The organism is Pseudomonas sp. NPDC089547 (assembly GCF_050280665.1).
Classification (GTDB): domain Bacteria; phylum Pseudomonadota; class Gammaproteobacteria; order Pseudomonadales; family Pseudomonadaceae; genus Aquipseudomonas.
The window spans coordinates 1-92,243 of record NZ_JBNNVS010000023.1 but is presented as its reverse complement, the minus strand read 5'-3'; the positions used below and the strand labels follow the sequence as shown (position 1 = coordinate 92,243).

Below are 92,243 nucleotides of genomic sequence, written 5' to 3'. Positions count from 1 at the left end.
TGTTTTATCGTTTTGTTTGGGGGGGGGATGCGGCGCCCCCCTACCGCCACACAGGCCCGCACAAACCCGGGATCGCGTACTCCTGTAGGAGCGGCCTTGTGTCGCGATCGGGCCGCGCAGCGGCCCCCGAAGCTAAAACCGATCCAACCGATAAGGCGACATCTCATCCCCGCCGGCCCGCTCAGCCAGCCTTCCCACCCATTCCGCCGTCACCGCCGCCTGGGTCAAGCCCAGGTGCTGATGCCCAAACGCCAACAGCACCCGCCCATCACACACCCGGTCGATCACCGGCAATGAATCCGGCAACGAAGGCCGGAAGCCCATCCACGGCGTAGCCCCTTCAGCACTCAAGTCCCGTCGGAACAACCCCTTGCTCAACCGGTGCAACTGCCACGCCCGCTGCATGCTCGGCGGTGCCTCCAGCCCGGCAAACTCCACCGTGCCCGCCAGGCGCAAACCTTCGGCCATGGGCGTCATGATGAACTTGCGCTCCAGCGACGTGACCGCAAATGGCAGCCGTTGCTGCTCACCCGGTAACATCAGGTGGTAGCCGCGCTCTGTATCCAACGGCACCCGTTTGCCCGTCAGCGCGGTCGTCAATTTGGCAGAATGCGCGCCACAGCTGATCAGCACCTGACGGGCATTGAACGTGCCTTGCTCGCTGACCAGGCTGACCCCGCCGCTGTGCAACTGGCCGCCATCGACCTGCGCCTGGACAAAGCGCACGCCACTGGCTCTGGCTGCTTCAAACAGCTCACACACCACACGATAGGGGTCGATGAAATGCCCGGTGCGTGGGAAGTACAACCCACCCAGCAGCGAGGGGCTCAACTGCGGCGCCGCCTCGTGCACGGCTGCGGCCGCCCAGAAGTCGACCGGCACTGCCTGCTGCTCCATGCGTGTGCGCAGGGCGTGCAGGGCCTGGCGCGACTCAGGCTTTTCGAACACCAGCAACGAGCCATCTTCCTGGAACAGCTCGCTGCGCCCGATCGAGCCCAGCAACCGCTGCCAGGCAGCCAGGCTGCCCTCGTTCAGTGTACGGATGCCGGCCACGCTGCGCTGGAACGGTGCCGGGCGCAGGTTGAGCAGCAAACGGGTGAACCACGGCATGGCCCTGGGCAGGTACTTCCAGTCCAGGCGCAGGGGGCCCATCGGGTCCAGCAGCATGCGCGGCAGCCGCTTGAGGATGGACAGGTCGGCAATCGGAAACACCTGCTCGGTGGCCAGGTGCCCGGCATTGCCATAGGACGCACCATTGCCGGGTGCCTGGCGGTCCACCAGCAGCACCTTGCGGCCCTGGCGGGCCAGTTGCAGGGCGCAGGCGACGCCGACAATGCCGGCGCCGACCACGGCGATATCAGCTTCGTGGGCTTCTACCATGCTCAGCCTTCCCGTTTGCCGTCGAGCAGGCGCCGCAGGTGGAGCGGGTTGCTGTGCTGCACAGCCTGCGGCAGCAGGGCGTCTGGGAAGTCCTGGTAGCACACCGGGCGCAAAAAGCGCAGGATCGCCGCCGTGCCCACCGAGGTGGTGCGGGCATCGGAGGTGGCCGGGAACGGCCCGCCGTGGACCATTGCATCGCATACTTCGACGCCGGTTGGCCAGCCATTTACCAGAATCCGCCCGGCTTTGCGTTCAAGTGTCGGCAACAGGGCCCGGGCGCTGTCGATGTCGGCATCGTCCAGTTGCAAGGTCGCGGTCAACTGGCCTTCCAGATGCTCGGCCACCTGGCGTACCTGTTCATCGCTTGCGCAGGCCACCACCAGCGACGCCGCGCCGAACACCTCGGCCTGCAACGCAGGGTCGGCCAGGAAGGCTTCGGCCTGGGCCACGAACAGCTGCGCCTGGCATTGGTTGGGGCCTTGCCCGGCCTGGCCGCTGGCCGCAGCCTGGGCATTGACGTTTTCTGCCAGGGCGCCGATGCCAGCCTGGTAAGCATTGAAGATGCCAGGGGTGAGCATGGTCTGTGCGGCGGCCTGGCGCACGTGCTCGCCGGCAGCGTCGATAAACCGCTGCAACGCAGCGCCTTGGCGGGCAATCACCAGACCGGGGTTGGTGCAGAACTGGCCGGCACCTTGGGTCAGCGAGGCGACGAAGCCTTGCGCCAGCGTTTCGGCACGGGCTTGCAGGGCGGCTTCGAACAGGAACACCGGGTTGATCGAACTCATTTCGGCATACACCGGGATCGGCTCCGGGCGCGCCTGGGCCGCCTGGCTCAGTGCCATACCACCGCTGCGCGAGCCGGTGAAGCCAACGGCCTTGATGCGCGGGTCGCTGACCAGCGCGATGCCGACCTCACGGCCAGAACCGTACAACAACGAGAACACGCCGGCCGGCAAGCCGCACAGCTTCACCGCTTGCGCCACAGCGTGGCCAACCAGTTCACTGGTGCCGGGGTGAGCGCTGTGGGCTTTGACCACCACCGGGCAGCCAGCGGCCAGTGCCGACGCGGTGTCGCCACCGGCCACCGAGAACGCCAGCGGGAAATTGCTGGCGCCAAACACAGCCACCGGCCCCAAGGCTACCTGGCGCTGGCGCAGGTCGGCGCGGGGCAGGGGCTGGCGTTCGGGCTGGGCATTGTCGACCCGCACATCCAGCCATTCACCGGCCCGTACCACACGGGCGAAGGTGCGCAGCTGGGTGCAGGTGCGGCCACGTTCGCCTTGAATGCGCGCCTTGGGCAGGCCGGTTTCGGCCACGGCGCGCTCGATCAGTGCATCGCCCAGGGCTTCGACCTGCGCGGCGATGGTTTCGAGAAACTGTGCCCGCTGTTCGAGCGAGGTTTCGCGGTAGGCGTCGAACGCCGTCCAGGCCAGGGCGCAGGCCTGGGCCACGTGTTCGCCGGTGCCGCCGAGGTAGGCCGGCTCCAGCGCCTGGCCGGTGGCCGGGTTGATGGCGTGGATGGCTTCGCGGCTGCCGGTTACCGGGGTTTGGCCTATCAGCAGGTTGCCTGTGAGGGTCATGGAGCCTCCTTGGGAAATCAGATTCGGATATCAAGCGAAACCGCGGCCCCTGTAGGAGCGGCCTTGTGTCGCGAAAGGGCTGCGCAGCAGCCCCGGGGTTTCCGCGCAGACGCACAAAATGCTGGGGCTGCCTTGCAGCCCGATCGCGACACAAGGCCGCTCCTACAAGGGGCCGCGCAGGGCATAAGTCAGGCGATGTTCTGCTCCGCCGACCAGCTGGCGTACCAGCTGCGGAACAGCGAATACTGCTGCTCGGCATAGTTGCGCTGGGCATCGGTCAGCACGTCGGTCTCGTTGAAGTGCAGGCCGTATTCACGGTCGCCGTTCAGCACCATCAGGTGCTTGTAGTACAGCACCAGGTCGCAGCCTTCATCGAACGACGACAGCACCGCCAGTGCTGCTTCCAGTTCGCGCGCCAGGCGGCGGGCCTTGGCGTCACCTTTGGCGGCCTGCTTGCTCAGGCTGACCAGGTGCAGCACTTCACGCGGCAGGGCGTTGCCGATGCCGGTGATGGCGCCAGTGGCGTTGCAGTTGACGAAGCCATGCACCACCTGGGTGTCCACGCCGACCATCAGGGTCACATCGTCATCCTTGGAGGTGATGTGTTCGGCGGCGTAACGCAGGTCGGCACCACCGCCGAATTCCTTGAAGCCGATCAGGTTGGGGAACTCGCGGCGCAGCTCGAAGAACAGGTCGGCGCGGGTGGCAAAGCCGTAGTAGGGGCTGTTGTAGATCACCGCCGGCAGCTTTGGCGCGGCAGCGAGGATGGCCGAGAAGTGGTGCTTCTGGGCAATCAGCGAAGCGCCGCGGCTGAGCACGCGAGGGATGACCATCAGGCCAGCAGCGCCGACCTTGGCCGCGTGGGCTGCGTGGGCTACCGCTTCACGGGTGTTCACCGCGCCAGTGCCGACAATGGTCGGGATGCCGGCGGCCACCAGGCGCGCCACGCCTTCCTGGCGCTCGGCCTCGGTCAGCAGCGGCCAGTCGCCCATCGAGCCGCAGTACACCACGGCGCTCATGCCGGCCTCGATCAGTTCGCGGCCCTTGCGCACCAGGGCGTCGAAATCCGGCTTGCGCTCGGCGGTGCACGGGGTCATCAGGGCGGGCATGGTGCCGGTGAAGATGTTGTTGGTCATTGTTGTTACTCCTCGCGAAATTCGGTTTGGGAAAAAAAGGGCCGGGGCTCAGATGCCCCAGGCAAACGGGTCCTGTTCGTCGATCAGCAGGGTGCTGTCGGCGGTCATGTAGGCGCGGCCGGTGATGAACGGGCGAATGCGATCGCCGTCGTGCTCAAAGCGGCCATGGAACTGGCTACCGGTGATGCTGGCCTGCACCCAGGTCTGGCCTTCGGCGAGCTTGCCGTCGGCGGCCAGGCAGGCCAGCTTGGCGCTGGTGCCGGTGCCGCAGGGCGAGCGGTCGTAGGCTTTGCCTGGGCACATCACGAAGTTGCGGCTATTGGCGTGGGCGTCGTCGGCGAACAGCTCGACGTGGTCGATAGGTTCGCCGTTTTCGCCGGTGATGCCCTGGTCTTCCAGGGCCTTGAGCATGGCCCAGGTGTAGTCGGTCAATGCCTCACGGTTGTCCAGTTCGATACGCTGGCCGTGTTCGGCAACCAGGAAGAACCAGTTACCGCCCCAGGCAATGTCGCCGTGCACCACGCCATGGCCGGGCACATCCACCGCCACCTGCTGGCGGTACCGGTAGGAAGGGACGTTACCCACGGTAATGGCGCCATCTTCATGCAAGGTGGCACTGACCTGGCCGACCGGGGTATCGATCTTGTGCACGCCCGGTGCGATCAGGCCCAGGTGCTGCAACGAGGCGACCAGGCCGATGGTGCCGTGGCCGCACATGTTCAGGTAGCCGGCGTTGTTGAAGAAAATCACCCCGCAGGTGGCGTCGGCCGACACCGGTGGGCAGTACAGCGCGCCCACCAGTACATCGTTGCCGCGTGGCTCCAGCAGGCAGGCGCGGCGCCACGGGTCGTGCAGCTCGCGCAGTTCGTCGCGCTGCTCGGCCATGCTGCGGCCGTGCAGTTGCGGGAAGCCCTTCATCACCAGGCGGGTCGGTTCGCCGCCAGTGTGGGAGTCGATGACGTGAATCTGTTTCATGGGCTTTTCCCTTGGGTAAAAGATCAGGAGGCGACGGCGGCGGGGCGGCCGGCATAGGTATCAGCGCTGGTCTCGCTTTCGTCCTCGCCTTCCAGGCGCACCAGGTGAGCAGGCACACCCGTGGCCGCACCCCAGTAGTAGATGCCCAGTGCACAGGCCGCCACGGCCACGGTGTCGAGCGGGTGGCCGATGACCCCCAGGCCGCCGAAGCTGCCCAGCCACGACAGCAGGATGGTTACCGCGTAGAAGCCGATCAGCCACGCCGACGAGCGCACTTGCTGGCCCAGCGACAGGTGTTGGGTGGGCACGAAGCGGCCGCACAGCAGGTACAGCACGAACATCACGATTTGCAGGGCCAGCAGCCAGGACACGGTGTTCCAGCCAGACCAGTACACGATCAGCGCGGCGATGATGAACGACAGCGGGCCGAGCACGCCCATGCCCTTTACCCGGAACGGGCGAGGCATGTCAGGGGCGTTGCGGCGCAGGGCGGCGACGGTGACCGGCGCCACGGCATAGCTCAGTACCAGGGCAGCGGATACCACGTTGATCAGCGCTTCCCACGACGGGAACGGCAGGGTCCAGAACACCGACAGGCCAAAGGTCAGCCACAGCGCCGGGCGTGGGATGCCGGACTCGGCGTCGATGCGGGTGAAGTACTTGAAGAAGGTGCCGGTCTGCGCCCAGCCATAGACCACGCGCGGGGTGGCGTTCATGTAGATGTTGCCGCAGCCGCTGGGCGAGATCACGGCGTCGGCCACCACCAGGTAAGCCAGCCAGCCCACACCCAGGGCCAGGGCGATGTCACGGTAGGGCAGGGCCAGTTCCTTGGTGACGCTGGCCCAGCCGTTGGTCAGCATTTCGGTTGGTACGCTGCCGAGGAAGGCCAGTTGCAGCAGGGCGTAGATCGCGGTGGACAGCAACACCGAAAGGATCAGCGCAATCGGGATGGTGCGCTGCGGGTTTTTCACCTCGCTGGCCACCGAAATGATCGGCGTCAGCCCCAGGTAGGCGAAGATGATGCCGCCGGCCGACACGGCCATTTCAACACCGGACAGGCCAAATGGCGCAAAGCCCTGGACCTGGAAGTTCTCTGGCTTGAAGAAGGTGAACAGTACGCCAATCACCAGCAGCGGCACGATGAATTTGAACACGCTGACCAGGTTGTTGGCTTTGGCGAAGGTTTTTACGCTGCGGTAGTTGAGGAAGAAGAACAGCCCCAGCAAGGCGAATTGCACCAGCCAGCCGAGTACGGTCGGGTCGCTGGAGCCGGCTTTGGTCAGCCCGGGGAACCACGCGGCGGCGTACTGGCGCGAGGCGACCACTTCGATGGCGATCAGGCTGGAGAAGGCGATCAGGGTGATGAAACCCATCAGGTAGCCCAGCAGCGGGCCGTGCGAGTACACCGGGTAGCGCACTACCCCACCGGCGCGGGGCAGGGCGGCGCCCAGCTCGCAGTAGACGATGCCCAGCAGCAGCACGGCGAAACCGCCGAGGAACCAGGACAGGATGCCGGCCGGGCCGGCGATGGCCGAGACGTGGCTGGCGGCGAACAGCCAGCCGGAGCCGAAGATGGCCCCCAGGCCGATGAAGGTGAGGTCCAGCAATGACAACTGTTTCTTGAATTTGCCTGACATGGGTTCGCCTTTTTGTTGGTTATTGGATAGGCAGGTCTGATGTCACGAGATGCGGCTTTTTGGGCCGCGCTCTTGTTGAACTTGGGCGGCTTGCGTGGGGCATAGAGTGAACCGCTCGGGGCGGCGGTTCTTGATGGTTTTCTGCAAGGGGGATGACGAAATCGGCACAGTTACAGAAAAAACTGGCGCCGATGGTGGGCTGATGGATAGGCTGTAGGCCAAGCCGCACAAGGCCTGTAGGGGTAATTTGATCGTGCCGGCCTCTTCGCGGGCATGCCCGCTCCCACAGGTACGGCGCAGAATTCGAAATGTGTGGAGGACCTGTGGGAGCGGGCGCGCCCGCGAAAGGGCCGGCACAGCCAGCAGAGAACTGACAGATGACCGACATAACCCTGGCAACCCTCTACCAGTCCTTGGATCAGCACCGCCCCGCCAGCCTGGAGGTCCTGCTCGCCGGTGTATCCCTGCTGCTGCCGATCCTCGACGCCATCCCCAACGCCGCCATCTTCATCAAGGACCCGGCCGCCCGTTACGTGCTGGCCAACAACACCTTGGTCCAGCGCTGCGGCCTCAAGCGCTTGCAACCGTTGCTGGGCAAGACCAGCGCCGAAGTGTTCCCGGCACAGCTGGGCCCCGGCTATACCGAGCAGGACCGCCGTGTGCTCAAGGAAGGCCGGGTGCTGGAAGATCAGTTGGAGCTGCACCTGTACGGCAGCCGCGAGCCCGGCTGGTGCCTCACCCACAAGCGCCCGCTGTACAACCAGGCGGGCGAGATCATTGGCTTGGTCGGCATTTCGGTCGACCTGCAATCAGCCGCCGACAGCCACCCCGCCTATCAACGCCTGGCCGCAGTGGACGAGCACATCCGTCAGCACTTCCACCAGCCGATCAGCATGGGCGAGCTAACGCGCATTGCCGGTATTTCAGTGGCTCAGTTGGAGCGCTACTGCAAGCGGGTGTTCCACCTCACACCCCGGCAGATGATCCACAAGGCGCGCCTGGAGCACGCCCACCGCCTGTTGCATTCAGACATGCCGATCACGGAAGTGGCGATGTGCTGCGGCTACACCGACCACAGCGCCTTCAGCCGCCAGTTCAAGCAACTGACCGGCTTTACACCGAGGCAGTACCGCCAGGCAACCAGCGATCAGGTGGCTTGAAACAGCGCCCGCGCTTCGGCAAAGCACTGCTCGGCAATTGCCGAACGTGGCTCGCTGCGGCGCAGCAGCAGGCCGACCGGGCTGTGGATGGCGGCGTCGGCCACCGGCAGGATGCGCAGGTGTTCGCTGAGGTCTTCCAGGCCGCAATCCAGCGGCATGATTGCGCAGCACATGCCGGTGTTGATGGCCTGGATCAGCTGGAATGTCGAGTCGCTCTCCAGTACCGAATTGGGCTCCAGGCCACGGCTGCGGAAGCTCAGGTCCAGCGACTGGCGGTAGTGCATGCCTTTGCTCAGCAGGCCCAGCGGTATGTCGCTGAGTGCGTCCCAGCGCAGCGTTTCGCCGCTGAACTGGAAGTGCCGGGTGTCGTGCAGCAGGCCCATGGTGGTGGTGCCCAGTTCGATCACTTCGAAGAAGCTGGTGTTCACTTGGTCCAGGTAGCAGATGCCCAGATCGAGCTGGTTGCGGCTAAGCCCATCGATGACCTGCTCCGAGCTCAGTGAGCTGAGCTGGAAGTGCAGTTCGGGGTATTTGTCGCGCAGCGGCAACAGCAGGTGCATGGGGTTGAAGCTGGCCAGCGGCACCGTGCCCAGGCGCAGGCTGCCGACCACCTGGCCGCGGCAGCTGGCAGCCTCGGCCTGTAGGCCGTCGTGGGCGGCGAGCAGGGTGCGGGCCCAGGCCAGGATGCGCTCGCCGGCCTCGGTAAAACCTTCAAAGCGCTGGCCGCGCTTGACCAGCACCAGCTCCAGTTCGTCCTCCAGGTTGCGCAGGCGCATGGACAGCGTCGGCTGGGTGATATGGCACAGCGCCGCCGCCTGGCCGAAGTGGCGGGTCTGGTCGAGGGCGATGAGGAACTTGAGCTGCTTGATGTCCATGGAAGTGCCTGGCGTCTGGTTAAGCAGACCATAACCCACGTCTGCGATAGATGTCATTGATCAGCCGGTTCGCCATATTGATTGGACGCCCTCGGGCCTTGCCTCTAGCGTGGCGACAATGCCATTCAAGGAGCTTTTGACCGTGCGCGTCCAACCCGATGCGGTTTTCGTACCGCTCAACATCGCCGTGCTGACCGTCAGCGACACCCGTACCTACGACAACGACACCTCCGGCGAGCTGCTGGCCAGCCGGTCGGTAGAGATCGGCCACCGCCTGGTGGCGCGTGCGTTGCTCAAGGACGACCTGTACAAGATTCGCGCCCAGGTTGCGACCTGGATTGCCGATGAGCAGGTGCAGGTGGTGCTGATTACCGGCGGCACCGGCTTTACCGGGCGGGACAGCACGCCGGAGGCGGTCGAGTGCCTGCTGGACAAGCGTATCGATGGCTTTGGAGAGCTGTTCCGGGCGTTGTCGATTCTGGATATTGGCAGCTCGACCGTGCAGAGCCGGGCGCTGGCCGGGTTGTCCAATAGAACGTTGGTGTGCTGCTTGCCGGGCTCTACCGGGGCCTGCCGCACGGCGTGGGAAGGGATTCTGGCGGAGCAGCTGGATGCCCGACACCGACCGTGCAACTTCGTCAAACACCTGCTGCCCATCGAGGCTTGCGCCAGCCGGGGGTGATGCACTAACCGCAGGTTGACGCGGTAGGTGTAGGAGCGGCCTTGCGTCGCGAAAGGGGCGCGTAGCGGCCCCAGGATTTCAGCCACATTGCAAGAATGCCGGGGCTGCTGCGCAGCCCTTTCGCGACGCAAGGCCGCTCCTACAGGGACCGCGCAGGCAGGCCAGGTATGCGGGCAGACCCTCAGCTCAACACATACCCCACCGGCAACAGCGCCGGCGGCAGCTGCACCTCACCCATCCCCGCCAGCACATCCCGCTCCACGGTCCGCACCATGGCGTCGGTCGGCAAGTCGTTCTCATCCCGCCCGAACGGGTCTTCCAGTTCGTTGCCAATCGCATCCAGCCCGAAAAACGTGTACCCCACGATGGTGGTGAACAGCGGCGCCAGCCAACCCAACGGCTCGGCCAGGGCAAACGGCAGCAGCAGGCAGAAGATGTAAATGGTGCGGTGCAGCAACAGCGTGTAGGGGAACGGCAACGGCGTGAACTTGATTCGCTCACAGGTCGCCTGCACCTCGGTAAGGCCTACCAGCCGCTGCTCCAGCAAGCTGTAGCGCCAGTCGCTGATCTGCTGCTGTTCTGCCAGTTGCGAGCACTGCTCGCCAATGACGCGCAGGATGCCGTCGCACACGTTGTGCGGGCTGACTGCTTCTGGTCGGGCCAGCCACGGCCGTGCGGCCGCCAGGTCGTCCTCGTTGCGCAACCGGGCATTCAGCGCATGGGCATAGCCGCACAGGCTGCGCAGCAGTTCGGCGCGCAGGTTCTGGTCGGCAATCACCACGCTTTCGCGCACGAACGAGCGGGTTTCGATAATCAACTTGCCCCAGGCCTTGCGACCCTCCCACCAACGGTCGTAACAGGCGTTGTTGCGAAAGCTCATGAAGATCGACAACGACAGGCCCAGCAAGGTAAACGGCGTGGCGCTGACCGGGTAGAAAAACGATGGAAAATGGCGCTCGACCAGCACGATCAGCGCGGCCAGCAGGGTCACCATCAGGCAGCGCAGGGCAATGCGCTTTACGATCGACCCTTTGAGGGTGAACAGCACACGCAGCACATCGGGGTTTGGGTGGACGATCATGGAAATCCAGAGACGGCTGCTCAGCCGCCGGTCATGTTCATGAAGCGCAGGATCTGCACCTCGCCACCGACTTCGAAGTGATGGCGGTAAGGCTTGAGGTGCAGTGAATTGCGGATGGCCTTTTCCAGCCGTTCGGCGTTGCCGGGGTGGGCACGCAGCACCTGTTTCAGGTCCACCGAATGCTCATTGCCAAGGCACAGCAGCAGGCGACCCTCCACCGTGAGGCGTACGCGGTTGCAGGTAGCGCAGAAGTTGTGGCTGTGCGGCGAAATGAAGCCGACCCGGGTATTTGCGGATTCAGCCAGGCGCCAGTAGCGGGCCGGGCCTTGGGACGACTCGGTCGATTCGACCAAGGTAAATTGTTCAGCCAGCAGCGCGCGGACTTCATCGCTGGAGCAGAACGACTCGCCACGTTCGTGCTCGTTGATCACCCCCAGGGGCATTTCTTCAATGAAGGTGATGTCCAGTTCCCGATCGATGGCAAAGCGCACCAGGTCGACCAGTTCGTGGTCGTTGCGGCCCTTCAGCACCACGCAGTTGAGCTTGATGCGCTTGAAACCGGCGCGGCGTGCGGCATCGATACCGGCGATGACCTGATGCAGGTCGCCGGTACGGGTCAGTTGCCTGAAGCGCTCGCTGTCCAGGCTGTCGAGGCTGATGTTCAGGCGCGACAGCCCAGCGTCGAACAGCGGCTGGGCCAGGCGCCCGAGTTGCGAACCGTTGCTGGTCATGCACAGCTCGCGCAGGCCGGGCAGGGCGGCAATGCGCCCGCACAGGTCGACGATGCCCTGACGCACCAGTGGTTCGCCGCCGGTCAGGCGGATCTTGCGGGTGCCCAGGGCGACGAAGCGCTCGGCCACCTGGAACAGTTCTTCGAGGCTGAGGATTTGCTGGCGCGGCAGGAACTGCATGTCTTCGGCCATGCAGTACACGCAACGGAAGTCACAGCGGTCGGTGACCGACATCCGCAGGTAGTCGATTTTCCGGTTGAAGCCGTCGATCAGGGCCCGGCTGTTCTGTTCCACGTTCGCGCTCGAATCTCGAAGGGTTGGGACACAACTCCAAGCTATAACCTGGGGGCAGGGGCGTCAAATTGCTTTGTCCGACCGGTTGATCGATAGCCTCTATCATGGCTAAGGCCAGGCATTTCAATGGCGAGACCGCGTCGCGTCATTCGCGGGCATGCCCGCTCCCACAGTTACAGCACAAGGCTGGGGTTCAAGGTGATCCTGTGGGAGCGGGCGTGCCCGCGAAGGCTGCAACCCCAATTCCGGACCATGATCGAAACCGCTTATCACGCCGTAAGATCTTTCGATTGGACGCCCCCACCCCACGCTCCATACGCTGGATAAAAGCACCGAAGCGTGAGGAACCATTGCATGAGCCAGGACGAACACATCAGGGACTACAAAGGCGCCGCCGCCGGCTGGGGGGCGCTCAAGAGCGTCACCAAAAGCTGGCTTGGCAGTGAAAACGCCTTCAAGAACCTGCGGGCCATGCTCAAGACCAACCAGAACGGCGGCTTCGACTGCCCCGGCTGCGCCTGGGGCGAGTCGCCGGAAAGCGACATGGTCAAGTTCTGCGAAAACGGCGCCAAGGCGGTCAACTGGGAAGCCACCGGCCGCTCGGTTGACCCGGCTTTCTTCGCTAAGTACAGCGTCAGTGCGCTGAAGGACCAGACTGACTACTGGCTCGAATACCAGGGCCGCCTCACGCACCCGATGCGCTACGACGCGGCTACCGACCACTATGTCGAAACCACCTGGCAGGAGGCCTTCGAGCTGGTCGCCAGGCACCTGCGTGCGCTGCAGTCGCCAGACGAGGCCGAGTTCTACACCTCGGGCCGCGCCAGCAACGAGGCGGCGTTCCTCTATCAGCTGTTCGTGCGCGCCTACGGCACCAACAACTTCCCTGACTGCTCGAACATGTGCCACGAAGCCAGCGGCGCAGGCATGGCGGAAACCCTCGGGGTGGGTAAGGGCACGGTGGTGTTTCACGACCTGGAACTGGCCGACGCGATCTTCGTCATCGGCCAGAACCCAGGCACCAACCACCCGCGCATGCTCGAGCCGCTGCGTGAGGCGGTCAAGCGCGGGGCTCAGGTGGTGTGTTTCAACCCGCTGAAAGAGCGTGGCCTGGAGCGCTTCCAGCACCCGCAGCACCCGTTCGAAATGCTCAGCAACGGCTCGGAACCTACATCCAGCGCCTACTTCCGCCCGGCCTTGGGTGGTGACATGGCGGCCATGCGTGGCATTGCCAAATACCTGTTGCAGTGGGAGCGCGAAGCCCAGGCCAATGGTGAGCCGGCAGTGTTCGACCATGCCTTTATCGCCGAGCACACCAGCGGTGTGGATGACTACCTGGCGGCAGTGGACGCCACCTCCTGGGAGCATATCGTCAAGCAGTCGGGCCTGACCCTGGCCGAGATCGAGCTGGCGGCACGCATGTACCGCAAGGCTGAGCGGGTGATCATGTGCTGGGCCATGGGCGTCACCCAGCACCGCCACTCGGTGCCGACCGTGCAGGAAATCGTCAACTTGCAGTTGCTGCGCGGCAACGTCGGCAAACCCGGCGCTGGCTTGTCGCCGGTACGCGGCCACAGCAACGTGCAGGGCGACCGCACCATGGGCATCGACGAAAAGCCCAAGCCGGGGCTGCTCGATGCCATCGAAAAACGCTTCCAGTTCCGTGTGCCGCGTGCCCATGGGCACAACGCGGTGCTGGCGATCAAGGCCATGGAAGAGGGGCGGGCCAAGGTGTTCGTTGCCCTGGGCGGCAACTTTGCCCAGGCCACCCCGGACACCCCGCGCACCCACGCGGCACTGCAGAATTGCGCGTTGACCGTGCAGATATCCACCAAACTCAACCGCTCGCACCTGGTTACTGGCCGCGATGCGCTGATCCTGCCCTGCCTGGGCCGGACCGAAATCGACCTGCAGGCCGAAGGGCCGCAAGGCGTGACCGTGGAAGACACCTTCAGCATGGTGCACATTTCCAACGGCCAGTTGCGCCCGCGTTCGCCGCACATGCGCTCGGAGCCGTGGATCATCGCCGGCATGGCCAAGGCCACGCTGGGCAACCAGCCGATCGACTGGGAATATGCGGTGGCCGACTACAACCGCATCCGTGACATGATTGCCGACGTGATCCCTGGTTTCACCGGTTTCAACGAGCGCCTGCATAGCCCGGGCGGTTTCCACCTGGGTAACAATGCCGCCGATCGCAACTTCCGCACAGCCACGGGCAAGGCCCGGTTCATGCCCCACGCACTGCCGGAGGAGTTGATCAACGCCAAGGTGCTGGCGCGGGGCGACAAGCCCGACCTGATCCTGCAGACGCTGCGGTCGCACGACCAGTACAACACCACCCTGTATGGCCTGGACGACCGCTACCGCGGTGTGTTCGGCCTGCGCGAAGTGGTGTTCGTCAACGAGGCCGACATCCGCCGCCTGGGCTTTGAACCGGGTGAGCAGGTGGACCTGGTGTCGCTGTGGGAGGACGGTGTGGAGCGGCGGGTTTCTGGGTTCCGCCTGGTGGCGTATGACGTGCCTGAAGGGCAGGCGGCGGCGTACTACCCGGAGACCAACCCACTGGTGCCGCTGGAGAGTTATGGTGTGGGGACGTATACGCCGACGTCGAAGTTTGTGGCGATCAAGGTCGAGAAAGCCAAGGTGGGGAACCGGATTGCAGCGCTTAACACTGCAAGTTGATCAGGTTTGCAGGATGGGGGCCGCTTTGCGGCCCTTTCGCGACACAAGGCCGCTCCTACAGGGGACCGCGATCGCCTGTAGGAGCGGCCTTGTGTCGCGAAAGGGCTGCAAAGCAGCCCCCGGTCACCGGTTCACCGGATAAGCGGTGGTGTACTTCATCTGCTCCATGGCAAAACTGGAGGTAATGTTCGACAGCCCGTCAGTACGGGTAATCAGCTTTTTGTAGAACCGGTCATACGCCGCAATATCCCCCACCACCACTCGCAACATGTAGTCCCAGTCCCCCGACATGCGGTAGAACTCCATCACTTCCTCGAACCCGGTCACGGTCGCGGCAAACTGCTCCAGCCAGGCGCTGTCGTGGCGCTGGGTCTTGAGCTGGACGAATACGGTAAGCCCCAACCCCAGCCGTTCCGGGTCCAGCAGGGCGACGCGACCCAGGATGTAGCCTTCTTCTTCCAGGCGCTTGACCCGCTTCCAGCAGGGTGTGGTGGACAGGTTGACGGCCTCGGCCAAATCCTTGAGCGAGATCGAGGCATCGCGCTGAAGCAGGGTAAGAATGTGCTGGTCGAAACTGTCCATATCGCGCGCGGGCCGTAAAGAAAGATTTTTCACAGATTACCCCAAGGCCAGAACATTTGGGTTGTGCGATAGTTGCAGCCTTCACTCTGCCAATGGGCCTGACCATGTCCGACAAGCCACGCAATTTCGCCACCCGCACCATTCACGCCGGCGAGCAGTTCAGCGTCGCCGAGAACGCCATTTTCCCGGCCATCGTCACCGCCAGCTCGTTCACCAAGCGCAGCCTGGACGACAAGCCGGAGTACTCCTACAGCCGTGTCGGCAACCCCACCCGGCATGCCTATGAAACCTGTGTCGCGGCCCTGGAAGAAGGCGTGGGCGCGGTGGCCTGTGCGTCGGGCGTCAACGCCACGGCAACCGTGCTGGAGTTGCTGCCCAAGGATGCCCATGTAGTGGTGATGAACGGCGTGTACGGTGGCACCTTCCGCATCCTGGAGGACTACCGCAGCCGCACATCGGGCCTGACCACCACCTACGTCGACCTTAACGACCTTGAGGCGGTTGCCGCAGCTATCAAACCGGAAACCCAGCTGATCTGGATCGAGTCGCCCACCAACCCGTTGTTGCACCTGGTCGACATCAAGGCGGTGTGCGACCTGGCCAAGGCCCGGGGCATTCTCACCTGTATCGACAACACCTTCTGCTCGCCTTGGAACCAGCGCCCGATCACCCTGGGCGTGGACCTGGTGATGCATTCGGCCAGCAAGTACATCGGCGGCCATTCCGACCTGACCGGCGGCGTGGTGGTGGCCGCCAACGATGCATTGTTGGCTCGCTTGCGCCGCATCAGCATGGCGATTGGCGCGGTGCAGGGGCCGTTCGACTGCTACCTGGCCCTGCGCGGCCTGAAGACCCTGGATGTGCGCATGGAGCGCCAGTGTGCCAATGCCTTGCAGGTAGCGCGCTTCCTTGAAAGCCACCCGCAGATCGAACAGGTGTATTACCCAGGGCTGGAAAGCCACCCGCAGCATGAACTGTGCAAACGCCAGATGCGTAGCGGCGGGGCGGTGGTGGCGATGAAGGTCAAGGGCGACCGGGCCGCGCTAAACCGCCTGGTGGAGGCGCTGCAGATTTTTGTGCTGGCCGACTCGCTGGGCGGGGTGGAGAGCATGATCAACCACTCCTGGACCATGTCGCACTGTTCGCTGAGCCCGGAGCAGAAAGGGGTGATGGGAATCAGCGAGAACCTGCTGCGGCTTTCGATGGGGATCGAGGATTATCGTGACCTGATCGAGGATCTGGACGGGGCGTTGAACGCTTTGGTTGCTGTGTAAGGGCTGCTGGCCTCTTCGCGGGCTTGCCCGCTCCCACAGGTATTGCACAAGTCTTCAGGGCAGTGATGACCTGTGGGAGCGGGCAAGCCCGCGAAGAGGCCAGTGAATTCAATACATTTCCATCAGGATTTGGGCGGATGGATGATCCGTTCGATCTTGTCCTTGATCAGCAGCCTTTCCTTGCGCAGGCGGTTGACGGCCTCGTCGTTGGTGCCGTTGTTTTCGGCGGCAACCACCTCCTTGTCCTTGGCGTTGTATTCCTTGTGCAGCGAGTGCAGCGTCTGGTCCTTGTCAATGAGCGCCTGGAATGCATCAGCGGTAACGTGCAGGTCAGCGAGCAGATCATGCGGAACTGGCATTTCTTCACCTCTGTCAGGGTTGTCGGTAAGGTCCTGACCTCTGAGGATAGCCGTCTTTGCGCAGGTCGGTGACGGCTGCCAGGCTGAATGGCAGCTGAACGGCTTTCACGTATTTGATAAAAGACGCCTCTTCACGAAATTGTTACCGTCTTTTTCACGAAAAATTGATGACGCGCTTTCTAGAGTTCGCCCAACTTTCCCACGGTGCCATCCGGCCTGGGGGTTGATAATCACTCTTGATTGCGAACGCTGATGCTCAACTTCAAATCCCTGCGGACTGAATGGGTCACGCTGCTGGCCAGCCTTTACCTGCTGATCGGCTTCAACATGTTCCTTTGGGAGCATCTGCAAGAGGTTGTGCCCCCCGGCCTGTCGGGGTTGTGGCTGAGCCTGGCGTTTGCCGTGCTGATGCTGTTTGCCTTCAACCTGGTCCTTACGTTGTTTGCCTTTCGCTATGTATTGAAACCGTTGCTCATTGTGTTGTTCATGAGTGGCGCGGGCGTGGCTTACTTCATGAACCAGTACGGCGTACTTATTGATGCCGGCATGTTCCGCAATATGGCAGAGACCAATGTTGCAGAAGTACGCGACCTGATGTCGTTCAAGTTTGCCGCGTATATCCTGCTGCTCGGTGTACTGCCTTCGGTGCTGCTATGGAAGGCGCAGATCGCCTATCGCCGCTGGCACCGAGAGCTGCTCGGCAAGCTGGTGGTCAGTGGCGCCTGCGTGGTGGCACTGGGCTCGGTGGCGCTGGTCAACTACCAGGGCTTGTCGTCGTTGCTGCGCAACCACCACGAATTGCGCCTGATGCTCACCCCCAGCAATATCGTCGGCGCCTCCATCGGTTATGTGAGCGAGCGTGTCGGTACGGCATCGCGGCCGTTCCAGAACTATGGCGAAGATGCCAAACGCGATGTGGCCTGGCAGAAGCACGAGCGCAAGTCGCTGACGGTGCTGGTGGTGGGTGAAAGTGCGCGGGCAGACCACTTCGGTGTGCTGGGCTATGACCGCGATACCACGCCGAACCTGGCCAAGGAGCAGGGCCTGCTGGCGTTCTCCAATGTGCATTCGTGCGGTACGGAAACGGCCGTCTCGGTGCCGTGCATGTTCTCTGGCATGACGCGCAAGGAATACGATGCCCGTGTAGCAAAGAACCGCGAAGGGCTGCTGGACATCCTTCAGCGCGCCGGCCTGGCCGTGCAGTGGCGTGACAACCAGTCGGGCTGCAAAGGTACCTGCGACCGCGTGCAGTTCATCGATGTCAGCAACCTGAAGGACCCTCAGCTGTGCGCCAATGGCGAATGCCATGACCAGATCCTGCTGCAAGGCCTGGACGAGCTGATTGACAACCTCGACAAGGATACCGTGCTGGTGCTGCACCAGATGGGCAGCCATGGGCCGGAATACTTCAAGCGTTACCCCAGTGCCAGCGAGCGCTTCACCCCTGTGTGCCAGAGCAACGCGCTGAACCAATGCAGCGAGCAGGACATCATCAATGGCTACGACAACACCCTGGCCTACACCGACAAGGTGCTGGCTTCGCTGATCGACACACTGCGCAGCAAGCAGGACAAGGTCGACACCGCCATGATCTACCTCTCCGACCATGGCGAGTCGCTGGGGGAGTACAACCTGTTCCTGCACGGCACGCCTTACGCGATTGCCCCAGAGCAGCAGAAACACGTGCCACTGCTGACCTGGTTCTCTGACAGCTACAAAGAGGACTTCGGCGTCGATACCGACTGCCTGGCCAAGCTCAGCGATGCCCCACTGTCGCAGGACAACCTGTTCCACTCCATGCTCGGCCTGTTGCAGGTGCGCACCGAGGTGTACCAGCAGTCGCTGGACATGTTCGCCAGCTGCCGGCCTTGGCTGGCGGCCAAGCGCTGAAGCCAGTCGCGTGTCATCAAGCTTGCGCGGTCCATGTGGGAGCGGGCAAGCCCGCGAACACGGGCGAAGCCCGTGCCATACACCGTGTTGCCTTCTTCGCGGGCGCGCCCGCTCCCACAGGGGCCGCACGCGTATGCAAAACTGCACCACTGATCGATATCAAGGATGGCCCGGGTTTCACCAGCAGTGCCCGCGCCGTATATACTGCGCGCCAATGTTAGTGGGAGAGCCTTGTGGCCATCGAAATTCACTGGATCCGTGACGACCAGAGCCTGGCCGAACACTGCCGCGACTGGCACCAACTGCCCTTTGTCGCCGTCGACACCGAATTCATGCGGGTCGACACCTTCTACCCGAAAGCCGGGCTGATCCAGATCGGCGACGGCCAGCGGGCCTTCCTGATCGACCCGCTGCTGATTGGCAATTGGCAACCCTTGGCCGACTTGCTGGATGACAGCGCAGTGGTCAAGGTGCTGCACGCCTGCAGCGAAGACCTTGAAGTGCTGTTGCGCCTGACCGGCAAGCTGCCGCAGCCGTTGTTCGACACCCAGCTGGCCGCCGGTTACCTGAACCTTGGGTTCTCCATGGGCTATTCGCGGTTGGTGCAGGAGGTGCTGGGCATCGAACTGCCCAAGGGTGAAACCCGCTCCGACTGGCTGCAGCGCCCGCTGTCGGAAACCCAGGTCAGCTACGCCGCCGAGGATGCCGTGCACCTGGCCGAGCTGTTTACCGCCCTGCGCCCGCGCCTGAGCGACGACAAGTACGCCTGGGTGCTGGAAGACGGCGCCGAGCTGGTGGCCGCGTTGCGCCGTGAGGTCGAGCCCGAAACCCTCTACCGCGACGTGAAGCTCGCCTGGAAGCTGGCCCCCCAGCAACTGGCGGTGCTGCGCGCGCTGTGTGCCTGGCGCGAGCGCGAAGCGCGCAACCGCGATGTGCCGCGCAACCGTATCCTCAAGGAGCACTCGCTGTGGCCCATGGCCAAGAGCCAGCCGAGCAACCTGTCGGCGCTGGCCAAGATCGACGAGATGCACCCGCGCACCATTCGTCAGGACGGTGAATTCCTGATCCAGCTGATCCAGCGCGCTGCCAGCTTGCCTGCCGAGCAATGGCCTCAGGCGTTGCCCGAGCCGCTGCCGATCGAGGCTGCTGGCATCCTCAAGCAGCTGCGTGCCATCGGCCAGGCCGAAGGCGAGCGCCTGGGGATTGCCCCCGAGCTGATGCTGCGCAAGAAAGCCCTGGAAGCGCTGCTCAAGAGCGGCTACCCCAATGGCCCTTATCAACTGCCCGATTCGCTGCGCGGCTGGCGCCGTGAGCGTATGGGCCAGGCCCTGCTGGACAGCCTTGCAGGTGCCGGAGAGACCCGATGAAACGCATTTGCTCGATCTACAAGAGCCCCCGCAAGAACGAAATGTACCTGTACGTGCTCAAGGCTGACGGCCTGGAGCGCGTGCCCGAAGGCCTGTTGCCGTTCTTCGGTACCCCGCAGCATGCCTTCGACCTGGTGCTCACCCCTGAGCGCAAGCTGGCCCGCGAGGACATCACCAAGGTGCTGGAGAACCTCGACAGCCAGGGCTACCACCTGCAGATGCCGCCGGCGGAAGACGAGTACATCGAGCACCTGCCCGAAGAGCTGCTGCGCCGAAACGACCCGGTCTGATCATGCGAGTACTGATTGCAGAGCATGACCATGCCCGGTACGCCGGGCTTTTGCGCGAAGCGGCGCCTGAAGTGGAAATCCTCACCAGCGGTGACTCTGCCGAACTGGCCCGTCAGGCAGCGCAGTGCCCGGTGTGGCTAGGCCAGCCGGACCTGTTGGCGAGCTTGCTGCGCCAAGGCCACAAGCCGGGCTGGATGCAGTCGACCTGGGCCGGTATCACGCCGTTGCTGGCCGATGGCCTGCCGCGGGACTATCGCCTGACCCGAGCGGTGGGCATCTTCGGCCAGGTGATGGCCGAGTACATGCTCACCTACATGCTCGGCCATGAGCGCGAGGTGCTGTCGCGCCTGGTCAGCCAGGTGGAGCGGCGCTGGGATGACCGCCCGGGGCGTACGCTGGAAGGGCGCAAGGTGCTGATTGTGGGCACCGGCGACATTGGCCAGCGGGTGGCCGAGTTCCTGCAACCGTTTGGCGTGGTGCTGTACGGTGTGGCCAGTAGCGCCCGGGATCAGGCGCCGTTCGTCGAGGTGGCGGCGCTGGCCGACTTGCCGCGCATGGTTGGCCAGGTCGACTACGTGCTCAACCTGTTGCCGGATACCCCGGCCACGCATGATTTGTATGACGCTGCGCTGTTCAAATGCTTCCAGCCGACCACGCTGTTCATCAATGCCGGGCGTGGCGCGGCGGTGGTCGATGCTGATCTGGTCGAGGCCCTGAAGGAAGGGCATCTGGCCGGTGCGGTGATCGATGTGTGCCGGCAGGAGCCATTGCCCCGCCAGCACCCGTTCTGGACCGCCTGGGGGCTGTTGCTCACCGGGCACAGCTCGGCACCCACCTCGCCGGCGGCGATGGTGCGGTTGTTTGTCGAGAATATGCAGGCGTATGAAGCGGGGCAGGGGTTGCGGGGTGAAGTGGATTTCGCGAAGGGCTACTGATTTGTAGTGCCTGTACCGGCCTCTTCGCGGGCACGCCCGCTCCCACAGGTACCCCGCATCCCTCAGGTACTGTGCAATCCCTGTGGGAGCGGGCGTGCCCGCGAAGAGGCCGGTACAAGCAACACAAGGCTTACAGGCTGAAATCACCCTCGGCCGCCAGCTCGCTCAACGGCTTGCGCGGGCTCGGCACTTCACGCGATTGCAGCGCTTCATCCAGGCTGGCCTTGTCACCCAGCTTGCCGATCGCCACCATGGCATGCAGGACATAGCCCTCGGGAATCTTCAGTTCCTGACGGGCCAGGTCCTGGTCGAAGCCGGCCATGCCATGGGTATGCCAGCCGCTGATGCTGGCCTGCAACGCCAGGTGCCCCCAGGCGGAGCCGGTGTCGAAGGTGTGCCACAGCGCGGGTTTTTCTTCCGTAGCACCCGGGGCGGCAAACGTAGTCTTGGAAATGACCAGCACCAATGCCGACGCCTGCTGCGCCCAGCTGCGGTTGAACGGCACCAGCAGGCTCAGGTAACGCTCCCAGCTCGGCGTGTCGCGGCGGGCATAGAGGAAGCGCCAAGGCTGCGAGTTGTACGCAGACGGTGCCCAGCGCGCGGCTTCCAGGAAGCTCAGCAGGGTTTCTTCGCTGATAGGTTCGGCGGTGAAAGCACGTGGGGACCAGCGGTTGATGAACTGCTCGTTGATGGCGTAATCGGCGATGCGGGGGGTGGCGCTCATGACTGCTCCTGCAAACGGACGGGAAACCCGCACGCTACTGCGTCCCGTCGCGACTGACAAGCGGTCTGGCTTTGCCGAAGGCCAGGCTCTAGACTGGCGCCGCCGCGCGCCGTGGCCCCAAGATGAATGCAGGAACCCCGTGTGATGATCGCTGAAAACGCGCCGTTCTGGCGGCGCAAGACCCTCGAACAACTCAGCCCGCAAGAGTGGGAGTCGCTGTGCGACGGTTGTGGCCTGTGCTGCCTGCAAAAGCTCGAGGACGAGGACGACAACAGCGTCTATTACACGCGCATCGCCTGCAAGCTGCTGGACATGCACACCTGTCAGTGCAGCGACTACCCCAATCGCTTCGCCCACGTGCCCGACTGCATTCAGCTTACCCCGGGCAAGGCCGACCAGTTCAAGTGGCTGCCAAGCACCTGCGGCTACCGCCTGGTCAGCGAGGGCAAGGACCTGCCCGCCTGGCACCACCTGGTCTGCGGCGATCGCCAGCAGGTCCATGAACAGCGCATTTCCCAGTCGGGGCGTATGCTCAGTGAAGACGATGTGCACGAAGACGACTGGGAAGACCACCTGATCTTCCGTGCCAGCTGACCGGCGCGGCCCGCTGCCACGGGGAAACAAGGAGTTTCTGTATGCGTTGCCAGCTGTTTTTGTTATTGGGCCTGATGGCCAGTTCGCCGGCCTGGGCGAAAAAGGTCGACCTCGACTACCAGGTGCACCTGTTGCCAGCCAGTGGCCAGGCTGAAGTCCGCCTCACATTGGCAGATGGCAGTGCCGTACGCCGCCTCGACTTCGACCTGGGAAAGGCCGGGGCCTATAGCGCTTTCCAGGCTGATGGCCAATGGCAAGTGCAGGGGCAGCGCGGCGTGTGGCAGCCGTCGGCCGGCAAGACCAGCCTCAGTTACCGCGTGCAACTGGACCAGAAGCTCGCCAGCGGCGCCTATTCCTCGCGCATTACCCCGCACTGGGCGCTGTTCCTTGGCGACCAGCTGGTACCGCCTGCGCGCCTTGACCAGCAGGATGGCACCGAATTGGTGGCGCGCCTGGCGTTCGACCTGCCCGAGGGCTGGAAGAGCATCGAGACCTCCTGGCCGCGCATTGGCAAGGACAAGTTCCGCATCGACAACGTTTCGCGCCTGTTCGACCGCCCCACCGGCTGGATGCTGGCTGGTGACCTGGGCAGCCGCCGTGCCCGCCTGGGCGATACCGAGGTCACCGTGGCTGCACCGGTGGGGCAGGGCATGCGACGCATGGACAGCCTGACCCTGCTGACGTTCGTGTGGCCGCAGTTGCAGGCCGTGTTCCCACGCAACCCGCCAAAACTGTTGTTGGTGGGTGCCCGTGATGGCATGTGGCGTGGGGCAATGGCTGCGCAGGGTTCGCTGTACCTGCACAGCGCCCGGCCGATGGTGAGCGAGAACGGCAGCAGCCCGTTGCTGCGCGAAGTGGTGCAGTTGTTTGCGCAGATTCGTGGGCGTGATGGGAGTGACTGGCTGGTGGAAAGCCTGACCGACTACTATGCCAGCGAACTGCTGCGCCGCGCCGGTGGGGTGAGTGACGACCGGTACCTGGCCTGGCAGGCACGGCTGAGCAAGCAGGGCGCCAAGGTCACCCGGCTCAAGGGCGAACGGGCCAGCCCCGCCCAGGTGGCACGTGGGGTGATGCTGCTACAGGCACTGGACAAGGAAATCCGTATTCATACCCAGGCCAAGCGTTCGCTGGACGATGTGGTACGCGGGTTGATGCGCCTGCCCAGCGTGAGTACCGAAGACTTCGTGCAGATCAGCGAGAACGTGCTGGGGCGCAAGTCCGAGGTGTTGCAGAGCAAGGCGCTGCGTTAGGTATCTCAATCGCCTGCACCGGCCTCTTCGCGGGCTTGCCCGCTCCCACAGGTACTGCACGGCCTTCCAAGGTTGCACAATACCTGTGGGAGCGGGCAAGCCCGCGAAGAGGCCGGTACGGGCAATGCATTAGTCAACTGTCAGCCAACGGATCCTTGCCAGTTACCGTCACCCCTCTGGTCGCCGCCTTGGCACTGGCCTTCAACGCCTCCAGCTCCGCCGCACTGCGTTCTATATCCAACCGCAGCCGGTGATATTCCTGCCGATGCTGCTGCAACCACGCCTTGGTCGAGCAATGCCCGCTGACCCCGCGAGCCACTGCAATCCCCCCCACCACCATCTGCAGCAAGCCGACCAGGCCACCATGGCGCAGCCCCTTGCTGAACATCAATGCGCCACCGGCGAGCGAGCCGACCCGTTCCAGGCCATGGACATTGTGCTGCGACGATTTCGCGTTATGGATATCGAGCATGGCAAGGCCTCCTTGTGAAGTGTAAGCAGCTGACCTGCTAACCCCCGCCAGGGTTCAGTCGGTGCGCCGGGCGACATCCCGTGTCGCGCAGAAGGCTCTGCCATGCAGGTTCCAAGGCTGCCAATGTCATTTATGGTCAAGTCCGTGGCGGATCCAGGCAACTTGACCAGCCCCTCGCTGGCGTACCGTGACCGGGCGCGAAGCTCATCCACGCTGGGTTTCGATCCAGGAGCTTCACGTCCCCCCACAAAGAAAACAAAAGCAGGGATCAGGATGACAATGACAAGCGCGAGTGGCGCCGGCAATCAGCTGGCGCAAGGCTTCAAGCAACGCCATGTGACCATGCTCTCCATCGCCGGGGTGATCGGTGCCGGGTTGTTCATCGGCTCCGGGCACGCCATTGCGGCGGCCGGCCCCTCGGCCATCGTCGCCTATGCACTGGCCGGCGCGCTGGTGGTGCTGGTGATGCGCATGCTTGGGGAAATGGCCGTTGCCAGCCCCGATACCGGTTCGTTCTCCACCTATGCCGACCGCGCCATCGGCCGTTGGGCCGGCTTTACCATCGGCTGGCTGTACTGGTGGTTCTGGGTGTTGGTGATACCGATCGAAGCCATTGCCGCTGGCGTGGTACTCAATAACTGGTTCCCGCACATTGATGCCTGGTTCTTCGCCCTGAGCATGACCGTGCTGCTGACCGCCACCAACCTCTTCAGTGTGGCCAAGTATGGCGAGTTCGAGTTCTGGTTCGCCATGCTCAAGGTGATCGCCATCGTCGCTTTCATCGCCTTGGGCGCAGCAGCCCTGGCCGGTGTGTTGCCGGGGCGTGAAGTGAGCGGTCTGCCGCTGTTGCTGGAGCAGCAGGGCGGTTTCATGCCCAATGGCTGGACGGCGATCATCGGCGCCTTGCTGACCACCATGTTCAGCTACCTGGGTACCGAAGCGGTCACCATTGCCGCCTCCGAATCCAAGGACCCTGCGCGCAACATCGCCAAGGCTACCCGCTCGGTGATCTGGCGCATCAGCGTGTTCTACCTGCTGTCGATCTTCGTGATCATCTCGGTGGTGCCGTGGAACGACCCGTTGCTGCCGGTACAGGGCTCGTATCAGCGGGCACTGGAAATCATGAACATCCCGTATGCCAAGCAACTGGTGGACATCGTGGTGCTGGTGGCGGTGGCCAGCTGCCTGAACTCGTCCATCTACATTTCCTCGCGCATGCTCTACTCGTTGAGCAAGCGCGGTGATGCGCCGGGCTTCATCCAGCGCACCTCGAAGGTGGGCGTGCCGCGTGCGGCGGTGATCGGCAGTACGCTGATCGGCATGCTGGCGACCATCGTCAACTACTTCGCCCCGGCCGAGGTGTTTGCCTTCCTGCTGGCCAGCTCCGGGTCGATCGCCTTGCTGGTGTACCTGGCAATTGCCTTCTCGCAACTGCGCATGCGCGCCATCCTGCAACGGCAGAACGTGGAGATTGCCTTCAAGATGTGGCTGTACCCGTGGCTGACCTATGCAGTGATCGGCTTCATCATCTTTGCCCTGGGCACCATGTTCGTCATGCCCAAGCACCGTATGGAGGTGTCGCTGACCTTTGCACTGGCGTTGGTGATTTTGGTGTTGGGGGTGATTACCAGCAAGCGGCATGCACGGCGCGAGGGCTTGGCGACCGCGTAACTGGATTTGTGTGAATGAAAGAGAGCCACCTGCTTGCAGGTGGCTTTTTTGCTTGTGCCGGCCCCTTCGCGGGCTTGCACGCTCCCACAGGTACAGCACAGCTTTCAGGGCCTGCGCCGGACCTGTGGGAGCGGGCAAGCCCGCGAAGGGGCCGGCACATTTTGCACATTTGTCTGATCTGGATAATTACCTGTCCGGTTTGGCAATGCAGCCCCAAGGGTGTTTAATCCCACCCTTGGACCCCGCTGAAACCCCTAAAAACAAAGGCCCAAACTGATTTCACCGTTCATCGAAAATGCTGTAGACACATTGTCTAACAGTGCCCTATAGTCGTTATACAAATAGTAGACATAGCTCTATGACAACAAAGAAGGCCGCCATGAAAGCCACCGTTCAACCACTCGCCGCAGAAGTGCCGCCGGACCGCAAAGCCGTCCTGGCCGAAGCGCTGCGCCGCCGGATCCTCAGCATGGAACTGGCCCCGGGCGCCGTGGTGGACGAACTGGCCCTGTGCGACGAATTTGGTCTGTCGCGCCCCCCTGTCCGTGAGCTGCTGCGCCAGATTGCCGCCGAAGGCTACATCGAGCTGGAAGCCAACCGCGCGCCACGCGTCGCCGCCATGAACCACGAGTCGCTGCACAGCTTCTACGTTGCCGCGCCGCTTATCTATGTGGCCACCACCCAGTTGGCCGCCACCTACGCCAGCACTGAAGAAATCGAAGTGCTCAAAGGCATCCAGGCCCAGTTCCGTCAGGCTATCGAAGAGCGCGACGTGGAAAACCGCGTGCTCTACAACGACGCCTTCCACCTGGAAATCGGCAAGATGGCACACAACGACTACCTGCTGCCGAGCCTGCGCCGCCTGCTGATCGACCACACCCGGCTGGGCAAGATCTTCTACCGCCACCCGACCACCGACGACATGCAGCGCGACCTCGAAATCGCCTGCGAGCAGCACGAGCAGATGATCCAGGCCATCGAACGCCGCGACCCGCAAGCTGCCGGCCAACTGGTGCGCGAGCACTTCGAGCTGTCGCGCCGGCGCATGGCCGAGTACGCCGCACCGCAAGGGCTGGATGTACCGATCCAGATATGAATTACCAAGGTCAGGCCTCTGGCATTGACCGCCCGTCGACAACAAGATCCAGGTTAGTGAGATGACAAAAATAAGTTCGTTACCTGCCGATGATGCCACCTGTGGCTGGTACCACCTGAGCAAACCGCGTACGCCAAGGCCTGCCCACAGTGGCCACAGCCACGCGCGCTGGGTTGTGGTGGGTGCTGGCTTCACCGGCCTGGCTGCCGCACGCCAGCTGGCAACGAACTTTCCGCATGACGAGATCGTGCTGGTCGAAGCCCAGGAAGTCGGCTTCGGCACCTCCGGGCGCAACGCTGGCTTTGCCATCGACCTGCCGCACGATATCGGTGCCGAGGATTACATCGGCGACATCGACATCGCCAAGACCATCCTCAAGCTCAACCTGGGGGGCCAGCAGTACCTCAAGGACCTGATCGAGCAGTACGACATCGAGTGCCAGTTCCGCCACTGCGGCAAGTACCAGGCGGCCATCGAAGACCGCGGCATTGCCGTGCTGGACGCCTACCGCCGGGGCCTGGACAAGCTTGGCCAGCCCTACGAAGTGATTGAAGGCCGCGACTTGCCTGATCACATCGGCACGGACTTCTACCGCAAGGGCCTGTTCACCCCGGGCACTGCCTTGCTGCAACCTTCGGCATTGGTCAAAGGCCTGGCCGACAGCTTGCCGGCGAATGTTTCGCTGTACGAACACACGCCGATCACCGACGTCGAATACGGCGACAAGGTTGTGCTGCGCCATGCCAACGGCTCGATCACGGCCGACAAGCTGGTACTCACCACCAACGCCTTCGGCATGAGCTTCGGTTTCCTCAAGGGCCGCATGCTGCCGGTGTTCACCTACGGCAGCATCACCCGCCCGCTGACCGAGGAAGAGCAGGCGCGCCTGGGGGGCAAACCCTACTGGGGCGTCATTCCGGCCGACCCGTTCGGCACCACCATGCGCCGCACGGTGGACAACCGCCTGCTGATCCGCAACAGCTTCAGCTACAACCCCGACGGGCGCAGCAACCGCAAGTACCTGGAGCGCTTCGTGGAGCGCCACCGTGAATCGTTCGCCCGGCGCTTCCCGATGTTGCCTGCTGTGGACTTTGAATATACCTGGGGCGGTGCACTGGCACTGTCACGCAACCACATGGGCTTCTTCGGCAAGTTGGCGCCCAATGTGGTTGGCGCACTGTGCTGTAACGGCCTGGGTGTTACCCGTGGCACCGTCACCGGTAAGTTGCTGGCCGACTGGCTGGCCGGTGACAAGAACGAATTGATCGAGTTTCTGCTCAATGCCCCCGGGCCTTGTGCAAACCCACCACAGCCCCTGGTTTCCTTGGGTCTGAACGCCAACCTGATGTGGGGGCAGTTCCGCGCAGGCAAAGAGAGCTGATCGTTACCTGAGTTAGGCCATACAACATTTGCGTCGGCGTTAGTTGGCCGGCACGGGCGCGGCTTGCCCGAATTTGATGATCGAGATGCGTAGTCCGGTCACCCGGGGCTGAGTGCAGTTTTCAGTTTCGCGGACGCGCTCGCCTTGAAAATGTGCAAGTAGCAGACGTGGTAGGAACAACAATGACAAATCCGAATGTTTCGATTGAAGATGTACCGATCAACAGCTTCCACCAGTTGCTGACCCTGCGTTCCGGTGGCGGCTCGTTCGTCGATGGCTATGTACTGAGCATTATAGGCGTGGCCATGGTGCAGATGTCTGCAGGCCTGGGCCTCACCAGTTTCTGGCAGGGCATGATTGCTGCCTCGGCGCTGATCGGCATTTTCTTCGGTGGCTTCTTCGGCGGTTGGCTGACCGACCGTTTCGGCCGCAAGCGCGTGTTCTTCGTTGGCCCGACCCTGTTCATCCTGGCCTCGGTCGCGCAGCTTTGGGTGGAGTCGGCGCTTGCATTGTTCCTGCTGCGGTTCGCCATCGGTATCGCCGTGGGTATCGAATACCCGGTCGCCACCTCTCTACTGGTGGAGTTCCTGCCGAAGAAGAACCGCGGCCCGCGCCTGGCTACCCTGACCGTGTTGTGGTTTGCCGGCGCCGCTACCGCCTACCTGGCCGGTGAGGCCATCCTGCGCCACGGTGGCGACGACGCCTGGCGCCTGGTGCTGGCCAGCGCGGCGGTTATCGGTGCGTTGCTGTTCGCCATCCGCCTGGGTACACCGGAGTCGCCACGCTGGCTGATCAGCAAAGGCCGTTCGGCCGAGGCCGAGCAGGTGATCAAGCGCGTCTACGGCAACGGTTTTTCGCTGAAGAACCTGCCGGAAGAGCCCAAGACCCGCAAGCTGTCGTTCCTCAGCCTGCTGCACTCCGGCTACGGCAAGCGCATGCTGTTCGTCACCATGTTCTGGACCTGCTCGGTGATCCCGGTGTTTGCCGTGTATGCGTTCGCCCCGAAAGTGCTGGGCGCGCTGAACCTGAAAGGGGACTGGGCCTCGATTGGTTCCATCGCCATCACCTTCCTGTTCGTGGTCGGTTGCATCGTCGGCACCCGCCTGCTCAACACCATCGGCCGGCGCACCACGCTGCTGCACAGCTTCTTCTGGTCGGGGCTGGCGCTGGTGGGCCTGGGGGCCTTCAGCAATGGCAACGAGATGCTCATCCTGGTGCTGTTCGGGGCTTATGCGTTGTTCATCGGTGGCGCCCAGGTGCTGCAACTGGTGTACCCCAACGAACTGTTCCCCACCGAAATCCGCGCTGGCGCCGTGGGCGTGGGCACCTCCATGTCGCGGGTCGGTGCCGCAGTTGGCACCTGGCTGGTGCCCATCGCCCTCGACAGCTATGGCATCGGCGCCACCATGTATGCCGCTGCTGCCGTGACCTTCGTCGGCCTGGCCTTCTCGGTCGCCCTGGCCCCGGAAACCCGCTCGCTAAACCTGCAACAAGCTGCTTCGCTTGGCTGAAGCCTTACAACCCACCGCCGCGTGGTTGCGTGGCGGCCTTAACAACACTGAGCAACGCACTGGAGAACCTACCGTGAAATTCGAAGGCATCTACACCCCGGCAATCACTCCGCTGGCTGCGGACGGCTCGATCGACAAGGCAGCGTTTGCCGAGGTCCTCGAATACCTGGTCGAGTCGAAAATCCACGGCGTCATCATTGGTGGCTCCACCGGCGAGTACTACGCCCACACCACCCAGGAGCGCATCGAACTAGCCGCCCAGGCCAAGGACGTGCTCAACGGCCGCCTGCCGCTGATCGTCGGCACCGGTGGCATCCGCACCGAAGACGCAGTGGCCTTTGCCCAGCACGCCAAGGAAATCAAGGCCGATGCGCTGCTGGTGGGCACCCCGCCGTACGCGCTGCCAACCCAGCAGGAAATCGCCCTGCACGTCAAAGCGGTTGACGCCGCCGCCGGCCTGCCGATCATGCTCTATAACTACCCAGGCCGCATGAGCGTAAGCATGGGTGAAGAGTTCTTCGACGCCGTGGCCGACGTGAAAAATATCGTCGCCATCAAGGAAAGCTCCGGTGACATGGCCCAGCTGCACCGCCTGGCCATCAAACGCCCGAACATCCAGCTGTCCTGCGGCTGGGACGACCAGGCCCTGGAATTCTTCGCCTGGGGCGCCAAGAGCTGGGTCTGCGCCGGCTCCAACTTCATCCCGCGCGAGCACGTGGCCCTGTACGAGGCCTGCGTGATCGAGAAAGACTTCGACAAGGGCCGCAAGATCATGGCTGCCATGATGCCGCTGATGGACTTCCTCGAAGGTGGCAAGTTCGTCCAGGCCATCAAGAACGGCGTGGCCCTGAATGGCCTGAGCACCGGTGGTGTGCGCAAGCCGCTGTACGACCTGGACGCCGCCGAGAAGCAAGAGCTGCAACGTGTGGTCACCGAACTGAAGGCCACCATCGCCCAGATCAAATAAGGAGGCTGGAAAAATGGCTGAATTGCTGAGCAAGGAACAATACGCGGCCATCGCCGCCGACCTGCAACTGCGCACCAAGGCGTTCATCGACGGTGAATTCCGCGATGCCATCTCCGGTCGCACCTTCGTCACCACCAACCCGGCCACCGGCAAGCAGCTGGCTGAGGTCGCCGCGTGCGACGTCAACGACGTCAACGTTGCGGTGGCTGCGGCCAAGCGCGTGTTCGAAGAGGGCACCTGGTCGAAGATGCAGCCGAACGACCGCAAGCACGTGCTGCAGAAGTTCGCCCAACTGCTCGAAGACAACGCCCACGAGCTGGCGGTGCTGGAAGCGCTGGACAGCGGCAAGCCGGTCAGCGAGTGCCAGACCGTCGACGTGCCGGAAACCATCCACACCATCCGCTGGCACGCCGAGCTGATCGACAAGATCTACGACGCCACCGCGCCGACCGGCAATGCTGCCGTGACCATGGTGGTGCGTGAAGCCATTGGCGTGGTCGGCCTGGTGCTGCCATGGAACTTCCCGCTGCTGATGCTGGCGTGGAAGATCGCCCCGTCGCTGGCCGCCGGTTGCTCGATCGTGGTCAAGCCGGCCAAGGAAACCACCCTCAGCGCCCTGCGCGTGGCCGAACTGGCCCATGAGGCTGGCATCCCGGCCGGTGTGTTCAACCTGGTGCCTGGCGGTGGCCGTGAAGTGGGCGAAGCCATCGGCCGCCACATGGACATCCCGATGGTCAGCTTCACCGGCTCTACCGATACCGGCCGCCTGTTCCTGAAATACGCGGCCGAGTCCAACCTCAAGCGCATCGTGCTGGAGCTGGGTGGCAAGAACCCGGCCGTGGTCATGAACGACTGCGAAGACCTGGACGAAGTGGCCCAGTTCGTCACCGCGGGTGCGTTCTGGAACATGGGCGAGAACTGCTCCGCCTCCTCGCGCCTGATCGTGCACAAGGACGTCAAGGACGAGCTGCTGGGCCTGATCGCCAAGCACCTGAAAGACTGGAAGCTGGGCGACCCGCTCGACCCGGAAAACCGCCTGGGCGCCATGGTCAGCAAATCGCACTTCGAGAAGGTGAAGTCGTACCTGGAATACGCTGCCGAGCAGAAGCTCAGCATCGTTCAGGGTGGCGAGACCGAGGAAGGCGTGTTCGTGCAGCCGACCATCGTCGACAACGTCAGCCGCGACAACAAGCTGTTCGTCGAGGAAATCTTTGGCCCGGTGCTGAGCGTGACCAGCTTCGAAACCATCGACGAGGCGATCGAGCTGGCCAACGACACCGTTTATGGCCTGGCCGCTTCGGCCTACACCGGCAGCCTGCGCAACGCGCTGCGCCTGTCGCGGGAAATCCGCGCGGGCGTGGTGACCGTGAACTGCTTCGGTGAAGGCGATGTGACCACGCCGTTCGGTGGCTACAAGGAGTCTGGCTTTGGTGGGCGCGACAAGTCCATCTGGGCCCATGACCAATACACGGAGCTGAAGACCATCTGGATCAACGCTTCGTGATCTGAGCAAGACCGGTGCTGTTCTGACGGAGCTCAGCACCTGGCCGCCCTGCTTACGCAGTGGCGGCCTTTTTTATTACTTGAACTTGGGCCCCGACCGGGTATTCAGCCCCTTGGCCATGCGGTCATAAAGCACCACATTCACCGTCGCCGCCAAGTTCATGCAACCCTCGGTGGGTATGTAGATGGTCTCTTCACACCACCCCCGCACGTCTTCGCTCAACGAGCCATCCTCGGGTCCGAAGATATAAATGGCTCGATCCGGGTGGGTATATTCCGGCAGCGGCCGCGCACCTTCCACCAGCTCCACCGCCACCGGCGTGCAGCCCAGCGGGATGATGCGTTGCAGGTCATCGATGCCGATCAGCGGAATGTCGTAATGCACGCGCTTGGTGTCGGTGACGAAGTCACGCGCACGTTCGTAGCGTTTGCCGGTGTAGAACACCGAATTCACGCCATAGCAGCCCGCCGCGCGCATCACCGAGCCGACGTTTTCTGCCGATTTGGGGTTGAACAGGCCGATGCAGCTGTATCGTTTGTTTGCCACGTACCGGGGCCCTTCGCGAAAAAAGCGCGATTATACGGGCTGCCCGGTAGCAGCGGGGGGCGAATCGATGGTCAGTCTTTTTTCAACATGCCCGCCAGTGCGGCGAACGGGTTGTGGGTGGCCTTGGCAATGCTCGGGGTGCTGGTGGAGCCTTCGCTGAAGTATTGCTGGTCGGTGTAACGCGAGTGCTCGTTGTCGTGGCAGTACAGGCACAGCAGTTCCCAGTTGGAACCGTCCTGCGGGTTGTTGTCGTGGTTGTGGTCACGGTGGTGCACGGTCAGCTCGCTCAGGCGCTTGCCGGCGAACTCGCGGGCGCAGCGGCCGCAGACGTGCGGGTACATTCTCAGGGCCTTGTCGCGGTAGCCCATTTCCTTGTCACGCTTGGCATCGGCCAGGATGCGGTCGAGGCGCGCGGTGGCGGCGGCGGAAGAGGTGGAGCTCATGATGTTTCCTTGGTTCTGATCAGGCAAATGACGGTTATGTCATTGAGTCTAGCGCGCTTGCAGGGCAGGCGGACAGGCGAAAGGTTTGATTTAGGCGTAGCCTGTAGGAAGGTTCCCGACAGGAGGTTGCAGATGTTTCACGCGATCCTCACCGCGCTGTTGATGGCTGGCCTGCCCATGGCCGAAGCCGCAAGCACGCCACCCCGGTTGACGACGCCCGTGCCTGGTGCACCGGGTACGCCGACGCCCACGCCATACCCGCAGATAACCCCGAGTACGCCGCCCAAGGCCTATGACAGCCAGCCGGGGGCGCCCTTGTTGCCGCCAATGCCCGTGCCCGGGCCGCCAAAGGACCAGCCATTGCCGGGGTTGCGGCCGGAGCCCCAGAAGCCGGCGGTGGATGATGATTGACTGAAGGATGTGCGTGGCTGTGGAGTTTTTGGGGCTGCTTTGCAGCCCATCGCGACGCAAGGCCGCTCCTACAGGCGATCGCGTTCCCTTGTAGGAGCGGCCTTGTGTCGCGAAAGGGGCGCAAAGCGCCCCCGGCTATCTCAAACAATACCCAGCTCTTCAAACACGAACGCATATTCCAGCGCTACATCCTTCAACCCCTGATACCGCCCGCTCATGCCGCCATGGCCAGCCCCCATCTCGGTCTTGAGCAGTAGCAGGTTGTTGTCGGTCTTGCGCGTACGCAACCGCGCCACCCACTTGGCTGCTTCCCAGTACTGAACGCGGCTGTCGTTGTAGCCCGCCACCACCAGCATGGCCGGATAGGCCTGCGCTTTCACGTTCTCGTACGGCGCATACGCCTTGATTCGCTCATACACCTCGGGCTCTTCAGGGTTGCCCCATTCGTCGTACTCGGTCACGGTCAGTGGCAGTTCGGGGTCGAGCATGGTGTTGAGCACGTCGACGAACGGCACTTCGGCAATTGCACAACGGAACAGTTCGGGGCGCAGGTTGAGCACTGCGCCCATCAACAGGCCGCCTGCGCTGCCGCCGCTGATGGCCAGCCGGCCAGCAGTGGTCACGCCCTCGGCGATCAGGTGCTCGGCGCAGGCGATGAAGTCGTTGAAGGTGTTGGGCTTGTGCTCCTGCTTGCCGGCGCGGTACCAGGCTTCACCCAGTTCGCCGCCGCCACGCACATGGGCGATGGCAAAGGCCACGCCACGTTCCAGCAGGCTCAGGCGCGCATGGGAGAACCACGGGTCGAGGCTTTCGCCATAAGCACCGTAGCCGTACAGGTAAAGCGGCACGGTCTTGCCCAGGTCCTGGCGACGACGCACCAGGCTGATCGGCACCCGAGTGCCGTCCGCTGCGGTTGCCCACAGGCGCTCGCTTACATAGTCATCGGCATCGAATGCCCCTAGCACCGGGGTTTGCTTGAGCACGGCCTGGGCACCCGTGGCCAGCCCCAGCTGACGCACCTGGGCCGGGCGGTTGAGGGCTTCGTAGCGCAGGCGTATGCGGGTGCTGGCGAACTCCAGGCTGTCCTGCACGTACAGGCTGTAGGCGGCGTCCGGCAGCTCGACGCGATAAGGCACCTGGCCTTGCGGGCGTACCTCGATAATCGGCAGGCCGCCTTCGCGCAGGCTCAGGGTCAGGGCGCTGGCATTCAGGCTGAGGCCTTCGAGCATGATCGCATCGCGGTGTGCCACCAGCACCTGCCATTGTTCACGGCTAGGCACCGGAACGACCGGGGCGTGGTACAGGGCGAAGTTGATGCCGTCCTGGTTGGTGCGGATGAACCAGCGCCACTCGCCGTCCAGCTGGCCATGGTCGGGGAAGTACTCATGGCCTTCGACACGCGGCGCCAGGCAGGTGAACGGCGCCTGTGGGGTTTCGGCGTCCAGTACCCAGGCCTCGCTGGTGGTCTTGCTGTTCAGCAGCAGCACCAGTTGGCGCTCGGAACTGGAGCGGTAGCAGTGCAGGAAGAAACGCCCGTCGGTTTCTTCGAACACGGTCTGCACAGCTTCGCTGCCCAAGGTGTGGCGGCGCAGGCGCCAGGGCCGGTGAGTGTCGTCCAGTTCGGCGAAGAACAGCGTCTGGCTGTCGTTGGCCCAGGTCAGGCTGCCGTCGCAATCGTCGAAGGGCAGGGCGGTGACGTTGCCAGTGGCAAGGTCCTTGACGTACAGGGCATAGATTTCGTCGCCGCTGGTGTCGAGGCTGTAGGCCAGCAGACGATGGTCGGGGCTGACGTTGAACGCGCCCAGCGACAGGAAGCCGCCATTGGCCAGGGCGTTGGGGTCGAGCAGCAGTTGCTGCTGGCTTTCATCGACGGTGTTGGAGTCGTCGGCCGGGCGAGGGCAGCGGTAATGGCGCGGGTATTCGTCGCCAGCGGTGGTGCGGGTGTAATAGAGGTAAGGGCCCCAGGGAGACGGCAGCGACAGGTCGGTTTCCTGGATACGGCCCTTGATCTCTTCGAACAGTTGCTCGCGCAACGGCGCCTGGTCGGCCAGGCAGGCCTCCTGGTAGGCGTTTTCGGCTTGCAGGTAGGCGAGCACCTCGGGGGTGTCGCGCTGTTGCAGCCAGGCGTACGGGTCGGCGGCTTGATCGGCTTTGGCAATCGGGGGTTGGGGCTTGGTTGGCATTGAGGATCTCTTGATTGGGGTTGCCTGGGCCGGCCTCTTCGCGGGCTTGCCCGCTCCCACAGGATCACCACTGTCCTCGAGCAGTGCGCAGTACCTGTGGGAGCGGGCGAGCCCGCGAAGAGGCCGGTACAGGCAAACACTGTCTGCGCCCGGAAAAGTGTTTATCATAGGCATCTCTTTGCCTGGCTTGCACGAACACCATGACCGAGAACGACTACACCCTTCTCTGGGGCCTCTACGCTGTGGCCGCCTTGGGCTGCCTGCTGGTGGGCTTCAAGCTGACCGGCTGGATGTGGCGCTGGCTGCGCGAACCGCTGCGGGTGGTGCTGGCGGTGCTGCTGCTGACGCCGACCGTGGTCGACCCGGTCAAGGACAGCTTCGCCCCGGCCATCGCCATCACCGCCCTGGATGTCGCCTTCAAGGTCGGTAACAACGCCTGGCGTGCAGTGTCCGACTTCGCCATGTACGGCATGATTGCCTTTGGCCTGTATTTCCTCTTCGTGCTGCTGCGCTGGCCGCTGGAAAAACGCGCCCGCGAGCGCCGCGAGCAAGCCGAGGCCGCCGCCCAGCGCCAGGCCGCCGAAGATGACCAGCTCGCCGCCCATGCCCCCTTGGCCGCCGAGCGCGGTGACCGTTACCGCGACGACCCACGCCCGGCCGCACCACGCGGCAATGGCCGGGTCGAGCCCCGTCTGTAAGCGCAGGAGACACGCCGATGTGCGAACTGCTGGGCATGAGTGCCAACGTCCCTACCGATATCGTTTTCAGCTTCACCGGCCTGATGCAGCGCGGCGGGCGCACTGGCCCGCACCGTGATGGCTGGGGCATCGGCTTCTACGAAGGCCGTGGCCTGCGCCTGTTCCAGGACCCGGCAGCGAGCAGCGAGTCGGAAGTGGCCAACCTGGTGCAGCGCTACCCGATCAAGAGCGAAGTGGTGATCGGCCATATCCGCCAGGCCAACGTCGGCAAGGTGTGCCTGTCCAACACCCACCCGTTCGTACGGGAAATGTGGGGCCGCAACTGGTGTTTTGCGCACAACGGCCAATTGGGCGACTTCAAGGGCCTGGCCAGTTTCTACCGGCCGGTGGGCGACACCGACAGCGAAGCGGCCTTCTGCGACCTGCTCAACCGCATCCGCAGCGCCTTCCCCGAGCCAGTGCCGGTGGAACAGCTGCTGCCGGTGCTGGTCGAAGCTTGTGCCGGCTACCGTGGCCAGGGCGTGTTCAACTGCATGCTCAGTGACGGCGACTGGCTGTTCTGCTTCTGCTCGACCAAGCTGGTACACATTACCCGCCGTGCGCCGTTTGGTGCTGCGCGGTTGAAGGATGTCGACCTGATCGTCGATTTTCATACCGAAACCACCCCCAACGACGTGGTCACGGTGATTGCCACCGAGGCCCTGACCGAGAACGAGACCTGGCACCGTTACGAGCCGGGTCAATGGGCCCTGTGGCGGCACGGCGAATGTGTGGCGCACGGCCAGAGCTAAGGACGCTGCATGTTCAGAAGTTACCTGCGGTTGCTGCTGTTCACCTTCGGCCTGCTGGCCGGTATCCAGGTCCCGGGACTGGTCAAGGACTATAGCCAGCGGGTCGAAGCGCACCTGTTCGAGTCGCGCGAGGCGCTGGATGGTTTCCGGCAAACGGCCGAGCGCTTTTTCAAGGGCGACTTGCAGGCGCTGCTGCGGCATTACCGCAGCAGTGACGACCCGGTGTTCAACAGTGATGCCAACAGCATCGAAAGCCTGATGATCCGCAACGAACTGCTGGAAAACGAATGGCAGGCGCTGCAAGGGCCTTGGGCGCAGCGAACCTGGCATGTGCTGATACAGGCCGACCCACAGCTGCGCGAAGAGACGCTGAATGGCTACAGCTATCAGATTCTGCTGGTGCCCGAAGCGGTTGGCTGGGGCGTTGGTGCCGGTTTTGTGCTGGCATTCGTGGTTGAAAGCCTGTTGCTGGGAATTGGCTGGGTGATCCTCGGTGGGCGGCGCAGGGCTGTAAAAGAGAGCTGGCGCTGATTTCTGCGGTAGCTGTGCCGGCCTCTTCGCGGGTAAACCCGCTCCCACAGGGATGGTACAGCTCTCAAGGTTGATGCAGTACCTGTGGGAGCGGGTTTACCCGCGAAGAGGCCGGCACAGGCAAAAGCAATCTTTCAGACCAGCACGATCCGCTGCCCCCCCACATCACGCGCGTACCCCTCCAACACCTGCCGGCAAACCCCGACCACCTCATCGACCAACGCCACCCCGGTCTGCCAGGCCACCACCAGCTCCAGGCCGGGCGGCGGTTGCAGCCCTTGCAGCAGCACCAGTTCGCCCCGGCCCAACTCGGCATCCACCAGCGCCGGCGGCAGCGCACCAATGCCAAACCCGTCACGCAACAACCGGGTAATCGCCGCCACCGAGTTCACGCAGTTCAGCCGTGGCGCCTCGGCCCCCGCAGCTTGCAGCAAGCTCAACACCTCTTGGTGTGGCCGCGAATTCTTCGAGAAGGTGATGATCCGCTCGCGCCCAAGCTCGGCCAGCGAGGCGTAGTCCCGGTGCTGGTGCGAGCCGGCAGCCACCACCCAGCCCATCGGGTAGCGCGCCAGGTCCAGGCTGCGGATCGATTGCTCACGCAGCAGGTCGGTCTGCAGGATCACATCGAGAAAACCCTTCTGCAGTTGTTCGCGCAGGTTCAGCGCGGTGTCGGCCACCAGTTCGATTTCCACCTGCGGGTAGCGCTCGGTCAGCTCCGCCACCAGCGCACTCATCCAGGTATGGATGACCGTGTCCATCACGCCGATCCGAATGCGCCCGACCTTGGCCCGGTCGCTGTCCAGCGATTGCTTCATGGCCTTGGCGGTTTCCAGCATGCGCTCGGCGTATTCCAGCACCTTGGCGCCTTCCGGGGTCAGGCTGACCCCGCGAGAATCGCGCAGCAACAGCTTCACACCCAGGTCTGCCTCCAGCGCGGCAATGCGGCTGGACACCGAGGCCTGGGTGGTGAACAGCTTTTCTGCCGTCAGGCGGAAGCTCTTGAGCCGGGCGACCCAGACGAATGTTTCGAGGAAACGAAGGTTCATGATCAGTTTTTCTTGTTCCAGACCGGCGGTTTTTCTCGTTGGACGCAAGCGCTGCGGCCTCTGAACAATGGTGCCCAGGCCGCGACGCTTTATGTCGCCCATAAAACAATACCAACAAGCCGAGGCATCCATGAACTCTACCGGCGTGCAGCAGCAGGTCAGTTCCCCCCCTTCGTCCGGGCCTTTCGCCTGGTACCGCGATATCGACAAACAGCAACGGCGCACCTTCTGGAGCTGCAAGATCGGCTATGGCCTGGATGGCATGGACACGCAGATGCTCAGCTTCGTCATCCCCACACTGATCATGCTGTGGGGCATCACCACTACCGAAGCCGGGTTGATCCACACCAGCACACTGATAGCCTCGGCCGTGGGTGGCTGGGTAGCCGGTATCCTCTCCGACCGCATCGGCCGGGTGCGTACCCTGCAACTGACAGTGCTGTGGTTCGCCTTTTTCACCTTCCTGTGCGGCTTTGCCCAGAGCTACGAACAGTTGCTGATCGCCCGCACCCTGATGGGCTTTGGCTTCGGCGGTGAATGGACGGCTGGCGCGGTACTGATCGGCGAGGTGATCCGTGCCCAGGACCGCGGCAAGGCGGTGGGCATGGTGCAGTCTGGCTGGGCCATCGGCTGGGGCCTCACGGCAATCCTCTACGCGCTGTTGTTCTCCTGGCTGCCGCCAGAGCAGGCCTGGCGCGCGCTGTTCCTGTTGGGCCTGGTGCCGGCGGTGTTCGTGATCTTCGTTCGCCGCCTGGTCAAGGACCCCGAGGTGTATCGCGAGGCCAAGGCAGAAGAAAAGGCCGAGGCACCTTCGCACTTCTACGAAATCTTCGCCCCGGGCATGCTCTGGACCACTGTGCGGGCGTCTCTGCTGACCACGGGTGCGCTGGGTGGCTACTACGCCATCACTTCATGGCTGCCGACCTTCCTCAAGAACGAGCGCGGCCTGAGCGTGCTGGGCACGGGGGGCTACCTGGCCATGGTGATCGTTGGCTCGTACGTGGGTTACGTGGTCAGCGCCTACCTGTCCGACCTGCTGGGGCGCAAGAAGAACTTCATCCTGTTCGCCGTGGGCTCGTTCATCATCGTGCTGCTGTACACGCAAATGCAGGTCAGCGATGGCGTGATGCTGTGGCTGGGCTTCCCGCTGGGCTTTTTTGCCTCGGGCATCTTCAGTGGCATGGGCGCGTTCCTCACCGAACTGTTCCCCACGCGCATTCGTGGCTCGGGGCAGGGCTTCTGCTACAACATCGGCAAGGTCATAGCGGCGTTGTTCCCGTTGATGATCGGCATGCTCGGCCAGAATGTACCGCTGGGCCTGGGCATTGGCGTGTTCTCCGCAGTGTCCTACGGGATCGTCATCATGGCGGCCCTGAGCCTGCCGGAAACCCGCGGCAAACAGCTCAAGGCGCGGTAAGGTAGGCCTATGGACAACAACAAGGGAGACCACGTGGTGGAACGCCTGCTACTCAATTGCGACATGGGTGAGAGTTTCGGCAGCTGGCGCATGGGCCTGGACGCCGAGGTGATGCCCTACATCGACTGCGCCAACATCGCCTGTGGCTACCACGCGGGTGACCCCGGCATCATGCGCCGCACCGTGACCCTGGCGCTGGAGCATGGCGTGGCCATCGGCGCGCACCCCGCCTACCCGGACCTGGTCGGCTTTGGCCGCCGCTCCATGGCTTGCAGCCCGGAGGAAATCCGCGACTTGCTGCACTACCAGATCGGCGCGCTGGAGGGTATCTGCAAGGTGCTGGGGGGCCGCGTGGCCTATGTGAAACCCCATGGCGCGCTGTACAACGACATGATGGCCGACCCGCTCAAGCTGCGCACGGTGCTGGAGGCCGTGGCGGCCTACGACAGCAACCTGCCGCTGATGCTCATGGCCACTGCCGACAACCGCGCCGCCCAGGCGCTGGGCGATGAAGTCGGCGTGCCGCTGTGGTTCGAGGCGTTCGCCGATCGCGCCTACACCGCCAGCGGTCATCTTGTGTCGCGACGCCTGCCCGGTGCGGTGCACCACGACCCGGCGCTGGTAGTGGAGCAGGCTGTGCGTGTTGCCCGCGACGACACGTTGGTGGCGGCTGATGGCAGTGCCCTGCGCCTGCAAGCCAGTACCCTGTGCGTGCACGGCGACAACGACAGTTCGGTGGCGGCGGTGCGGCAGATACGCCAGGCCCTTGATGCGCTGGAGGCACGATGAGGCTGCGCATCGAAGTGGTGGCCATCGACAGCCTGATGGTGCGGCTGTTCGACCGTATCGACGAGGCCAACATGCCATGGATGCTCGCCGCCAGCCAACGCTTGAGCGCTGCGTTCGGCCAGCATCTGCTTGACCTGGTGCCGTCTTACACCACGCTGATGGTGCAGTTCGACCTGCCGCCGGGTGAGGCGAGGGCGCTGATCACCCAGGCGCTGGACGGTTTGCAGCCAGACGCCGGCAGCGGCGGCCGGCGACATGAAATCCCGGTGTGGTACGACGCCAGTGTCGGCCCGGAACTGCCTGTGCTGGCAGCCCGCAGCGGCTTGAGTGAAGCCGATGTCATCCGCTTGCACAGCGAGCGCGACTATCCGGTATTTGCCCTGGGCTTTGCCCCCGGTTTCGGCTTCATGGGCCTGGTGGACGAACGCCTGGCCAGCCCGCGCCTGAGCACACCGCGCAAGCGCGTGGCGGCGGGTAGCGTGGGCATTGCCGAGCGGCAGACGGCAGCGTATCCGGCGGTATCGCCGGGCGGCTGGAACCTGATTGGCCGTACCCCGGTGCGCCTGTTCGACCGGGATCGCGAGGGTTACAGCCTGTTGCAACCCGGTGACCGGGTGCGCTTCGTGCCGGTTTCGCGCAGCGAATTCCTGGCCTTGGGTGGTGATGTGGAGGCGCAGGGATGAAGCAGTTGAAGATCGAGGCCAGTACGCCATTGTGCCAGTTGCAGGACGCCGGGCGCTTCGGCGTGCGCCACTTGGGCGTAACCCAGGGCGGCGCGCTGGACTGGGTGGCGATGCACTGGGCCAACTGGCTGCTGGGCAACGCCTTGGGAGCGCCGGTGGTCGAGGTGGCGTTGGGTGGCTTCAGTGTGGTGGCGGAGCAGGATTGCGTGCTGGCGCTGGCTGGTGCCGATCTGGATGCGCGGGTTGATGATCAGCCTTTGGCCCCCTGGCGCAGCTTTGCCCTGGCCAAGGGGCAAAGCTTGACCCTGAAGCAGCCTAAGCAGGGCGTTCGGGCTTACCTGGCGGCACCGGGCGGGTTTATGGGCGAAGATGTGCTGGGCAGTTGTGCCACGGTGGTACGTGAAGAGCTGGGTGGCATCGATGGCCAAGGGGCTGCGCTGGTTAAAGGCCAGGCATTAGCGTTCCCCGGTCACGATGCAATCCTGCGCGAGGTGCCGCATGCGTTGCGCCCGCAGTACGTACAAAAGCCTGTGCTCGACCTGGTGATGGGCGCGCAGATTGGTGATTTCAGCGGTACCAGCCTGTTCGAGGCGTTCAACAGTGACTGGACGCTGGACAGCCGGGCCGATCGCATGGGCATCCGCCTGCTGGGGCCGCAATTGGTCTATCAGGGCGCCCCGATGATTTCTGAAGGTATTCCGCTGGGGGCGGTGCAGGTGCCGCCGGACGGGCAGCCGATCGTGTTGCTCAATGACCGGCAGACCATTGGCGGGTATCCGCGGCTGGGGGCGTTGACGCCGTTGGCGCTGGCACAGCTGGCGCAGTGCATGCCGGGGGCGGTGGTGAGGTTCAGGCCCGTGGTGCAGGACGAGGCTTGGCACAAGCAGAAGGTATACCTGGACCGTTGGTTGTAAGGCCACTGGCCCTTTCGCGGGCACGCCCGCTCCCACAGGGAGTTGCACAAGCCTCAGGCCTGCGCCATATCTGTGGGAGCGGGCGTGCCCGCGAAGAGGCCCGAACAGGTGTTCAATTAACGTCACAAAAGCATGAGCCTGGTAATTCTGATAGTTGACCTATGAAGGATCAGGGGTATTTTGTTGGGTGAGAGTTTCCAAGGTTGTCTTCAAGTGTACTTTGGCTTTGTTACTACAAAGGTTGCCGAGGGCATATGAACTATACGGCGTACGGCTATTCCTTATCACTGCTGATGCAGTTATCTAAGCTTGGGTATGATGGCGAGCGCATAGATAATAGCTCAGGATGCTATCCGCTCGGCGCCGGGCTACGCTCTTACAACCCGGCCTTGATGAGGTTTACATCTTCAGACTCGCTGAGCCCTTTTGGCATTGGTGGAATCAACGGTTACGCCTATTGTAGTGGTGATCCAGTCAACTACAACGATCCGACAGGAAAAGCTCCGGTACCCATTCGAATCGAAGCGGGAAGATCTCGTCGACTCAAACTTACCTGGAATGAGACAAGAGTTAAACTCAATCTATCCACTCCTGGCGAACTTCTGGAGCTTGTCAAGAGCTCTCCGGAGTATCTTTTACATATAGAGGGCGCGGAAGCGTCAAATGTTCTAAATCATGTTTTGGCGTTAAGTCGCGACCCACTGGCCCCAGTGCCGAATGGCTTGTTTGCCTCGTCCAATGAGATTTTTCAGGACGTGCGTGAGCGTCGGCTCAAGGTGACTTCGAAGATTGAAGCGTTTGATCAAGCTCCGTCTCCTGAGGAGGCCGGGCAAATAGTCCAGCAGCTTCTCATTTTGAGAAATCAAATTAAATTTGAACGGGATCGTGCCCATGTGCGGCTGAGATCGGTGGCCAAAAGGCTGCTTGCCCCTGCTCTTGAGGATATAAGCTCTTGGCGCCGGCAGTAGGTGTTTCAGTATTAGGTTTTTGTTCAGAACACTTCGCTGAGAATACTTAAGCGCTGGTACGTGGCTGCGGGCTGCGGTATTGCAATGCGTCTGGCAGCCCCTCACCTAACTCACTTGGAGAGATAACGCATCCCTTCCTCCAACCCCTGCAAGGTCAGCGGGTACATCTTGTCTTCGATCAGGTCCCGCACCAGATGGGTCGACGCGGTGTAGTCCCAGGCCTGCTTCGGATACGGGTTGATCCAGATGATCTTCCTGAATTTCTCCATGAACCGCTGTATCCACACATACCCGGCCTCTTCGTTCCAGTGCTCCACGCTGCCACCCGGCTGGGTGATTTCGTAGGGCGCCATGGCCGCGTCGCCGACGAAAATCACTTTGTAGTCGTCGCCGTACTTGTGCAGCAGGTCGAAGGTGGAATACCGCTCCGAGGTGCGGCGCAGGTTGTTCTTCCACACCGACTCGTACACGCAGTTGTGGAAGTAGTAGTACTCCAGGTGCTTGAACTCGGTCTTGCAGGCCGAGAACAGCTCTTCGCAGACCTTGATGTGCGCGTCCATCGAGCCGCCGATGTCGAACAGTAACAGCAGCTTCACCGTGTTGCGCCGCTCGGGGCGCATCTGGATGTTCAGCAAGCCTGCGTCACGTGCGGTGTGGTCGATGGTGCCATCGATGTCCAGCTCTTCGGCGGCGCCTTCACGGGCGAACTTGCGCAGCCGGCGCAGGGCCAGCTTGATGTTGCGTGTGCCCAGTTCCACCTGGTCGTCCAGGTTCTTGTATTCGCGCTGGTCCCACACCTTCACCGCCTTGCCCTGGCGCTTGCCGGCTTCGCCTACGCGGATGCCCTCGGGGTTGAAACCACCCGAGCCGAACGGGCTGGTGCCGCCGGTGCCGATCCACTTGTTGCCGCCGGCATGGCGTTCCTTCTGCTCTTCAAGGCGCTGCTTGAATGCCTCGATCAACTTGTCCAGGCCACCCAGGGTCTGGATTTGTGCGCGCTCCTCATCGCTGAGAGAGCGCTCGAATTCCTTGCGCAGCCAGTCTTCGGGGATCAGTGCCTCGATGTGCCGGTCGAGGTTTTCCAGGCCCTTGAAGTAGGCAGCAAAAGCCCGGTCGAACTTGTCGAAATGGCGTTCGTCCTTCACCAGGATGGCGCGGGCGAGGTAATAAAACTCGTCCATGTCGGCGAACACCACGTGCTTTTGCAGGGCGTGGTGCAGGTCCAGTAGCTCGCGCACCGACACCGGTACCTTGGCTGCACGCATTTCATTGAACAGGTTGAGCAGCATGGCCCGGCTCCTGTCAGCGGTTGCCGCGCCGGCTCATGAAGGCCAGGCGCTCCAGCAACTGCACGTCCTGCTCGTTTTTCACCAGGGCACCTGCCAGCGGCGGGATGGCCTTGGTCGGGTCGCGTTCGCGCAGCACGGCTTCACCGATGTTGTCGGCCATCAACAGCTTCAGCCAGTCGACCAGCTCGGAGGTGGACGGCTTTTTCTTCAGGCCCGGCACCTTGCGCACGTCGAAGAACACATCCAGTGCTTCGCTGACCAGCGACTGGCTGATGTTGGGGTAGTGCACGTCGACAATCTGTTGCAGCGTGGTGCGGTCCGGGAAGGCGATGTAGTGGAAGAAGCAGCGGCGCAGGAAGGCGTCCGGCAGCTCTTTTTCGTTGTTGGAGGTAATGATGATGATCGGGCGTTGTTTTGCCTTGATGGTCTCGTCGATTTCGTAGACGTAGAACTCCATCTTGTCGAGTTCTTGCAGCAGGTCGTTGGGGAACTCGATGTCGGCCTTGTCGATTTCGTCGATCAGCAGGATGACCCGCTCTTCGGCTTCGAAGGCTTCCCACAGCTTGCCCTTTTTCAGGTAGTTGCGCACATCGTGCACCTTGTCCACGCCCAGTTGCGAGTCGCGCAGGCGGCTGACCGCGTCGTACTCGTACAGGCCCTGATGGGCCTTGGTGGTGGACTTGATGTGCCAGGTGATCAGGCGCGCGCCGAAGGATGCCGCCAGTTGCTCGGCAAGCATGGTCTTGCCGGTGCCGGGCTCGCCCTTGACCAGCAGCGGGCGTTCGAGGGTGATAGCCGCGTTTACCGCCAGTTTCAGGTCGTCTGTGGCGACGTAGTCGCGGGTGCCTTCGAACTTCATGGGGCTGTCCTCTGTTGTAAGCCTGTGCCGGCCTCTTCGCGGGCATGCCCGCTCCCACAGGAGTTGCACGCACTTCTGGAGCTGTGGGGTACCTGTGGGAGCGGGCGTGCCCGCGAAAGGCCCAACACCTGTTTTCGATTTGTCACCGACTATAACGCGGGCTTAGGCAGCTGAAAACGCAGACCGGGTATTCAGTCCCTGAATGCCCCGTCACGCTCACTCAGTCGGCATCCGGCCCGGGTTGCTCATACCGTGCGTTGAAGGCCTGGACAAACCCGTTACGCAGTATCTGCAAGAACGCTTCAAAAGCGCTGATATCCTGCTTGTGCACGCTGCCGCTAAGCTCCACGCGGGTGGCAAACTGGTTTTTACGCTGGTTCTTGAGCACGGTCTCGGTGGCCCCTATCAAGGCCTCCCACACCGAGCGGAAAAAGCCTTTGTCCTTTTCCTGTACATCCTGTTGCCAGTTGAACACGTCCACATCGCGCAGCAACGGTTTGATGTAGCCCGTGAGCCGGCCATTCTCGGCCTGCGCCTCGATCACCAGGTCACCATGGCCAGCGTTGAAGTCGAACTTGCCATAGGCGCTTGAAAAGTCATTGAGCCTGCGCAACTCGATGCCCGTGGCGCGCAAGCGGAACTGGAAATCGTCGAAGTCGCTGAACGGGTCGAAGGTGGCACGGCTTTCAACCTTGGCATCGCCCAGCAGCAGGGCGCTGGCGTCCAGGCTGGCATCGCGCCGGCCCTGTTTGTTGCGCACATTGGTCAGGTTGCGGATGCTGGCGTTCAGTTGGGTGGCCTTGAGGTCGACCGGTGGCTTGGCGTTGAAGTTGCGAAAGGCCAGCACGCCGTTTTCGATACGTACCTCGTTAAGGGTGATGGGCAGCAGTTTTTCCAGTTGTTGGCGCCAGTCGGTGCCGCGGCCGGTTTGCGATGCCTGCTTGCTACCACCGTCGACGAAGTTCAGTTGCGGGTGCACGAAGGTTACTTCGGCCACCACCGCCTGGTCGTACCACAGCGAACTCCAGCTTACCGAAAGGTCGATCAGCGGTGCGTCGAGCAGCGGCACTGGCACCTTGCCGCTGGTCTTGACGATTTTCAGGCCGTTGATCTGGTACGCGCCGCGCCACCAGGCCAGGTCCACGTCGGCCACCTGGCCCCGGTACTCGCCCATGTCGGCCAGTTTGTCGTTCAGGTAGTCGCGCACCAGGTAGGGCAGGGCCAGGTGCAGGGCCACCAGCAGCGCGACCAGGCTGGCCAGGCCTGCAAGCGGCCAGCGGTAACGGGCTCTCATCGGGGCGTCTCCCAAGCAGGATGTGCGGTTGACCGCAACCTGCCCAGCCGAGTTCGAACAGGCTTTACGGGCCACCGGCCGGGGCTTACCCTTGAGGTCTTTCCCTGCTCTTTTTCATGCCAAGGACCCCTGCCATGAGCCGTATCTTTGCAGACAACGCCCACTCCATCGGTAACACGCCGCTGGTGCAGATCAACCGCATCGCTCCGCGCGGCGTGACCATCCTGGCCAAGATCGAAGGGCGTAACCCGGGCTACTCGGTCAAGTGCCGCATTGGCGCGAACATGGTCTGGGATGCCGAGAGCAACGGCAAGCTCAAGCCGGGCATGACCATCGTCGAGCCCACCTCGGGCAATACCGGTATCGGCCTGGCCTTCGTCGCCGCCGCCCGCGGCTACAAGCTGATGCTGACCATGCCAGCTTCGATGAGCCTGGAGCGCCGCAAGGTGCTGAAGGCACTGGGTGCCGAACTGGTGCTGACCGACCCGGCCAAGGGCATGAAGGGCGCCATCGAGAAGGCCAGCGAAATCGTCGCGTCCGACCCGGCCCGGTACTTCCTGCCGGGCCAGTTCGAAAACCCGGCCAACCCGGCCATCCATGAGAAAACCACCGGCCCGGAAATCTGGAACGACACCGATGGCGCAGTCGACGTGCTGGTTGCAGGCGTTGGCACCGGCGGGACTATCACCGGCGTATCGCGCTACATCAAGCACACCCAGGGCAAGGCGATCCTGTCGGTGGCCGTTGAACCTGTTTCGTCGCCGCTGATCACCCAGACCCTGGCCGGCGAAGAGCTCAAGCCTAGCCCGCACAAGATTCAGGGCATTGGCGCCGGTTTCGTACCGAAAAACCTCGACCTGTCGATTGTCGACCAGGTGGAAACGGTAACCGATGAAGAATCCAAGGCAATGGCCATCCGCCTGATGCAGGAAGAGGGCATCCTTTGCGGTATTTCCTGTGGCGCAGCCATGGCCGCTGCCGTTCGCCTGGCCGAAAAACCTGAAATGCAGGGTAAGACCATTGTCGTAGTACTGCCGGATTCGGGCGAGCGTTACCTGTCGAGCATGTTGTTTGCCGACATGTTCAGCGAGCAGGAAAACCAGCAGTAATCGGCCTTGCCGCTGATCCGGCGCAACAATCGGCGGCCTGGTTTATTGCAAAATCTTCATCAATGCGATCCCGCCCGGGTTGTTTTTACCTCGGCGGGATCGGTTTATGATGGCAGGATGATTTTCAGGAGAGCGGGACGCGCAGCCCTGGCTCTTCCCCAAGGAGTGAAAGCATGACCTTTTCCTTTGCAGCCAAGGCGGGTGTCTTGCTGGTGTTTTTCGGCAGCGTGCTGTTCGTGCACCTGCGCGGCAAGGCCCGCCTGCCGGTGTTGCGCCAGTTCGTCAACCATTCGGCGCTGTTCGCCCCCTACAACGCGTTGATGTACCTGTTCTCCGGCGTGCCGTCCAAACCCTACCTGGATCGTCAGCGCTTCCCCGAGCTGGATGTGCTGAAGGACAACTGGCAGGAAATCCGCGAAGAGGCCATGCGCCTGTTCGACGAGGGCTATATTCGCGCAGCCGAAAAGGACAACGACGCCGGCTTCGGTTCGTTCTTCAAGAAGGGCTGGAAGCGTTTTTACCTGAAGTGGTACGACAAGCCGCTGCCGTCTGCCGAAACCCTGTGCCCGCGCACTGTGGAGCTGGTCAGTAGCATCCCCAACGTCAAGGGCGCCATGTTTGCCCTGCTGCCTGGCGGTAGCCATCTCAACCCGCACCGTGACCCGTTCGCAGGCTCCCTGCGCTACCACCTGGGCCTGTCTACCCCCAACTCCGATGCTTGCCGCATCTACGTTGATGGCGAGCAATACGCCTGGCGCGACGGTGAAGACGTGATGTTCGACGAAACCTACGTGCACTGGGTCAAGAACGAGACCGACGTCACCCGCGTGATCCTGTTCTGCGACATCGAACGGCCGCTGAGCAGCCCCTTCATGACCCGCATCAACCGCAAGGTCAGCGCCTTCCTTGGCCGTGCTACCGCGCCGCAGAACACCGACGACGAGCGCGTGGGCGGGATCAACCAGGCCTACGCCTGGAGCAAGCGCTTCAGCAACAGGATCAGCGGCCGTGTAAAGCAGTTCAAGCGCGCCAAGCCCAAGGCCTACCGTGTGCTGCGGCCGGTGCTGGCGGTGGTGGTGGCTTACGCGTTGTATAGCTGGTTGTTCTGATTCTGCTCAATTAGGGCTGCTTTGCAGCCCATCGCGACACAAGGCCGCTCCTACAGGTAAAGCGCCACTCTCCGGGTTTGCGCATTACCTGTAGGAGCGGCCTTGTGTCGCGAAAGGGGCGCAGAGCGCCCCCAAATCTCGAGCCCGGCCGCTTTTATAGAGAATTATAGAGCGACTATAGAACCATTATAGATGGCTGGAAAAAGGGAGCGTTCGCTGTGCAACTACCCCCTTTCCAGCATCAGGCTTGGCATTAATTCAAGCCGGCTCCAGGGCCTGCACAACCTTCCCACGGCTAAGGTGCACCACCTTGTCCGCCGTATCGAAATAGCGGTCATCATGCGAGATCACGATAATGGTCTTGCCCAACCGCTTCAGGTCCGGCAACAGCTCGGTGTAGAACACGCGGCGGAAGGTCGGATCCTGGTCTGCCGCCCATTCGTCAAACACCAGTACCGGCCGCCCGTCCAGCCAGGCATTGACCAGCGCCAGGCGCTTGCGCTGCCCGGTGGACAGGTCGGTGGTGGTGAAGGCACCGTCGCGCACGCTGACCTTGTGGGCAATCTCCAGCCGTTCCAGGTAGCGCGTGGCATCTTCCGGCAGGCTGTGTTCGTGCTCCGGGAGGTCTTCGAACAGGTAGTAATCGGCAAACACGGTCGTAAACAGCTGGCGATAATCGTCCAACCCTTCCGGGCCGATGGCCTTGCCGTTCAGGCGCACTTCGCCGCTTTGCGGGGTGTACAGGCCCAGCAACAGCTTGATCAGCGAGGTCTTGCCGCAGCCGTTCTCACCGACGATGAACAGGATTTCGCCCGGCTCGATGCTCAGGTTCACCGGCCCCACACGGAACGGCTCCTTGCCATCCACCGGCGGGTAGGCGTACTCGACGTTGCGCAGTTCCAGGTGCGCGGTAGCCAATGCCTCGCGCTTGACCGGGGGTTCCAGCAACAGGTGCGGTTCGGGCGAGGAAAAACGCTCGGACAAGTCGGCAATGCGGCGGAACGCCACCTGGGCGCGGCCAAGGATCGGCAGGTTGCCGATCAGCGTTTCCAGCGGGCCTTTCATGTACAGCAGCACCAGCACGAAACCGCTCATCACCGCCGGGTCATTGCTTGGCCACAGCGATTGCAGGGCCAGGGTCAGGCCGATGACCACGAAGAACAGCATCGAGCCCAGGCTCTTGGCCACCACGAAGATGTTGATGGCGCGGATGTGGGTATTGGCGATGAAGTCGGCGGTGCCCTGGATGTTGCGTGTCAGCATGGCATGACGGCGGCGGCGGTCGATGCGCAGCTCCTTGGCGCCTTCGGCAATGGCCGAGTAGTGCTTTTGCAGGTTGTCTTCGGCATCGCGGGCGGCGTTGAAGCCGGCCACGCCTTTTTGCCGGGCGATGTACTGCACGCCGCTGCCGATACCGATGGCCACCAGGGTGATGGCAAAGATCGGCCACGACAGCCAGGCCAGGTAGGCCATGCAACCGGTCACCGTGGTGAGCGAGATCGCCAGCGGGGCGAAGGCGAAGGCAAAGTCGCTGATGGTGTCGACGTCACGGGTCAGCACCGGGATCAGGCGGTGGGTGCGGTAGCGCTCGATCTGTTCGATTGGCGCCGACAGCACCTTGGCGCCCAGGTCCTTGCGCAACCGGGCAATGACCTTCTGGCCCACGTAGTTGGTGCCGCTGTCGGCCGCCACGCTGCTGACCAAGGCCAGCACGCACAGGCCGGCAAAGGCCAGGATCACACCCTGGCTCATGCCGCCTTCGGCGTGCAGGCCCCGGTTGACGGTGGCCAGCAGGGCAGTCACTGCCAGGCCGCCGACCATGCCCAGCAGCACCGAAACGATTACCGCAGGGCGGTAGGGTTTGAGCAGGGCCAGCAGTTCGCGGATGGCCCCGGGGGAGGAGGTTTTCATGAAACATGATCTCGCTGGTGAGGTGGGGGCGGGGTCAGCTGCCGAGGGTCAGGGTGCCCTTCATCAACGTGCTGTGGAACGGGAACGAGCAGTAGAAGCTGTAGTCGGTACCGGCCTTCAACTGTTTTGTATCCAGGGTGACGCTGTCCTTTTCGCCGCCGCCGATCAGGCGGGTATGGGCAATCACCCGCGTGTCGCCAGGTTTCACATAGTCCTGTGCTTCGCCGGCCTTCTGGCCGTCATCCAGCACGCCCTGCATGTCGGCCGGGGTGCTCAGCACCCAGTTGTGGCCCATGACGTTCTTCGGCATGTCGCCAGGGTGGGTGAGGGTGACGGTGAACGAGGTGCAGGCCTTGGGTACGGTGATGGCGGCCTTGTCGAAAGTCATCTGGTCGGTGCCGTGGATTTCCACGGCGCATTGTTCCGCCGACCAGGCGGCCGGGGCCGCAGCGAGCAGGGCGAGGAGCAGAAGCTGGCGAGTCATGTACGGTTCCTGGGCGATAAAAGGGTGCACATCGTTCAGACGAACCGGCACGGCCTCGCTTTACCTGTGTGTGTTGCCCTGGTGAATTTCCCGCAGGCCCGCTCGTTCATCTAGTCAGGCGCCGCCATGGCGCAAAACCCGATTTCGCCGCCAACGCGGCCCTGGCTTGAGGTGACCGTACATGAGTGAACTGCTGAGCTTTGCCATCGAACCCCTGGATGCCGCACGTGGCAACCTGCCGCTGCTGGTGCGTGCGCCTGAACCGGGCATCGACCTGCTGGAAGCCTTTGCCGAGCTGCAGCCGCTGGTGGACCGGCACCTGCTGCAAGCTGGCGGCATTCTGTTCCGCGGGTTCGAAGTGGCGGGTGCCGAAGCCTTCCGTCAGTTCGCTGCCTCCTTCGGCCACCCGCTGCTCAACTACGAGTTCGGCTCCACCCCGCGCAGCAACGTGACCAAGGGCGTGTACACCTCCACCGAATACCCGGCGCACCAGAGCATCCCGCTGCACAACGAGCAGGCCTACACCCTGGAATGGCCGATGAAGATCTGGTTCTACAGCGTGATCCCCGCCGAGACCGGGGGTGAAACGCCAATCGCCGACAGCCGCGAAGTGTACCGGCGCATGCCGGTGAGTATTCGCCAGCGGCTGGAAGAGAAGGGCTTGATGTACGTGCGCAACTACGGCAACGGCCTGGATGTCGAGTGGTCGCAGGTGTTCAACACCGAAGACCCGCGCCAGGTCGAGGCCTACTGCCGGGCGCATGCCATCGAGTGCATCTGGAAGGATGACGGCGAACTGCGCACCCGTCAGCGTTGCCAGGTGGTGGGGCGGCACCCGGTAACCGGGGACAACGTGTGGTTCAACCAGGCACACCTGTTCCATGTGTCGAACCTGCAACCGGAAGTGCGCGAATCGCTGATGGACATCGTCGAGGAAGAGGACCTGCCGCGTAACGTGTACTACGGCGATGGTACGACCATTGAGGATTCGTTGCTCGATGAAGTGCGCGGGGTGCTGGACGAGTGCACCATCAGCTTCCCGTGGCTGGCGAACGACGTGCTGATGCTCGACAACATGCTCGCGGCCCATGCCCGCTCGCCGTTTACCGGCAAGCGCAAGGTGGTGGTGGCGATGGCCGAGGGGCATTCCGAGCTGCTGCGCTGAGAGATGCAGCACTGTTTTTGTAGGAGCGGCCTTGTGTCGCGAAAGGGGTGCGCAGCGCCCCCAAGGTTTCAGCTTCGCCGCAAACATTGCCGGGGCCGCTTTGCGGCCCTTTCGCGACACAAGGCCGCTCCTACAGGGATCGCGGTGCTCTCCCGAACGCGCCACTAAATCAGCCCCCCATGCCTTCGTCTGACAGTTACCGCTCGACTGCCAGGACATCGCTCGACATGAATGCTGATCAAACGCTCAAGCTCGCCCGCCGCTTCATCGAACTCAGCCCCGACAAGCGCCGCCTGTTCCTCAAGGCGCTGCAGGGCGAGGGCATGGACTTTTCCGTGCTGCCGATTGCGCCAGGTGTGGAGGTGGCCGAGCGTGACCAGCTGTCGTACGCCCAGCGGCGCATGTGGTTCCTCTGGCAGCTCGACCCGCAGGGGGCGGCTTACAACTTGCCCATGGCCGTGCGCCTGCACGGTTCGCTGGACCTGCAAGCCCTGCAGCACGCCTTCGATGCCCTGATCGCCCGCCACGAAACCCTGCGTACCCGCTTCGTCGCCGATGGCGATGACGTACGCCAGCAGGTCGATGCCGTCGCTGCCCCGTTGCAGTTGCGCCAGGATGCCCTGGCCGAACTGGACGAAAGTGCCCGCCAGGCCGCTGTCGAGGCCATCGCCGAAGCCGAGGCGCTGGCCCCGTTTGACCTGGCCAGCGGCCCGCTGCTGCGGGTGCGCCTGCTGCAACTGGCCCCACAGGATCACGTGTTGCTGCTGACCCTGCACCACATCGTCGCCGACGGCTGGTCGATGAATGTGCTGATCGACGAGTTCCTGCGCCTGTACGACGCCGCCGTGGCGGGCACCGACGCTACCCTTGAGCCGCTGCCCATCCAGTATCGCGACTATGCCCTGTGGCAGCGTAGCTGGCTGGAAGCCGGTGAACAGGAGCGCCAGCTGGCTTACTGGCAAACCCGCCTGGGTGACGACCATTCGGCGTTGGAACTGCCGCTGGACCGCACCCGCCAGGGCCGGCCCAGCTACCGGGGCGCACGCCACGAGTTCCCCATCGCCGCAAACGTCGCCGAGCGCCTGCGCGGTGTGGCCCGCAAGCACAATGCCACGCTGTTCATGGTCCTGCTGGCCGCCTTCAAGCTGCTGCTGCAGCGCTACAGCGGCCAAACCGCAATACGCGTTGGCGTGCCCATCGCCAACCGCAACCGTGCAGAAGGCCAGGGCCTGATCGGCTGTTTCATCAACACTCAGGTACTGCACACCGAGATCGACCCGCTGCTGGACATTGCCGGCTTGCTGCAACGTGTGCGTGAAACCGCCGTGGGCGCGCAAAGCCACCAGGATTTGCCGTTCGAACAACTGGTCGAAGCGCTGGACCTGCCGCGCAGCACCGAAAGCCCGCTGTTCCGCGTGTTGTTCAACCACCAGGCACAGGTGGCGGATGTGCAGGCCATCGAAACCCGCTCCGGCCTGAGCCTGGCGCCGATCACGCTGGAGAAGCACAGCGCCCGCTTCGATCTGGCGCTGGACACCCACGAACGCGCCGGGCAGTTGCATGCGGCGTTCACCTACGCGACCGATGTGCTCGATGCCGCCACCGTCGAAGCCCTTGGCGAACAGTGGCTGGCCCTGGTGCAAGCGCTGGCCGATGAAACCGCGGGTGCGGTAGGCGAGCTGGCATTGCCGGGCCTGGTCGTTGCCCAAGGTGAGCCGAATCCAGGCGGGGCAACCCTGCTGGTTCATCAACGCTTTGCCGCTGCCGCCAGCAGCCACCCCGAGCGTATGGCGGTAATGGCCGCAGGCGAGCAGGCCAGCTTTGCCGAGCTAGATGCGCGGGCCGAAGCCATCGCCAACCGCTTGAGCCAGGCCGGGGTAGGGCCGGACACACTGGTCGGCGTACTGGCCGACCGCAGCGTTGGCATGCTCGCCAGCATCCTTGGCGTGCTCAAGGCCGGTGCTGCGTACTTGCCACTGGAGCCTGAGCAACCGGCCGAGCGCCTGGCCTACATGTTGGCCGACAGCGGCACGCGCCTGGTGCTGGCACCGGGTAACTGGCAGGTTGAACTGGCGGATGGCGTGCAGCGCATCGACTGGGCACAAACGGGTAGCGCCGGTGCCGTGCGCCTTGCGCCCGAACCGGCCAACCTGGCCTACGTGATCTACACCTCTGGCACCACTGGCCAGCCGAAGGGCGTGGCGATCAGCCACGGTGCGTTGGCCAACTACGTCGATGGCATCGCCGCCCGCCTGCCGGTCGAACGCATCCGCAGCATGGCCCAGGTCTCGACGCCGGCTGCCGACCTGGGCCACACCATGTTGTTCGGTGCCCTGTGCGGCGGCCATACCCTGCACCTGCTGTCGCGTGAACAGGTATTGGACGCCGAAGGCTTTGCAACCTACCTGGCAGACCACGAGGTTGACGCGCTGAAGATCGTGCCGTCGCACCTGGAGGCGATGCTGGTGGCTGGCCGTTCGGCGCTGCCAGCGCAATGCCTGGTGCTGGGCGGCGAGGCCATCAGCCCGGGCCTGCTGGGCAAGATTCGCCAGTTGAACCCGGCGCTCAAGGTGTTCAACCACTACGGCCCGACCGAGACAACGGTCGGTGTGCTGGTCGCCGAGCTTGACGAGCAGGCCCGCCTCGGCCAGCCGTTGGCCAACACCCGCGTTGCGGTGCTCGACCATTGCCTGCAACCGCTGCCGGCCAAGGCCAAGGGCGAGCTGTACATCGGTGGCGCCGGCCTGGCCCGCGGCTACCTGAACCGCCCGGCGCTCACTGCCGAGCGCTTCGTCCCTGATCCGGACGGCAGCCATGGCCAGCGCCTGTACCGCAGCGGTGACTGGGTACGCCAGGGCAGCGACCTGCAGTTTGCCGGGCGCATGGATGGCCAGGTGAAAATCCGTGGCTACCGTGTAGAGCTGGCCGAAATCGAAAGCCGGTTGCGTGCGCTGGACGGCGTTGCCAACGCGGTGGTGCGCGTGCATGGTCAGGCGCCGCAATTGCAGCTGGCCGCATGGCTGGTACCTGCCCAGATGCCGGCCGACAGCGTGGCCTGGCAGGATTCGATCCGCGCCACCCTCAAGGGCCTGCTGCCCGAGCACATGGTGCCCGCCTACCTGATGGTGCTGGAGCACCTGCCGGTCACCGTCAACGGCAAGGTCGACGTCAAGGCACTGCCAGAGCCGGTCGCCACCCAGGTGGTTTACCAGGCGCCGCAGACCCCGTTGCAAGTGCAGTTGGCGCAAATATGGGCGCAAGTCCTGCAAGTGCAGCAGGTGGGCCTGACGGATAACTTCTTTGCCCTCGGCGGCCATTCGCTGCTGGCCACGCAGGCCGTATCACGGGTGCGCAAGCAACTGGGCGTGGACCTCCCTCTGCGTACCCTGTTCGACACCGTCGACCTGCAAGCCTTCGCACAAGCGGTAGCCGAGGGCGAGCAGGGTGCCGCGCTGGACATCGAAATCCTTGACCGGCAACAGCCGCTGCCAGTTTCCCGCTCGCAAAACCGCCAGTGGCTGTTCTGGAAGCTGAACCCCGAAAGCCTGGCCTACAACACACCGATGGCGGTGCGCATGCAGGGCAATCTTGACCGTGCAGCAGTGCAGGCCGCGCTGGACGCCCTGGTCGCCCGTCACGAATCGCTGCGCACTGTGTTCGTAGAGGCAGAGGGCCTGCCTTGGCAGCGCATCCTGCCGGCTGCTTCGGTGCCGATCGGTTTCGAAGATATCAGCGGCCAGGACCACGCGGCGCAGATGCGCAAGCTGGAAGCCGAAGCGTTTGTCCCGTTCGACCTGGAGCACGGCCCGCTGCTGCGTGCCCGCCTGTTCAAGGTGGATGAGCAGCAGCACCTGCTGTCGCTGACCCTGCACCACATCGTTTCCGACGGCTGGTCGATGAGCCTGCTGGTGCGCGAGTTTGCCGCTGCCTACAACGCTGCGGCCACTGGCCAGGTGAACGCCATCGAACCGTTGCCGGTGCAGTACGCCGACTTCGCCGGCTGGCAGCGCAAGTGGCTGGCCGAAGGGCAGATGCAGGCGCAGATCGATTACTGGAAGGCGCGCCTGGAGGACGACTTCGAGGTGCTCGAACTGCCGGCCGACCGCATTCGCCCGCAGGTCAAAAGCTACCAGGGCAGCCGCTTCGACGTGCGCCTGCCGTTGGCCCTCACCGAGCGTTTGCGGGCACTGGCGGTGGCGTCCAACGCCACGCTGTTCCATGTGTTCCTGGCCGCCTATGCCATCGTGCTGTCGCGCTACAGCCGCAAGGGCACGCTGAACATCGGCGTGCCGGTCACCAACCGCAACCGCCTGGAGCTGGAAGGGCTGATCGGCTTCTTCATCAACGTGGTGGTGGCCCGCATCGGCGTGGACGGCAGCCAGCCGTTCCCGCAGCTGCTGGCGGCCATCAAGGAAACCACCTTGCAGGCTCAGGCCAACAAGGATGTGCCATTCCTGGAGGTGGCCGAAGCGCTGTACCCGGACCGCGACCAGGGCGTGAACCCGTTCTTCCAGGTGTTGTACAACCACCTGCGCGACCTGGGCGAGCAGGTGTCCAGCGATGCCCTGCACGGCCTGAGCGTGAAGGAAGTGGACCTGCTGGAGCCGGGCGCGCAGTACGACATTTCGCTGAACACGCTGGAGCGCTCCGATGGCGTGACGGCGTCGTTCAACTATTGCACCGATCTGTTCGACGCCGCGCGCATCGAGCGCATGGCCGGGCACTGGCAGGCGTTGCTGGAAGCCATTTGCGCCGAGCCGCAGCGCTGCATTGCCGAGCTGGACTTCCTTGGCACCGCCGAGCGCCAGCAGTTGACCCATGGCTGGAACCCTGCGCCTCAAGCCACCAGCGGGTTGTGTGCGCATGAGTTGTTTGAACGCCAGGCGCGTGCGCGGCCAGGCGCCGTGGCGCTGATTTTCGACGACCAGCAGCTGACCTACGCCGAGCTGGACCGCAGCAGCAACCAGCTGGCGCATCGCCTGCGGGCGCTGGGCGTAGGTCCGGACAGCCTGGTCGGCGTGGCCGTGGAGCGCGGCCTGGGCATGGCCTTGGCGCTGATCGCCATCCACAAGGCGGGTGGCGCCTACGTGCCGCTGGACCCGGACTACCCGCAAGAGCGCCTGGCCTTCATGGTCGAGGACAGCAACATCGGCCTGCTGCTGGCCGATGCGCCTTCACGTGATCGCCTGCAGATGGGCAAGCAGCTGCCTTGCGTGGTGCTGGAGCCGGGCATCGAGTGGCTGCAAGCCTGGCCAGCCGAGCCGCTGGCGAACCTGGCTGCACCGCAGAACCTGGCGTACGTGATTTACACCTCCGGCTCCACCGGCATGCCCAAAGGCGTAGCGATCGATCACCACGCCTTGTCGGTGTTCTGCCAGGTAGCCGGCGATTACTCGCGCTTGAGCCCGGCCGACCGCGTTTTGCAGTTCGCCACCTTCAGCTTCGACGGCTTCATCGAGCAGTTCTTCCCGCCGTTGGCCCAGGGTGCCTGTGTGGTGCTACGCGATCTGCGGCTGTGGGATACCGCCACCTTGCTGGATGAAATCAACCGCCAAGGTGTAACCGTAGCCGACCTGCCGGCCGCCTACTGGCGCCTGCTGGCCCTGGAACGCCGGGCCCCCGAAGCCTACGGCCGGCTGAAGCAGATTCACGTGGGCGGCGAAGCTGTGCCGGAAGACGCCCTGCGCGCCTGGCTGGCGGATGGCCCGCCGGCGGTGCGCTTGCTGAACACCTATGGCCCCACCGAAGCCACCGTGGTCGCCACCACCTATGACTGTTCGCAGATGACCGGGCAGCAGATCAGCAAGGGGGGCGTGCCGATCGGCCGCGCCTTGCCGGGCCGCAGCCTGCATGCGCTTGATGAAGGCCTGGCGCCGACCCCGGTCGGCGTACCCGGTGAGCTGTTCATCGGCGGGGCAGGTTGCCTGGCGCGTGGTTATCACCAGCGGCCGTCGCTCACTGCCGAACGCTTCATCCCTGACCCGTTCGACCCGGTTGGCGGTGGCCGCCTGTACCGCACCGGCGACCTCGGCTGCTACGACGAAAACGGCCAGCTGGCTTATCGCGGGCGGGTCGACCACCAGGTGAAAGTGCGGGGCTTCCGTATCGAGCTGGGTGAAATCGAGCAGTACCTGCGGGCACACCCGGACGTGCGTGAGGCCACCGTGCTGGCCATCGACCTGCCCGGCGGCAAGCAGCTGTGCGCCTATGCCGTACCGGCCGAGGGCCACAGCGGTGACCTGCGCCTGGCGTTGAAGCAGTACCTCAAAGCCAGCCTGCCGGACTACATGATCCCGTCCTACCTGGTGACCCTGCCGAGCATGCCGCTGACGCCAAGCGGCAAGCTCGACCGCAAGGCGCTGCCGCTGCCCGACCCTAACCAGCCGCAGCATGACTACGAGGCGCCGCAGAGCGAGCGCCAGCAGCAACTGGCCAACATCTGGGCGCAGTTGCTGAACGTGGCCCGTGTGGGCCTAAACGACAACTTCTTCGAGCTGGGCGGCCATTCCCTGCTGGCTGCCCAGGCGGTGTCGCGGATCAACGTTGAACTGGGGCTGGATGTGCCCCTGCGGCTGATCTTCAGCCACCCCGAACTGCGCACGTTCGCCCAGGCACTGGACGAGCAAGGCCTGTCGCTTTCCGACGACGGCCTGAGCGATATCGAACAAATGATGAACGCATTCTCAGAGGCCTGACATGGAACTCACAGCAGCACAACGCATTGCCCAACGTTTCGTCGGCCTTCCGCTGGAGCAGCGCCAGCAAATCCTGGAAAAGATGCAGGCCAGCGGCCAGAGCTTCCGCCTGCTGCCCATCGTGCCCGCACGCCAGGGCCTGGCGCACATCCCGCTGTCGTATGCCCAGCAGCGCCTGCTGTTCCTCTGGCAGCTGGAGCCCGACAGCCCGGCCTACAACGTGCCGATGGCGGTGCGCCTGAAGGGCGCGCTGGACCAGGCGGTACTGCAACAGGCGCTGGATGCGCTGGTGCAACGGCACGAGTCGCTGCGTACGCGTTTTGCATCGGATGAGGGCGCGTTCTACCAGGAGATTCTCGAGCACTGCCCGCTGCCACTGGAGCTGGTGACGTTCGACAGCCCACCCGATGAGGGGGCTTTGAGCGTGGCGGTGGACGCTGCCCTCAAGCAACCGTTCGACCTGCTGGCCGGGCCGCTGCTGCGGGTGACCCTGTTGCGCGTGGCGCACGAGGAGCACGTGCTGGTGCTGAGCATGCACCACATCATCTCTGACGGCTGGTCCAGCGATGTGCTGGTGCAGGAGTTCATCCAGCTATACACCGCCCTGGCCGAAGGCCGTCAAGCGCAGCTGCCGGCCTTGCCGATCCAGTACGCTGACTACGCCATCTGGCAGCGCGCCTGGCTTGAAGCCGGGGAAGCAGAGCGGCAACTGGCCTACTGGCGCACGCAACTGGGCGATGAGCAACCGGTGCTGAGCCTGCCGCTGGATTTCGAGCGCCCGGCCACACCCAGCCAGCGTGGCGCGGTGGTGCGCGTGGACATTGCCGGCGAACAGGCCGAAGCCCTGCGCAACCAGGCGCGCAAGGGCGGCCACACGCTGTTCGTGCTGGTGCTGGCGGCCATGGCGGTGGTGCTGTCGCGCTACAGCGGCCAGGCCGACATCCGTATCGGCGCGCCGAATGCCGGGCGCAACCGCAAGGAGCTGGAAGGCCTGATCGGCTTCTTCATCAACACCCAGGTGTTGCGTGTGCAGGTTGACGAGCGCGCCACCTTCACCACGCTGCTGGAGCAGGTCAAGGACGTGATCGGCGGCGCGCAGTCGCATCAGGAAATACCGTTCGAACACCTGGTGGATGCTTTGCTGCCCGAGCGCAACCTGGCCCACAACCCGCTGTTCCAGTTCAAGATCAACCAGCACGTGGCTGCCAGCGACACCGGGCGCAAGCGCCTGGGGGCACTGGAGGTGGAAGGCTTTGCCCGTGACGGCGGCGATGCCCGCTTTGACCTGGCGTTTGACTTCTCTGACAAGGCCGATGGCATTGAAGGCTACTTCACCTACGCCACCGACCTGTTCGAGCAGGCCACCATCGAGCGCATGGCCGGCTCGCTGCGCCAGGTGCTGGGCGCGTTGACGCGCGACCCGCAGCAGGTCATCGTCGACTGCCCGGAGGGGGTGGCCGCGCTGCCGGCTGCCGTGCAGTCTTATCCGCACGGCGACATCCTTGCGTTGTGGCGCCAGGCCATGGCCCAGGGCCAGGCCCAGGGCGGCGTGCGCGCGGGTGAGCGGTTCATGACCCAGACCGGGCTTGAGGCAGCGTCCAACCGCCTGGCCGATTACCTGCGCCAGCGTGGCGTTGGTGCGGGCAGCATCGTCGCCCTGTGCCTGCCGCGTTCCATCGAGTGGGTCAGCGCCTTGCTGGCCGTGCTCAAGACCGGCGCGGCCTACCTGCCACTGGACGCCCAGCAACCCCAGGAGCGCTTGCAGCAACTGATTACCGACAGTGGTGCCGCAGTGCTGCTGCACGAGCCCGGTGATGAGCGTTTCGCCAACCTGCAAGGCGTGCAGGTGATTGCCTGCGAGCACACCGCTTGGGCAGCCTGCAGCGACAGCCCGGTCGAGGTGGCCATCGCGCCTGAGCAGTCGGCTTACCTGATCTACACCTCCGGCTCGACCGGCCAACCGAAAGGTGTGGTAGTCAGCCACGGCGCGCTGGCCAGCTACACCCAGGCCGTGCTGGAGCGCCTGCAACTGCCGGCCGCAGCCAGCATGGCAATGGTGTCCACCCCCGCAGCCGACCTGGGCCATACCGTGCTGTTCGGCGCCCTGGCGTCTGGCCGCTTGCTGCACCTGCTGCCGCAGGAACTGGCGTTCGACCCGGATGGTTTCGCCAGCTACATGGCGCAACACCAGGTGGGTGTGCTGAAGCTGGTGCCGAGCCACTTGCAAGGCTTGCTGCAAGCAGCCCGCGCCGCCGATGTGCTGCCTGCCGAGGCGCTGATCCTGGGGGGCGAGGCGTGCAGCTGGGGGCTGCTGGAAAAGGTCCGCGAATTGCGCCCGGGCTGCCGGGTAATCAACCACTATGGCCCGACCGAAACCACGGTTGGCGTGCTCACCTTCGAGCCCGGGCAGCCTGTACCCGGCTGCCGCACAGTGCCGGTAGGCCGCCCGCTGGGCAATGCCTGCGCCCAGGTGCTGGATGTTTACCTCAACCCACTGGCGGCGCAGGTTGCCGGTGATCTGTACCTGGGCGGGCAAGGTGTTGCCCAGGGCTACCTGGGGCAGCCAGCGCTGACCGCCGAGCGCTTTGTGCCCGCCGAAGGCGGCACCCGCCTGTACCGCACCGGTGACCGCGCCCGCCTGACCGCAGATGGCCTGGTCGAGTTTGTCGGCCGCGCTGACGACCAGGTGAAAATCCGCGGTTACCGGGTGGAGCCGGGTGAAGTTGGCCGGGTATTGGCAGGCTTGCCGGGTGTCAACGACGCCGTGGTGCTGGCACTGCCGCTGGAAGGCGATGCCGAGCGCCTGCAACTGGTGGCCTACGCCGTGGCCGATGGCGGCGTGACCGTGCAGCAGTTGCAGGCGCAGCTGCAAGCACGCTTGCCAGACTACATGGTGCCGGCACAGATGCTGTTGCTGGAGCGCCTGCCACTGACCGCCAACGGCAAGCTCGACAAGCGTGCGCTGCCGGCACCGGGTGCAGTCAGCCGTGGCTACGTGGCGCCGGAAGGCGAAATCGAAGAGAAGCTGGCTGCTGTCTGGGCCGATGTACTGAAGCTGGAGCAAGTCGGTAGCAGCGACAACTTCTTCGAGCTGGGCGGCGACTCGATTCTCAGCCTGCAAATCATCGCCCGGGCCAAGCGCCAGGGCATCAAGATCACCCCCAAGCAACTGTTCGAGCAACAGACCATTGCCCAACTGGCCCAGGTGGCCAAGCGCATCGAGGCCAGGCAGCCGGTGGCCGCAGCGGCAGCGTTGGACACCGCCATCAGTGGCGAGGCCGCGCTGCTGCCAGCCCAGGTGCGTTTCTTCGAAATGGATATCGCCCAGCCTGCGCACTGGAACCAGTCTGTATTGCTCAAGCCGGCCGACCCGGTACAGGTGCCGCAACTGGAAGCAGCCCTGCGCGCAGTGGTTGAACAGCACGATGCCCTGCGCCTGCGTTTCACCCAGGGCAACGGCCAGTGGCAAGCCCGCTTCCAGCCGCTGGACAATGCGCCGCTGGTGCGCCAGCGCAAGCTGGCCACGCTGGATCAACTGGACGCTGCCGGCAACGAGGTGCAAGCCGGCCTCGACCTGGCGCTCGGCCCGCTGCTGCGCGCCGAACTGTTCGACTTCGCCGATGGCCAGCAGCGCCTGCTGCTGGTGGTTCACCACCTGGTGGTGGATGGTGTGTCGTGGCGGGTATTGCTCGAAGACCTGCAAGCCGCCTACCAGCAGGTACTCAACGGCCAGGCCATCAGCCTGCCTGCCAAGACCAGTCCGGTGAAAGCCTGGGCCGAACGCCTGGCCGCCCACGGCAGTAGCCCTGCCCTGCAAGCGCAGCAAGGCTACTGGCAGCAGGTGCTGGCCGGCGACCATGCCGAGTTGCCGCGTGACAACCCACAGGGCAGCCTGGACAACAGCCATGCCCGCACCGCCGCCACGCGGCTGGATGCCGAACGCACTGCCAAATTGCTGAAGCAGGCACCGGCCGCCTACCGTACACAGATCAACGACCTGCTGTTGACCGCACTGGCACGCACCCTGTGCCAGTGGAGTGCACAGGACAACGTACTGGTGCAGCTGGAAGGCCATGGCCGTGAAGACCTGTTCGACGACCTCGACCTCAGCCGCACCGTGGGCTGGTTCACCAGCCTGTTCCCGGTGCGCCTCACCCCAGGTCACGATCTGGGCCAGTCGATCAAGGCAGTGAAGGAGCAGTTGCGCGGGGTGCCGGACAAAGGCATCGGCTACGGCCTGTTGCGTTACCTCGGTACAGCCGAAGCGCGTCAGCAGCTGGCGGGCGCCGGCCAGGCCCGCGTCACCTTCAACTACCTCGGCCAGTTCGACGCCAGCTTTGGTGGCGAGTCCGGCGCACTGTTCGTGCCGAGTGGCGAAGCGGCAGGTCGCACCCAATGTGCCGGTGCGCAGTTGGGCAACTGGCTGAGCATCACCGGCCAGGTGTACGGCGGTGAACTGTTCCTGGAGTGGACCTTCAGCGCCGACGTTCACCACCCGGCCACCATCGAACACCTGGCCCAAGCCTACGAGCAGGCCCTGACAGAGCTGGTAGAGCACTGCTGCGACGCTCGACACCAGGGTGTGACGCCGTCGGACTTCCCGCTGGCCGCACTGACCCAGGCACAACTGGACAGCCTGCCGCTAAACGCCGGGCAGATCGCCGATGTGTACCCGCTGTCGCCCATGCAGCAGGGCATGCTGTTCCACACCCTGTACGACCAGCAGGCCGGCAACTACATCAACCAGCTGCGCGTGGATGTGCACGGGCTGGATGTGCTGCGCTTCAAGAATGCCTGGCAGGCTACGCTCGATGCCCACGACATCCTGCGTACCGGCTTCCTCATGCAGGGCGAGCTGGATCAGGCGGTGCAGGTGGTGCGCAAGGCTGTCGAGTTGCCGTTTACCGAGCATGACTGGCGCGGCCAGCCGGCGCTGGAGCAGGCCTTGCAGGATTTGGCCGAGGGCGAGCGCCAACGCGGCTTCGACCTGGCCGCTGCGCCGCTGCTGCGCCTGGTGCTGGTGCATACGGCTGACGACAGCCACCAGTTGATCTACACCAACCACCATATCCTCATGGACGGCTGGAGCACCTCGCGCCTGCTGGGTGAAGTGCTGCAACGCTATGCCGGTGTGGCGCCGCAGGCGCAGGCCACGCATTACCGTGACTACATCGGCTGGCTGCAAGGCCAGGACGCGGCGGTGGCCGAAGCCTTCTGGAAGGCTCAGCTCGCCACCCTGGACGAGCCGACCCGGCTGGCCCAGGCCATTGCCGGCAGCGCAGGCATCGCCGGCACGGGCTACGGCGACCATCGCCTGGCCTTCGACCGCGAGCAGACTGCGCGCATCGAAGCCTTTGCCCGATCCAACCGGGTCACGGTCAACACCTTGGTGCAATCGGCCTGGTTGCTGCTGTTGCAGCGTTGCACCGGCCAGGCCAGCGTGTGCTTCGGCGCCACCGTCGCCGGCCGCCCGGCCGACCTGCCCGGCGTGGAAGAGCAGATCGGCCTGTTCATCAACACCCTGCCGGTAATCGGCGCACCGCGTGCCGAGCAGACCGTGGCCGAGTGGATCGGCCAGGTGCAGGCCGGCAACCTGGCCGTGCGCGAGTTCGAGCACACGCCGCTGTACGACGTGCAGCGCTGGGCGGGGCAGGGCGGTGACGCGCTGTTCGACAGCATCCTGGTGTTCGAGAACTACCCGGTGTCCGAGGCGCTGCAACAAGGCGCCCCTGGTGGCCTGCGCTTTGGCGAGGTAGCCGTACAGGAACAGACCAACTATCCGCTGACCCTGGTGGTGGAACTGGGCGCGACCCTGTCGATGCAATACAGCCATGACCGTGCGCTGTGGAGCGATGAAACCATCGGCCGCCTGGCGGGCTACTTTGCCAACCTGCTGCGGGCGCTGGTGGAAAGCGCCGATGCAGTGGTCGGTGAGTTGCCAATGCTGGCTAAGCCAGAACAGCAGCTGATGGTCGAAGGCTGGAACCACACCCAGGCGGCATACCCGGACGAGCGCAGTATTCATCAGCTGATTGAAGCCCAGGTATTCGCCACCCCGGACGCTCCGGCACTGGTGTTTGGCGAACAGACCCTGAGCTACGCCGCGCTCAACCGCCGTGCCAACCAGCTGGCGCACAAGCTGCGCGAACTGGGCGTTGGCCCGGATGCGCTGGTGGGCATCGCAATGGAGCGCAGCCTGGAAATGGTCATTGGCCTGCTGGGTATCGTCAAGGCGGGTGGCGCCTATGTGCCGCTGGACCCGGAATACCCGCAGGACCGCCTGAGCTACATGTTCGAAGACAGCGGCATCGCCTTGCTGCTGACCCAGTCGCACCTGCGTGAAACCCTGCCGATCCCGGCCGGCCTGCGCAGCCTGGACCTGGATGTCGAAGACCTCAGCGGTTTCAGCGACGCCAACCCGAACATCGACGTGGCACCGCTGAACCTGGCCTACGTGATCTACACCTCCGGCTCCACCGGTCGCCCGAAAGGCGCCGGCAACAGCCACCAGGCCTTGGTCAACCGCCTGTGGTGGATGCAGAAGGCCTACGGCCTGGACGCCAGCGACAGCGTGTTGCAGAAAACCCCGTTCAGCTTCGACGTGTCGGTGTGGGAGTTCTTCTGGCCGCTGATGACCGGCGCTCGCCTGGTGGTGGCCCAGCCGGGTGCCCACCGCGACCCGCAGCTGCTGGTGGAAACCATCACCCACTACGGCATCAGCACGCTGCACTTCGTGCCGTCGATGTTGCAGGCGTTCATGACCCACGAAGCGGTCGAGCGCTGTGTCAGCCTCAAGCGCGTGGTGTGCAGCGGTGAGGCATTGCCGGCCGAGCTGGCGCGTCAGACCCTGCAACGCCTGCCGGCAGCAGGCCTGTACAACCTGTACGGCCCGACCGAAGCGGCGATCGACGTGACCCACTGGACCTGCCAGCCGGACGAAAGCATCAGCGTGCCGATCGGCCAGCCGATCGACAACCTGAAGACGCACATCCTGGAAGGCAGCCTGCAACCGGCCGTGCGCGGCAGTGCCGGCGAGTTGTACCTCGGGGGTGTCGGCCTGGCTCGCGGCTACCACCAGCGCCCATCGCTGACGGCTGAACGCTTCGTGCCGGACCCGTTCAGCGAAAACGGTGGCCGCCTGTACCGCACCGGCGACCTGGCGCGCTACCGCGCCGACGGCGTGATCGATTACGCCGGGCGTATCGACCATCAGGTGAAGATCCGTGGCCTGCGTATTGAACTGGGCGAAATTGAAGCGCGTCTGCTGGAACTGCCGAGCGTACAGGAGGCGGTGGTGCTGGCGCAGGACGGGCCGAGCGGCAAACAACTGGTGGGCTACGTGGTGCCTGCCGACAGCACGCAGGATGAAGGCGCACTGCGCGACAGCCTGCGCGAAACCCTCAAGGCCGGCCTGCCGGACTACATGGTGCCTGCGCACCTGCTGTTGCTCGACAAGCTGCCGGTAACGCCAAACGGCAAGCTGGACCGCAAGGCCCTGCCACAGCCGGACGCCAGCCAGTTGCAGGGCGAGTACATCGCCCCGCAAAGCGAGCTGGAGCAGCAGATCGCGGCGATCTGGGCGGATGTGCTGAAGCTGGAGAGGGTTGGCCTGGGTGACAACTTCTTCGCGCTGGGTGGGCATTCCTTGCTGGCCACGCAAGCGGTGGCGCGGTTGCAGCTGGACCTGGGCGCCGAGACGCCACTGGCCTTGTTGTTCCAGACCGACAACCTACGCGACTACGCCGCCGCGGTCAGCGCAACCCGCACTGACCGCTCGGCAGACCTGGACGAGTTCCACGACTTCATGAATGAGCTTGAGGCAGTTTGATATGAGCACCGATAACCGCAACACCGACCTGGTTCACCGCTTCATTCGACTGCCGCTGGAGCAGCGCAAGCTGTTCCTGGACAAGCTGGCGTCCAAGGGCAGCAGCCTGGCGCAGTTGCCGATTCCACAGACGCGCGGCGAGTTCGAACAGTTGCCCCTTTCATACGCCCAGCAACGCCAGTGGTTCCTGTGGAAGCTGGACCCGGACAGTGCGGTGTACAACATCTCTTCGGCCCTGCGCTTCAAGGGCGAGCTGGACCGACCGGCGCTTCAACGGGCCTTTGACACGTTGCTGGCCAGGCACGACGCGCTGCGTACCACCTTCAGCCAACAAGGTGAGCAGGTGGTGCAGGTGGTTCATGCAGCCCCGCCATTGGCCGTGGCCCATGAACGATTGAACGGTACGGGCGAACAGGCCTTGCGCCAGCAGGTGGAGCACGAGGCCAGTCTGGGCTTCGACCTTGAGGCTGGCCCGCTGCTGCGGGTCAAGCTGCTGGAGCTGGATGCACAAGAGCACGTTCTGGTGTTGGTGCTGCACCACATCATCGCCGACGGCTGGTCGATGCCGTTGATGGTGGAAGAACTGGTGCACCTGTACGCGGCTTACCGCGAAGGCGGCGATGCGCAGTTGCCAACGCTGCCCATCCAGTATGCCGACTATGCCATCTGGCAGCGCAGCTGGATGGAGGCCGGTGAACAGGCGCGGCAACTGGCGTACTGGCGCGCGCAACTGGGGGGCGAGGCCCCGGTGCTGGAGTTGCCGACGGACCGCCCGCGGCCAACGGTCAGCAGCCTCAAGGGCGAGCGCCTGGCCATCGACCTGGACCAGCAGCAGGCGCAAGCGCTCAAGCAGTTCGCCCAGCAACAGGGCGTGACCCCGTTCATGCTGCTGCTGGCCAGTTTCCAGATCCTGTTGCACCGTTATTCGGGGCAGTCTGATATTCGTGTCGGTGTGCCGGTGGCCAACCGGAATCGTGTGGAAACCGAGCGCCTGGTAGGGCTGTTTGTCAATACCCAGGTGCTGCGTGCCGAGTTTGACATTCAGATGACCTTCAGCGACTTCCTTGGCCAGGTCAAGCAGCGGGTCGTCGAGGCCCAGGCCCACCAGGACCTGCCGTTCGAGCAACTGGTAGAGGCCCTGCAGCCAGAGCGCAGCCTGAACCACAGCCCGCTGTTCCAGGTGATGTACAACCACCAGACCCAGGCCCGGGGCGAGCAGCGCAGCTTGCCGGGCCTGCAGGTAGACGCCGTGGCCTGGGACAACCACACGGCCAAGTTCGACCTGACCCTGGAAACGTTCGAGCACGAGGCGGGTATCGGCGCGGCGCTGATCTACGCCACCGATCTTTTCGATGGTGCTACGGTAAAAACCCTGGTCCGGCACTGGCAGAATTTGCTGAGCGCCATCATCCGCCAGCCTGACCAGCGTATTGCCGACCTTGCCTTGCTGGATGCGGCCGAGCAGCAGCAGATCGTCAGCGGCTGGAACGCGACCCAGGCCAGCTTCCCGGATGAACACAGCGTTCATCAGTTGTTCGAGACGCAGGTGAAGAAGACCCCGGATGCCCTGGCGCTGATCGTTGGCGAACAGGCCCTGAGCTATGGCGAACTCAACCGCCGCGCCAACCGGTTGGCCCACAAACTGCGCGAGCAGGGTGTCGGCCCGGATGTGCTGGTGGGCATTGCAATGCAGCGCAGCCAGGAACTGGTGGTCGGCCTGTTGGCCATTCTCAAGGCCGGCGGTGCCTACGTGCCGCTGGACCCGGAATACCCGCAGGACCGCCTGGAGTACATGCTCGAAGACAGCCAGGCGATCCTGCTGTTGTCGGAAACCAGCCTTGTCTCACGCATGCCCGGGCAGTTCCAGTCGCGCACGTTGTTGATCGACCAGTTGGCGCTGGAAGGCTACCCGGACACCGACCTGGCTTGCGTGACCAGCGCCCGTAACCTCATCTATTGCATCTACACCTCTGGCTCCACGGGCAAACCCAAGGGCGTGCAGATCGAACATCGCAGCGTGGCGGCACTGATCGGCTGGTCGCTGTCGGTTTACAGCCAGGCAGACCTGTGCGGTGTGCTGTTCTCCACTTCTATCTGCTTCGACCTGTCGGTATGGGAGCTGTTTGTCACCTTGTCGGCCGGTGGTTATGCGGTGCTGGCTGCCAACGCCCTGGAGCTGCCGCAGCTGGCAGCCAGGGACCGGGTGCGGCTGATCAACACCGTGCCCTCGGCCATCAAGCAGCTGGGCGAAAGCGGCAGCATTCCGCCATCGGTGAAAACCATCAACCTGTGTGGCGAAGCGCTGAAACAGTCGATTGTCGACGACCTGTACCGCTTGGAGCACGTGAGCGATGTGTACGACCTGTATGGCCCGTCCGAAGACACCACCTATTCCACCTGCACGCTGAGGGCGGCCGGCGGCAAGGCCAATATCGGGCGGCCCTTGGACAACAGTGCGGCCTATGTACTGAGCGGCAGCCTGCAACCTGTGCCGGTAGGGGCGGTCGGCGAGTTGTATCTGGCCGGTGCCGGTCTGGCCCGTGGCTACCTGAAGCGCCCGGGGCTCAGCGCCGAACGCTTCATCCCGAACCCGTTCGATGAGCAGGGTGGGCGTATCTACCGGACCGGCGACCTGGCCCGCTATCGTCTTGACGGTGTGCTGGAGTATGTCGGCCGGGTGGACCATCAGGTGAAGGTGCGCGGTTTCCGCATCGAGCTGGGTGAGATCGAAGTGCGCCTGCAGCAAGAAGCCGTGCGGGAAGCGGTGGTCGTCGCCGTTGACGGGGCCGGTGGCCAGTATCTGGTGGCCTATGTCGTACCGGCCGATGCCGGTGTCATGGGAGACACCGCTGCGCAGTCGGCCCTGCAGGAGCACTTGCGGGCGGCCCTGCGCAAGAACCTGCCCGAATACATGGTGCCATCTTCGCTGGTACTGCTCGACAGGTTTCCGCTCACGCCCAACGGCAAGCTGGACCGCAAAGCGCTGCCGCGTCCAGACCAGGCTCCGCTGGAAGCAAGTCATGTCGCGCCGACTACGCCATTGCAACAGCAGGTGGCAGAAATCTGGGCCGATGTGCTGAAAATCGATCGGGTTGGCCTGAACGACAACTTCTTCTTCCTCGGCGGCCACTCGTTGATCGCCACCCAGGTAACCAGCCGCATCCAGGAGCAGGTGGGGCTGTCGGTGAGCCTGAAAGCGTTGTTCGAAAACCCTGTGCTGGGCGATTACTGCGCGCAGCTGGAGCAGCTCTCGCCACAGGCAGACCCGCTGCAGAGCGAACTGGCTAAATCCCTGGAGGCCTTGAAACGTCTATCTACGGAGGAAATTGAAAAGCTGGTTTCTTAGGAGATTTTTACTGTGCAAGAGCTGCTTGAGTCTGTAAAGCTACTATCCACCAAAGAGCGCCAGGCCTTGGCCGCCTTGCTCAAGCAGCAGGGGGTGAACCTTTATGGAGTCACCCCGATCTTCAAGCGAGAGCCTGGAGGTGCAGTACCGCTTTCCTATGCCCAGCAGCGGCAGTGGTTTCTCTGGCAACTGGACCCTGCCGCGCCTACCTACAACATTCCAGCCGCCTTGCGCCTGCAAGGCTGTCTGGATGTCGAAGCATTGCAGCGCAGTTTCGATGCGCTGATCGCCCGCCACGAAACCCTGCGCACCACCTTCAGTGAGCAAGGGCAGGACACCGTCCAGGTCATCCACCCCAAATACCCGTTGATGCTGCAAGCCCAGGCATTGCAAGGCGCTGATGAGCACGCCGTACTGGAGCAGGTGGAGGCCGAGGCACGGCGGCCGTTCGATCTGCAGCAGGGGCCGCTACTGCGGGTCAAACTGTTGCGCCTGGCACAGGACGAGCATGTGCTGGTGGTGACGATGCACCACATTGTGTCTGATGGCTGGTCGATGCCGTTGATGATCGACGAACTGATGCAGCTATATGCAGGTTACAGCCAAGGCGAAGACGTGCAGTTGCCGGCGCTGCCGGTACAGTATGCCGACTACGCGATCTGGCAGCGCCAGTGGATGGAAGCCGGTGAGCAGGAACGGCAACTGGCGTACTGGAAGGCGCAGCTAGGTGATGATCAACCGGTACTCGAGTTGCCAACCGACCGGCCACGCGCAGCCACCAATAGCCATCGAGGTGCAAGGCACGAGGTGCGGCTTCCGGAGGCGCTGGTGCATTCACTCAAGCAATTGGCCCAGCGCCAGGGCGCGACCCTGTTCATGCTGTTGCTGGCCAGTTTCCAGACCTTGCTGCATCGCTACTCCGGGCAGTCGGACATCCGTGTTGGGGTACCGGTAGCCAACCGTAACCGGGTGGAAACCGAGCGGCTGATCGGCTTTTTCGTCAATACCCAGGTACTGCGCGCCGAGTTCGACCTGCAGATGACCTTCAGCCAACTGCTGGAGCAGGTCAAGCAGCGTGTGCTGGGTGCGCAAAGCCACCAGGATCTGCCTTTCGAGCAACTGGTGGACGCCTTGCAGCCGGAGCGTAGCCTTAGCCATAGCCCGCTGTTCCAGGTGCTGTACAACCACCAGATGCAGGCCAAGGGCAAGCAGCGCAGCGTGCAAGGGCTGCAGGTGGCGGGGTTGAGCTGGGACCATGACACGGCCAAGTTCGACCTTACCCTCGACACCTTCGAATACGAGCACAGCCTTGGCGCCGCCTTGAGCTATGCCACTGACCTGTTTGATGCCGCGACCATCGAGCAAATGGCACAGCACTGGGTAAGCCTGCTTGAGGCCATTGTCCGCCAGCCAGGGCAGCGAGTCGCCGAGTTGCCGCTGATCGGCCAGCAGGTGCAGCAGCAGATCGTGCAGGCCTGGAACCCGGCGCTAACCCATTGCCCGGTAGAGCAGACGCTTCACCAATTGATCGAAGCCCAGGTGGAGGCCGCGCCGGACGCCGTGGCGCTGGTGTTCGGCGAGCAGACCCTGAGCTATGCCGAACTCAACTGCCGGGCCAACCCGTTGGCGCACAGGCTGATCGAACTGGGCGCCGGGCCGGATGTACTGGTCGGCCTGGCCGTGGAGCGCGGCCTGGAAATGGTCATTGGCCTGCTGGCCATTCTCAAGGCCGGTGCTGCCTATGTGCCGCTCGACCCTGAGTATCCGCAAGACCGCCTTGGCTACATGTTCGAGGACAGCGGCATTCGCCTGTTGCTGACCCAGCAGCACCTGCGTAACGGGCTGCCGGTGCCAGCGGGTGTACATACCCTTATGCTCGACGACGAAGCTGGATTGGCCGGCTACAGCGAGGCCAACCCCGCTTGCCAGGTGGGCCCGGATAACCTGGCGTATGTCATCTACACCTCGGGCTCTACTGGCAAGCCCAAGGGTACGCTGCTGCCGCACCGCAACGTGGTGCGCCTGTTTGCCGCCACCCGGCACTGGTTCCACTTCGATGCCAGTGATGTCTGGACCGTGTTCCACTCCTACGCTTTCGATTTCTCGGTGTGGGAGCTGTATGGCGCGTTGCTGTATGGCGGCAAGGCGGTCATCGTGCCCAAGGATGTGGCGCGCTCCAGTGAAGACTTCCATGCACTGCTGGTGCGCGAGCAGGTTACCGTGCTCAACCAGACGCCCTCCGCGTTCAAACCGCTGATCCCGGTTGCCTGCGAGGCAGCCGGGGCGGGTCGGCAACTGGCCCTGCGCTACGTGGTGTTTGGCGGTGAAGCCCTGGAGGTCAGCAGCCTCAAGCCTTGGTTCGAGGCGTTTGGCGACCGCCAGCCGCGCATGATCAACATGTACGGCATTACCGAAACCACCGTGCACGTTACCTACCGGCCTATCACCCTTGATGACCTGCGCAGCGGCGCCAGCAGCCCGATCGGCGAGGTGATTCCCGACCTGTCGTGGTACTTGCTCGACGCCGCCTTGAACCCGATCCTGCCGGGCTGCACGGGGGAAATGCTGATTGGCCAGGCAGGCCTGGCACGCGGCTACCATGGCCGCCCAGGGCTGACTGCCGAGCGCTTCGTTCCGAACCCGTTCGATGACAATGGCGGCCGCCTGTACCGCTCAGGCGACCTTGCGCGTTACCGCAGCGACGGCGTTATCGAGTACATCGGGCGCATCGACCACCAGGTGAAGATTCGCGGTTTCCGTATCGAACTGGGCGAGATCGAGGCGCGCCTGCTCGAACAGCCTGCTGTACGCCAGGTGGCGGTACTGGCGGTGGATGGTGACAGTGGCAAGCAGTTGGTGGGTTATGTGGTGCCTGCCGATACCGGTGTGCTGCAAGGCGCTGAACAGCAGGCGCAACTGCGTGACAACCTGCGTGGCGAACTGAAGGCCAGCCTGCCTGAGCATATGGTGCCGGCGCACCTGCTGTTCCTTGAGCAACTGCCACTGACCGGTAACGGCAAGCTCGATCGCAAAGCCTTGCCGGCGCCGGACGCCAGCTTGCTGCAGGGTGAATATGTTGCCCCGCAAAGCGAACTGGAACAGCAGATCGCAGCCATCTGGGCTGACGTACTGAAACTGGAAAAGGTCGGCCTTGCCGATAACTTTTTCGAGCTGGGCGGCGACTCGATCATGTCGCTGCAGGTGGTCAGCCGCGCGCGTCAGCTGGATATCCAGTTCACGCCCAAGGAGCTGTTCCAGCACCAGACTGTGCAAGGCTTGGCGGCGGTTGCCCGGCGTGAGAGCGGTACCGCAATCGACCAGGGGCGAGTAGAGGGCAGCATGCCGCTGACGCCGATCCAGCAGTGGTTTTTCGAGTCAGATATCGTCGCGCGCCATCACTGGAACCAGTCGGTGCTGCTGAGGGGCAACGAGAGACTTGATGAAGGCCATTTGCGAGCGGCATTGCAGTGCGTAATCGAACATCATGATGCCCTGCGCCTGCGCTTCAACCAGGTGGAAGGCGCCTGGCAAGCCGTGTTCGTTGCTTCGCAACAAGAAGTACTGTGGCGCCATACGGTTGCCCATGTCGAGGCACTGGAGCAGGTGGCTGAGCAAGCCCAGCGCAGTTTGAACCTGGAGCATGGCCCTCTGCTACGGGCGGTTCTGGGCGACCTGGCTGATGGTACCCAGCGCTTGCAACTGGTCATTCATCACTTGGTGGTGGACGGTGTTTCGTGGCGTGTGCTGCTCGAGGATTTGCAGCAGGCATACCACGCACTGGCTGCTGGTCGAACGCCGCAGCTGCCGGCCAAGACCAGCGCATTCAAGGTCTGGGCAGAACAACTGCAAAACTATGCAACGGGGTCCGCGTTGCAACAAGAACTGGCGTACTGGCAGGCCCAGTTGGGGGGCGTTGACGATGCATTGCCGTGTGATAACCCGCAAGGTGCCAACCTGGAACGCCATGCCACCTCTGTGGCAACTTGCCTGGATGAACAATGGACGCACAAGCTACTGCATGACGCCCCTGCAGCCTACCGCACCCAGATCAACGACCTGCTACTGACCGCGCTGGCGCGAGTGATCGGGCGCTGGACGGGTGAGGCGCAGGTACTCGTGCGCCTGGAAGGGCACGGTCGCGAGGACTTGTTCGATGGCATCGATCTGACCCGCACTGTAGGCTGGTTCACCAGCATGTTCCCTGTGAAGCTTAGCCCGCAGGCACAGTGGGCGGACTCGATCAAGACCATCAAGGAACAGCTGCGTGCTGTCCCCAACAAAGGGATTGGTTATGGCGTATTGCGTTACCTGGGAGACGAAGAGGCTCGCCAGGTACTTGCGCAGCTCCCTGCAGGCGAGGTTGTCTTCAACTATCTGGGCCAGTTCGACAGCAGTTTCGATACGGCAACAGGTTTGTTGGTTCCGGCGCAGGAAAGCACCGGCCAGGGCCATGATGACGCTACACCTTTGAGCACTCAGCTAGCCATCAATGGCCAGGTCTTTGCCGGCGAGTTGAAGCTCAACTGGAGCTTTAGTCGTGAACGTTACAAGCCATCTACCGTTCAGCGCCTGGCTGATGCCTTTGCACAAGAACTGAAGGCGTTGATTGAACACTGCTGTCAAGCGCAAAGTCACGGGGTCACCCCGTCGGACTTTCCACTGGCCGGGCTGACCCAGACCCAGTTGGACAACCTGCCTGTAGCCGCTGCACAGATTGCTGATGTCTATCCGCTTTCACCTATGCAACAAGGCATGCTGTTCCACAGCCTGTACGAGGAGGGGAGCGGCAACTACATCAACCAGATGCGGGTTGATGTCGACAACCTTGATACCCAGCGTTTCAAACAGGCATGGCTGGATGTGCTGGCTGCCCATGACATCATGCGGACCGGTTTTGTCTGGATAGATGAGCTGGAGCAGGCGGTGCAAGTGGTGCACAAAACGGTCGAGCCGGCATTCAGCGAGCATGACTGGAGCGCAGAACCGTTCGTGGACCAGTCATTGCAGGCACTGGCTGAGGCTGAGCGTCACCGCGGGTTTGAACTGGCTGATGCACCGTTGGTGCGCCTGGTACTTGTACGAAGCGGCGCAAACCGCCATCACCTGATCTACACCAACCACCATATCCTGATGGATGGCTGGAGCACTTCTCGATTGCTTGGCGAAGTGCTGCAGCGCTATGGCGGGCAGCAGATGGCATCGCAAGGGGCTCATTACCGGGATTACATTGCCTGGCTCAAACGCCAGGACAGCGCGGCTGCCGAAGTCTTCTGGAGGGGGCAACTGGCTGCACTGGAGGAGCCTACCCGTCTGGCCTCTTCCATTGCCCACCGTGGTAATGAGGGCGACAGCGTCTCCGGCCATGCTGAGCAGTATCAACTGTTTGACCTTGAGCAAACCCGGCGCATCGAGGCGTTCGCACGTGCCAACCGGGTCACCGTGAATACGCTGGTGCAGTCAGCGTGGCTTTTGCTGCTTCAGCGTGTCACCGGCCAGGCAACTGTCTGTTTTGGTGCTACGGTGGCCGGGCGCCCTGCGGATTTACCAGGGGTCGAAGAGCAGATAGGCCTGTTCATCAATACCTTGCCGGTGGTGGGTGCGCCACGCAGTGAACAAAGTGTCGCTCAATGGCTTGAGCAAGTGCAGTCCTGCAATCTGGCGCTTCGCGAATTCGAGCATACGCCGCTGTTTGAGGTGCAACGCTGGGCTGGCCTTGGCGGTGAGGCACTGTTCGACAGCCTGTTGGTGTTTGAAAACTATCCGGTATCACAGGCACTCAAGCAAGCGGCTCCAGGCGGGTTGAACTTCGGCGAGGTGATCAATCGCGAACAGACCAATTACCCTCTGACACTGGCTGTGGTAATGGGCAACAAACTGTCGATCAAGTATGGCTACGACCTTGGATGTTGGTCTGATGAGCACGTGAACAGCATTGCCGGCTACCTCCAGAACCTGCTGCTTGCGATGATCCAGAATGCCGACTCGGCGGTGGGCGACCTGCAGTTGCTGGGTAGTTCCCAGATGCACGTGACGCTCAATGACTGGGGCAGGAGCGCTACCGATTACCCCGCCGGGCAGACTGTCATTCAACAGATTGAGGCCCAGGTTGCGCTTACACCACAAGCGACCGCCGTCATCTTCGCTGAACAGACACTGAGCTACGACGAACTGAATCAGCGCGCCAACCAGCTTGCCTTGCATTTGCGTGAGCGTGGTGTCGGGCCAGAGACTCTGGTTGGCATTGCAATGGAGCGAAGTGCCGAGCTGGTGATCGGCTTGCTGGCCATCTTGAAGGTTGGGGGGGCCTACGTGCCGCTGGACCCTGAGTACCCACAAGATCGCCTGGCGTACATGCTGGACGACAGTGGGGTGACCCTTCTGCTGGTCAATCATCAGATGGCGCACGGTTTCACTGTGCCTGACCACGTCCAATGCCTGCCGGTAGACCTTCTGGCCGCAGCACAGCAGGCTCCAGTGCCGAATCTGCCTTGCCAGGTCTCGCCGCAAAACCTGGCCTATGTGATGTATACCTCGGGGTCTACGGGCAAGCCAAAAGGTGCAGGTATTCATCACCAGGCTTTGTCTGGGCGTTTACGCTGGATGCAGGATACCTATGCGCTGGACCAGGACGATGTGATCTTGCAGAAGACCTCGTTCAGTTTCGATGTGTCTGTGTGGGAGCTGCTTTGGCCATTGACTTGTGGGGCCAAGGTGCTACTTGCGCGTCAAGGGGATCAACGCGACCCCTACCTGCTGATTGACCTGATACGCCAGCATGCCGTGACGACATTGCATTTCATTCCCTCGATGCTGCGAGGTTTCATCGAGGCCGAAGGTGTTGGCGAGTGTCAGTCCCTGAAGCGTTTGTTCAGTGGGGGAGAGGCATTGCCACCCGAGTTGCTGAACCAGGCGTTGCAGTGCTTGCCCCATGTTGCAATCCACAACCGCTATGGCCCAGTCGAGGCGACCATCAATGCCACCCATTCCGGGCGCCTGAGTCAGCGGCAAGGTGATGTGGAAATCGGTCGGGTGCTGCCAGACACTCGCATTCATATTCTCGACACGGGCTTGGGCCCGGTACCTCAAGGTGTTTGTGGTGAGCTGTATATCGGCGGGGCTGCTCTGGCACGTGGCTATTTCCGTAAAGCACAGCTCACTGCTGAACGCTTCATCCCAGACCCGTTCGATCCTGTTGGGGGGCAGCGCCTCTACCGCACCGGCGATCTGGCACGCTTCCGTCCAGATGGCGTGGTGGAGTATGCGGGCCGTATAGACCATCAAGTGAAGGTACGGGGTTTCCGGATTGAACTGGGTGAAATCGAGGCCGGTTTGCAGGCACAGGATGCTGTGCGTACGGCGTTGGTGATTACGCAGCCGGGTGTATCAGGTAATCAGCTGGTCGCGTATTTGATACCGGTCGAAGAGCAGGTGCTGGACAGTGCAGCCTCTCAGGCTGTGCTACGCGAGCAGATACGAAGCGACTTGAAGAATCAACTGCCGGATTACATGATCCCGGCACACATGCTATTCCTCGCTGGCTTCCCCTTGACGCCGAACGGCAAGCTGGATCGCAGGGCTCTTCCGCAGCCCGACGCGAATGTGCTGCAAGGCGAGTACATCGAGCCGAAAACTGAACTTGAACGACAGATAGCAGCGATCTGGGCCAGTGTACTGAAACTTGATCAAGTCGGCCTGCTGGACAATTTCTTTGAGTTGGGTGGTGACTCGATCATTTCCTTGCAAGTGGTAAGCCGAGCACGCCAGGCAGGCATTCACTTCAGCCCGAAAGCGCTATTCGAGCAGCAAACTGTTCAAGGTGTGGCAGCTGTCGCCGAAAGCAAACACCACAACGCTCAGGAGCAGGAGCCGCTAGCAGGCAGCCTGGTGTTGACACCCGCCCAGTGGGCGATTCTGGGCAGCGTTGCGCGGGCACCTGAGGCAGTTTCCCTGGCCAGGCTGGCACCGGCGCAAGCATTGGATACGGGCTATCTCAACGCTGCATTGCATGCGCTCCATGAACGCCATGATGTATTGAGACTGCGCTTTGAAGTCGTTGAGGGTGAGTGGCGAGCAGCATTTGGCGATGTGCCAACCGCTCTGCTCCATACGCGTGAAGTTACCGATAGCTCGGCACTGGAGCAGCTTGCCGAAGAGCTGAAGTGCGATATTGATCCAGCACGTGGCATCTTGATGCGTGCCGCCTTGGGCAGATTGCCAGACGGCAGTCAGCACCTGTTGATTGCCGGTCATCCAGTAGCGATCGATGACAACTCCTGGCACATACTGCTGCAAGACCTGCAGTCCCTTTACGATTGCCTGGCAAACGGGGCGCCTTTGCTGCAGCCTGGCCAGGGAGCATCGTTCAAGGCTTGGGCGCAGCACTTGCAAGCTGATGGCGCACGTGCGCAGGGGCATCGCGATGAATGGCAAGCGCAGTTGCCCGGGACCTGCAAGGTGCTACCTCGTAGGGCGATGGGGGATGCGCGAGCGAGCTTGTCGCAACGCATCCGCATGAAGCTGGATCGACATTGGACGGGCATGCTGCTGGACCAGGCCTTGGCCTCCAGCCATACCCGCATGAGTGAGGTGCTGCTGATTACCTTGGCACGGGTTATTGGCAGCCTCACAGACCAGGCTGACATCGTGTTGAGCCGGCAGGGCAGCCTGCGCGATGGGGCTGTCTGCAATCTGGACGTGAGCCGTGCAGCAGGTTGTTTCAGCATTTTCCAACCCGTGAAAGTGAGCCCGCACGGCGAGCTGCAAAGTGCTTTCAAAGTCATCAAAGAGCAATTGCGGTCGGTACCCGATGACGCCGTGCTGCATGTGCACGAGGACGGGGAGTGTTCAACGGCATTGGAGCGCTTACTGCAAGGTAACGTGTTGTTTAACCACCGTGACTGGCCGAAGTCGTTCGATCAGGAGTATGGGGTATTTGGCAAGGTATCATTGAACTTTGCCAGGCCAACCCATGATCTGGTGGTGGACAGTGAGGTGGCCGATGGTCAGCTGTTGCTGAACTGGACATTCAACAGTTCGGCCTATGAGCCGTCGCTTGTCCAACAGTTGGCCGAGCAGTACGTCGATGTGTTGAAGGCAATTGTCAGCCACTGCTGTGATTCAGCGCACCTGGCCGTGGTGCCTTCGGACTTCCCTCTGGCCAAGCTGAGCCAGTCGCAATTGGACAGCCTGCCGGTTGACGTGGCGCAGGTCGCAGAAATCTACCCTTTGTCACCGATGCAGCAAGGCATGCTGTTCTACACCTTGCAGGGGGCAGAGGCTGGCTTGTACATCAACCAGACTGCCGTTTCGGTCGAAGGCCTGGATATCGAGCGTTTCGCTGAAGCATGGCGGCAAGTGATTGCACGCCACGACATCCTGCGCACCGGGTTCTGGTCTGCTGCCCAGTTGAAAGAGCCTTTGCAGGTCGTATCACGCCGGGCGACATTGCCTTTGCGAGTACTCGACTGGCGGGCACATGAGGTTAACCGGCAGGCGTTGAAGGCGTTGGCTGAAGAAGATGCGATGAAGGGTTTTGACCTGGGTTGCGCGCCTTTGATGCGAATGACATTGGTGCGTCTTGCCAATGGTCAACTGCACCTTATCTGGACGCGACACCATATTCTTATGGATGGCTGGAGCGATTCCCGGCTGCTGGGTGAAGTGTTGCAAACCTATCATGGGGACGCTGTCGACAGCCCTGTTGCACAGTTCGGCGGTTACATCCGTTGGCTGACCGAACAGCCTCAGGATACCTTGGAGCATTTCTGGAGCGCCAAGCTTCGCTCACTTGAAACCCCCACCTTGCTGGCAGATGCGATAACCCCGCGTCCTCAAGGTAACGAAGAAGGGCATGCTGCGTTGTACTTGCGCTGGGATAGCCAGCAAACCGGTAGATTGCGCGAGCAAGCCCAACGTATGCGGATCACGCCGAATACGTTGATCCAGGGGGCATGGTTGCTGCTGTTGCAGCGTTATACCGGGCAACCCACCGTTTGCTTTGGCGCGACGGTGGCCGGGCGCCCAGCCGGCCTGCAGGGGGCAGACGAAATGCTGGGCTTGTTCATCAACACGTTACCGGTAGTACAAGCCCCAACCGCGACACAGCGGGTAAGTGAATGGTTGCATCAATTGCAGTCTTGCAACCTGGAGTTGCGTGATCATGAACACGCCGCGTTGGCCAATGTGCAGCGTTGGGCCGGGCGACCAGGGCAGCCGTTGTTCGATAGCATCGTGGTGTTCGAGAACTTCCCGGTCGATGAGCGCCTGCAGCAAGGCAACGATGCCACATTGCAGTTCGGCGACGTGAGTGCCCGTGGCGTCACCAACTATGCCATGGACTTGGCCGTGGAACTGGGCGCGACCCTGCAGGTTGAGTTCATGTATTTGCGCAGCCGATTTACCGAAACAGCCACTGAAACATTGCGCGGCAGTTTTGAAAGCCTGCTTGCTGCGATGCTGGAAAATCCTGATGCGATGCTTGGTAGCCTGAACATGCTGACGACGGCTGAGGCCGAGCATGTACGCTTACGCAATCGGCTTGAGGCATCCGCGATTTGCGAACCGCTGCTTTGCGAGCAGATCACCAGGCATGCTGTCGAGCGGCCGGATGCCATGGCTGTCATTTGTGGCGAGCGGCAGTTGACCTATGGCGTGTTGAACGAGCGTGCCAACCAATTGGCACATCACCTGATTTCCTCAGGGGTGCGCCCTGAGAGCTGTGTAGGCATTGCCCTGGAACGTTCGGTGGACGTCATTGTGGCGTTCCTGGCGGTGATGAAGACCGGCGCGGCCTATGTACCACTGGACGTTGATTACCCTCAGGAGCGGTTGCAATGGATTGTAGAAGACGCCGCCATGCACCTGCTGATCACCAGCAGTGGCCTTCGTCAGCGCTTTGCGCAGGTTGAGTGCTGTGTCGAGCTGGACAGGGCATGTTTCGAGCATTTGCCTGCGGCCGCTCCCGCTGTGCAGATGAGCCGGGACAATCTGGCCTATCTGATCTACACGTCCGGCTCCACGGGTAAGCCCAAGGGGGTAGCGGTCAGTCATGAACAAATTCGCATGCATTGCCAGGCGATTGCCGGGCTGTATGAAATGCACCAGACAACCCGGGAACTCCTGTTCATGTCATTTGCCTTCGATGGGGCACAGGAACGCTGGCTGACCACGCTATCTGCTGGCGGTTGCCTGGTTGTGCGCGACAACCGATTGTGGACTGCGGAGGAAACCTGGCACACGCTGCATCGTCAACGCATCGATGTTGCCTGTTTCCCGCCTGCATACCTGCAGCAACTGGCCGAGTTTGCCGAGAGCCAGCAGCAACCCGCGCCGGCCGTGAGGGTGTATTGTTTTGGTGGGGATGCCGTACCGGATGCCCTGTTTGAGCAGGTCAAGCGCGTACTACGCCCGCAATGGCTCACCAACGGTTACGGCCCCACGGAGACAGTAGTGACTCCGCTATTGTGGAAGGTGCCTGGGCATGAGGCTTGCGAAGCTGTTTATGCGCCAATTGGCGATCGGGTCGGATCGCGTACCTTGCACGTGCTCGATCACGACCTCAACCCGCTCCCGGATGGGGTGGCGGGGGAGCTCTACATCGGTGGGCATGGCGTGGCACGGGGTTATCACCAGCGTGCGGCACTGACCGCCGAGCGTTTTGTTGCGGATCCATTCGGCCGGGGTGGGCGACTTTATCGAACAGGCGATCGGGTGCGACGCCGTGCCAATGGCATCATCGACTTTATAGGGCGCCTGGACAATCAGTTGAAAATCCGTGGTTTCCGTATCGAACCCGGTGAAATCGAAGCACGCTTGCGCAATTTGCCTGGCGTTCGTGACGCTGTCGTCGTGGCGCGTGAAGTGGCTACCGGTAAACAGTTGATTGGCTACGTGGTGACCGGGGGGGCTGATGCCAGCGCGCAGCAGTTGCGTGATGCACTGCGTGGGGACTTGCCGGACTATATGGTGCCCGCGCAACTTGTGCTGTTGCCGACATTACCACTTACACCCAATGGCAAGATCGACCGGCAGGCACTGCCTGCGCCCGAGTTTGTCGGGCAGCGCGAACATGTGGCTGCACGTAACGCGGTTGAACAGGCTTTGGTCGAGATCTGGCAGGAGGTACTTGAGGTGGAGCGTGTGAGCGTCGAAGACAACTTCTTCGAGCTGGGTGGCGACTCGTTGCGGGTGCTGAAGATGTTGTCAAACGTACGCGCCCGGCAACTGCCTGTCGAGTTGAAACTACGTGATGTGATTACCCGCCCGACCATTGGCGAATTGTCCGGGTATGCCGCGAATGAGGCAAGCCTGGACCCGCTTCTGCTGCTCAACAGCAGGGTTGCCCATACAACACCGTTGTTTTGCCTGCACGCCGGTTTTGGCACGGTGTTCGATTATGAGCCGCTGGCTCGCCGCCTGGAGGGGCGTTGTACAGTCTATGGCTTGCAATGCCGTATGTTGCTCGATCAAAACTGGGTAGATGATTCGATACAGTCCATGGCTATTGATTACGCTCAATACATACGCCAGAAGCAGCCGTGCGGGCCCTACCACCTGGTCGGCTGGTCGCTGGGTGGCACTCTGGCGATCCTGGTGGCGAGAGAGTTGGAAAACCAGGGGCAACAGGTGGCGTTGTTGGGCTTGATCGACAGCTTCATACCGGCCGACGAGCCTGCTGTACCTGCGCCAGACTGGAGCGATGACCTGCACGCCTTCCTTGGTGTGATGCTGGGAAGACCGGCGCAGCAGCATGCCTTGCCATCGGTTGCCGCCGATACCGACAGGACAGCACTGGAAGTGCTGATCGACGATATGCGCCTGGCATACCCCTCTCAGTCGGTTTACTCCGGCATTAGTAGCGGGGAGTTGGCACAGACTTTCGTGGTGGCCATGAGGCTCAAGTTACTGTCGCAACAGATGGTTTCGTTGCCTGACACGCGTGTTGCCGCATCGTGCTGGTGGGCGGGGGACCGAGGTGATCGGGTGCGGGTAGCTGGCAGCATGTTGCATGTTGCCGTCGATGCCGGGCACTTCGACATCCCAAAGCACGCCGATGTCCTTGACGGCGTTGTTGCGGGTGTGATGCTCAAAGACACCGTTAACGATTAAGGTTGTCACTCTGTAATGAAGCCCTGTGTTGCGCCCGAGCCGGATCGCATCACAGGGCTTTTTTACGGCTCCAGGTTTTCCCAATGAAGAAAGTCAGCACTGTGTTGGCGCAATGTGGATGACTGGGAGCGGGGTGAGTTGAGGGCGGGAGGGTCGAGCGAATGATTTTGGGCCTTGCAGTACTGCCCAGTGTGGACAGTACTGCAGTGCTGACAGGAGGGTCAGAAGATGGATTCAGCAGGCGTGCCGATCAGAAGTCATAGCGCAGGTTCAGCATGGTGTTGCGAGGCGCACCATAGTGGCCATAGCTACCGGCAAAACCTGCATAGTATTTTTCATCGAACAGGTTGTTGACGTTGACCGTGGCAGACAAGTGATCATCGATCTGGTAGCGCGCCATTAGGCTGGCCACAGCGTAATCGTCCTGGGTAACTTTACCGTTTAGCCGGGTGAAGGTAAGCGATGCATTCGAGTTCCAGTTGACCCCACCGCCAATTGTAAGCTTGCTCCATTCGTTAGGCAGGCGATAGGTGGTCCAGAACCGGAAGGTATCGATGGGCAGTTGAGTATTCATCCGGTTGCCGTCGGCATCTTCGGTTCGCGAATGGCTGTAGCCAGTTTGCACGTTCCAGCCAGGCGCCAGTTCACCAGAGAGCGCCAGGTCGATACCTTTGGTTTCAGCGCCGTCCACCGCTTTCGAGGCCGTGATATCTGGGTTGGTTATGACCGGTACACCGGGAAGTTCCTCTGCAACGTTATCCCGTTGGACCAGGAATACAGCAGCGCTGGTATTCAGCCGGCCATTGAAAAATTCCCCTTTCCAGCCCATCTCGTAGTTTTTGCCGACAACCGGATCCAGTGTCTTGCCACTTTCATCCTGGGCAGTCTGTGGTTTGAAAATGTCGGTATAGCTGACATACACGGATTGTTCCGGGGTCAAGTCATAAACCAGGCCCGCATAAGGTGTAACCACGCCGCGCTCGGTCATATCGTACCGAGTCGGGGCGTTGCCGTTGAGCGGTGTCAGGTTGTAGTGGTAGTTGTAGTTTGTTGCCCGTGCCCCGAGGATCAGATGCAGCTCATCGGTCAGATTAAGGCGAGTAGCCAGGAAATAACCAGTCTGTCGGGTAGAGATCCTGAAGTCCTGGAAGGGATTCAGTTCGTCATCGCCAGGCTTGGCCATCTCGTTGTTCCAGTTGTAGAAATCGATGGTCTTGGTGGACGTGTTGGCTTCATTGTGCTGGTTGAGGTAGTCCAGATAGTTGAAGCCGGTGATCAGTTCATGGGTCTGGCCGAAGAGTTCAAATGGCCCCTGGAGGGTAATGTCCATGCCCTTCTGATATTGTTCGGCAGATGCCTTGGTCGGAATGATCGTGGCAGCACCGGTTGCCTGGTTGATGTACGCTGCGCCGGTACTGGTGCGGTAACGGGCCGAGAAGGTATCGCGATCAACATCCATGTAGTTGGCGGCGACTTTCAATTGCCAGTCGTTGGCCAGTTGTTGTTCGAGGTTGATGGTGTAGTTGGTGGTTTCGATGTCTTCGTAACCCCAGCGCGCGCCAGAGCTGGTAGAGCGGGAAAAATGGGTAGGCTGGCCATTGGTAAACATCAGCGGTACACCCGGCGCGCCAGTGGACTTGTACTTCTGGTGGTCGATGCTGAAGCGTGCCAGGGTCGAGTCAGTCAAATCGGCTTCGATCACCCCATAAACCAGATTCCGTTCCTGGTTGTACCAGTCCATGAACGTATGGTTGTCCTGCCTGGCAGCGACGAAGCGGCCACGGACATTGCCGTTCTGGGTCAGCGGGCCGGAAATGTCTGCTTCGGCACGGTAGAAATCCCATGATCCTACGCCGCCTTGGATGTACGACTTGAACTCGCGTGTCGGGCGCTTGCGAATCAGATTGACCACGCCGCTGGGGTCGCCTGCGCCGGTCATGAGGCCCGTTGCACCCTGGATGATTTCCACTCGGTCGTACAGCGCCATGTCCAGCAAAGTGCTGGGCATGTTGCGCGTCTGGTTCTCTTGGGTGGTAGTCACGCCATCAATCTGATAAGTGTTGATTGCGCTACCGCGAGAATAGATGTTGAAGCGTTCACCGCCATCCTGAGACATGGTGATGCCCGGCGTCTGGTTCAGCACGTCGGTCATGCTCGCCAAGTGCTGGTCGTCCATACGTTGGCGTGTGATGACCGTGATGGTTTGCGGCGTTTCACGCATCGACAGATTCATCTTGGTCGCAGTGCTGGTGATTCCCGTGGTGTAGGAACCGGTGCCTTCGGTAGTGGCGCCAAGGCCAGTGCTATTGACGTTGGTCGCCGAAAGCTCGACCTGGCCATCCTTTGCAGCTGAGCCTCCCGTCACGGTCACGGTGTTTCCGTCGATCTGGTAACGCAGGCCACTGCCACCGAGCAGAATGCGAAGCGACGTGGCGAGGTCATGCCGCCCCTTGAGCGCAGAAGAACGCACCCCACTAATATCCTCCGGGCTATACAGCAACTGGGTATCCGTCTGCTTGGCCAGCGTCTGCAACGCCGAATTCATCGACTGCGCAGGAATATCCAGGGTCCACTCCTGCGCCTGCACCTGCGCCACCAGTGCACCGGACAGGGCCAGGCCCAAGCCAATGCGCGACAGTGCACGCTGGGGGCGAAGGGAGTGACGGATCAGTAACGCTTTGGCAAGCGGGTTGAGCGGGCCGGGCAAGGACTTGGACATCTATTGCGGTCTCGTTGGCAGATGGGTTTTTTTAATGTCAGCTATAGGACGCAGCACCCGTAAAAAACCGGAACGATTCTTATTGGCTGTTTTTTTTAGCGGTGCTGCGCCAACCACGTCACAACTTCACAATTCGCGTGCTACGCGAAACCCGAGGAAGTCGCCGCGGGTGGTCTTGAGGCGGTCGTTGCGGTTAGCCGAGCGTGAGAAGATCGGCGGTTCGCCCCAGTCGTTGCCACGCATGTGCGCGCGGATGCATTTGGGGTCCTGGATCCAGGCGCTGCCGTCGCTGGGGGCGCCTTCGTAGCTTTCGTGGTAGCAGTCGGCAACCCATTCGTAGACGTTGCCGTGCATGTCGTACATGCCGAAGGCATTGGCCGGGTAGCTGCCCACCGGGGCGGTGTAGGTGTAGCCGTCGCGGGGGCCGTAGGTGTTGGCGTGCTTGCTGATTTCGTACTTGCCCGGCTCGTCGAAGGGGAAGGGGAACGGCCCGGTCGAGCCGCCACGGGCGGCGTACTCGCGTTCGGCTTCGCTGACCATGCGGTAAGGCTTGCCGGTGGTCTTGGCCAGCCACTGGGTGTAGGCCTGCACTTCGTCGTAGTCCACGCACACCGCGGGTTGGCGGGGGCCTTGCTTGTAGCTGGGCTTGCTGGCCTCGCACCAGCGGCCGGGGCGGTCGTCACCGCTCTTGATGACGGTGCCGGTGGCCTTGATATAGGCGTCCAGTTCGGCGGCGGTCACCTGGTAGCGGCTCATGGCGAAGGGCTTGGCGAAGGTCACGGTGTGCAGCGGGCCCTCGTCGGGCTGGCGGCCGACTTCGTCGTCGGGGGCGCCCATCACATAGCTGCCGGCGGGCAGCACGACCATTTCCGGGCAGTCCTTGCAGTCTTTGAAGACATCGCCGGGCTTGGCGGCGTGGGCATAGGCGCTGACCAGCAGCAGGCAAGTGATCTGGGCTGGCCGTTGGAGCCAGGTGGATACGTTCATCGATGGTCCTCGAAACGGGAGAATGCGTGCAGCGTTTCGCATTCAGACGAGTCGGGGTGGTGGAAAATTAACCAGTGGCAGTGTGGGCACAATTCCTGCGGCCGGCGCGATCACTGTGGGAGCGGGCAAGCCCGCGAAGCAGGCGACGCGGTTTATGGCACCGGCTGCGCCGGTGTTCGCGGGCTTGCCCGCTCCCACAAAAAAGCGGTTGTCGCAAAGCCCCAGGCAGTGGTTGCCAGCCATGTGGTACCGGGCTATAGTCCAACCCACTGTTCTCTTCCCGAAGACCTGTTCATGCCAGCCAGCCTTTCCACCACAAGCTTTGCCAGCGCGCCAGTCGCGGGCATGGTCGTGCGTGGCAGCCAGCAGCCGGCCATGATCAGTCACTACCCACCACCTGTCAGTGGCGTTGTAGGCGGCGTAGCTCCGCCTCCTTGCGTGGTCGTGCTGGGCTGATCGGCTTCAGGCCGCATCCCTTCGCACACGCAACCTACTGAACACGGTCGGCTGATTCCTACGCGCAAGCGCTCGCCGTCCGTTTGGCTTATTCGCCTTACATCAGGTGGCAATACATGTCTGTCTTTAACAAAGCATCCGTGGCCTCGGCGGCCACTACCAGCCTGTTCGTCCTGCTGTGGAGCAGCGGGGCGATTGTCTCCAAGCTGGGCCTGGCGTATGCCAGCCCGTTCGCCTTCCTGCTGTTGCGCTCGGCGCTGGCCCTGGCTGGCCTGCTGCTGATCGGCCCGTTGCTGGGGCTGCGCTGGCCGCGCAGCCGTGGGGCCATCCTGCGTGCCCTGGGCACCGGGTGTGTGCTGCTGGGCGCCTACCAGATCTTCTACTTGCTGGCGCTCAATACCCATGTCACCCCTGGCGTCATGGCCACGGTGATGGGGGTTCAACCCATCCTGACCGTGGTGCTGATGGAGCGGCAACGCTCCTGGAGCCGTCTGTTCGGCCTGGGGCTGGGGTTGGGTGGGTTGATCATGGTGGTGTACCAGGGCATCAACCTGGGCGGGGTGTCGTTGGCGGGGATGCTGTTTGCCTTGCTGGCGCTGGCCAGCATGACCTTCGGCTCGATCCTGCAGAAGCGCATCACCGACAACCCCATGGGCACGCTGCCGCTGCAGTACCTGGCAGGCTTTGCCATGTGCGCGCTGTTCGCGCCTTTGCAACCGCTTCATGTCGAGTGGACCGGCGGCTTTGTCGGCGCGTTGTTGTGGATGGGCCTGGTGGTCTCGTTGCTGGCAACGCTGCTGCTGTATCGGCTGATCGCCAAGGGCAATCTGGTCAATGTCACCAGCCTGTTCTACCTGGTGCCGGCAGTGACCGCAGTGATGGACTTGCTGATCTTCGGCAACCGCCTGGCACCGCTCAGCCTGCTGGGCATGGGGCTGATCGTGGTGGGCTTGTTGTTCGTGTTCCGCAAGCCTGCTGTACGCCTGGCCGAGGCGTAGGCCTTAGCGGAACTCTTCGGGGATGGTGTGGCGCAGCACGCCTTCCTCGAAGTCCAGCAGGCCGGCCTGGCGCTGGGTGAGCAGGTAGTAGAGCAGGGTATCAAGCGAGCGCTGCGACGTCACTTCGACTGCCAGCATCTTCACAGCCTGCTCGGTTTCGCAGTTACAGCCGAAGTCCTGCAAGGCTGCGCGTACCTGGTCCAGGGTTTCCGGTGGTTTGACCACCACCCGGAACACCGAGCTGGCGCTGCTGTGGCGCAGTTCGGCGAACCAGGTTTCGCCGGCTTCTTCACGGGTGCCGATCACGTCGCCCGGCGCGATGCCGTAGACGTGGAAGGGAATGTTGTCGACGGCATAGCCGCCTTCCACAGCCTTGGCCCACAGGCCCTCGACCGAGGCCGGTGGGTAGCCGGTCTCGTCTTGTTCCAGGCGGAACAGGACTTTCTTGTACGCGTTGCTCATCGTGTACCCCGCTTCAGCTGCGCGCCGGGCGCAGCACCAGCCACAGTGCCACGCCAATCAGCAAGCCGCCGTACAGGTGTGCCATCGACAGCGGCTCGTCCAGCAACCACGCCCCCCACAATACGCCGAATACCGGGATCAGGAAGGTTACGGTGCTGGCCTTGACCGGGCCGATTTCTTCCAGCAGGCGGAAGTACAGGATGTAGGCGAACGCCGTGCACAGCAGGCCCAGGCCCAGCAAAGACAACCACACCTGCCAGCCACCCCAGCTGGCGGGCGGCTGGCTGATTGCGCTCCAGGCGAACAGCGGGCTCAGCAAAAGCGTGGCGCCAAGCATGCTGCCCAGTGCCGACAAGCGGCTGTCCAGGCCAGTGACCCAGCGGCGGGCAAGAAAGCCCGCAAAGCCGTAACAGGTGGTGGCCGCCAGGCAGGCGAGGGCGCCTTGCACCAGGGCCATGTCCAGCGCTACCGGGCCGGCGCCGCTGAGGATGCCGACGCCAAACAGGCCCAGGAAGATGCCGCACAGCTTGGGCAGGGTCATGGGCTCACGGAAGAACAGCATGCCGATCAGCACGCCCATCAATGGCGTGGTGGCGTTGAAGATGGCCGAGTAGCCGGCAGGTAATACCTGGGCGGCGACGGAATAGAAGGTGGCGGGGATACCGGAGTTGATCATGCCCAGTATCAGGCAGGCGCCGAGCTTGCCCTGGAAATCCCAGCGCACGCGGGCGGCGGCGAGGATGGCGACCAGGCCCAGGCAGGCGATGGAGACGCGGAAAAAGGCGGTCGGTACCGTGCCCAGCTCGGGGGCGATGATGCGCATGAACAGGAAGCTCGCCCCCCAGACGGCGGCAAGGGTCAGCAGGCGGGCTAGGGCGATGGGGCTCACGACAGTCTCCGGGTACAGGGCAGGGCGCGAGTGTACGTTACTGGGGCGGGGTGGTTCTTGTGCTTTCTTGCGGTGTAATCCTGCACTGGCCTCTTCGCGGGCGCGCCCGCTCCCACAGGTTTTCTGCAATGCTTGGCCCTGCAGTACTCCTGTGGGAGCGGGCGTGCCCGCGAAGAGGCCGGTACAGGCACCGTAGTTCGAACAAGCCGACTAAGCTCTGTATCTCAACCCTGCACCGAGGCGCCCCGCATGACCCAGCACTGGCCTGCCGGCGAGATCGCCCGGATGATCCTCGATGGCTTCGACGACTACCGCGAGCATTTTCGCCGCATCACCCTCGGTGCCCGCGAACGCTTCGAACAGGCGCGTTGGCAGGATTGCCAGCGCGCAGCCGCCGCGCGGATAAACCTCTATGAAAAGAAGGTCGGCGAGGTGAACGGCTGGTTGCGTGATGCGTTCGATGACGAGGTGCTGCTGGAGGTCGGCCAGTGGCCTCTGGTGAAAAGTGCCTACATAGGCCTGATCGACCCACGGCTGGACGATGAGCTGTCGGAAACCTGGTACAACTCGTTGTTCTGCAGCCTGTTCAGCCATGACCAGATCAGCGACGGCTGCATGTTCATCCACACCACCCGGCCATCGATTCGCAGCCACCAGCGCGCTGCACAAACCAGCACCTATCGCCCCGACGGCAACCTCAAGGGCCTGCTACGGGCGATCTTCGCCGACTACGCGTTCGCCTATGGCGACCTTGAAAGTGATGTGTCACGCCTTGAGGAACAACTGCGTGACAGCCTGCCGGGCTGGGTGTGCAAGGACCCGACGCTGGCGGTGGAGCTGTTTTCGCCGGTGCTGTACCGCAACAAGGGCGCCTACCTGGTCGGCCGGCTGTACAACAGCGATGAGCAGTGGCCGCTGGTGATCCCGCTGCTGCACCGTGAAGGGCATGGCATAGAGGCCGATGCGCTGATTACCGACGAGGCCGAGGTATCGATCATCTTCTCTTTCACCCGCTCTTACTTCATGGTCGATGTGCCGGTGCCGGCGGAGTTCGTCAACTTCCTCAAGCGTATCTTGCCGGGCAAGCACATTGCCGAGCTGTATACCTCCATTGGCTTCTACAAGCATGGCAAATCGGAGTTTTACCGGGCGCTGATCAACCACCTGGCGGGCAGCGACGACCGCTTTGTCATGGCGCCGGGTGTGCGTGGCATGGTCATGAGCGTGTTCACCCTGACGGGCTTCAACACGGTATTCAAAATCATCAAGGACCGGTTCTCGCCCTCGAAAACCGTCGACCGTGCCACGGTGATCGACAAGTATCGGCTGGTGAAAAGCGTCGACCGGGTAGGGCGCCTGGCCGATACCCAGGAGTTTGCCGATTTTCGCTTCCCGCAAGACAAGTTCGAGCCGGAGTGCCTGGCCGAGCTGCTGGAGGTGGCACCGTCGACCGTGGCGCTGGAGGGGGACACGGTGCTCATCCGCCACTGCTGGACCGAGCGGCGCATGACGCCGCTGAACCTGTACCTGGAGCATGCCAGCGAAGGGCAGGTGCAAGAGGCGCTGGAAGACTATGGCCTGGCCATCAAGCAGCTGGCGGCGGCGAATATCTTCCCGGGTGACATGCTGCTGAAAAACTTTGGCGTTACCCGCCATGGCCGGGTGGTGTTCTATGACTATGACGAAATCAGCTTCCTGACCGAGGTGAACTTCCGCCATATCCCGCCGCCGCGTTACCCGGAAGACGAGATGTCGGGTGAGCCGTGGTACTCGATCGGGCCGCATGATGTGTTCCCCGAAGAGTTTCCACCGTTTCTGTTTGCCGATATCGGCCAGCGGCGGTTGTTCAGCCGCTTGCATGGCGAGTTGTATGACGCGGATTACTGGAAGGGGCTACAGGCGGCTATTCGGGAGGGGAAGGTGATTGATGTGTTTCCCTACCGGCGCAAGGCCCGGTGATCGTGGTTTACCAGGCCAGGCCTCTTCGCGGGCTCGCCCGCTCCCACAGGTACAGCGCAGTACCTGTGGGAGCG

60 protein-coding genes are annotated in these 92,243 nt (G+C 62.9%); 35 read left to right on the top strand and 25 right to left on the bottom strand.

What is annotated here, in order from left to right; genetic code table 11:
- Window positions 1-132 precede the first annotated feature (132 nt).
- The 5 genes from ACQKPZ_RS17290 to ACQKPZ_RS17270 form a co-directional block, all read right to left on the bottom strand.
- Window positions 133-1,380 carry an NAD(P)/FAD-dependent oxidoreductase gene (locus tag ACQKPZ_RS17290; protein ID WP_427540337.1) on the bottom strand — a complete coding sequence of 416 codons (1,248 nt, stop codon included), beginning with the start codon at window positions 1,378-1,380 and terminating at the stop codon, window positions 133-135.
- A gap of 2 nt (window positions 1,381-1,382) precedes the next feature.
- On the bottom strand, window positions 1,383-2,960 hold the full coding sequence (locus ACQKPZ_RS17285; RefSeq protein WP_427540334.1) for an aldehyde dehydrogenase (NADP(+)): 1,578 nt from the start codon (window positions 2,958-2,960) through the stop codon (window positions 1,383-1,385).
- A 188-nt stretch (window positions 2,961-3,148) separates the two neighbouring features.
- Entirely contained in the window at window positions 3,149-4,096 is a 948-nt protein-coding gene (locus ACQKPZ_RS17280) for a dihydrodipicolinate synthase family protein (RefSeq protein ID WP_427540331.1), read from the bottom strand.
- Window positions 4,097-4,144: 48 nt separating this feature from the next.
- Window positions 4,145-5,071: a 4-hydroxyproline epimerase gene (locus ACQKPZ_RS17275; RefSeq protein WP_427540328.1), complete on the bottom strand. Its 927-nt coding sequence runs from the start codon at window positions 5,069-5,071 to the stop codon at window positions 4,145-4,147.
- A 23-nt stretch (window positions 5,072-5,094) separates the two neighbouring features.
- The gene (locus ACQKPZ_RS17270) at window positions 5,095-6,708 is read right to left on the bottom strand and encodes an APC family permease (RefSeq protein ID WP_427540325.1); all 1,614 of its coding nucleotides are present in this window, start codon (window positions 6,706-6,708) and stop codon (window positions 5,095-5,097) included.
- Window positions 6,709-7,085: 377 nt separating this feature from the next.
- Here ACQKPZ_RS17270 and ACQKPZ_RS17265 point away from each other — a divergent pair, with 377 nt between their 5' ends.
- Complete coding sequence (locus tag ACQKPZ_RS17265) at window positions 7,086-7,868, top strand: helix-turn-helix domain-containing protein (RefSeq protein WP_427540322.1); 783 nt, start codon at window positions 7,086-7,088, stop codon at window positions 7,866-7,868.
- Here the strand turns inward: ACQKPZ_RS17265 and ACQKPZ_RS17260 are convergent.
- On the bottom strand, window positions 7,856-8,743 hold the full coding sequence (locus ACQKPZ_RS17260; RefSeq protein ID WP_427540343.1) for a LysR family transcriptional regulator: 888 nt from the start codon (window positions 8,741-8,743) through the stop codon (window positions 7,856-7,858). The genes ACQKPZ_RS17265 and ACQKPZ_RS17260 overlap by 13 nt on opposite strands.
- A gap of 142 nt (window positions 8,744-8,885) precedes the next feature.
- Here ACQKPZ_RS17260 and moaB point away from each other — a divergent pair, with 142 nt between their 5' ends.
- Window positions 8,886-9,425 carry a molybdenum cofactor biosynthesis protein B gene (moaB, locus tag ACQKPZ_RS17255; protein WP_012273701.1) on the top strand — a complete coding sequence of 180 codons (540 nt, stop codon included), beginning with the start codon at window positions 8,886-8,888 and terminating at the stop codon, window positions 9,423-9,425.
- A gap of 181 nt (window positions 9,426-9,606) precedes the next feature.
- On the opposite strand, the gene ACQKPZ_RS17250 is transcribed toward moaB, so the two are convergent.
- Together ACQKPZ_RS17250 and moaA are read right to left on the bottom strand one after the other, a co-directional pair.
- Window positions 9,607-10,506: a bestrophin family protein gene (locus ACQKPZ_RS17250; RefSeq protein ID WP_427540319.1), complete on the bottom strand. Its 900-nt coding sequence runs from the start codon at window positions 10,504-10,506 to the stop codon at window positions 9,607-9,609.
- 20 nt (window positions 10,507-10,526) lie between these two features.
- Window positions 10,527-11,531 (bottom strand): GTP 3',8-cyclase MoaA, encoded by a 1,005-nt coding sequence (moaA, locus tag ACQKPZ_RS17245; RefSeq protein ID WP_427540316.1) that lies wholly within the window; start codon window positions 11,529-11,531, stop codon window positions 10,527-10,529.
- 354 nt (window positions 11,532-11,885) lie between these two features.
- Here moaA and ACQKPZ_RS17240 point away from each other — a divergent pair, with 354 nt between their 5' ends.
- Entirely contained in the window at window positions 11,886-14,216 is a 2,331-nt protein-coding gene (locus ACQKPZ_RS17240; RefSeq protein WP_427540313.1) for an FdhF/YdeP family oxidoreductase, read from the top strand.
- A gap of 123 nt (window positions 14,217-14,339) precedes the next feature.
- Here ACQKPZ_RS17240 and ACQKPZ_RS17235 read toward each other — a convergent pair whose 3' ends face one another.
- A complete protein-coding gene (locus tag ACQKPZ_RS17235) occupies window positions 14,340-14,798 on the bottom strand; it encodes an Lrp/AsnC family transcriptional regulator (RefSeq protein WP_427540310.1) in 459 nt (152 codons plus the stop codon).
- 92 nt (window positions 14,799-14,890) lie between these two features.
- On the opposite strand from ACQKPZ_RS17235, the gene ACQKPZ_RS17230 reads away from it, so the two are divergent.
- Window positions 14,891-16,072 carry a trans-sulfuration enzyme family protein gene (locus ACQKPZ_RS17230; protein WP_391127212.1) on the top strand — a complete coding sequence of 394 codons (1,182 nt, stop codon included), beginning with the start codon at window positions 14,891-14,893 and terminating at the stop codon, window positions 16,070-16,072.
- A gap of 122 nt (window positions 16,073-16,194) precedes the next feature.
- Here the strand turns inward: ACQKPZ_RS17230 and ACQKPZ_RS17225 are convergent, their stop codons facing one another.
- Entirely contained in the window at window positions 16,195-16,431 is a 237-nt protein-coding gene (locus ACQKPZ_RS17225; protein ID WP_427540307.1) for a YdcH family protein, read from the bottom strand.
- Between the two features lie 252 nt (window positions 16,432-16,683).
- On the opposite strand from ACQKPZ_RS17225, the gene ACQKPZ_RS17220 reads away from it, so the two are divergent.
- From ACQKPZ_RS17220 to ACQKPZ_RS17205, 4 genes are all read left to right on the top strand, one after another.
- Window positions 16,684-18,321, top strand: coding sequence for a phosphoethanolamine transferase (locus ACQKPZ_RS17220; RefSeq protein WP_427540304.1), 1,638 nt, complete (start codon window positions 16,684-16,686; stop codon window positions 18,319-18,321).
- A 233-nt stretch (window positions 18,322-18,554) separates the two neighbouring features.
- Window positions 18,555-19,688, top strand: a complete 1,134-nt coding sequence (gene rnd / locus ACQKPZ_RS17215; RefSeq protein WP_427540301.1) for a ribonuclease D — start codon at window positions 18,555-18,557, stop codon at window positions 19,686-19,688.
- The gene (locus ACQKPZ_RS17210) at window positions 19,685-19,978 is read left to right on the top strand and encodes a YcgL domain-containing protein (RefSeq protein ID WP_391126883.1); all 294 of its coding nucleotides are present in this window, start codon (window positions 19,685-19,687) and stop codon (window positions 19,976-19,978) included. The genes rnd and ACQKPZ_RS17210 overlap by 4 nt, the downstream gene beginning before the upstream one ends.
- A 2-nt stretch (window positions 19,979-19,980) precedes the next feature.
- A complete protein-coding gene (locus ACQKPZ_RS17205) occupies window positions 19,981-20,913 on the top strand; it encodes a D-2-hydroxyacid dehydrogenase (protein ID WP_427540298.1) in 933 nt (310 codons plus the stop codon).
- A 130-nt stretch (window positions 20,914-21,043) separates the two neighbouring features.
- Here the strand turns inward: ACQKPZ_RS17205 and ACQKPZ_RS17200 are convergent, their stop codons facing one another.
- A complete protein-coding gene (locus ACQKPZ_RS17200) occupies window positions 21,044-21,637 on the bottom strand; it encodes a nitroreductase family protein (protein WP_427540295.1) in 594 nt (197 codons plus the stop codon).
- A gap of 144 nt (window positions 21,638-21,781) precedes the next feature.
- Between ACQKPZ_RS17200 and ACQKPZ_RS17195 the strand changes: the two genes are divergently transcribed.
- Together ACQKPZ_RS17195 and ACQKPZ_RS17190 are read left to right on the top strand one after the other, a co-directional pair.
- Window positions 21,782-22,231 carry a YcgN family cysteine cluster protein gene (locus ACQKPZ_RS17195; protein ID WP_427540292.1) on the top strand — a complete coding sequence of 150 codons (450 nt, stop codon included), beginning with the start codon at window positions 21,782-21,784 and terminating at the stop codon, window positions 22,229-22,231.
- A 41-nt stretch (window positions 22,232-22,272) separates the two neighbouring features.
- On the top strand, window positions 22,273-23,481 hold the full coding sequence (locus ACQKPZ_RS17190) for a hypothetical protein (RefSeq protein ID WP_427540290.1): 1,209 nt from the start codon (window positions 22,273-22,275) through the stop codon (window positions 23,479-23,481).
- A 133-nt stretch (window positions 23,482-23,614) separates the two neighbouring features.
- Here the strand turns inward: ACQKPZ_RS17190 and ACQKPZ_RS17185 are convergent, their stop codons facing one another.
- The gene (locus ACQKPZ_RS17185; RefSeq protein ID WP_427540287.1) at window positions 23,615-23,953 is read right to left on the bottom strand and encodes a YgaP family membrane protein; all 339 of its coding nucleotides are present in this window, start codon (window positions 23,951-23,953) and stop codon (window positions 23,615-23,617) included.
- Between the two features lie 273 nt (window positions 23,954-24,226).
- Between ACQKPZ_RS17185 and gabP the strand changes: the two genes are divergently transcribed.
- From gabP to ACQKPZ_RS17155, 6 genes are all read left to right on the top strand, one after another.
- On the top strand, window positions 24,227-25,624 hold the full coding sequence (gene gabP / locus ACQKPZ_RS17180; RefSeq protein WP_427540284.1) for a GABA permease: 1,398 nt from the start codon (window positions 24,227-24,229) through the stop codon (window positions 25,622-25,624).
- Between the two features lie 379 nt (window positions 25,625-26,003).
- Window positions 26,004-26,720 carry a GntR family transcriptional regulator gene (locus ACQKPZ_RS17175; protein WP_391126862.1) on the top strand — a complete coding sequence of 239 codons (717 nt, stop codon included), beginning with the start codon at window positions 26,004-26,006 and terminating at the stop codon, window positions 26,718-26,720.
- Window positions 26,721-26,781: 61 nt separating this feature from the next.
- Window positions 26,782-28,101, top strand: coding sequence for an NAD(P)/FAD-dependent oxidoreductase (locus tag ACQKPZ_RS17170; RefSeq protein ID WP_427540282.1), 1,320 nt, complete (start codon window positions 26,782-26,784; stop codon window positions 28,099-28,101).
- Between the two features lie 182 nt (window positions 28,102-28,283).
- Window positions 28,284-29,612 carry an MFS transporter gene (locus ACQKPZ_RS17165; protein WP_427540279.1) on the top strand — a complete coding sequence of 443 codons (1,329 nt, stop codon included), beginning with the start codon at window positions 28,284-28,286 and terminating at the stop codon, window positions 29,610-29,612.
- 73 nt (window positions 29,613-29,685) lie between these two features.
- Window positions 29,686-30,579: a dihydrodipicolinate synthase family protein gene (locus ACQKPZ_RS17160; RefSeq protein ID WP_391126853.1), complete on the top strand. Its 894-nt coding sequence runs from the start codon at window positions 29,686-29,688 to the stop codon at window positions 30,577-30,579.
- Between the two features lie 13 nt (window positions 30,580-30,592).
- On the top strand, window positions 30,593-32,083 hold the full coding sequence (locus ACQKPZ_RS17155) for an aldehyde dehydrogenase (RefSeq protein WP_427540277.1): 1,491 nt from the start codon (window positions 30,593-30,595) through the stop codon (window positions 32,081-32,083).
- Window positions 32,084-32,158: 75 nt separating this feature from the next.
- Here the strand turns inward: ACQKPZ_RS17155 and ACQKPZ_RS17150 are convergent, their stop codons facing one another.
- Complete coding sequence (locus tag ACQKPZ_RS17150; protein ID WP_028693028.1) at window positions 32,159-32,629, bottom strand: RNA methyltransferase; 471 nt, start codon at window positions 32,627-32,629, stop codon at window positions 32,159-32,161.
- 71 nt (window positions 32,630-32,700) lie between these two features.
- On the bottom strand, window positions 32,701-33,072 hold the full coding sequence (locus ACQKPZ_RS17145) for a YajD family HNH nuclease (RefSeq protein WP_016488597.1): 372 nt from the start codon (window positions 33,070-33,072) through the stop codon (window positions 32,701-32,703).
- A 132-nt stretch (window positions 33,073-33,204) separates the two neighbouring features.
- Between ACQKPZ_RS17145 and ACQKPZ_RS17140 the strand changes: the two genes are divergently transcribed.
- Window positions 33,205-33,483: a hypothetical protein gene (locus tag ACQKPZ_RS17140; RefSeq protein ID WP_427540274.1), complete on the top strand. Its 279-nt coding sequence runs from the start codon at window positions 33,205-33,207 to the stop codon at window positions 33,481-33,483.
- Window positions 33,484-33,623: 140 nt separating this feature from the next.
- Here ACQKPZ_RS17140 and ACQKPZ_RS17135 read toward each other — a convergent pair whose 3' ends face one another.
- Window positions 33,624-35,666: a S9 family peptidase gene (locus ACQKPZ_RS17135; RefSeq protein ID WP_427540271.1), complete on the bottom strand. Its 2,043-nt coding sequence runs from the start codon at window positions 35,664-35,666 to the stop codon at window positions 33,624-33,626.
- Between the two features lie 200 nt (window positions 35,667-35,866).
- Between ACQKPZ_RS17135 and ACQKPZ_RS17130 the strand changes: the two genes are divergently transcribed.
- The 3 genes from ACQKPZ_RS17130 to ACQKPZ_RS17120 are packed head-to-tail and all read left to right on the top strand — an operon-like array spanning window position 35,867 to window position 37,686.
- Window positions 35,867-36,364: an MFS transporter gene (locus tag ACQKPZ_RS17130; protein WP_391126839.1), complete on the top strand. Its 498-nt coding sequence runs from the start codon at window positions 35,867-35,869 to the stop codon at window positions 36,362-36,364.
- A gap of 17 nt (window positions 36,365-36,381) precedes the next feature.
- Window positions 36,382-37,155 (top strand): class II glutamine amidotransferase, encoded by a 774-nt coding sequence (locus ACQKPZ_RS17125; protein WP_427540269.1) that lies wholly within the window; start codon window positions 36,382-36,384, stop codon window positions 37,153-37,155.
- A 9-nt stretch (window positions 37,156-37,164) separates the two neighbouring features.
- Window positions 37,165-37,686, top strand: coding sequence for a DUF2937 family protein (locus ACQKPZ_RS17120; protein ID WP_427540266.1), 522 nt, complete (start codon window positions 37,165-37,167; stop codon window positions 37,684-37,686).
- A gap of 134 nt (window positions 37,687-37,820) precedes the next feature.
- Here the strand turns inward: ACQKPZ_RS17120 and ACQKPZ_RS17115 are convergent, their stop codons facing one another.
- Entirely contained in the window at window positions 37,821-38,732 is a 912-nt protein-coding gene (locus ACQKPZ_RS17115; RefSeq protein ID WP_403199276.1) for a LysR family transcriptional regulator, read from the bottom strand.
- A 130-nt stretch (window positions 38,733-38,862) separates the two neighbouring features.
- On the opposite strand from ACQKPZ_RS17115, the gene ACQKPZ_RS17110 reads away from it, so the two are divergent.
- The 5 genes from ACQKPZ_RS17110 (at window position 38,863) to ACQKPZ_RS17090 (ending at window position 43,503) form a co-directional block, all read left to right on the top strand.
- Window positions 38,863-40,149: an MFS transporter gene (locus tag ACQKPZ_RS17110; protein WP_427540263.1), complete on the top strand. Its 1,287-nt coding sequence runs from the start codon at window positions 38,863-38,865 to the stop codon at window positions 40,147-40,149.
- A 9-nt stretch (window positions 40,150-40,158) separates the two neighbouring features.
- On the top strand, window positions 40,159-40,938 hold the full coding sequence (locus ACQKPZ_RS17105; protein ID WP_427540260.1) for a 5-oxoprolinase subunit PxpA: 780 nt from the start codon (window positions 40,159-40,161) through the stop codon (window positions 40,936-40,938).
- A complete protein-coding gene (pxpB, locus tag ACQKPZ_RS17100; protein ID WP_427540257.1) occupies window positions 40,935-41,621 on the top strand; it encodes a 5-oxoprolinase subunit PxpB in 687 nt (228 codons plus the stop codon). The genes ACQKPZ_RS17105 and pxpB overlap by 4 nt, the downstream gene beginning before the upstream one ends.
- Window positions 41,618-42,535, top strand: a complete 918-nt coding sequence (locus ACQKPZ_RS17095) for a biotin-dependent carboxyltransferase family protein (RefSeq protein ID WP_427540254.1) — start codon at window positions 41,618-41,620, stop codon at window positions 42,533-42,535. Before pxpB ends, ACQKPZ_RS17095 begins: the two co-directional genes overlap by 4 nt.
- 254 nt (window positions 42,536-42,789) lie before the next feature.
- Complete coding sequence (locus ACQKPZ_RS17090) at window positions 42,790-43,503, top strand: RHS repeat-associated core domain-containing protein (protein ID WP_427540251.1); 714 nt, start codon at window positions 42,790-42,792, stop codon at window positions 43,501-43,503.
- A 110-nt stretch (window positions 43,504-43,613) separates the two neighbouring features.
- Here ACQKPZ_RS17090 and ACQKPZ_RS17085 read toward each other — a convergent pair whose 3' ends face one another.
- The 3 genes from ACQKPZ_RS17085 to ACQKPZ_RS17075 form a co-directional block, all read right to left on the bottom strand.
- A complete protein-coding gene (locus ACQKPZ_RS17085; RefSeq protein WP_427540248.1) occupies window positions 43,614-44,792 on the bottom strand; it encodes a vWA domain-containing protein in 1,179 nt (392 codons plus the stop codon).
- A gap of 13 nt (window positions 44,793-44,805) precedes the next feature.
- A complete protein-coding gene (locus ACQKPZ_RS17080) occupies window positions 44,806-45,651 on the bottom strand; it encodes an AAA family ATPase (RefSeq protein ID WP_012273667.1) in 846 nt (281 codons plus the stop codon).
- A 220-nt stretch (window positions 45,652-45,871) separates the two neighbouring features.
- Window positions 45,872-46,945, bottom strand: coding sequence for a DUF748 domain-containing protein (locus ACQKPZ_RS17075; protein WP_427540245.1), 1,074 nt, complete (start codon window positions 46,943-46,945; stop codon window positions 45,872-45,874).
- Between the two features lie 134 nt (window positions 46,946-47,079).
- On the opposite strand from ACQKPZ_RS17075, the gene cysK reads away from it, so the two are divergent.
- Both cysK and ACQKPZ_RS17065 read left to right on the top strand, forming a co-directional pair.
- A complete protein-coding gene (gene cysK / locus ACQKPZ_RS17070) occupies window positions 47,080-48,054 on the top strand; it encodes a cysteine synthase A (protein ID WP_391126811.1) in 975 nt (324 codons plus the stop codon).
- Between the two features lie 173 nt (window positions 48,055-48,227).
- On the top strand, window positions 48,228-49,163 hold the full coding sequence (locus ACQKPZ_RS17065; RefSeq protein WP_427540242.1) for an aspartyl/asparaginyl beta-hydroxylase domain-containing protein: 936 nt from the start codon (window positions 48,228-48,230) through the stop codon (window positions 49,161-49,163).
- 258 nt (window positions 49,164-49,421) lie between these two features.
- On the opposite strand, the gene ACQKPZ_RS17060 is transcribed toward ACQKPZ_RS17065, so the two are convergent.
- Together ACQKPZ_RS17060 and azu are read right to left on the bottom strand one after the other, a co-directional pair.
- Window positions 49,422-51,074, bottom strand: a complete 1,653-nt coding sequence (locus ACQKPZ_RS17060; RefSeq protein WP_427540239.1) for a cyclic peptide export ABC transporter — start codon at window positions 51,072-51,074, stop codon at window positions 49,422-49,424.
- A 34-nt stretch (window positions 51,075-51,108) separates the two neighbouring features.
- Complete coding sequence (gene azu, locus ACQKPZ_RS17055; RefSeq protein WP_427540236.1) at window positions 51,109-51,558, bottom strand: azurin; 450 nt, start codon at window positions 51,556-51,558, stop codon at window positions 51,109-51,111.
- Window positions 51,559-51,739: 181 nt separating this feature from the next.
- On the opposite strand from azu, the gene ACQKPZ_RS17050 reads away from it, so the two are divergent.
- The 5 genes from ACQKPZ_RS17050 (at window position 51,740) to ACQKPZ_RS17030 (ending at window position 83,699) form a co-directional block, all read left to right on the top strand.
- Window positions 51,740-52,723 (top strand): TauD/TfdA family dioxygenase, encoded by a 984-nt coding sequence (locus ACQKPZ_RS17050; protein ID WP_427540233.1) that lies wholly within the window; start codon window positions 51,740-51,742, stop codon window positions 52,721-52,723.
- A 227-nt stretch (window positions 52,724-52,950) separates the two neighbouring features.
- Window positions 52,951-59,418, top strand: coding sequence for an amino acid adenylation domain-containing protein (locus ACQKPZ_RS17045; protein ID WP_427540230.1), 6,468 nt, complete (start codon window positions 52,951-52,953; stop codon window positions 59,416-59,418).
- Window position 59,419: 1 nt separating this feature from the next.
- On the top strand, window positions 59,420-67,246 hold the full coding sequence (locus tag ACQKPZ_RS17040; RefSeq protein ID WP_427540227.1) for an amino acid adenylation domain-containing protein: 7,827 nt from the start codon (window positions 59,420-59,422) through the stop codon (window positions 67,244-67,246).
- A 1-nt stretch (window position 67,247) separates the two neighbouring features.
- Entirely contained in the window at window positions 67,248-70,592 is a 3,345-nt protein-coding gene (locus ACQKPZ_RS17035; protein ID WP_427540224.1) for an amino acid adenylation domain-containing protein, read from the top strand.
- A gap of 3 nt (window positions 70,593-70,595) precedes the next feature.
- The gene (locus ACQKPZ_RS17030; protein WP_427540340.1) at window positions 70,596-83,699 is read left to right on the top strand and encodes a non-ribosomal peptide synthase/polyketide synthase; all 13,104 of its coding nucleotides are present in this window, start codon (window positions 70,596-70,598) and stop codon (window positions 83,697-83,699) included.
- Between the two features lie 250 nt (window positions 83,700-83,949).
- Here ACQKPZ_RS17030 and ACQKPZ_RS17025 read toward each other — a convergent pair whose 3' ends face one another.
- Both ACQKPZ_RS17025 and ACQKPZ_RS17020 read right to left on the bottom strand, forming a co-directional pair.
- Window positions 83,950-86,418, bottom strand: coding sequence for a TonB-dependent siderophore receptor (locus tag ACQKPZ_RS17025; RefSeq protein ID WP_391126781.1), 2,469 nt, complete (start codon window positions 86,416-86,418; stop codon window positions 83,950-83,952).
- Window positions 86,419-86,544: 126 nt separating this feature from the next.
- A complete protein-coding gene (locus tag ACQKPZ_RS17020) occupies window positions 86,545-87,405 on the bottom strand; it encodes a formylglycine-generating enzyme family protein (protein WP_427540221.1) in 861 nt (286 codons plus the stop codon).
- A gap of 294 nt (window positions 87,406-87,699) precedes the next feature.
- Between ACQKPZ_RS17020 and ACQKPZ_RS17015 the strand changes: the two genes are divergently transcribed.
- Window positions 87,700-87,861, top strand: coding sequence for a hypothetical protein (locus tag ACQKPZ_RS17015; protein ID WP_427540218.1), 162 nt, complete (start codon window positions 87,700-87,702; stop codon window positions 87,859-87,861).
- Between the two features lie 116 nt (window positions 87,862-87,977).
- Window positions 87,978-88,859, top strand: coding sequence for a DMT family transporter (locus ACQKPZ_RS17010; protein WP_427540215.1), 882 nt, complete (start codon window positions 87,978-87,980; stop codon window positions 88,857-88,859).
- 3 nt (window positions 88,860-88,862) lie between these two features.
- Here the strand turns inward: ACQKPZ_RS17010 and ACQKPZ_RS17005 are convergent, their stop codons facing one another.
- Together ACQKPZ_RS17005 and ACQKPZ_RS17000 are read right to left on the bottom strand one after the other, a co-directional pair.
- Window positions 88,863-89,321, bottom strand: a complete 459-nt coding sequence (locus ACQKPZ_RS17005) for a DUF4265 domain-containing protein (protein WP_427540213.1) — start codon at window positions 89,319-89,321, stop codon at window positions 88,863-88,865.
- A gap of 13 nt (window positions 89,322-89,334) precedes the next feature.
- A complete protein-coding gene (locus tag ACQKPZ_RS17000; protein ID WP_427540210.1) occupies window positions 89,335-90,210 on the bottom strand; it encodes a DMT family transporter in 876 nt (291 codons plus the stop codon).
- A 249-nt stretch (window positions 90,211-90,459) separates the two neighbouring features.
- On the opposite strand from ACQKPZ_RS17000, the gene aceK reads away from it, so the two are divergent.
- Window positions 90,460-92,169: a bifunctional isocitrate dehydrogenase kinase/phosphatase gene (gene aceK, locus ACQKPZ_RS16995; protein ID WP_427540207.1), complete on the top strand. Its 1,710-nt coding sequence runs from the start codon at window positions 90,460-90,462 to the stop codon at window positions 92,167-92,169.
- Window positions 92,170-92,243 lie beyond the last annotated feature (74 nt).

What these genes read in the sequence shown, in the direction of transcription:
- ACQKPZ_RS17170 (WP_427540282.1), top strand. Translation starts at nt 26,782, where the DNA reads ATGACAAAAATAAGTTCGTTACCTGCCGATGATGCCACCTGTGGCTGG.
- ACQKPZ_RS17095 (WP_427540254.1), top strand. Translation starts at nt 41,618, where the DNA reads ATGAAGCAGTTGAAGATCGAGGCCAGTACGCCATTGTGCCAGTTGCAG.
- ACQKPZ_RS17290 (WP_427540337.1), bottom strand. Translation starts at nt 1,380, where the DNA reads ATGGTAGAAGCCCACGAAGCTGATATCGCCGTGGTCGGCGCCGGCATT.
- ACQKPZ_RS17165 (WP_427540279.1), top strand. Translation starts at nt 28,284, where the DNA reads ATGACAAATCCGAATGTTTCGATTGAAGATGTACCGATCAACAGCTTC.
- ACQKPZ_RS17105 (WP_427540260.1), top strand. Translation starts at nt 40,159, where the DNA reads ATGGACAACAACAAGGGAGACCACGTGGTGGAACGCCTGCTACTCAAT.
- ACQKPZ_RS17050 (WP_427540233.1), top strand. Translation starts at nt 51,740, where the DNA reads ATGAGTGAACTGCTGAGCTTTGCCATCGAACCCCTGGATGCCGCACGT.
- ACQKPZ_RS17090 (WP_427540251.1), top strand. Translation starts at nt 42,790, where the DNA reads ATGAACTATACGGCGTACGGCTATTCCTTATCACTGCTGATGCAGTTA.
- ACQKPZ_RS17020 (WP_427540221.1), bottom strand. Translation starts at nt 87,405, where the DNA reads ATGAACGTATCCACCTGGCTCCAACGGCCAGCCCAGATCACTTGCCTG.
- ACQKPZ_RS17110 (WP_427540263.1), top strand. Translation starts at nt 38,863, where the DNA reads ATGAACTCTACCGGCGTGCAGCAGCAGGTCAGTTCCCCCCCTTCGTCC.
- ACQKPZ_RS17285 (WP_427540334.1), bottom strand. Translation starts at nt 2,960, where the DNA reads ATGACCCTCACAGGCAACCTGCTGATAGGCCAAACCCCGGTAACCGGC.
- ACQKPZ_RS17205 (WP_427540298.1), top strand. Translation starts at nt 19,981, where the DNA reads ATGCGAGTACTGATTGCAGAGCATGACCATGCCCGGTACGCCGGGCTT.
- ACQKPZ_RS17035 (WP_427540224.1), top strand. Translation starts at nt 67,248, where the DNA reads ATGAGCACCGATAACCGCAACACCGACCTGGTTCACCGCTTCATTCGA.
- ACQKPZ_RS17080 (WP_012273667.1), bottom strand. Translation starts at nt 45,651, where the DNA reads ATGAAGTTCGAAGGCACCCGCGACTACGTCGCCACAGACGACCTGAAA.
- ACQKPZ_RS17040 (WP_427540227.1), top strand. Translation starts at nt 59,420, where the DNA reads ATGGAACTCACAGCAGCACAACGCATTGCCCAACGTTTCGTCGGCCTT.
- ACQKPZ_RS17130 (WP_391126839.1), top strand. Translation starts at nt 35,867, where the DNA reads ATGACCGAGAACGACTACACCCTTCTCTGGGGCCTCTACGCTGTGGCC.
- ACQKPZ_RS17085 (WP_427540248.1), bottom strand. Translation starts at nt 44,792, where the DNA reads ATGCTGCTCAACCTGTTCAATGAAATGCGTGCAGCCAAGGTACCGGTG.
- ACQKPZ_RS17010 (WP_427540215.1), top strand. Translation starts at nt 87,978, where the DNA reads ATGTCTGTCTTTAACAAAGCATCCGTGGCCTCGGCGGCCACTACCAGC.
- ACQKPZ_RS17225 (WP_427540307.1), bottom strand. Translation starts at nt 16,431, where the DNA reads ATGCCAGTTCCGCATGATCTGCTCGCTGACCTGCACGTTACCGCTGAT.
- ACQKPZ_RS17280 (WP_427540331.1), bottom strand. Translation starts at nt 4,096, where the DNA reads ATGACCAACAACATCTTCACCGGCACCATGCCCGCCCTGATGACCCCG.
- gabP (WP_427540284.1), top strand. Translation starts at nt 24,227, where the DNA reads ATGACAATGACAAGCGCGAGTGGCGCCGGCAATCAGCTGGCGCAAGGC.
- ACQKPZ_RS17265 (WP_427540322.1), top strand. Translation starts at nt 7,086, where the DNA reads ATGACCGACATAACCCTGGCAACCCTCTACCAGTCCTTGGATCAGCAC.
- aceK (WP_427540207.1), top strand. Translation starts at nt 90,460, where the DNA reads ATGACCCAGCACTGGCCTGCCGGCGAGATCGCCCGGATGATCCTCGAT.
- ACQKPZ_RS17025 (WP_391126781.1), bottom strand. Translation starts at nt 86,418, where the DNA reads ATGTCCAAGTCCTTGCCCGGCCCGCTCAACCCGCTTGCCAAAGCGTTA.
- ACQKPZ_RS17185 (WP_427540287.1), bottom strand. Translation starts at nt 23,953, where the DNA reads ATGCTCGATATCCATAACGCGAAATCGTCGCAGCACAATGTCCATGGC.
- azu (WP_427540236.1), bottom strand. Translation starts at nt 51,558, where the DNA reads ATGACTCGCCAGCTTCTGCTCCTCGCCCTGCTCGCTGCGGCCCCGGCC.
- ACQKPZ_RS17175 (WP_391126862.1), top strand. Translation starts at nt 26,004, where the DNA reads ATGAAAGCCACCGTTCAACCACTCGCCGCAGAAGTGCCGCCGGACCGC.
- ACQKPZ_RS17015 (WP_427540218.1), top strand. Translation starts at nt 87,700, where the DNA reads ATGCCAGCCAGCCTTTCCACCACAAGCTTTGCCAGCGCGCCAGTCGCG.
- ACQKPZ_RS17190 (WP_427540290.1), top strand. Translation starts at nt 22,273, where the DNA reads ATGCGTTGCCAGCTGTTTTTGTTATTGGGCCTGATGGCCAGTTCGCCG.
- ACQKPZ_RS17135 (WP_427540271.1), bottom strand. Translation starts at nt 35,666, where the DNA reads ATGCCAACCAAGCCCCAACCCCCGATTGCCAAAGCCGATCAAGCCGCC.
- ACQKPZ_RS17275 (WP_427540328.1), bottom strand. Translation starts at nt 5,071, where the DNA reads ATGAAACAGATTCACGTCATCGACTCCCACACTGGCGGCGAACCGACC.
- ACQKPZ_RS17155 (WP_427540277.1), top strand. Translation starts at nt 30,593, where the DNA reads ATGGCTGAATTGCTGAGCAAGGAACAATACGCGGCCATCGCCGCCGAC.
- ACQKPZ_RS17140 (WP_427540274.1), top strand. Translation starts at nt 33,205, where the DNA reads ATGTTTCACGCGATCCTCACCGCGCTGTTGATGGCTGGCCTGCCCATG.
- ACQKPZ_RS17250 (WP_427540319.1), bottom strand. Translation starts at nt 10,506, where the DNA reads ATGATCGTCCACCCAAACCCCGATGTGCTGCGTGTGCTGTTCACCCTC.
- ACQKPZ_RS17125 (WP_427540269.1), top strand. Translation starts at nt 36,382, where the DNA reads ATGTGCGAACTGCTGGGCATGAGTGCCAACGTCCCTACCGATATCGTT.
- ACQKPZ_RS17270 (WP_427540325.1), bottom strand. Translation starts at nt 6,708, where the DNA reads ATGTCAGGCAAATTCAAGAAACAGTTGTCATTGCTGGACCTCACCTTC.
- pxpB (WP_427540257.1), top strand. Translation starts at nt 40,935, where the DNA reads ATGAGGCTGCGCATCGAAGTGGTGGCCATCGACAGCCTGATGGTGCGG.
- ACQKPZ_RS17120 (WP_427540266.1), top strand. Translation starts at nt 37,165, where the DNA reads ATGTTCAGAAGTTACCTGCGGTTGCTGCTGTTCACCTTCGGCCTGCTG.
- ACQKPZ_RS17195 (WP_427540292.1), top strand. Translation starts at nt 21,782, where the DNA reads ATGATCGCTGAAAACGCGCCGTTCTGGCGGCGCAAGACCCTCGAACAA.
- ACQKPZ_RS17145 (WP_016488597.1), bottom strand. Translation starts at nt 33,072, where the DNA reads ATGAGCTCCACCTCTTCCGCCGCCGCCACCGCGCGCCTCGACCGCATC.
- ACQKPZ_RS17075 (WP_427540245.1), bottom strand. Translation starts at nt 46,945, where the DNA reads ATGAGAGCCCGTTACCGCTGGCCGCTTGCAGGCCTGGCCAGCCTGGTC.
- ACQKPZ_RS17005 (WP_427540213.1), bottom strand. Translation starts at nt 89,321, where the DNA reads ATGAGCAACGCGTACAAGAAAGTCCTGTTCCGCCTGGAACAAGACGAG.
- ACQKPZ_RS17115 (WP_403199276.1), bottom strand. Translation starts at nt 38,732, where the DNA reads ATGAACCTTCGTTTCCTCGAAACATTCGTCTGGGTCGCCCGGCTCAAG.
- cysK (WP_391126811.1), top strand. Translation starts at nt 47,080, where the DNA reads ATGAGCCGTATCTTTGCAGACAACGCCCACTCCATCGGTAACACGCCG.
- ACQKPZ_RS17230 (WP_391127212.1), top strand. Translation starts at nt 14,891, where the DNA reads ATGGGCCTGACCATGTCCGACAAGCCACGCAATTTCGCCACCCGCACC.
- ACQKPZ_RS17200 (WP_427540295.1), bottom strand. Translation starts at nt 21,637, where the DNA reads ATGAGCGCCACCCCCCGCATCGCCGATTACGCCATCAACGAGCAGTTC.
- ACQKPZ_RS17220 (WP_427540304.1), top strand. Translation starts at nt 16,684, where the DNA reads ATGCTCAACTTCAAATCCCTGCGGACTGAATGGGTCACGCTGCTGGCC.
- ACQKPZ_RS17210 (WP_391126883.1), top strand. Translation starts at nt 19,685, where the DNA reads ATGAAACGCATTTGCTCGATCTACAAGAGCCCCCGCAAGAACGAAATG.
- ACQKPZ_RS17260 (WP_427540343.1), bottom strand. Translation starts at nt 8,743, where the DNA reads ATGGACATCAAGCAGCTCAAGTTCCTCATCGCCCTCGACCAGACCCGC.
- ACQKPZ_RS17240 (WP_427540313.1), top strand. Translation starts at nt 11,886, where the DNA reads ATGAGCCAGGACGAACACATCAGGGACTACAAAGGCGCCGCCGCCGGC.
- ACQKPZ_RS17045 (WP_427540230.1), top strand. Translation starts at nt 52,951, where the DNA reads ATGAATGCTGATCAAACGCTCAAGCTCGCCCGCCGCTTCATCGAACTC.
- ACQKPZ_RS17065 (WP_427540242.1), top strand. Translation starts at nt 48,228, where the DNA reads ATGACCTTTTCCTTTGCAGCCAAGGCGGGTGTCTTGCTGGTGTTTTTC.
- ACQKPZ_RS17235 (WP_427540310.1), bottom strand. Translation starts at nt 14,798, where the DNA reads ATGGACAGTTTCGACCAGCACATTCTTACCCTGCTTCAGCGCGATGCC.
- ACQKPZ_RS17060 (WP_427540239.1), bottom strand. Translation starts at nt 51,074, where the DNA reads ATGAAAACCTCCTCCCCCGGGGCCATCCGCGAACTGCTGGCCCTGCTC.